Below are 80,755 nucleotides of genomic sequence, written 5' to 3' on the forward strand. Positions count from 1 at the left end.
ATTGTCGCCGACGAGGATCTGCGGAATGTCTTCGCGGATCTGCTGACGCTCGATAGCGCGGATGTAGTCCATATTCGTTCCTTGTCTCTAGAGGTGCCGACGCTCCTGCGAACGACACATAGGTTTACACACAAGATGTGATTATACGGCAGGTCTGGCTCCGCCACAACAGAAACATGACTGCAGATAACCTGCACAATCCAAGATAGCACAAAGGGAGGGGCGCTCAGCGCGTCCCTCCCTTCAATCAGTCAGGCGATAAGCCTACTTGGCAAGCGTCTTTGCGCCGCCGTTGGATTCGATCTTTGCCTGTGCCGCAGCAAGACGTGCGATAGGCACGCGGTACGGCGAGCAGGACACGTAGTCGAGGCCGAGGTCGTAGTACATGTGGATGGACTCAGGATCGCCACCGGTCTCGCCGCAGACGCCGCAGACGATGTTCGGGTTGCCCTTGTGGCCACCCTTGACGCCCATTTCGACGAGCTTTGCGACGCCCGGATCGAGCGTTGCGAACGGGTTCGTCTTGACGATCTTCTTCTCGAGGTAGAGCGGCATGAATGCGGACTCGACGTCGTCACGAGAGAAGCCGAGGCAGGTCTGCGTGAGGTCGTTCGTGCCGAAGGAGAAGAAGTCTGCGTGATGAGCGATGTCCTCGCTCATGATGGCAGCACGCGGCAGCTCGATCATCGTGCCCACGGGGATGTCAAGCTCGACGCCGTACTCGTCGGCGACCTTCTTGACGTTCTCCTCGACGACACCACGGACGATCTCGATCTCGCGCTCGAAGCCGACGAGCGGAATCATGATCTCCGGCTTCGGGTTCAGGCCCTGCTTGATGAGCTCGGCTGCTGCAGAGGCGATTGCCTTGACCTGCATTACGTTGAGCTCAGGATAGACGAGGCCGAGACGGCAGCCACGAAGGCCGAGCATCGGGTTGGCCTCCTGGAAGGAGTCGAGCTTTGCCAGGAGCTGGCGCTTCTCGGTGCAGTCCTTGCCAGCATCCTCCTCCTTGGTGATCTCGACTTCAAGGTCGCGCGGGTTGTCGAGGAACTCGTGCAGAGGCGGGTCGAGGAGACGGACGATGACGGTCTTGCCGTCCATGGCCTTGAACATGCCAAGGAAGTCGCCCTTCTGGGCAGCACCGAGCTTCTCGAGGGAGTCAGCCTTGACGGCGTCGTCCTCTGCGAGGATGAAGTTCTGGATGAGCTGCTTGCGATCGCCGAGGAACATGTGCTCGGTACGGTCGAGACCGATGCCCTCTGCACCGTTGTCAGCAGAGAGCTGTGCATCTGCCGGGTTGTCGGCGTTTGCACGGACACCGATGACGCGGCCGCGCTCCGAATCCTTGCGGATCTCGTCGGCCCAGTCGAGGATGGTCTCAAGGTCGCCGCCAAGCTCCGGACGTACCAGAGGAACCTCGCCGAGGATGACATCGCCGGTCGTGCCGTCGATGGAGATGACGTCGCCCTCGTGGAGCACGACATCGGTGCCAGAGACGGAGACCATCTTGTTAGGAGCATCGATGTTCAGTGCCTCGACGCCGCAGACGCACGGCGCGCCCATGCCACGAGCGATGACTGCTGCGTGAGAGGTCTTGCCGCCGTGAGACGTCAGGATGCCCTCAGCTGCAACCATGCCCTTGAGGTCGTCAGGCGTGGTCTCCCAGCGGACGAGGATGCAGGGCTTGCCTGCCTCCTTGAAGGCCTCTGCATCGGCAGAGGAGAAGACGACGCCGCCGGTTGCTGCACCAGGAGAAGCGTTGAGGCCCTTGGCGAGGACATCGTACTTTGCGGACTTGTCGAACTGCGGGTGCAGAAGCTGGTCGAGCTGCTCAGGAGCTACGCGCATGACAGCCTGCTCCTTGGTGATGCGGCCCTCTTCATACATCTGGATGGCGACCTTGAGAGCGGAAAGTGCAGTGCGCTTGCCGACACGGGTCTGGAGCATCCAGAGCTTGCCCTGCTCGATGGTGAACTCGAGGTCCATCATGTCTGCGTAGTGGTCCTCGAGGATCTCGAAGACGTGGTAGAGCTCCTTGCCTGCCTCCTCGAGGCCCGGGGTCTTCGGGAGGTCGGAGATCGGCTGGGTGTTGCGGATGCCAGCCACGACGTCCTCGCCCTGAGCGTTGACGAGGAAGTCGCCGTAGCGCTCGTTGGAGCCGTCAGCAGGGTTGCGCGTGAAGGCGACGCCGGTTGCGGAGGTGTTGCCCTTGTTGCCGAAGACCATGACCTGGACGTTCACGGCCGTGCCGAGATCGTCGGGGATCTTGTTCTGCTTGCGGTAGAGGATTGCGCGCGGCGTGTTCCAGGAGCCGAAGACTGCCTGCTCTGCAAGGCGGAGCTGCAGGTACGGATCGGACGGGAAGACAGCCTTGCCGCCCTCTGCAACCTCGGGATACTTCTCTGCGTCGACGTTGTCGGCGAAGATCTGCTTGAAGGTTGCGACGAGGTCCTTGAGGTCGTCTGCGTCGAGCTCGGTGTCGAGCTTGACGCCCTTCTCGGCCTTCTTGGCGTTGATGGCATCCTCGAAGAGCTGGCCATTCACGCCCATGACGACGTCAGAGAACATCTGGACGAAACGACGATAGGAGTCCCATGCGAAGCGCGGGTTCTGGGTCTGCTTGATGAGGCCCTGGACGGAGTCATCGTTGAGACCGAGGTTCAGGACCGTGTCCATCATGCCCGGCATCGAGAACGGTGCACCGGAACGGACGGAGACAAGCAGAGGATCCTCCTTGTCGCCGAGCTTCTTGCCCATGCGCTCCTCGAGATCCTTGCGGTAGACATCGATCTCGTCGAGAACGCCATCAGGCCACACGTTGCCAGCACCAGAGTAGGCGACGCAGGTCTGGCAGGAAATCGTGAATCCTGGAGGGACAGGAAGACCGATGTTTGCCATCTCTGCAAGGTTTGCACCCTTGCCGCCCGTAATCCACTTCGCTTCGTCAACGGTCTTGCCTGCGACCTCGGTCACATTGTTGCCGTTGGCGTCCTTGCCGAAGCGATACACATGCTTCTCAGCCATAGCACTCCTTAAACAACTTGTACTTGCCGTCTATCAAGAAGATGCCTGCCGCAGTTACCCGAGGCAGGCATCCACTGATCACGTTTTTTAGTATATCCAAGGAATGCAGTGCGCTATGCCAGAATGGTTTTTTAGCCGTTAACGGATTTACGCTTGATTTCGTTAACAAGTTGTGATTCTGACATGCTAGCTCTGATTACTGGCGGTTGCGCAGAGCGCCGACCTCCTCGGAGGGCTCGACACCGGTGAGGCCGGACAGCACCGTGATGGCCGGACCCATGAGGTCGATCGAAGGGATGCCCCTCGACTCGCAGGCATCGCGAACCTCGCGGCGGAGCGCCGAGGTGCCGATCGTATGGAACACTGCCATCGGGCGGTCGGACTCCATCTGCTCGTCCAGGAACTTCTCGACCTCTTCGATCGTGCGGACCCTGGTCAGGCGGACGACGTCGACGAGATCCTTGTCGAACTGCGCCTCGGCTGCGTCTACGACGGCAGAAGCGGTGGTTCCGAGAGAGTCAGAGATAACAAGGACCTTGGCCTTGGGGGGCTGGTAATCGAGCTCAAGAGTGTCCATGCCCGATTCCTCCTTCGAATTCGAACGAATACGTGCAATGCTAGATTAGAGGATATGTCAGGCGGTGCAAGTGCTGCACCGCCGAAATGCCCTACTTCTTTCGCGAAAGGCAGCCGATATCGGCGACATCGGCAAATGTCTGCGCAAACTTGTTCAGAAGCCTCAGATGGTTGTTCTTGATGGCCTCGTCCGGATCCATGACAAGGACGTCGTCGAAGAAGGCATCGATGGGCTCGCGGAGCTTTGCAAGCGCTGCAAGGGCGCCGGCGTAGTCCTTTGCCGCAAGCGCTGCTGCGACCTCTTCCCTGCCATTCTTGCAGGCAGAAAGCAGGTCCTTCTCCGGATCTGTGAGGATCGACTCATCCACGTCCTCGCCGAGCGTTGCATCGGCCAGATGCGATGCACGTGCATAGGCGATGGCAAGGTCCTCGAAGAGCTCAGGCTCGCCCGAGCGGGCCTCGTCGAGAGCGTGTGCGCGCTTCAGGAACTCGTCCGGATCGATGACGCCGACGGCAGAGACTGCCTCGATCGTATCGGGTGCGATGCCTTCGTCCTTTGCGATGGCAGCAAGACGTCCTGCGAAGAACTGCTCGACAGCCTCCTGGACCTTTGCAGCATCGAACTCGAGCCCCTGCTCGGCATAGGCAGCAAGCGAAGCCTCGATGATGGCAGAGAGCGAGACCTGAGGCATCGTGCGGAGCATGGCGATGATGCCGATGGCGCTCCTGCGCAGTGCAAACGGGTCCGAAGAGCCCGTCGGCGGCTCGTCGATGGCGAACATGCCGCACACGGTATCGAGCTTGTCTGCAATGGCGACGCAGCGGCCGACCAGATGGGACGGAATCTCGTCTCCTGCAAAGCGCGGACGGTACTGCTCGCGGATTGCCTCTGCGACCTCATCGGGCTCGCCGGATGCCTTCGCATAGTAGCCGCCCATGACACCTTGCTGGCTCGTGAACTCGACGACAGCCTGCGTCACGAGGTCTGCCTTGGCCAGGTAGGCTGCACGCTCTGCGTTCTTCGTCTGCTCGTCGGTAGCGCCGGCCTCGCGGGCGACAGCTCCAGCAACCTTGACCATGCGCTTCGTCTTCTGGAGCACGGTGCCGAGCTTCTCCTGGAAGACGACCTTGTCGAGCTTGTCCACGTAATACTCGAGCGGATGCTTCAGGTCCTCCTCATAGAAGAACTTCGCGTCATCGAGACGTGCACGCACGACGCGCTCGTTGCCGTCGACGACCGTATCGGAGACCTTGGGGTCTGCGTTCGAGACGACGACGAACTCGCGCGTGAGCTCTCCGTCCTTGTCGTAGATCGGGAAGTAGCGCTGGTTCGTGAGCATTGACTCGCAGATGATCTCATGCGGGACCTGGAGGAACTCCTCGTCAAACTTGCCGACAAGCACGGTCGGCCACTCGCAGAGGTTGACGACCTCGTCGAACGTGCGCTTCGGCATGTCCACGTGGGCGCCTCCGCGCTCTTCCTCGACCTCGCGGACGCCCTCGAGGATGGCCTCGCGACGCCTCTTCTCGCCGAGGACACCGGCATCTTCGAGAACCTTCTCGTATTCTGCGGGCGTCTTCACGACGTGCTCGCCCGGGCCGAGCACGCGGTGTCCGCGCGTCTTATTGCCGCTCGTGACGCCGGCATAGGTCACCGGCACGACCTCGTCGCCCAGAAGTGCCACGATCCAGCGGATCGGGCGCACGAACGTCTCATGCTCAGATCCCCAGCGCTGGCTGCGGTAGTTCGGCCACTCGAGGCCGGCAATCGTGTCATGGCCAAGAGATGAGAGGATGCCTTCGGCTGCGCGGGACGGCACGGACTTCTCTGCCCACACATAGGTCTTTCCGTCCTTGTCCTCGCGCACGGCGAGGTCCTCGGCTGCGAGGCCGAACTTGCGGGCAAAGCCCTGGGCAGCCTTCGAAGGCTTGCCGTCCTTGCCGAAGGCGATGGCAGCATTGGGGCCGCGCTTGATCTCGTGGACCTCTTCGGTCGCCGTAGCGACATCCTTCACCTGTACCGTCAGGCGCCTCGGCGTCGAGAACGTCGTGACCTCCCCATGGGAGAGCCCCTCGGCGTCAAGCCTCTTGGCGACAAGCGTGCCAAGCTGCTTCTGTGCGTTCATGAGCGGAGCGCTCGGCATCTCTTCGGTGCCGATCTCCAGCAGAAAGTCCTTCGTTTCAGCCATCTAGGCCACCTCGCCTTCATGTGCCTTGTTGCGGTTGGCTACGTGCTCGAGATAGGACTCGCAGCAGAGCTTTGCGAGCGTGCGGACACGCAGGATGTAGTTCGCGCGCTCCGTCGCCGAGATGGCGCCACGCGAATCGAGGAGATTGAAGGCATGCGAGCACTTCATGACGCAGTCATAGGCAGGAAGCGGCAGCTCGCGCTCGAGGCAGGAGTGGCACTCCTGCTCATAGTCATCGAACTTGTTCCTCATCATGTCGACGTTGGCGACCTCGAAGTTGTAGGCCGAGAACTCGACCTCGTTCTCGTGGAACACGTCGCCGTAGGTCATCGGCGTGCCATCCGGCAGATAGCTCCAGACGATGTCGTAGACGGAGTTCTTGCCCTGGGCATACATGGCAATGCGCTCGAGGCCATAGGTGATCTCGACAGGCACAGGATCGACCTCGATGCCGCCGACCTGCTGGAAGTACGTATACTGCGTGACCTCCATGCCGTCCATCCAGACTTCCCAGCCAAGGCCCCAGGCGCCAAGCGTCGGGCTCTCCCAGTCGTCCTCGACGAAGCGCACGTCGTGCTCGGCAGGATCGAGGCCGATGGCGGCAAGAGAGCCGAGATAGAGGTCCTGCGAATCCTCAGGGCAGGGCTTCAGGACGACCTGGAACTGGTAGTAGTGCTGCATGCGGTTCGGGTTGTCGCCGTAGCGGCCGTCGGCAGGGCGGCGGCAGGGCTGCGGATAGCAGGTCCTCCAGGCGTCCGGACCGAGCGAGCGCAGAAGCGTTGCCGTATGGAACGTGCCTGCACCTACCTCGGAGTCATACGGCTGCATGACGGTGCAGCCCTTGTCTGCCCAGTAATGCTCGAGTGCCAGGATCATGTCCTGGAATGTGAGCGCAGAGGTGCCCATGACATATCTCCTTCGTATGTGTGCGTGCCTGCTACAGAGAGCCGGCATCCGATAGCGGCCAGAAGATGAATAGCCCATGCGAGGTGATGGAGCTGACCTCGATGGGACCGAAGTAGCGGGAGTCGAGCGAATTGGTCCTGTTGTCCCCCATCACCCAGACGCAGCCTTCAGGAACGGTATAAGGGTACTCTATGGAGCCTGCGTTCGCAGACTGCATCGCGAGAGGTTCTGTCGGCTTGCCTTCCGTATAGGGCTCGTCGAGCGCCTCGCCGTCCACATAGACGACGCCGTCCTTGAACTCTACCGTCTGGCCTGACGTGGCGATCACGCGTTTGATGAGCGTGGACTTCGAATCCTCAGGATCGATGAAGGTCACGATGTCTCCCTGCTTGGGAGAGCTGAAGTGGTAGGAGATCTTCTCTCCGATGAGCCTGTCGCCGATCTGGATCGTGTCGAGCATCGAGCCCGATGGCACCTCATAGACTTCCGCAACGAATGTCCTGAACGCCAGCGCGCAGCCGATCGCTATCGCAATGACGAGGATCCATTCCAGGAATTCGTTGTGTTTCGGGGCATCTTCGCCCGTATCAGCATGGCGTGCTGCCATCTCGCTTCCCCCTCTCGGTGATTTCATCGATGAAGCGCTGCTCATCCGGCGTTAGTTCAGCATCCTCGAGAAGGTCTGGCCGCCAGGCAGCCGTACGCTCGAGCGAGCTTCTCCTTCTCCAGGCATCTACCTTGCCGTGATCTCCGGACAGGAGCACATCGGGCACATCCATGCCCTCGAATGATGCAGGACGCGTGTATTGGGCGTATTCGAGAAGACCATCAGAGAACGACTCGTCGAGTGCGCTCTTCTCGTCTCCCAAAGCGCCTGGCAAGAGCCTCACCACGGCATCCATGACGACGAGGGAGGCAAGCTCTCCTCCGGTAAGCACATAGTCGCCTATCGAGAGCACCTTGTCTGCCAGCGTGTAGCAGCGCTCGTCCATGCCTTCATAGCGTCCGCAGACAAAAAGGATCCGGTCCTGTTCCGAGAGCTCCCGGGCAATCTCTTCCGTGAAGGTCTCTCCGCAGGGAGAGAAGAAGATCGTATATGGCTTCTCCTCATGCATCTCGGAGACGGCATGCACCGCCTCGAATATGGGCTGCGGCTTCATGAGCATGCCCTGGCCGCCCCCGAAAGGAGCATCGTCCACCGTGCGGTGGCGGTCATGCGTCCAGGTGCGCAGGTCATAGGCAGAGAAATCGAAGACGCCCTTCTTGCGGGCACGCCCCAGGATGGAGGCACCAACATAGGGCTCGAACACTTCGGGGATGACGGATATTGCTTCGAAGAGCACTAGTCCCCCTCTTCGGGAATCGTGCCTTTCGGCACATGCACCTCGATGCTGCCCGAAGGCGGTATCTCGGACACGACATCAGGTATGACGGGAAGCAGGATCTCTCCGGCTGAAGTCCCTCTCACGACCCATACATCATTGGCAGGGCCTGTCAGGATCTCCTCGATCTCGCCGAGGTCGCCATATCCAGGATCTTCGACACGCCTTCCGATGAGGGCGTCGAGGTCCATGAAGGCAAAATTGTCAGGAAGATCGTCGACGGAGACGAGAAGGGAGCGGCCGACCAGAGCCTCTGCAGCTCCAAGATCGCTTACGCCGTCCAGAGCTATGCGCTGTCCGCGCCCATCCGATGCGCATGAAAGCACCTTGTGCCAGCGCGGCCCCTTGAGCCGGGGCGGCACGACACAGACAGAAAGCCCTTCATGCATAAGAGAGGGAAGGCCGTGGACGGGAACCGTCACGACCTCCCCCTTTTTCCCGTGCGCTTTGACGACACGGGCTATCACGCGATAATCGGGCATGCCCTAGCCCAACACCTCTACCTCTACCGACGTACCGACACGCTGACCGAGTGCACGGGAAAGCGTGCGGATTGCCTTGATGGTGCGGCCCTTGCGGCCAATGACACGGCCTGCATCGGCAGCAGCGCAGCTGACCTCGATGAGCGTGCCGGACTCGGAGTCCGTCACATCGAGAGAGACTGCATCCTGATCGTCCACGAGTCCGCAGACGATATACTCCACCAGGTCCGCAACCTTGTCTGAGGGCATCTCGACGTCGGCCTCGGTCTCGTCCGTGGTCTGATCGATTTCCTCAGCCATGAGACTACTCAGCCTTTGCAGCCTTAGCAGCGGCCTTCTTCGAAAGCTTTGCCTTCTTCTCAGGTGCAGGAGCGCCGGTGCGCACAATGTCGATGAGGTGAGACACTGCGCTGGAGGGCTGAGCGCCCTTGGCGATCCAAGCGTCGACCTTCTCGAGGTCGAGCTCGATGGTCTTCGGGTTGGTCAGCGGGTTGTAGCGGCCGACCTCCTCGATCAGGCGACCATCACGCGGGCTGCGGCCGTCAGCGACGACAACACGATAGTACGGACGCTTCTTGGCACCATGGCGGGCCAGGCGAATCTTAACTGCCAAGGCAAAACTCCTCTAGACGCGCGGCCCTCTGAGAATGTAGGGATGATGGGCCGCATTGGCTCTATACAGCAACTGTAAATTGTACGACTCTCAGGCATGCATGCAAGGTGCAGTTTTTGTGGAGCAGCCAGCGACTTTGCGCCGATTTCACGCTTTCAGGCCTCTGAGGGGAAGATGTTAAGCGTAGCTTAAGCTGGGCCACGTACGATACGCGACAAGTTCCACAGCGTATGGCCTTGCTCTCACGGCAGGAAGGAATGGCCTCATGAATGTACTGGTAATAGAAGACGAGCGCAAGCTTGCCGATGCAATCGTTCGCATACTGACCGACGCCGGCTACAACGCCGAAGCAACCTATGACGGACAGAGCGGCCTGACCTATGCCGAAAGCGGACTCTATGACCTCATCGTCCTTGACCGCATGCTTCCGGGCATGGATGGCATCGAGCTGCTCCGCAATCTCCGCCATGAGAAGAACTCCACCCCTGTCCTCATGCTGACGGCACGCACCTCGACGGAAGACAAGGTCGAGGGCCTCGACGCAGGTGCGGACGACTATCTGACAAAGCCATTCGAGTCTGCTGAGTTCCTGGCACGTGTGCGCGCCCTTGGCCGCCGCCAGGGCGCCGTGATGCTCGACGAGGCGAACTTCGGCGACCTCACGCTCGACCTCAATACGCACGACCTCTCCCGCGGCACGAAGTCCGTGCACCTCTCCGGCAAGGAGTTCGAAGTCCTGAAGCTCCTCATGAGCTCCACGCAGCGCGTCGTCTCCAAGCAGGACCTCCTGACCCGTGTCTGGGGCACTGACGGCGAGGCTTCCGAGAACTCTGCCGAGGCCTACATCTCGTTCCTCCGCAAGAAGCTCAACCATATCAATTCGAAGGTCCAGATCACGACGCTGCGCATGCTCGGCTATCGTCTGGAGATGTTCGATCAGGAGTAGCTCAGATGCTCAAGAAGCTGCATAAGCAGTTCGTGATCGTCACGGTTCTTCTCGTAGGGCTCATACTCGTGGGTGTCATGGGTATGAGCCTTTATTCGACCTATAGCAACCAGCAGCAGATGGTGCGAGAGAGCCTCGAGCACGTGCTTCATGAGGTCAACTCCGCTACAGGTTCGACGAGCATCAGCCTCGGGAAGGACAGCCCGCGCCCCAACATGCTGACGGCAGCAGTCAGGGTCGAGAGCGATGGCACGATCACGGGCTATACGACGACAATCGCCCAGCTCACGGAAGATCAGCTCGAGGACACGATTGCAAAGGTCCTGAAATCGGGACAGTCTTCGGGACACATCGCAGACCAGCACATCCAATGGCAGTCCACAAGCAACTCAGATGGCACGACGACGATTGCGCTTGTCGAGACCTCGATCCTCGATGAAGCATTCTCGCGCCAGCTTGTATCTGCTGCTGTCATCATCTCGAGCGCTCTTGCCGCCCTTCTCCTTATCACCTGGTATCTCACGAAGTGGATGCTGAAGCCGGTGCAGGAGGCATGGACCTCGCAGAGGCGCTTCGTCGCCGATGCCTCGCATGAGCTCAAGACACCGCTTGCCGTCATCCTGGCGAACAGCCAGATCCTTCAGGCTGACAAGAGCCTGCCCGAGGACTCGAGGCGCTGGGTAGACTCCACGGCCGACGAGGCGCAGCAGATGGCATCGCTCGTGAACGACCTCCTGACGCTTGCCCGTGCCGACGAGAACGGTGCTGCCACGAAGGGCAAGATGCCGCAGGAGACGCTCGACTTCTCGGATATCGTGGACAACGTCGCCCTCGAGTTCGATGCGATGGCATTCGAGCGCGGCTGCGAGCTTGAAAGCACGATCGAGCCAGGCCTCAAGGTCAAGGGAGATGCTCAGTCCCTGAAGCGCCTTGCCAAGATCCTCGTGGACAACGCGACGAAGTATGCTGCCAAGGGCACGGTCGTCACCTTGAATCTCAAGGACGATTCCGGACACGCGGTCCTTTCCGTCAACAATCTCGGCACGCCAATCGACCCCGAGGACCTTCCCCATGTCTTTGAGCGCTTCTACCGCTCTGACAAGGCGCGCACCCGCGAGACAGGCGGCTTTGGCCTCGGCCTTGCCATTGCCCAATCCATCGCCCAGACGCATGGTGGTACGATTGAGGCCGCAAGCGACAAGGAGCACGGCACGACCTTCACGGTACGTCTGCCCGAGACACGGTGATATGGACAGCCACAGCAAAACCAATGCAGGAAATCACAGGACCCTCCCCACATGGGAGGGTCCTGCCATAGGGCTCTTGGATCTCGATGCCTTCTTCGCATCCGTCGAGCAGCTCGACCATCCTGCCTGGCGTGGCAAGCCCGTGATTGTCGGAGGAAGTCCCAAAGACCGCGGCGTCGTCTCGACCGCCTCCTATGAAGCAAGGAAGTACGGCGTCCATTCCGCCATGCCTTCTGCCACTGCCCAGAAGCTCTGCCCCAATGCGATATGGACGCGCGGCCATTTCGACCGCTACCGCGAGCTCTCCCACAAAGTCATGGCGCTCATCCTCGACGAGACGCCGCTTGTCGAGCAGATGTCGATCGATGAGGCCTTCTTCGATATCACGCCAGGACGCTATTCGAACGAGCACCCTGTGCTCATTGCCGAGCGGCTTCAGGAGCGCGTGGCTGCGCTTGGCATCACCTGCTCGATCGGCCTTGGAACCTCGAAGACCGTAGCAAAGATTGCCTCAGAGACACGAAAGCCTCGCGGCCTTACGCCAGTCTATCCAGGCACAGAGCAGCGCTTTCTTGCTCCCCTTCCGCTGTCGCGCATGTCAGGCATAGGCGCTGCCACCGAGCGCAGGCTCAGATCCTTCGGCATGAGAACCCTGGGCGACCTCGCACATGCCGACGACGAGGATCTCTCAGCGCTCTTGGGGCAGTATGGACCCCAGCTCAAGCGCCGCGCACAGGGACTCGAGCTTTCTCCCGTACGTCCCTTCGTGCAGAAGCGCGAGCCGAAGTCGGTCTCTGCCGAGCATACGTTTCCGCATGACCTCACGACAGAGCATGACCTTCTGGCGGCCATCGATCTGGCAGCAGCACGGTGCGGCACCCGCCTGCGTGCCCAGAAGCTCGAGGGCACCGTCGTGACGCTGAAGCTCCGCTACCATGACCTCAGCTACCGCACGGCGCAGATGCCTGTGGGACGCGCCACAGACGACGAGCATGTCTTCGGCCCCATGGCACGGCGTCTCCTTTCCCAGATCTGGCATGAAGGCACAGGTGTCCGTCTTGTCGGCGTCGGCCTTTCTGGATTCGGACGCGAGGCAGAGCCCCAGCAGCTTGCGCTCAACCTTGACGGCGCTCCCGAGCCTGCAGCGCCGCGTGACCTCCACGCACTGTCAGAAGCGGCAGACGAAATACGGCGCCGCTTCGGAAGCAGCGCCGTATCATATGGCCGCGATATGAGGCTCAAGGGAAAGGACGTGCCAGAACGTCCTGACGACGAGCTGGGAGGGGACTAGGCCTCCTTCGGCTCCTCTTCCCCATCTTTCTCGAGTCCGAGATCGATCCTCGGTGCATCGCCCCAGAGGCGCTCGAGACGGTAGTACCTGCGCGTCTCCTCATCGAAGATATGGATGACGACAGGACCGTAATCCATGAGGATCCAGTGCTTGCCGTCACGCCCCTCGATGGAGATGGGGTCCTCGGCGCAGTTAAGGCGGACCTTCTTCTCGATCTCGTCGACGATGGCATCAGCCTGATGGGCGTTCATCGCGGAAGCGATCAGGAAGTAGTCGCACATATCCGAAAGCTGCGTGAGGTCCAGAAGCGCAATGTCATATGCCTTCTTGTCGTCAGCTGCCGCAGCAGCGACCTTCGCAAGTTCGAGCGGTGTCACACTCATGCATGTTCCTTTTCTACAAGTGCGTTGTATATATCGACCGTGCCGGGATAGAGATAGCGCCGGGTCTCGATCACATAGACGATGCCGCCTGCAAACGACGCCCAGAAGACCTCATCGAGCGGCGCTGCGCCGACAAGTCCGCGTATATTGTCTATACCCGGATAGGGCTTGCGCAACGGCTCTATGCCATCGGCCACAAAAAGCACCATATCGAGGTCCGACATGTCGGCAGCCCCTGTGGTGTGGCGAGAGATGGCCTGCCAGATGCTCTGAGGAAGCTCGGGATAGCGCTGGGGCAAGGTACGTGCTGCGATGAGGCCATGCAGGAGCGGCTCGCATTTCTCGAGCGGCGCGTCCAGCTCTATGCCGAGATGCTTCGCCTCTTCTATCTGCGCTTCATGCGTCTCAGCCTTCACCCAGTCATGCAGGATGCCGGCACAGCGTGCCTCGAAGCAGTCCACACCGTAGACCCCTGCCATCCACTCGGCAGTCCGTGCCACCGAAAGCGAATGGGCAAGGCGCTTCGGCTTCTCTGCAAGCTGCGCCTTGATATCGCGCTCGAGCTCTGCTATCTCTTTCCGCTGCCCATCCGTATAGGGGATGCTGCAGCGCGGTATGTTCCATACCTTATCTGGCATATTTCCCTGCCTTTGCGCCATAGAGCTGATGCTTGTGGAGATACCCTGTGACGGAGTCCGGCGTCAGATAGCGCAGGCTCTGTCCCTTGCCCACCCGCTCGCGCAGATAGCTCGAGGAGATGGCAAGAGCCGGGACCTCGAGATAGATCACATGGAAGTCGATGCCAGAAGAATCGATAGCGCCGGCAGCCTTGTCGAGGTTGTAGCCGGGCCGTGTTGCCCCCACAAGCGTCGCATTCTCGGCAATGCTTGCCGAGTTGTTCCAGCGCACGATGTCGGCAATTGCGTCGGCTCCCGTGATGAAGTAGAGCTCCACATTCTGAGGATAGTGCTCCTTCAGAAGACGGAGCGTCTCTGAGGTATAGGTGATGCCAGGGCGGTCCACCTCGAAACGGCTTGCCACGAAATGCGGGTTGTCCGAGGTCGCCAATAGCGTCATCGCGTAGCGGTCCTCGCCCGAGGCAATCTTCTTGCCCTGCTTGAAGGCAGGGCTTCCTGCCGGCATGAAGACAACAAGATCGAGATTCAGGTCGTCATACGCCTGTTCCGCAGCGACGAGGTGTCCATTGTGTATCGGGTCGAAGGTGCCGCCCATGATGCCAAGGCGGTAGGTCCTCGAGGGGTCCTGGCCGAGCTGCGGCAGATCGAAGCGCTCCTGTTCCATAAGGCTCAATCCCCTCCCGCTCAGAAGACAAGCATCTCGTCGCGGTGCACAAGCGGCGCACCTTCACGTTCAGGAAGGAAGCGCTCGATCACATCGAGCTTGAGGCCGTGGATGCGCATGACCTCGTCAGCTGAGTAGCGCGTGATGCCTCGTGCCACGAGCATCCCATCCTCCGCACGGATGTCCACGACATCTCCTGCCGCATACTCCCCTTCTGTGGCTATGACACCTGCAGGAAGAAGGGACGAGCCTCTGTCGACAAGCGCATGGACTGCACCCTCATCCACCGTGAGCGTTCCCTGGGGAACGCCTGCAAGGCCGATCCAGAGCTTGCGGGCGCCTTCATGCGCAGCGTGTCCGGCAAAAGCCTCGAAGCGCGTGCCGACCTTCTTGCCGTGCACGACATCGACGAGCACGTCCGCCTTTCTGCCTTCGCATATCGTCATCGGTATCCCGGCAGCAAGCATGGCTCGCGCAGCCCTCAGCTTCGATGCCATCCCTCCAGTGCCGAAGGCAGACCCTGCGCCCGTAGCTCCTGCGAGGATCTCGGGCGTGAGCTCCTCGACACGCGGAATGAGCTTGGCTTCGGGATGGGTGGAGGGGTTTGCCGTATAGAGGCCCTCCACATCAGAGAGGATCACATAGAGGCTTGCTCCCACGAGGGCCGAGACGATGGCGCCGAGCATATCATTGTCGGAAAACGAGAGCTCTGCGACAGAGACCGTATCGTTCTCGTTCACGATGGGGACGACGCCGAGCTCCAGGAGGCGCTCGAAGGTGTTTCTCGTATTGAGATAGCACTCCCTGTCGACGACGTCCCTTCTTGTCATGAGCACCTGGCCCGCAGCATGTCCGCTCTGGGAGAGAACCTCTGCGTAGATCTCCGTGAGAGCTGCCTGGCCAGCAGCACAGCAGGCCTGAAGCGTCGGCAGGTCCTTCGGGCGTGCCTTGAGCCCCAGGCGCTCCATGCCGGCGGCAGCAGCGCCAGATGACACGACGACGACCTCATGCCCTTCGTCCATGAGACGCGCCACCTGGCTGCAGAGGCTGCCGATGAACGCATGGTCAGGTGCGCCTGCGGCATCCACAAGCGTGGAAGAGCCAATCTTCACGACGATGGGGCCTTGTCCTCCCACGCTATTCGTCCCCCTCGATGAACTCCTCGACGACCTCGTCGTCAGAGTCCTTGAGCTCAGCGTACTCATCGTCGTGGTCCGGGCTTTCGTAGGTGAAGGCATAGCCCAGGATGCGCACCTCGTCGCCGTCCTTCACGCCAGCCTTCTGGAGACGCTCGTCCAGGCCGATCCTCTCGAAGCGGTGCATGAGGTAGGAGATGCCCTCCTCGTTGTCCCAGTCGGTCTGGATGACCATGCGCTCGACACCGACGCCCGAGACGCGCCAGACATTGCCGCCGAGGTTCTTGATATCGATGCGGCGGTCGCGGCGGCGCCTGTCGGCCTCCCAGTCGCGGATCGGCTTCTCTTCAGCTGCCTTCCTGGCTTCCTCTGCCGCCTTGCTCCTGAGCTCGAAGACCTCTTCTGCCGTGGCATCCATGAGTGCATCGATGCCGGCACCCGTCACGCAGGAGACGGCAAAGAACGGATATCCCGCTTTCTCGGCTGCAGCACGGACGCGCTCGACATTCTCTTCGGTCCCCGGCATATCGCACTTGTTCGCGACGACGATCTGGGGACGTACAGCGAGGTCCTCGGCATAGGCTGCGAGCTCATCGTTGATGACCTCGAAGTCATGCACAGGGTCTCTTCCCTCATAGGAGCCGGTCACGTCCACGACATGCATGATGAGGGCGGTACGCTCGATATGGCGGAGGAACTCGTGCCCCAGGCCCTTGCCTTCGCTTGCACCCTCGATGAGGCCAGGTACATCGGCAACGACGAAGGAGTGGCCATTGCGGGCACGGACCATGCCGAGGTTCGGGACAAGCGTCGTGAACGGATAGTCGGCAATCTTCGGACGGGCTGCGCTCATGCGGGCGATGAGCGAGCTCTTGCCGACAGATGGCATGCCAACAAGGGCAGCGTCTGCCATGAGCTTCATCTCGAGCTCAATCCAGTGATCCTGCGAAGGCTCGCCCTTCTCGGCAAAGGCCGGAGAGCGCCTGACGGATGTCACGAAGTGGATGTTGCCACGGCCTCCGATGCCGCCAGGGGCTACGACGACGCGCTCGCCGGGATGCGTGAGGTCTGCAATCTGGTAGAGCGGCTTCTGCGTCTCATGGTCGAGCTCGCGCACGACGGTGCCGAGAGGCACCTTGAGGATCAGGTCCTCGCCGTCCTTGCCGTGCTTTCTCGCTCCCTGGCCATGCGTGCCGCGCTCTGCCTTGAAGTGATGCTTGTAGCGGTAGTCGATGAGCGACGAGAGCTGGGGGTCCGCCTCGAGGATGACATCTCCTCCGCGTCCGCCATCTCCGCCGTCAGGCCCGCCTTTCGGCACATAGGCCTCGCGCCTGAATGACATGCATCCAGCGCCGCCGTTGCCGCCTTGTACGTTGATATGGGCAAAGTCAGTGAACATCGCCCCTCCTTGTATCGTGCTCTACTCAATCGAGTATATCGGTTGTCGTTCTATCTGCCCCGAAAACGTCTTCGAGAAAAGAAAAGGGACCCTCGGAAGGGTCCCTTCAGCAATGCGTGTCCAACAATTGCTACGCGGTGGTCGCCGTACGGACGTGCACCATGTGCTTCTTGCCCTTGGTGAACTCGACGGTGCCAGCCTTGAGTGCAAACAGGGTGTAATCCCTGCCGCAGCCGACGTTCTCGCCCGGTGCGATGTGCGTGCCGCACTGACGAACGAGGACCTCGCCCTCCTTCACTGTCTGGCCACCAAAACGCTTGGTGCCGAGACGCTGACCGCGAGAATCGCGGCCGTTGCGAGAGGAGCCGCCGCCCTTCTTATGTGCCATGAGAGTACCTGCCTATCTGCTTGCTATACCGAACGGAATTTACTCGGCCGACTCTGCAGACTTTGCTGCAGCCTCGACGGGGAGAGCCTTGATGCGGATCCTCGTGAGGTTCTGACGATGGCCACGGGTGCGGTGATAGCGCTTGCGCTTCTTGAACTTGAAAACGAGCTGCTTCTCACCCTTAAACTGCTCCAGCACCTCGGCGGTAACCTTCTTGTCGGAGAGGGTGGATGCGTCAACAGTGACCTCCTGGCCATCGTTGAGCATGAGGACGTCAAGCTGGACTTCGTCGCCGGGCTGGGCATCGAGCTTCTCGACGTCGATGATATCGCCCTCGGCAACCTTGTACTGCTTGCCGCCAGTTGAAACGATTGCGTACATGTGTGAACCCTTCATTGCTGATTTGAGTGCAACAGCTAGCTATTCTACTAGCGCTCAGAACAATCGTCAATCAGAAAAAGTCAGCTAGCTGCGGTTTTAGTGCGAAATGTGAACGTTCCTTCATGAGATGCCTTTTGCGTAACAAAGAATAGCCCTCCTGCATGCCATTCCTGCCTAAAGATATCGGCACTCCACAGCTTCACCACGCACCTCATCTGCTAGGAAAGCGTGATATAGCCATCTCCTTCATCTTTCGGTGCTTCAGGAAGCGTTGCCTGGGCAAGAGGCACGATCCTGGGCTGCTCTTGCTCCTGACGCTCGGGCGCTGCCTCCCCGCCCTGCGCACCTGCCAGAGCAGAGACGAACTCCTGGATATTGCTCCAGATCTCAGGCATGTCACCTGCAAGGTGCGTTTCGACAGCCCAGGCGGAAAGCACAGTTCCTCCGTAGGCGACAGAAGCCTTCAGGGCCCAGCCGATGCCAGGAACTGCCCCTGCAAGCGTGCGGGCAATGGCACGATAGGCAAAGCCTGCACCGAAGACGCCCGCAAGATCTGCCGCTGCCTCGGGGCCGGGCTTCTTCCCATAGACGCCCATGAGATCGAGTGCCAGGCGCTCCTGCTCGGCCAGCATGATCGGAAGGTCCGAGCCTGGGATGAGCGAGATGGCACCGACACCCATATTCGCCAATGCGCTCTGCCGAACAAGCGCAGAGGCGACAGCCTTCCTGCAGAACGGGAAGGCAGCGGCAAGGAGGATGCGCTCCTCCTGGGCAGCAAGCGCAAGCGCAAGCTTCGAAAGGATGGCTTCCTCGCCTGCAGCAGCCACGATATCGACCGTGTCCTCGAGCTCGCGCGGCAGCTCCTGGGGAGCCTCGAGCGCAGACGGGACGACGAAGATGCAGCCGCACTTCCTGCGTACGCAGGCAAGCGCAATCTGGGCCGCCTCTTTCGGCTGCGTGCCGACAAGCACGACTGCCAGATCGGTATCGGCATCAGGTGCCGTCTCAGCCCTCGAAGAGAGATCCCAGACCAGGACATGCGCCCGCGCGGTCTCAGGCACGAAGCAGCGCTTCATTGCAGAGATCTCGTCGGCAGGAGCGCCAGCGCCGACAAGCACCTCGACCTTCACGCTGGACTCCGAGCGGTCCTGCGCCATCTTCATGGCGCCGGCAACCTCGAATATCCTGCTGAAGGGTATTCCTTTGCTCTTGGCCACAATGCCTCCGATCCTGAAGTCCAGGCCTTACGCGGACTTCGTCCTGTTCCGCCATATCGACTGCACGACACCCACCGCCGTGATCTGCGCCAGCATCGACGACGAGCCGAAGCTGATGAAGGGCAGCGGGATGCCCGTGATGGGCATGATGCCTATACACATACCCACATTCTCGAGCACCTGGAACGTCCACATGGCAACAATGCCGACAAGCACGAGCTTTGCAAACGTCGTCTCCACCTTGAGGGCAAGCGCAAGCGTCGAGAAGATGAGCCAGCCGAAGAGGCCCAGGAGCACGAGCGCGCCCAGGAAACCGAATTCCTCCGAAAGCAGGGCAAAGACGAAGTCGGTATGGGCTTCAGGCAGAAATCCTGCAATCGTCTGTGTCGCGTTCTCGACGCCCTTGCCGAAGAAGCCGCCCGAGCCGACAGCGATCTTGGCCTGCGCCAGGTTGTAGCCGTCTCCTGTCGGGTCGACCGAAGGATCGACGAAGACGATGAGTCGGTTCAGCTGGTATTCCTTCAGGATATGGGGCAGCCCTTCTGTCATCGACGTGGCGATGATGAGGGCAGCGCCGATGACGATCAAGGCGATGGTCACGAGCACCCAGCTTCTCTTCGCGCCGCCGCAGATGATGACGCAGGCACCCGAGAAGAGAAGCACGAGGCCTGTACCCAGGTCAGGCTGCGTCATGATCAGCACGAACGGGAAGAGCAGGGTCCCGCAGAGCTTCACATAGTCCCTGAGCGTCTCTATCCTGCCGTTGTATTCCGCTGTGACTGATGCCATGAGGAAGATCGTCACGAGCTTTGCGATTTCCGATGGCTGGAAGCGAAGGCCGATGCCGGGAATCTGGATCCAGCCCGTCATGCCCTTGGCAGAGACGCCGATGAAAGGAATGCTCGGCAGGAGCAGCAGCACGGCATCTGCAACCATGAGGGCCGTGCGCATGTTTGCAAGCGTGCGGTAGTCATAGCGCCAGATCATGAAGGCGAAGATGCAGCCGATGAGCACACCTATCGCCTGGCGCGGGAGGGAGGCTTCCGATATCGAGAGCGAGGCTGACCACTGAACGATAAGTCCATAGGCCACAAGGAGCATTGCCGGCACGAGCTGGGGAAGATAGACCTTCGATGCGATGCCAGAGCTGCGCCGGACGGTCGCGTGCCTGCCGCCTCCGTGCCTGCCATGGCTGCCGTTCAGAGCATGCGCCATCCTGTCGAAGAAGCCTTCCTGCGACCTGGGCGTTCTGTACTGCATCTTGTCCTCCTCTCTCCCCTAGCGGGCACCGCTCGTGCTGCTTGCATCGGATGTATCCGGCTCGTTGTAGATGGCACCGAAGACGTCACGCACACCACGCATGGCAGAGTTCTCGCCGTAGCCGCCTTCCTCGACAACGCAGGCGCAGACATACTTCGGGCTCTCTGCAGGAGCATAGGCCACGAACCAGCCGACCGGGTCCTTGCCATTGACCTCGCCCGTGCCGGTCTTTCCTTCGACGGAGACGGAGAGCGAGCTGAAGTGGGCAATGATGTTCGTCGATTCCTTCTCGAGCACGCCGCGCAGGCCCTTCTTGATGGTCGAGAAGTAGGTGGCATCCTCTGTCGGCGAGAGCGCAATCTCGGGCTGGTATTCGACGACCGTGCCCGAGGCTCCCTGCGCCTGCACGCCCTTGAGCACATGCGGGCGCCAGATTGGGCCTTCATTCGCGATGCCTGCATAGGCGCATGCCATCTGCAGAGGCGTCACGAGCAGGTCGCCCTGGCCGATGGAGAGGTTCGTCTGGTCGCCGCCCATCCATGTGCGGGTGTCCTCGTCGTAGGCGCTGTAGTACTCGTTCTTCCAATCAGCATCAGGCACGCGTCCTGACGCCTCGCTCGGAAGGTCGATATCGTAGGTCGAGCCCAGGCCCCACATGCGCAGATGATCCTGCTGGGCTTCCGGATTGTCAGAGAGATAGAATGCCTTGCCGATCTCATAGAAGACGACGTCGCACGAATACGTGATGCCCGTCTCGATCGTCATTGTTCCATGTCCGGTCTTCTTCCAGCAGTACTGGCCATATGCCTCGCCGAAGCCTGTCCAGAGGCCCGCGCAGTAGTAAGTCGAAGTGATGGTCGCGATGCCATTCGAGAGCGCAGCGAAGCTTGTGAGCGGCTTGATCGTCGAGGCAGAGCAGTACTGGCCCTGGATGGCACGGTTGATCAGAGGATACATACCCTCTTCCGAGTTCAGCGCATTCCAGTCGTCGTTCGATATGCCACCGACAAAGACCGACGGAGAGAATGAGGGCGCCGAGGCCATGCCCAGGATCTCGCCGTTCGTGACATCCATGCAGAGGATGGCGCCTGCCTTGCAGTCCTTGTAGCCAAGGTCGTTTGCAACCTTGATGGCATGGGCAAGGCCACTCTCGCAGTCCTGCTGGATCGCAAGGTCGAGCGTCAGCAGCACATCGGAGCCTGCCTGAGGATCGACCGTCGTCGAGTACGACGTGACATTGCCCGAGGCATCGACGTAGACCGTCTGCTCGCCACGGACGCCCTGAAGGACATTCTCGTATTCGTATTCGACGCCTGCCTGGCCGACCGTATCTCCTGACTCGTATTCGATGGCACCCTCATCGGTCGAGGTGCCTGATGCCGCCAGCTGGTCGCTCGTGACCGTGCCGGCGTATCCCAGAACCTGGCCAGCAAGCGAGCCATACGGATAGCTTCTCTGTGTCCTTTCCTGCACCGTGACGCCAGTGAAGAGATCGGGGTGCTCTTCGAGGTAGGCCACAACGCGGATAGAGACATCGACCATCACGGGACGGGCAGACTGGGCGCCTTCCGAGGAATCCTCGATCTTCCTCTTCACGGCCATGCGGGGCATGCCAAGAAGGTTGCCGAGAAGCTGCATCTCCACGTCGTCGTTCTCGACCTCAGAGTCTGCGACAACGGTGAGGCTCGGACGGTTCGTCACGAGCTCCTTGCCATTGCGGTCGAGGATGCGTCCGCGGGGAGCGGCAATCGAAATGGTCCTCGTACGGTTCGATTCTGCCTGGGCAGCATACTCGTCAGAGGAGACGAGCTGCATGGACCAGAGACGTGCAAGGAGTACCGCGATGGCGCCACCGGAGAAGATGCCGAGGCCCATGATGCGGTTCCTGATCGTCGTGTCGCCGGAGTCATCGTTTCCGCCCGCTGCACGCGGAGCCGAGCCGCCGATATCGAACTTGAAGCGCATCTCCCCACGCGAGAAGAGAAGCACGAGGCCCGCCACGACGATGATCGAGACGAGCACGAGGATGATGATGGTGGAAAGGCTCACAGCTAGATCTTCCGCCCTCTGGTGCCGAGATGTCCCTGGCTGCGCCTGCGGGTATTGCCAAGCGTCGGCATCTTCGTCCCGAGGCTGCGGTTCAGGGTCGCGCCCGAAGACTGCGGACGCGAATAGAAGAGATAGAACGGAATGGCAAAGAGCGCCGTCAGGAAGAAGGACGGCAGGCTCCTTGTCAGAATCATATCGATGAATGAGGCGCTCAAGCCGGTCAGGAGCATCGCGAGCCCATAGAGAAGGCTGACTGCGAAGCAGCTGATGAGGCCATTCACGAGCGCTGCTCCCGGGTCGTCATTCAGCTTGTTCCTTGCCTCGATGCCGAGGATGTAGGAGGAGAGCGTCAGCAGGAATGCCATGAGCCCCATCGGGCTCGATGCCCCCAGGTCATAGATAATGCCTGCCGCAAAGCCCATCACGACACCGGTAGGGCCGCCGACCGTGAGCGCGAAGGTCGCAGAGAAGATGAAGGCAAAGTTCGGATGCCCGTTTGCGATCGCGATATAGGGAGCCACGGCAAGCTGCAGCACGAGGCAGACGATCCCCAGAACGAGCGCATCGTGACGATATCTGTTCGTGTCCTGTATCTGCATGAGGTCTCCTGCCTTGCCTAATGGGAGCTCGACGTCGAGGAAGAAGACGTCGTCGCGGAAGATGATGTGGACTGAGATGTGGTCTGGGACGTGCTCGACGAAGAATCGGATGCCGAAGAGCCAGATGTGCTGTCCGATGAAGAGTCGGACGAGCCATCAGACGATGAGCCAGATGAGGAATCGGTCGAGGTCGACGTCGTCGAAGAAGCTGCCGACGAGGTCTCCTGCGAGTCCGCAGCTGCGATGTCTTCAGCAGTTGCAGCCTGGTCCTCTGTAAGCGACGTGATCACGAGGACTTCCTCGTAGCTCTCTGTCTTCGTGAAGGGCTCGACCGTGATCGTGTAGTACATGGCGCCGTCGTACTTCTCGACCGAGGTCACCGTGCCAAGAGGCAGGCCTTTCGGATAGACGCCGCCGAGGCCCGAGGTGACGATGATGTCGCCGGCATTGACGGTCTGGTCGGTCCTCACGAGGTTGAGGCTCAAGGTGCCATCGGCAGAGCCATTGAGCATCCCCTGTGCCCTGCTCGACTGGATCATGGCGGAGACGCCCGAGTTCTCATCCGTGATGAGGCGTACCGTGGCAGTCGTGGCGCTGACTTCGGATATCTGGCCGATGACGCCGTAGGAATCCGTCACCGGCATACCGACAGCCAGTCCTGACGAGCTGCCCTTGTCGAGTGTCACCGTGCGGGACCAGTTGTCATACGACGCATTGATGATGCGTGCCGCGGTCGACTGCAGGTTGTAGGTATCCTTGAGGTCGAGCAGCGCCTGCAGGCGCGTTGCGGTCTGCTGCGCCTCCTCGAGCTCGGCGTTCTCTGCCACGAGCTGCTTGTTCTCCTCCTGCAGCTGCGAGAGCGTCTCCTGGTCTGCCGTGAGGTTCGCGAAGATGTTGCCGAGGCCCTGGAACGGCTGGACCGCAACAGATCCGATGTAGCTTATCGGCATCGTCACGGTCTGCCAGACAGTACGGGCAGCACCGAGCGCGCCGACATCGCCCATGCGGCAGCTGACCGTGAACATGATGACGGAAAGGGCCAAAAGGACTATAGCGAGACGGCCTCCAGAGGAATTCTGGCCTGTCCTCTGGAAGCCATGCGGAGCACCATTTGCGGGCATTCTTCAGATCCTTGGTCTACAGGCCGGCACTCTGGACGAAGCCGCCGGAAAGGGCATTCGCTTCGAGGACCTTCGCGCAGCCATTGACAACGTTTTCGAGGGCCGTGGGGCTCACGTTGACGGGCACGCCCGTCTCTTCGCGCAGACGCTGGTCGAGTCCGCGCAGCAGTCCGCCACCGCCCGTGAGGAGGATGCCGTAGTACATGAGGTCGGAGGCTAGATCGGGCGGCGTCACATCGAGCGCATCCTTGACGGCCTTCGTGACCTCGTCGAGCGGCTTGTCGAGTGCACGGCGAATCTCCTCGGACTCGATGCGCACGGTCTTCGGCATGCCCGTGAGCACGTCTCGGCCGTTGACCTCGACGTCGAGCTCCTCGGCAAGAGGAGCGGCAGAGCCGACCTTGATCTTGATGTCCTCAGCCGTGCGCTCGCCGATAGAGAGGTTGTAGGCATCGCGCACATGCTCGAGGATCGTGCGGTCGAATTCGTCTCCTGCGGTCCTGATGGACTGCGAGACGACGATGCCGCCCATCGAGATGACGGCCACTTCGGTCGTGCCGCCGCCGAGGTCGACGATCATCGATCCCGTCGGGTCCTCGATCGGCAGGTCGGCACCGATGGCAGCAGCCATCGGCTCCTCGATCAGATACGCCTGGCGGGCACCTGCAGAGATCGTTGCCTCGAAGACAGCACGCTTCTCGACGGACGTGACACCCGACGGCACGCAGACGACGACGCGGGGACGCGGCGACCAGGGATACTTGCGCTCGCGCGCCTTCTCGATGAAGTAGCGCAGCATGACCTCGGTGACATCGAAGTCAGCAATGACGCCGTCCTTCAGCGGACGCTCGGCGATGATCGATCCCGGCGTGCGGCCAATCATGCGCTTTGCATCGGAGCCGACGGCAAGGACACGCTCCTGCTCCTTGTCGATTGCGACGACGGAAGGCTCGTTCAGGACGATGCCCTGGCCACGGACCGAGACAAGCGTATTTGCGGTGCCGAGATCGATGGCAAGGTCTCCGCCATACTCACCAAATATGGAGTCGATAAAGGACATGTCTTCCTATCCCTGATATTCCCTATGTCTAGTTCCGCCGAAGATGCTTCTAAGAATTGCTCGAGACGGAATCATAGCTCAGCTGGAGCGAAGAGACCCTCCAGCCGATACCGTCGCGGACGAGCGTGACCGTATAGGTCTGGGTCGTGCCGGAAGAAAGCGTGGCGGTCACGCGGGCCGTCGAGCTGTCCATGCTCTTGTCGAGTCCGTCAACAGAGATCGTGGCGCCAGAAGGCAGGATGTCCTCGATGGCGGCACGCTCAGAGTCGGAAAGGCTCGGCGCCATGAAGCTTGCAGGATCGTCGCCCGATGCCTTCGAATTGAAGAGCGAGGTGATGACCGTCTCCTGCGTAGGCCAGCCATAGCCACGCCAGTACGCATAGGCACCGACGCCGCCGACGACCACGACGACGATCAGGAGCACGAGGAAGACCTTGAGGCCCGTATGCTTCTTCTTGCGGCGGACCTTGCGCTCCTTCTTGTCAGCCTCGACGAGGTCCTGCTCGGAGACAGAGAAGAAGCCGGTCTTCTCAGGCGACGGCATGAACTCCCCCGACTCGCCGAGGGGATCGAGCGGATCGAACGTGTCCTGGGATGTACCATAGCCAGCAGCAGCAAGCAGGGCATCGGTCTCGGAAGGATTGTTCGCCTGGGTCGAAGCGACAGCGCGCTTTGCGGAGTCGTAGGCAATCTGCATGTCGGTCGGCAGGATATAGGTGCCATCGGCCGTTGCATGCGCGAAGGCATCCACAGCCTCGCTCATGCGGTTGGCAGCGACATATGCCATGCCGAGCTCGGAGTAGATGGCGTTCTGGTTCTCCATCGGCGTCGCGAAGTCGAGTGCCGTACGGTAGGCCTCGACAGCATCGACCGGACGGTGCAGTGCGATGAAGCAGGCACCGAGCTCGCGAAGCGAGAACGAAGGATCCGGGTTGCTCTCGTCGATGGCGGCGTTCCTGAAGGCGATGCCGGCATTCCTGACATCGTTCTTCATGCGGTATGCCTCGCCGAGGGCCACATAGGCCTTGTATGCCTTGGCATAGGACTGGTCCTGGACAGCTGCGTTGAGGCTGGCGATTGCCTCATCCGGCTGGCCTGCGGCCAGATAGGCGCGGCCACGGTTGCAGGAGAGCGCTCCCACCTTGCCGTAGGAAGCATCTGCCAGAGCCTTGCCATAGGCGTCAGCTGCCTCGGCATACCTGCCGAGCTTCATATAGGCGTTGCCGAGCATATGCTCTGCTGCGCCATTCGCCTCTGTTGCATCTATTGCCTGATGCAGGAGAGCAACGGCCCCGTTCCAGTCGCCCTGCTGATAGGCCGCCTTTCCTGCTTCATATGCCTGCTGGTTCATGCGTCACACCTCCAGGTGCTGCTAAGCGTGCCCTTATTCGTCGACGATGCTCACAGACTCGAGCACGTCTCCTGCCCTCAGGCTCTTCTCGACGTCGAGGCCCTCAATCGTCTGGCCGAAGACCGTGTAGTTCGGGTCGAGGAAATGCTGCGGGCCAAGGCAGAAATAGAACTGCGATCCAGCCGAATCGGGCATCTGCGAGCGTGCCATTGCAAGCGCGCCATCCTCATGGCTGTTGCGCGGATTCACATCCCACTCGTGCTTGATACTGTAGCCAGGGCCGCCCGTGCCCGGCATGCCATCAGGTCCGGGCTTGCCTGCTGCCACATCGGCAGAGCTCATGTTCCTCGTATTGGGGTCTCCGCCCTGGATCACGAAGTCCGGCACATAGCGGTGGAACTTCGTTCCGTCGTAGAACCCCTTCTCTGCAAGCTCGCAGAAATTGGCACAATGGATGGGTGCACCCTTGCAGTCGAGACGCACCTTGATCGTGCCCTTGCTGGTCTTGAATACCGCAACTTCCGTCCCCTTGAGCTCGCGCTTCGGGACATAGACGCTGTTCCTATTGAAAAAGCCCATCTGAACCTCCCCGGTCCTGTGGCACCTTCATACAATTCTTCCATCTTCTGATAGTACCAGCACGGCGCGTCTTTCACACATTCGGCAGAGACATTGCGGGGAAATGAAAGCTATTTCTCCTGCGGCTGCCATCCGTCATAGCTCTGATCGAAGAGCTGCGCATAGGAGTTCGAGCCATCCGTGCTCTCGCTTGAAGAGAGCGGAGCGAGGATCGTGTCGGCAGATTTGTACGAGCCGGACTGCGCCCTGTCCCAGGCCTCCATAAGGCCATCGGACCAGTTCCTGAGCCACGAGCCCAAGGTCTGGAGATTCGTGACATCGTCGGCGTACGTGCCCGTGCTCACATCCACGTCCCCGATATCGGAGATGAGGTTCGAAAGATCCAGGGCATTCTGCTTGGCTGTCTGGTAGTCGGTCGAGATGTCCTTCGAGGAATCCTGAACATCTGCCTTGAGTGCGGTCTCGCTCTCCTCGAGGCTCTTCCTGATGTCTCCGAGCTGCTCCCAGTAGCCCGAGATGGCTTCATAGGTCTGGGCGTCTCCGGACTCCACATCGGAGGTATCGATGCCCGTATCCTGTCCTGCAAGCTTGTCGATCTCGCCCGGGTAGCCTGCCTTCGATGTATCAGCTGCGGTCGTGGCCTTGATGGAGTAGGCATTCGGGTTCCAGGGCTGCGTGATTGCGAGGATGCCGCCGCCTACGAAGACAAGGGCTGCCACGAACGCAAGCGTGAAGACACGCCTCCTTGGCAGGCGCTCATTGGCAGACGTCGCAGAGAACGGTCCATCTGCCGTAGGGATGGCAGAGATGATGCGCGGGGTCTCAGGCGCTTCCTTCACGTGAGCACCTTCGCAGGTGACTTCCTCGCCGTCATCTGCATCCGCCTCATCTGCGATACAGGGCATGCCGCACTGGGGACAGACATCGGCTCCTTCGGGGATGAGGGCGCCGCAGCTCGCGCAATAGCGCCGGTCCGGATGGGACACATGTGCCATAGCCGTCAGATCGGCATGGCAGGCTGGGCAGACATCCAGACCGTCTTCGATATGCGTTCCGCAGAATGGGCAGATCAAGCAATCCTCCAAATCACGATTCATATGCTGAAGCGAGACTGTAGCACTCTCCCCGAAGATGGGACCATGTCACACAAGTTGTCCAAGAACATAAGGCAGAATTCCGCCTTCTGAAATGTAGGCACCCTCGCTCGGCGTATCGACACGCACGAGCGCACGGAAATCGATCTTCTCGCCGGATGGCTTGACAGCGCTTACAGCAACCATCTTTGGCTCCGGAAGCCCCTTCGAGAAGTCGATCGGCTCGACCGTGATGCGCTCCGTGCCGTCGAGGCCTAGCATGCCTGCTGAGACACCGTCCTCGAACTGGAGCGGCACGATGCCCATGCCGATGAGGTTCGAGCGATGGATGCGCTCGAAGCTCTCTGCGAGGACGGCCTTGACGCCGAGGAGCGCCGGGCCCTTGCCCGCCCAGTCACGGCTCGAGCCGGAGCCATACATCTTGCCGGCGACAACGACCTCGTCCTCGTGCTGTGCCTTGTAGTCCATAGCGGCATCGTAGATGCTCGTGACCTCATCGCGCTCGAAGTCATAGGTGTAGCCGCCCTGCCTGCCCTGGGCAAGGGCATTCTCGAGCTTCACGTTCGCGAACGTGCCCCTCATCATCACCTCGTGGTTGCCGCGCCTCGTGCCGTAGGTGTTCCACTCGTTCTCGGGCACGCCATGCTCCGTGAGATAGCGGGCGGCAGGAGAGCCTTCGGCAATCGTGCCGGCAGGAGAGATGTGGTCGGTCGTCACGAAGTCGCCCAGGAGCGCCAGCACGCGTGCGTCCTTCACCGCGCGCACTGTCTCGTGCTTTGCATCCTCGAAGTAGGGCGGGCGGCGCACATAGGTCGAGCTCTCGTCCCAGGCATAGGTTGCAGAGGAAGATGCAGGAATGGCCTTCCATGCGTCCGAGCCTTCGAAGAGGCCCTCGGCCGCCTCCTCGTAGAGGTCTCTCGTGAGCACCTTTGCAAGCACATCGCGGATCTCTTCATCGGTAGGCAGAAGGTCGGAGAGCATGACGGGCTTGCCGTCCTTGCCGGTACCCACCGGCTCCTCAGAGAGATCGGTGTCGAGCGTGCCGACAAGCGAGTAGGCAACGACGAGCGCAGGCTCTGCAAGATAGTTCTGTGCGACATCGGGCGAGATGCGGCCATCGAAGTTCCTGTTGCCCGAAAGGATGCTCGTGAGCTCGAGATCGTCTGCATGCTCATGGAGGGCAGGCGCAATGCTTCCGGAGTTGCCGATGCAGCTCATGCAGCCAAAGCCGCAGGTGAAGAAGCCAAGCTTCTCGAGTGGTGCTGTGAGGTGCGCACGCTTCAGGATTTCGAGCGTCGCATGGCTGCCCGGAGCCATGATCTTCTTGACCCAGGGCTTGGGCTCAAGGCCGAAATCCGTGGCTTTCTTCGCGACAAGGCCTGCTGCCACCATCATGGCAGGGTCGGTTGCCGTCGTGCAGCTCGTGATGGCAGCGATCGCAAGCGCGCCATGGTCGAGCTCGCACATCCTGTCGCCGAACTGGAGCGCCATCTTCCCCGTCTCGGGCTTGTGGCCATGCTCGGCAGACGACTCCTCGAAGCGGGCCTTGAGCCCCGGAACTGCAACGCGGCGATGGGGGCGTGAAGGTCCTGCCAGGCAGGGCTCGACGGTCGAGAGGTCAAGCGTATAGGTGCGTGCGTAGTGTGCGTCGCGCTCGCCGAGCATGCCCTGCTCGCGCAGGTATGCCTCGATGAAGGCGATCTCTTCAGGATCGCGTCCGGTGAGCGCCAGATATTTGAATGTCTGGGCATCCACCGGGAAGAGCGTCGTGGTCGCGCCGTACTCCGGCGTCATGTTCGCGATGCAGGCACGCTGCGTTGCTGTGAGCTCGGCCACGCCCGGTCCTGTGACCTCGACGAGGGAGCCGACGACCTGTGCCTTGCGGAGCAGCTCGCAGACCGTAAGTGCACAGTCCATGCCGGAGATGCCATCGCGCAGCTTGCCCTCGAGCCTGAGCTCGACAACTTCAGGCACGAGCATCGTGATCGACTGGCCAAGCGCTGCCGCCTCTGCCTCGATGCCGCCGACGCCCCAGCCCATGCAGCCGATGCCATTGACCGTGGTCGTGTGGGAGTCCGTGCCGACGAGCGTGTCGAAGCACGCCATCTCCCCCTCGCCCTGCCAGAGCGCATCGGTGCCGACGACCTTCGAGAAGCGCTCCATGTTGAGCTGGTGGCAGATGCCCTCTGCAGGAGGGACGACCTTCACTTTCTCGAAGGAGCGGCTTGCCCACTTCAGGAAGGCGAAGCGTTCGCGGTTGCGCTCTGCCTCGATGCGCTCGTTCTCGGCGCGTGCGCCTGCACAGCCTGCCTCTTCTGCAATCACGGAGTGGTCGATGATGAGGGTCGTGGGGATATGGGGGTTCACCTTCTCGGGATCGCCGCCACGTGCCGCCATCGCATCGCGCATGGCAGCGAAGTCGACGAAGACCGGCACGCCCGTGAAGTCCTGGAAGAGGACCCTTGATGGCATGAACTCGATCTCCTTGCCCTGGGCACCCTTCTCCCCTGCCTCGAGGATGCGGGCACACATGAGCATGGCTTCCTCATCCGTCTTGGCACGGCGCACGACATTCTCGAGGAGTATCAGAAGCGCTCGGGGCAGCCTCTCGGCGCCAGGAATCTTCGACACGATGGTCGCAGCCCGCGAGATGCCACCTGCCTCGATCTGCTTGGGCTTCCTAGCCTCTCGTACGGCTGCTGACACGGCTTCTGTGCTGAGCATATGCGACCTCGGCCTTCTTCACGACGTATGCAAGACGTCCTTCATGTTCGATGCTTTTATCGAAACGGCGGTACAGGAGGGCAAAGAGAACGAGTGCCAGCGCTCCTGCACTGAAAAGGTACACGACCATCCAGGGCGTGAGCGGCTCGATCATGAAAAAGTTTCCGAATAGCAATGACCCGCCAGCGATTGCAATGATGATGGAGACGATAAGGGCGCAGCGCAGCGGCGTGAGCGGACGCGAGATGCGCCAGATGAGGCCGACGCCGACCATGCAGACGAGAAGCAGGCACAGAGTCGAGGTCTGGGCGAAGTCCCAGCCCATCAGAGGCTCCATCATCATCGTGACAGCGATGATGAAGACGATCGCGATAGATCCAGGAAGCGAACGGGCAAGCACGTTCGTCAGGAAGTCGCCGTGCAGCCTCTCATGGTTCGGCTCGAGCGCGAGCACGAACGACGGATAGCCGATGATGAGGCCCGAGAAGAAGGATTCCTGGATCGGCAGGAACGGGAATGGCGGGAAGAAGATGCAGATGAAGCAGAGGGCAATGGCAAAGCCCGTCTTCACGAGGAAGAGGGAGGCCGAGCGCTGCAGGTTGTTGATGGAGCGCCTGCCTTCTGCCACGACCTCGGGCATATGGGCGAAGTCGTTGTCGGCAAGCACGATCTCGGCAACATTCCTTGCTGCCGCCGACCCTGATGCCATAGCCACCGAGCAGTCTGCCTCGCGCAGGGCCAGGACATCGTTCACGCCGTCGCCTGTCATTGCGACCGTGTGGCCATGCGACTCGAGGATGCGGACAATCTCGCGCTTCTGCTGCGGCGTCACGCGGCCGAATATCTTCTTCGTCTCGACCGCATGCACGAGCTCCTCTTCGGTCTTGATCGTCGAGGCATCTATATATCTTTCTGCATGGGGAACACTGGCAGCAGAGGCAATGGCAGAGACAGTACGTGGATCGTCACCCGAAATCACACGCACATCGACGCCTTCGCGGCGGAAATAGGAGATCGTCTCTGCAGCTGTCGGCCTGATCTCATCGCACAGCGCCACGAGGCCCCAAGGCTCGAATGAGCCTTCGATCTTTCCTTCTTCGTCGAAGCCTCCACAGGAGCCGACGACGAGCACACGGGCAAGCGGGCCGAAGGTCGCCACATCACGGGAAAGCGCAGCATAGCGCTCCCCCATCACGAACTGGCCTGCGCCCAGAGCAAGAGAGCGCCCATCCTCGAGCACGCATCCCGAGTACTTGCGGGCGGACGAGAACGGGATGACACGTGAGACTGCACCCGCCTCTTCAGGCCAGTCTTCCGCGGCACGCAGAAGTGCAGCTGCCGTCTCGTTCGCATCGTCAGATGCGGCTCCTGTGATGGCAAGCACCGCCTCGCGCACCTCGGACACGTCATGTCCGCCAAGCGGCAGGAGCCCCATGAGCTCCATCCTGCCTGAAGTGATGGTGCCGGTCTTGTCGAGGCAGACCGTATCGACACGTGCAAGCGTCTCGACGCAGTAGCTTTGCTGCACGAGCACGTTCTTGGCGCCAAGCCTCGTCGTCGCGATAGCCAGGACCGTCGACGTCAGGAGCATGAGGCCCTGCGGAATCATCGAGACAAGCGCTGCCACGACAGAGAGGATAGCCGCATCCCACGTCATGCCTTCTGCAAAGACGCTCCTCAGGAAGAGGCCGCCTCCGAGGAACGGCATGAGGATCGTCGAGAACTCGACGACCATCCGAAGCGAGTCCTGGATCTCGGACTTCGCCTGCTTCACATACTTCGCTTCTGCATTGATCTTGGCAGCATAGGACGCAGCGCCGACACGCGTGACTCTTGCCATGAGAGATCCGGAGTCGACGAAGCTGCCGGAGAGTATCTCATCTCCCGGCCCCTTGTGCACGGCATCGGATTCTCCCGTAAGCAGGCTCTCGTTCATGGAGACGGAGCCTCGGACAATCGTGGCATCTGCCGGCACCTGGTCACCATGCGCGAGGCAGATGATATCGTCCTGGACGATATCGGAAACAGAAACCTTCTGCTTCTCCCCGTCACGGATGACAAGAGCATCCGTTGCAGTCAGAAGCGTCAGACGGTCGACCGTGAGCTTTGCACGGATCTCCTGGACGATACCGATGAAGAGGTTCGCCAGCACGATCACCATGAAGAGCATGTTGCGGTACTGCCCGGTCAGGAATACAAGCAGCGCCAGCACGGCATTGACGCCGTTGAAGAGCGTGAAGGTATGCTCGGCCACGATCTGGGGGATCGTCTTGGTCTTCACGTCAGCATTGGCATTGACGAGGCCTCTTGCCCTGCGTTCCTCGACTTCGGCAGCGCTCAGCCCCTGAAGCTTCTGGTCTCTTGTGTCTTGAGACACGAATCCTCCTCGATATCGGCTTTTCGGGCATCCTATCATGCGTACCCAAAGCCAGCCCGATGGAGCATGCAGGCGCCCAAAGAACACCATGCCTCGACAAGGATATATACGTAAGCATTTTACGGGGATGCCAGCCAGACATGAAAGTCATTGCAGGCTCCGCGAGTCTGCGCCTTCGATTGCACGCATGAAGAAGACATCCGACCTGGAAATCCTCTTCATCACTGGTGAAGGCAGTCTTGCCGTTTTGCCGTCAACTCGAGGACACTAATCTCTGAAACATGAAAGGCGCCCTGGGCCAAGGCGCAGTATGTGCCATTTAGCTCATAATGCCACAGATTCTCTGGCCAAGGAGCACGGCATCGGCAATCCAAACGATCTGGAAGTTGCGCTTGCCCATGAGCGGCATGGCAGGGAACGACACAGTTTCTCCTGAACGCGAGGCAACGTTTATTGCCGTTTCAAGCTCACTTCGCTAGCCGCCAAGAGCTTTTAACAAGAGCGGGCCAAAGCTTCTCTGCATCATCTCGCCGAGCACAAAAGGCGCTGCAGCAATCCAGCTCCAAGCATTGCCATTGAACCAGCAAGACTGCCATGCAGATCAGTTTTCTTCAGGTAAAACCATGAACTACCTGCGGTTTCCAGAGCCCGTGAGACGGGGCGTTAAATCCCCCAGGACACCAAACGAACGTTTCTGGGAGACATATATGCACAAACTAGACAGCCATCATTTCATGCCGGCTTATCTCTGCTTCCATAGGCTGCAGAGTCGTACAGCAATCAGACATTCCTTCTGCAGCACGCTCTTCGACAGCCGTATGGATTCGCAAATCGAATTTGGCAGATCTTGTCGCAGTGGCCGGGCTGCTGACACGAGCTGGTACCGGCAGATGGCCGAGACGCTGGCCCACGACATGGAGGCCTGCGACGAGCAGGCCGCTGCCATCATCAACGGCGAGTCCCCTGCCGTATATGCCGCGAACATGAACTACGGCACCTTCGATGTGGAGAGCGTCACGAAGCTCGATACGGGCTACACGCTGGTCGGTGCCGATACGTCTCGTACATGGTCCAGCAGCAGCCGGACCTCATGCCGCAGGTGTCCGTGAAGCCCAGCAGGGCCGAGACATGGGCGAGGCGCAAGATCATGTCTGCCATGACGCAGAGCATCCTCCAGGGCGAGAGCGTGCCCGATGCCGCCAGGCGCATCCGTTCCGTCGTGGAGATGGACAGGCGCGCATCCATGCGTGCTGCAAGGACGTCTCTCACTGGGGCGGAGAACGCCGGGCGCATTGGCTCCTACAGGCGCGCCAGCAGCATGGCAGCATGGAAGACGGCAGGCCTTACGGCATCCGACATGTCTGGCCTTGTCGAGGTCCAGCAGGACAACACCGAGGCAATACAGGATGCGATTGCCGACGGCATCATGGAGGGCCTGGAGAGGATAGGGCTCGTGGCCGAGGGCTACGCGAAGGCCAAGTGCCCGGTAGACACAGGCAGGCTCCGCAACAGCATCACGCACATGCCCAAGGGCGGCATCTCCCCTGCCGTCTGCATCGGCACGAACGTCGAGTACGGCAAGTACGTCGAGGAAGGCACCTCGAAGCACGATGCGCAGCCGTTCCTCAAGCCTGCCGCGAAGGAGCACGGAAGCGAGCACAAGGCCATCATGCAGGAATCCCTCGGCCATTAGCGGCTGTGGTGCGGGTGCGACCATCTTCCGTGACGGGGGACGTGCAAGGCGCCGCGCATCCCATGGACCGGAGCGGCGAGGAAATGCCGCAGGACGGAGGGCCTACATGGCGCACACCCGGAAGATGCTCAAGGCAATGGGCATCGAGGACGAGAAGGCTGACGAGATCATCGAGGCGCATGCAGAGACCATGGACGCGCACAGGAAGTCGGCGGTTAAACGACGCCTGACACGAAGCTTTCGTTTGATATGCAAAAGCGCCCCGCCTTCCGGCAGAGCGCTTCATTCATATCCTATGGTGCTCCCTGTGGGGCTCGAACCCACGACCTTTCGCTCCGGAGGCGAACGCTCTGATCCACTGAGCTAAGGGAGCAAGCGTGCATGATTATAGCCGAAACATTAAATTTGGCGAGACGAACTTTCAAGACCCAGATACTCACATATACAGGAAATCTGGCTTTCATACATTTGTAGTAGGATTTTTCGCGATATGCCACGAAACGATGGGAGTTTCTCCGATGATAGCTGTCGTAAACCAGAGCGCCACCGAAGACCAGCTGGCGCATTTCATATCCTGGATCGAGAACCGCGGATTCAGGACGAATGTCTCCAAAGGCGAGAATGAGACGATTGTCGGCATCATCGGCGATACGACGAAGATCGATCCGTTCCTCCTCGAGTCCATGGACATCATCGACCGCGTCCAGCGCGTCTCCGAGCCCTACAAGAAGGCAAACCGCAAGTTCCATCCGCAGAACTCCGTGATCGACTGCGGCTTCGGCGTGAAGATCGGCGACGGCTCCTTCCAGGTCATGGCAGGCCCCAATGCGCTTGACGGACGCGACCTCGATGCCCTTGCCACACAGGCGAAGGCAGCAGGTGCCCGCCTTCTTATGGCAGGTACCTACAATGCGAAGACCTCGCCCTACTCCTTCAGCGGACTCAGGCCTGAGAGCCTTTCCGAGCTCTGCTCTGTCGCCCATGTCCATGAGATGCCGGCTGTGGCCGAGATCATGGACCCGCGCGATGTAGAAACCTTCGTCTCGTCTGGCGTCAACGTTATCCAGGTCGGCGCCCGCAGCATGCAGAACTTCCCGCTCCTCAAAGAGCTTGGCCGCACGGATGTCCCCATCCTCATCAAGCGTGGCCTCGAGGCAACCGTCGACGAATGGCTCATGGCAGCAGAGTACGTGATGAGCGAAGGCAACGAGCAGGTCATCCTCTGCGAGCGCGGCATCCGCACCGCCGAGACCCGCTACCGTCATACCCTTGACATCTCCTCGATCATCGCCGTCCATGGCCTCTCGCACCTCCCGGTCATCTGCGACCCCTCGCGCGCCGCAGGCCTTGCCCGCTTCGTGCCGGGTCTTTCCCTCGCCGCCTGCGCAGCAGGGGCCGATGGCCTCACAATCGAGATCGATGACCAGCCGATGGAAGAGTCTCTGGCCGACGGCGGACGCGCGCTCACACCGGAGCAGTTCGCCCAGATGATGGAACGCATAGCCAAGCTCCGCGCGGCACTTGCCGAAGACAGGAGCTAGGCCGATGGAGAAGACATTTGTCCCAGGACGCGTCGGCATCATCTCCCTTGGCCTCATGGGCGGCTCGTTCGCAAAGGCCTTCGCCGCTGCAGGCGTTGAGGTCTATGGCCGGGACATCTCTGAAGACGTCCTCGAGATGGCAGAGATCGAGACCATCAAGGGCGAGCTCACCGATGAAATAGTTCCGACCTGCGAGCTTATCGTGCTTGCCGGATATCCGAAGGTCGCCATCTCCGAGCTCAAGAGGATCGCTCCCCTTGTCTCCCCTGGTGCCATTGTCATGGACACCGGTGGCGTCAAGAAGGTCATCTGCGATGCCTGCTTCCCGGTTGCAGAGAACTATCCCTTCACGTTCGTCGGCTGCCACCCGATGGCTGGCACCCAGTACTCAGGCTTCGCGCATGCCCGCGCGAACATGTTCCATGGGGCACCGCTCGTAATCGTGCCGCCGAAGATGGACGACTTCGAGAGGCTCGACCTCCTCGAGCGCATGAAGCAGCTTCTGGCCCCTCTAGGCTTTGCCACCTTCACGCTGACGACAGCAGAGCGCCACGACGAGATCATCGCCTTTACCTCGCAGCTTGCCCATGTCGTATCGAATGCCTACGTGAAGAGCCCTGAGGCAAAGGTCCACAAGGGCTTCTCTGCAGGCTCCTACAAGGACCTCACGCGCGTGGCAAGGCTCAACCCTGATATGTGGACGGAGCTCTTCCTCGAGGATGCGGACAACCTCTCCCGTGAGATCGGCTGCCTCATTGGACACCTGCAGGAATACAAGGATGCAATCGATGCACGCGACAGCAGGCATCTGAGAGAGCTTCTCGCTGACGGCGACCGCCGCAAGCGCGAGATCGAAGGAAGGTAGCATGGCTGAGCATACGATAGAGGTCCCCACTACCACGAAGCGCTATCTCTGCCATGTGGGTGCGGGCATCCTCTCCGAAGTGGGCACCTATGCAAGGAAGGCTGCTGGCGGCAATTGCGCCTGCATCGTGAGCGACTCCAACGTCGCCCCGCTCTATGCAGACAAGGTAGCATCCTCGCTCGAGAAGGCAGGCTACCGCGTTTCGAGAAGCGTCTTTCCTGCAGGAGAGGAGCACAAGCGCCTCTCGACGCTCGAACGCATCCTCGAAGACATGGCCGATGCCTCGCTTACGCGTGACGATATCGTCGTCGCTGTCGGCGGCGGCGTCACAGGAGACATGGGCGGCCTCGCCGCTGCCCTCTACCAGCGCGGCATCGAGGTCGTGCAGGTGCCCACCTCGCTTCTTGCAATGGTCGACTCCTCTGTCGGAGGAAAGACAGCTGTCGACCTCCCCGAAGGCAAGAACCTTGTCGGCGCCTTCTGGCAGCCTGCTTCCGTTGTCGCCGATGTCGAATGCTTCAAGACGATCTCTCACGACCTCTTCCGCGATTCCTGCGGCGAGGTCATAAAGCATGCCGTCCTTTCCGGCCCCGATCTCTTCAGCCGCCTCGAGAAGACGCCGCTCACGACGCCTGGCCTCTCGGAAGGCGAGCTTGCAGACGTCGTTGCCAGAAACATCGAGATCAAGCGCGATGTCGTAGCGACCGACGAGAAGGAGCACGGCAGGCGCCAGGTACTCAACCTGGGACATACGATCGGACATGCCGTCGAGGCCGCTTCCGACTTCGAGCTCGGCCATGGCACGTGTGTAGCGATAGGGCTGTGCTGCATGGCATGGGCAGCCGAGAAGAAGGGCTGGTGCGACGAAGCCACAGCAGCACGCATCGAGCGTCTTGTCGAGGCCCATGGCATGCCCACCGACACCTCCCTTCCCCATGACACGATCCTCTCGTTTGCCGCACATGACAAGAAGCGCCATGCCTCGTCCGTGAATATCGCTGTGCCTGAGGCCATAGGCAAGGTCTCGCTCAGGACCGTATCGCTCGATGAGCTGAGAGAGCTCATCGACCTTGGCTGCGGAAGGAGCGTCTAGCTTATGGATATGACCGTCTTCCCCCATGAGCTTGGCGGCACGGTCGAGGCCATCGCCTCGAAGTCCGTGGCACACCGCGCTCTCATCCTCGCTGCCCTCTGTCCGAGCCCGACCGATATCGTCTGCAATGCGACATCGAAGGACATCGATGCGACAGCGCGCGTGCTCACGGCCCTTGGCGCCAAGGTCATGCGCACCGAGGCAGGCTTCCATGTGGAGCCGCTCCAGGGGACCTCTGCTACAGACAATATCCGTCAGGGCAGGAAGAATGCCGTGCTGGACTGCGGAGAATCGGGCTCGACCCTGCGCTTCATGCTGCCCGTCGTCGCTGCCTTGGGATCGGGTGCGAGCTTCACAGGACAGGGACGCCTCGCCGAGCGTCCGCTCTCGCCTCTCTACGAGCTCCTCGCCGCTGGCGGCTGCACGCTCTCTCCTCAGGGGACGTTCCCTCTCACCCTTTCGGGCAAGCTCAAGGAGCGCTCGTTCCGCATTCCGGGCGACGTCTCGTCACAGTTCGTCTCAGGGCTCCTTCTGGCCTCGCCTCTCATGGCGGGACCGGTGCGCATCCTCGTAGAGGAGCCGGTCGAATCGCGTCCCTACATCAATCTCACGATCGATACGATGCAGCGCTTCGGCATCGATGTGATGAGCGCGCCTGAGACGGCAGAGGATGGGACGAGGTGCCTCGCGATCATGGCATCGCCGGCATCGACCCCTCCGACCTCACCAGGCACCTTCGTCGTCGAAGGCGACTGGTCGAATGCCGCCTTCTGGCTCTGCGCAGGAGCACTGAGCGAACACCCTGTCTCCATCACCGGCATGGATCTCGCAAGCGTCCAGGGAGACCGCAACATACTGGGCGCGCTTGCCCTCTTCGGTGCCCGGATCTCCCGCAAGGATTCCCGCGTCACGATCGTGCATGACAGGCTCGATGCCATCTCTATCGACGTGCATGACATACCGGACCTTGTGCCGGCACTTGCTGCCGTTGCCTGCTACGCGAAAGGAACGACGCACCTGACGAATGCAGGGAGGCTCCGTCTCAAGGAGTCCGACCGTCTCAAGACGTGTGCCGCCGCACTCAACGCAATGGGTGCCCAGGTCACGATCGAGGACGACTCCCTTGCAATCGAAGGCACGGGGTCGCTTTCAGGCGGCACCGTCGATGCGGCAAACGATCACCGCATCGCAATGGCGGCAGCCATTGCTGCCACGAAGGCAGACGGTCCGACCAAGATCGTCGGTGCCGAATGCGTCCAGAAATCATATCCTGCCTTCTTCGAGGACCTCTCCTCGCTCGGCGGGGTTGTCAGGAAGGAGTCCTAGATGCCATCGACCATGGGAGAGACGCTTACGGTCTCCGTCTTCGGCCAGTCCCATTCCGAAGCCATCGGCTGCGTGATCTCCGGCCTTCCTTCCGGCATCAAGATCGACATGGACGCCGTGAAGGAGTTCATGGGAAGACGTGCTCCTGGACAGGGCGCCTGGACGACGCCCCGCAAGGAGGCAGACCTGCCCGAGGTCGTCTCCGGCCTCGATGCAGAAGGCCTCACCTGCGGGACCCCTCTTGCCTGCATCATCAGGAACACGAATACCCGCTCCCAGGACTACAAGAACATCGCCCAGGTTCCGCGTCCGGGCCATTCCGATTTCTGTGCCTGGGCGAAGTGGGGCTCTGCCCACGATATCAGAGGCGGCGGCCATTTCTCGGGCAGGCTCACAGCCCCTCTCTGCTTTGCCGGCGCCATCGCGCTCCAGATCCTTTCGGAGCAGGGCGTATCCATTGCAGCGCACCTCTCGCGCATAGGAGATGCGGCCGATACGCGCTTTGCTGCCTTCGAGAACACCCCTGAATCCCGAGAGCTCCTGGCCCAGCAGATAGCCACGATACAGAGGCATGAGACGATACTTTCCGTGATCGATGCCAGTGCATCCGAAGCGATGCTTGGAGAGATCGACAAGGCAAGACGCGCCAAGGATTCCGTCGGCGGCGAGATCGAATGCGTCGCCACCGGCCTTCCCGCAGGCATCGGCTCGCCCATGTTCGACGGTATGGAGAACATCCTGGCGCGCAATATCTTCGGCATTCCCGGCGTCAAGGGCATCGAGTTCGGCCGCGGCTTCGAGATGGCACACATGCATGGCTCCGAGAACAACGATCCCTTCATCGTCAAGGATGGCGCATGCGTGCCGGCCACGAACAATGCCGGCGGCATCCTGGGCGGCATCACGACCGGAGCACCGCTCCTCTTCAGGATTGCCATGAAGCCGACCTCGAGCATCTCGCGTCCGCAGCAATCCGTCGACCTTGCCCATATGGAGCCCGCCGAGCTCGAGGTCCATGGCCGCCACGACCCCTGCATCGTCACGCGTGCCGTGCCGGTCGTCGAGGCAGTCACAGCGCTGTCTCTCCTCGATGCCTGGCTCAGCTACCCTGCCGATACCCTCTTCCAGAAGAAGTGAGGACGTCCGTGAGAGAACTTTCTGAAATCCGCGCCGATCTCGACCGCATCGATACCAGCATTCTCGGCCTCTTCCAGGAACGCATGGCGTGTGCCGACGAAGTGGCTGCCTACAAGAGCGCCCACAACCTGCCGATTCTCGACAAGACCCGTGAGCGCCAGAAGCTCGCAGCCGTCGCCGAAGCCGTGCCTGCCCAGTACCGCAACTATGCACAGGTACTCATGGGCCTTCTCATGGAGGCAGCACGCGCTCAGGAATATGACGACCTCGGTGTCATGAGCAATGTCGGCACCCGCATCTATGATGCCATCCAGCATGAGCCGAAGCTCTTCCCGCAGACCGCCTATGTAGCCTGCCAGGGCGTCGAGGGTGCCTATTCGCAGATAGCGGCAGACCGCATCTTCAAGCACCCGACGATCTCGTACTTCGACTCCTTCGACGCAGTCTTCCGTGCCGTCGAGCAGGGCTTCTGCCAGTACGGCGTGCTTCCCGTCGAGAACTCGACCGCCGGCACCGTGAATGCGGTCTACGATCTGATGATGCAGCACAACTTCTCGATCGTACGCTCGACACGCATCAAGATCGATCACAACGTGCTCGCAAAGCATGGCACCGAGCTCTCGGACATCCGGGATATCTATAGCCATGAACAGGCGATCCGCCAGTCAAGGCAGTTCCTCTCGGCACATCCCGAGATGAAGGTGCACGTCGTCGAGAACACGGCAATGGCAGCAAAGATGGTCGCAGAGAGCGACCGCACCGATGTCGCTGCCCTTTCGAGCCGTGCCTGCGCCGAGCTCTATGGCCTCGATATCCTCGCCCGTTCCGTCCAGGACACCGGCAACAACTTCACGCGCTTTGCCTGCATCGCAAAGGACCTCACAATCTACCCGGGAGCCGACCGCTCCTCCCTCATGCTGATCGTGAACCACGAGCCGGGAGCCCTCTACAAGGTGCTCTCCCGCTTCTATGCCCTCGATATCAACCTCGTGAAGCTCGAGAGCCGCCCGCTTCCGAACCGCGACTTCGAGTTCATGTTCTACTTCGATATCGAATGCCCTGTCGAAGCCCCCGAATTTGCGACCCTCATCAATTCGCTCGGCGACATCTGCGAGGAATACCGCTACCTCGGCAGCTACCGCGAGATCGTTTAGGAGTTCCATGGATACGAATGCCCACCGCTTCGGCCTTCTTGGCAGGAAGCTCGGCCATAGCTACTCGGCCCTCATCCACAAGGAGCTGGGAAGCGCACCGTACGATCTGATCGAGCTCGAGCCCGAAGAGGTAGAGCCATTCGTGCGCGAGGGCTCCTGGCAGGGCCTGAACGTCACGATTCCCTACAAGAGGGATGCTGCACGTCTGGCAGATGTGCGCTCAGAGCGCGTAGAGCGCCTCGGCGTCTCGAACACGCTCGTGAAGCGCGCCGATGGCTCGATCTTCGCAGAGAACACGGATGTCCTGGGCTTTGCGTATCTCCTCGAGCGCTTCTCGAGAGAGGAGCTGGGGGCAGCATCTGCCAAGGACGCGCTCTCCGGCAAGCCTGTGCTCGTGCTCGGAAGCGGCGGCGCCAGCCAGGCCGTGCAGGCAGCTCTCAGAGATGCCGAAGCCGAAGTCTCTGTCATCTCCCGCAAGGGAGACGACACCTACGAGACGCTTCTCGAGCGCCACGCCGATGCCTCCCTCATCGTCAATACCACGCCTGTCGGCATGTATCCTTCCTGCCCTGCAACGCCAGTGGATGAGGAGACGCTAGCGAAGCTGTCCCGCCTCGAAGGCGTCCTCGATGTGGTCTACAACCCCAGGCGTACCGGCATCTGCCTTGCTGCAGAGAAGCTCGGGCTCCCGTCTGCTTCAGGCCTTTCCATGCTTGTCGCCCAGGCCTACTTTGCAAGCGAGCTCTTCCAGGGCAAGGATATCCCCGAGGAGGCCATTGCGAAGATCGAGCAGGACATCCTGGCCACGACAGACAATCTTGTCCTCATCGGCATGCCAGGATCTGGCAAGACGACGACCGGCAAGCACCTGGCGCACGTGCTCCACCGCCCCTTCATCGATATGGACGATGCCTACCAGATGGAATATGGCAGATCTGCCGCAGAAGCGATCACGGAAGACGGCGAGAAGGCCTTCCGGCAGCAGGAGAGCGCCCTTCTTGCAAAGACTGCCTCGCGTTCGGGCCTTGTGATCTCCTGTGGCGGAGGCGTCGTCACGGTTCCTCAGAACTACCCGCTCCTCCACCAGAACTCCTTCATCATCATGCTCGACCGTCCCATCGAGACGCTCGAGACGAAGGGACGCCCGCTCTCCCAGAGCAAAGGCCTGGAGAAGCTCGCCGAGGAGCGTCTGCCGCTCTACCGTGCCTGGGCAGACCTCGTGCTTCCCTGCACCGGGACGCCGAAGGGCGATGCGGCGGCAATCATTGCGCGCCTGGGGCTGTAGGTCCGAACGAAAGCTGAATGATTCATGCCGTTTGCAGACCCCTCGGCCCGTCCGCCGCTGGCCTCTTCCATTGGGGCGTCGAACTCCATAGACTGAGAACGGCAAACTACTTGTTTCTAATTACGAAGGCACTTCATGGATGAACGAAATACGGCCGAACTTGTGCTTTCTGCAGTAGGCGGAAAGCAGAACGTGCTTGAGAACACAATATGCATGACAAGGTTGCGGATTAAGGTGGAGAACCCCGATCTCATCGACCGGGAGAAGCTGACGTCCATCGCAAGCGTTCTCGGCATGACCAAGAGAGGCTCGAATGGCATCGAGGTCGTGTTCGGCCCGAATGTAATCGACGATATCTACCAGTCGTTCCAGCAGCTCTGCGATATCTCGCAGGATATGGAGCCTGAGAGCCAGCCTGCAAAGGCAGCTCCGGTCGTGCCGCCCGAGCGCAGGCGTTCCTACAGCATCCAGGTCAAGGCCAACTCTGAGCGCTCCCGCTCAGACATGGAATCCGAAGATCTCGACATGCTTCGCTCGATGTTCCCAGACAGCTCCTCTCCCAAGAGCGTTCCCCAGAAGGAAGTACCGAACGTCTCACGAGGCCCGAAGCTTGCGCCCTCTGCTCATGCAGATGAAAAGCAGTCAGCTGCTGGGAAGGATGCTCCCCACAAGCGCCGCCTTCTTGTCATCAACGGCCCGAACATCAACATGCTCGGCATCCGCGAGCCGGAGCTCTATGGCACCGAGGACTTCGGGGCGCTTCTCGTCCTCTGCCAGAAGACCGCGAAGGAGGCAGGCTTTGATGACTGCTTCTGCTTCCAGTCGAACCACGAGGGAGACATCGTCGATGAGATCCAGGATGCCTGGCAGGTATTCGACGGCCTTGTGATCAATCCGGGCGCCTATACGCACACGTCTGTCGCAATCCTCGACACCATCAAGGCCATCCAGATTCCGACCATCGAGGTCCACATCTCGAAGGTGAACGAGCGCGAATCCTTCCGCCAGATCTCCTATGTGCGCGAGGCAGCGTTCGAGACCATCATGGGCATGGGCATCCAGGGCTACCGCAAGGCCATCCTCGATATGCGCGACTACCTCGACAGGCAGGAGCAGGAAGCCTAGCTGTCATCTGCAGAGCACAAGTTCAGAAAAGCCGCCTTCTGGGCGGCTTTCTTTATTGGCAGCACATCTTCATGGCTCCTGCCAGCATGCACTGCGTGCATGCTGATTTGCTGAGCCTCCCATCTGAAGCCTGTCCCATGAGGCAGAGGCTTGTCTCGAAGAGAACATCCAGCCAGATCGTCTCGGAAGGACAGACCATGAGCAAGGAACGGCTTGCAGCATTCGCTGATGCCATCCTCGCTCTCATCATGACCATACTCGTGCTTGCTCTCGATGCACCGAAAGAGCCCACGCTCGAGGGCTTCTGGGACCTCCACATGAGCTGTTTCTCCTATGCCCTTTCCTTCTTCTGGCTGGGCTCGCTCTGGATGGGACTCAGCGAGGTTTGGGACACGGCCGGGCGCATAGACAGCGCGTGTGTCCTGTGGACGCTCGTGCTGCTTTTCTTCGCCTCTCTCATCCCCTACACGACCGACCTCGTCAGCAGGCATTTCGGCAATCGCATCATGCAGTGCGCCTATGGCCTTGTGGTCCTTGTCATGACCGGTGCAAACTGGATGCTCCATCGGACCCTCGAGAAGCCGAATGCCGATGTCGAGGCGCTCCTCGCTTCTTCCCGCAGCTACCGCCATCTTCTCAGCCCCGACATCGCAATCAAGCTTGTCGACCTGGCTGCATCTGCAGCCATCTGGCCGCCTGCCATGATGTACGGCGTGCTTGCCGCTTGAGCCTATTCCTTCTTCATGCGCCGGAAGGCGATCAGGACAGCCTGAGCTATGGATTTAGGCCCTACCGGTAGCTGATGCGGAAGCAGCCCATATCGGTGACAAGCGTATCCACATGGATATCGTGGGCACCACGAGGCAGAGGATTCGAGCTCACCTGCATGGAGCGGACAAGGCCAAGCTTCTCCCCCATATAGAAAGCAAGGAAGCGGTCGTAGTAGCCAGCACCATAGCCGATACGATAGCCTTCTCCGTCAAAGACAAGGCCCGGCACAAGGCAGACGGACCCCTTGCACATGGCAGGCTTGACAAGACGCTCTTCATCCGGCACGGGCTCCAGGATTCCGAGAGTTCCTGGCACGAGCTCTTCGAGAGATCCTATCTCGAAGAATTCCATCTTCCTGCCTGGCAGGCACTTCGGCACGGCAACCCGTTTCCCTGCAGCGAGCGCATCTTCGATGATACGGTGCGTATCGATTTCGTCTGCAAACGAGACATAGGAAAGGACGAGGTCGGCTGCTTCATACTCGGGCAGCGCCTCCACTGCCTCGCGGATGAGGTCGTCGGCATTCCTGCGTACGACCGAGGATGTGGCACGCCGCATGATCAGATACTGCTGGCGGATGGCGGTCTTGTCTGCATCGAAGCCACATGAACTAGGCATGCAACCGTCTCCTCCCGATCGTGGTTCCGGAACGCAGACAATTCCGGCACCTTCTCTTCCTGCCTTCGGCTAAGCCGTCACGAACGTCTGCTACCATTGTAGTCCGTGCGTAAATTCCGTTGGATATACATATCCAACCGTAACACAAGCTTGAACGAGGAGATGCCATTATGCCAAACGAAGGCAGCTACGAAGCGGCGCTTGAGCGCTCCAACAAGATCCAGACGGACATCGAGTCCGGCAAGACCGAAGGCTATACCATGCTCACGGGCGACCGTCCGACCGGACGTCTGCACCTCGGCCACTATTTCGGCACGATCCGCGAGCGCGTGCGCCTGCAGAACCTCGGCGTCAAGACGAACATCGTGATTGCCGACTACCAGGTCATCACCGACCGCGACACGACCGAGCATATCCGCGACAATGTATACAACATGGTCATGGACTATCTCGCCTGCGGCATCGACCCCGAAAAGACCATGATCTTCACCCACTCGGCCGTCCCTGCCGAGAACCAGCTCATGCTGCCCTTCCTCTCGCTTGTCTCCAAGTCGGAGCTCGAGCGCAACCCGACCGTCAAGGCCGAGCAGGAGGCATCGGGCCATACGCTCACCGGCCTTCTTCTGACCTACCCGGTCCACCAGGCCTGCGACATCCTCTTCTGCAAGGGCAACATCGTGCCCGTGGGCCGCGACCAGCTGCCGCACATCGAGATCACGGACAAGATCGGCCGCCGCTTCAACGAGCGCTTCAACGCGAAGGTCTTCCCGGAGGTAGCAGGACTCCTCACCTCGACGCCGCTTCTTCCCGGCCTTGATGGCCGCAAGATGAGCAAGTCCTACGGCAACGCTATCTCTCTGTGCATGACCGAGGAGGAGACAGCGAAGCTCATCAAGAAGTCGAAGACAGACTCCGAGCGAAACATCACGTTTGACCCCGAGAACAGGCCGGGCGTCTCGGCGCTCCTGACGACGGCAGGCATCTGCACGGGCCGCGACCCCAAGGAGATTGCAGACGAGATCGGCATGGGCGGCGCAGGCCAGCTCAAGCGATACACGACCGAGGCTGTGAACACCTACTTCGCCCCGATCCGCGAGAAGCGCCACAAGTACGAGAATGACCTCCCCTACATCCAGGATGTGCTGCATGAGGGGAACCGCAAGGCACAGGAAGTGGCCGAGAAGACCTTGGAAGAGGTCCGCGAGGCTATGGGCATGGTGTACTAGCACCTGAAGGAAAGATAGATATTCAAGACGAAGCGGAGCCTCTGCAACCTGCAGGGGCTCCGCTTCCTGTCAATGCTCTCTGAGACGTACAGGATTACTCGGGGTCCTTGAGCGTTGCATACATGACGGCCTTGATCGTATGCATGCGGTTCTCTGCCTCGTCGAAGACGCGCGAACGCGGGCCCTCGAAGACGTCGTTTGTGACCTCAAGCTCGGGCAGGCCATACTTCTCGAAGATCTTCTCTCCGATTGTGGTCTTCCGGTCATGGAAGCTCGGCAGGCAGTGCATGAAGATCGCATCGGGGGCTGCGGCCTCGAACATCTTCTCGTTCACCTGGTAGGGACGCATGAGCTCGATCCTCTTGCCCCAGAGCTCGTCGGGCTCGCCCATGGAGACCCAGATGTCCGTATAGATGACAGAAGCATCCTTTGCACCTTCTGCGACATCGGACGTGAAGGTGAGATGAGCGCCTGTCTCGGCGGCAATCTTCTCGCAGGTAGCGACAAGACCCTCTTCCGGCATGTTCTCCTTCGGTCCGCAGGCACAGAAGTCGATGCCGAGCTTTGCGCAGACGACCATGAGGGAGTTGGCGACGTTGTTCCTGGCATCGCCCATGAACGTGAGCTTGCGTCCATGCAGGTCGCGTCCGAACTCCTCACGCATCGTGAGGATGTCTGCAATCATCTGCGTCGGGTGGAACTCGGTCGTGAGGCCATTCCAGACAGGGACGCCCGCATACTTGGCGAGGGTCTCGACGCGCTCCTGCGCGAATCCGCGGTACTCGATACCGTCAAACATGCGGCCCAAGACCCGGGCCGTATCCTCGATGGACTCCTTCTTGCCCATCTGCGAGGTGCCGGGATCGAGATAGGTGACATTCATGCCGAGATCGTGGCCGCCGACCTCGAACGAGCAGCGTGTGCGCGTCGATGTCTTCTCGAAGAGGAGCACGATGTTCTTGCCCTCGAGGTAGCGGTGCGGCTCCCCTGCATGCTTCTTGCGCTTGAGCTCTGCCGAGAGATCGAGGAGATACTCGATCTCTTCAGGAGTGAAATCGAGAAGCTTCAGAAAGCTCCTGCCGCTGAGGTTCACGCTCATGTATTTGCCTCCGACTCGTCATATGGCCTGCAGTGTGGATTAAGCGTAGCGCATGCAGACGTCGAACATGTTTCGGGCATACGATATCGGCGTAACCATCAGGCTTTACATTCAGCTGAGATGCCAGCTGCTAGAATATATCTGCTACCTCTTTTACATATCTCTGCCCCTTCGAAAGGAAGGCAAGATCATGGTTACAGCAGATGCAGGCAACGCTGCCAATCAGGACGCCGCGACGAAGGCCGTGCCCGACGCTGCACCTGAAACGGATTCCGTCAGCACCGATCTCGAGCACCGCGCTGCCAAGTTCGCCGACAACGAGACCGAGATCGACGGCGAAGGCAAGCGCAAGCGCGACTACTCCTACACGCAGAACCGCGAGGTGAGCTGGCTGCGCTTCGACAACCGCGTCCTCGATGAGGCCTTCGACCCATCCGTGCCGCTCTTCGAGCGCTTCAAGTTCGTCTCGATCTTCTCCTCGAACCTCGACGAGTGGTTCATGATCCGTGTCGGCGGCTTGACGGACCTCTCGGCTTTGAAGAAGCAGCCATCCGACAACAAGAGCAACATGACGCCCTCCGAGCAGCTGGCCACGCTGCTCTCGCTTCTGCCCGAGTATCTCGAGAAGCATGACCGTGCCTTCGAGGAGCTCGAGGAGGCGCTGGCAGCCCATGGCCTCATCCATGTGTCTGCCCAGGACCTGACCGACGCCGACATGGTGTCTCTTCACAAGAGCTTCGAGACGCAGGTCGCCCCCGTCATCTCGCCTCTGGTCATAGATCCGAGGCACCCGTTCCCGAACCTCAGGAACGGCGTCCTCTATGTCCTCACCTCGCTTGACGGCCCGGAGGAGTCCGGCGTCCTCGGCATGATCGAGGTGCCGCCTTCGCTCGACCGCATCGTGATGCTTCCGGGCGATGACCGCCATATGCGCTATGTCCTGCTCGAGGACCTCATCATCCAGGAGCTCGGCAGCTGCTTCGGCTCCTATGTGCCGGCGGGCGCCGCCACGATCCGCGTCACCAGGAACGCCGACATCGATCCTGACGGCGAGGGCGTCGAGGAAGAGGAGGACTACCGCCTCCACATGAAGAAGGTGCTGAAGAAGCGCATGCGCCTTCAGCCGATCCGCCTCGAAGTCGAGGGCACGCTCTCCAAGAACCATGAGAAGCTCATCCGCAAGGAGCTTGGCCTCACACCCGAGCGCGTCTTCCATGTGCGCTCCTCGCTCGACCAGGGCTACATCTTCGCGCTCGAGGACATGATCCCGAAGTCCGAGCGTGCACAGCTCCTCTACAGCCCGTTCGAGCCGCAGCTGTCGCCGATGGTGAAGAAGGGCGTCCCGATGAGGGAGCAGATCGAGGACCACGACGTCCTGCTCTTCTATCCGTATGAGTCGATGGATCCGCTTCTCGACCTTCTGCGCGAGGCATCGACCGATGACTCCTGCATCACGATCAAGATCACGCTCTACCGTGTCGCGAAGCACTCCCGCCTCTGCGAGAGCCTCATCGCTGCTGCCGAGAATGGAAAGGATGTCACGGTCTTGATGGAGCTCCGCGCCCGCTTCGACGAGGCGAACAACATCGCCTGGGCAGAGCGCCTCGAAGATGCCGGCTGCACCGTCATCTATGGCCAGGAGGGCTACAAGGTCCATTCGAAGATCTGCCAGATCACCTACCACGACGGCGGCAAGTTCACGCGCATCACGTGCCTTGGCACCGGCAACTTCAATGAGAAGACCGCACGTCTCTACTCCGACTTCATGCTCATGACGGCACATCCGGGCATCGGCGAGGACGGCAACGCCTTCTTCAGGAACCTCTCGCTCGGAAACCTTGCCGGCCGCTACAAGTATCTTCGTGTCGCCCCGATCGGGCTCAAGCCCCAGATCATGGGCGGCCTCGACCGCGAGATTGCACGTGCCCGCGCAGGCGAGCCTGCCCAGGCCTTCCTCAAGATGAACTCGCTCACCGACCGTGACGTGATCGACAAGATCTCCGAGGCCTGCGAGGCAGGCGTCCGTGTCATCCTGATCGTCCGCGGCATCTGCTGCATCAAGGCAAACGTGCCCGGCAAGACCGATGGCCTCATCGTCCACCAGATCGTCGGCCGCTTCCTCGAGCATGCCCGTGTCTACGCCTTCGGCGCCAAGATCGACACGGTCTACCTCTCGAGTGCCGACATGATGACAAGAAACACGGAGCGCCGCGTCGAGATTGCCTACCCGGTGAAGGACCCTGTCTGCCGCCAGCTTGTGATCAAGTACATGAACCTGCAGCTTGCCGACAATGTGAAGGCACGCCAACTAACCGTGGATGGCACCTGGGAGCCGATTCCGAGGGCAGAGGGCGAAGCTGCCATCAACAGTCAGGATGAGCTCATGAAGCTTGCCTGGAGACGTTCGCATCCCGGCCTCGAATCCACGCCGGTACCTGAGATTCCGACCCTGCTCGAGCCGTTCGTGTCTGATGCAGACGCAAAGCTCGCTGCCGAAGAAGAGGCGCGCGAGGAGGCAGAGGCAGCAGCACCTGCACCCGCTCCGAAGCATGCTGCTCCTGCACCTGCTCCTGCAGCGGCACCCGAGCCTATCCCCACACCTGCACCGGAACCTGCACCGAAGGCCGCAGCTCCTGCAGCGGCACCAGCGGCTGCACCCAAGCCCGCTCCAGCGCCTGCAGCGGCACCTGCACCGAAGCCAGCGCCGCGCCCCTACCAGGCTCCTGCGCCTCAGCCTTCGCGCCTTGCCCGTGCAGGGCACCTCTTCGGCGAGGCCTTCAGGACCCTCTTTGGGGGTGACCGCTAGCACATGGCAGAAGCAGCATCGAAGACCATACAGCTCAAGATCGACCGGCTCACCTATGGACCGGACGCCATAGCCAGAGACGAAGATGGCCGTGCCATCTTCGTCCAGGGCGCCATTCCCGGCGATACCGTCGAGGCAGAGATCTATGAAGAAGGGCAGCGCTTCGCGAAGGCGAAGACGGTCCGTATCCTTGAGGCATCGCCTGACCGTGTGAAGGCACCCTGCCCCTTTGTCGGCATCTGCGGCGGCTGCCCCTGGGGCAATATCAGGTACGAGGCCCAGCTCGAGGCCAAAAGGGCTCATGTCGTGGATGCGCTTGTCCGCATCGGGCACATCCCCCAGGACCGAGCAGAGGAGCTTGTCCTTCCCTGCGCCGCGCCAGGAGATCCTTGGGGCTACCGCAACAAGGTCGAGCTTGCCTTTGCCCGTCAGGGCAAGCGCACCATCGTCGGCATGCATGCTCTCGATGGCTCTGTCATCAAGGTCCCGACCTGCCCGCTTCTCCAGAAGGGCTCAGAGAAGCTCGTGAAGGCAGTGTCTGGCTCTGTGACCTATCTTGCGAACTTCCACGGACTCACGTTCGACCGCATCGGCATCCGCACCTCCGCCCGCACGCATGCAACGGAGGTCGCCCTCTGGACGTCTCCTTCCGCCTTCCCGCGCGCTGCCGCCGCGAAGGTCATCACCGAAGGCGCCAAGGTCACCTCGCTCGTGCGAGTCATGTCCAAGGGACCGCAGAAGGCACGGAAGATTGCAGGTGTCGAGTGCCTGGCAGGAGATGGCTTCTGGTCTGAGCGCCTTGTCCACAACACAATGCGCATCTCAGCCCCTTCCTTCTTCCAGGTCAACACGAAGGGCGCAGAGACGCTCGTGCACACAGTCCTCGACTGGCTCGAGCCTGACGAGGACGATGAGGCGATGGATCTCTACTGCGGCGCCGGCACGTTCACATTGCCGCTTGCCGAGCGCACCTCCTTCGTCTCTGCTGTCGAGTCTTATGGCCCGGCCGTCCGCGACCTCAGCCGCAACCTCAAGGATGCCCGTCTCGAGAATGTCGATGCGATCGGCGGCGATGCAGGACGCGAGTTTCCTGATACTGACGCTGACATCATCGTCGTCGATCCGCCGCGTGCAGGACTTGCCGCAGATGTCGTTCATCAGCTCTCCGAGCAGCCGGCACGTGCCATCGCCTATGTCTCATGCGATCCGGCAACGCTTGCCCGCGATATCGCCCGCTTCGAGGATGAAGGCACGTTCGAGGCCAAGAAGATGCAGCCTGTCGATCTCTTCCCCCAGAGCTTCCACGTCGAGACCGTGACATTGCTCAAGCGTGTGCGTCCTGCCCAGCGATAGATTGTCATCCACAGCAGCAGCCTTTCTCTCTGAGCCTTCGGTCCTTTCCGGGGGGCTCAGAGAGATATTTTCGGCAGAAGATGGACGGCATTGTCCACCGACTGCCAAAAAGGTTTGCAAGACACTGGCGTTTCTGGGCAAGAAAGTGTACAAAAGGTACGTGCCTGAGCGAGGGGCTCGGGCCACCTTATGTCAGAACAAGTGAGAGGATGACATCATGAAGGCATCTGTCAGCGAAGAGTGCATCGGCTGCGGTCTCTGCGAGAGCACCTGCCCCGAGGTTTTCGCAATCGGCGACGAGGGCACCGCTGAGGCTATCGTCGACGAGGTTCCCGAGGAGAACGAGGACTCCGCACAGGAGGCGGCAGACAACTGCCCCGTCGGCGCAATTACCGTCGAGTAGCATCTGCCATATCTGGCACAGAGGGCGGGGGCTTTTGCCTCCGCCTTTTTTCTGGAAAGAGGTCTTGTTTTGATACTTGCGTCGCAGTCGCCGAGAAGGCTCGAGATCCTCATGCAGGCAGGATTTGCACCCACCGTCGAGCCGGCAGACATCGACGAGACGAGACATGCCGGCGAGGCCCCCGAAGCCTTGGTCGAGCGTCTTGCAAAGACGAAGGCAGAAGCGGTAGCTCACCGCCATGCAGACGATGCCTCCTCCCCTGCCATCCTTGCTGCCGACACGATCGTCTGGCTTGAGTCGGGAGAGGTGCTGGGAAAGCCCAGAGATACCGCTCACGCGGAAGAGATGCTCCATGAGCTTTCCGGTGCGACACACTTTGTCTCGACCGGAGCTGCCTTCGTGAAGGATGGCTCTGTGCATTCGCTTGTCGATACGGCCAAGGTCACGTTCTATGAGCTGAGCGATGAGGAGATTGCTGCCTATGTGGCGTCAGGAGAGCCGTCCGACAAAGCAGGAGCCTATGGGATCCAGGGCAGAGGGCGCCTGCTCGTGAAGCATATCGAAGGCGACTTCTACACGATCATGGGACTTCCGCTCACCCGCGTCGTCCGCGAGCTCATGGCACCCTCTTATGGCACAGCTCTCGTCGAAGATATCCTCAGAGGAGGAAACGAGCATGCATAGATCCATCCGTGACATCCCGGGCTTTCTTGCAGGGCACGCAACGCTGGCAGAGGCAGGAACAGGATGCACTGCCATCGTCTGCCCGAAAGGTGCGACAGGCGCTGTGGACGTGCGTGGAGGAGCACCTGCAACACGCGAGACAGACCTTCTCAGGCCCGAGGAGACCGTGAATGTCCTCCATTGCGTCATGCTCTCCGGAGGCTCCGCATACGGCCTTGCAGCCGCTTCTGGCGCTGCTGAGGAGCTTGAGCGCAGGGGTGTGGGCCTCGATGTCGGTGTCGGCATCGTCCCTATCGTCTCCTCTGCCTGCCTCTTCGACCTTGCCTGCGGCTCTGCTACGGTGCGCCCCGGCATGGAAGAGGGCGCCCAATCTGTCGCCAATGCCTTCGAGGAGAAGGATAAGCCGCTCGCCCGCGGCAATGTGGGTGCCGGATGCGGCTGCACGGTCGGCAAGCTCGAAGGGCCTGAGCGCTCCATGAAGAGCGGCCTCGGCGAGGATGTTGAGTCTGCCGGAGAGCTTCTCGTAGGCGCTCTGAGCGCCGTCAATGCTGTCGGCAACATATGTGACCCCGAGACAGGAAAACCCCTCTCAGGACTCCTCTCAGAGGACGGCACGCACATTGTCAACGAAGAGGATGCGCTCATCGCTGCCAGCACATCGCTCGTGATGCCGCTTGCCCGCACGAATACGACGATTTCCTGCATCGTCACGAACGCCCGCCTCACGAAGGCAGAGGCAACAAAGGTCGCGCAGATGGCAGCAGACGGCTACGCCCATGCGATACGGCCGACGCACACGACAAACGACGGCGACACGATCTTCGTGATGGCTTCCGGCTCCCTGGAGACACCCGTCGACCTCGTCGGCACGCTTGCCGTGCGGGCCATCGAGCGCGCGATTGCGGATGCCGCACGCGAAGCCAGGCCTGCCTTCGGCCTCAAGGCTGCATCGAGCTTCGATTCCGAAATCTGAGACAAGAAATTCCAGAGATAGAAGAAGGCGCCGGTCCAAGGGACTGGCGCCTTCTTACGTGTTCTTGTTCAGATGCTCAGTTGAACTTCACGAGCTTCTGGGCGATGTGGTAGATGCCGATCGTGACCTTCTTGCCGGTCTCGGTCGGGAAGTTCGTCGCGATGCCCACAAGGCCGCGGCGCGCCCTCGCGTACATCTTCTCGTCGTAGTGCTGGAGCTCGCACCAGATGGCCTTGAGGTTGTCCTCGGCACCCGGCTTGTCGGAGAGCTTCGAGAAGATCGAGCAGACTGCCATCATGAGCGTGAAGTAGTTCAGCATGTAGTTCCTGAGCTTGCGCGACTTGATGTCGTCGTACAGGTGATAGGAATGCATCATGATGCGCGTGATCCTGAGCTGCTGGTCGATCCTGCTCGTCATGACCGACTCGTTTACTGACTGGTCCTCGCGGCCGATGAAGTAGCGGTAGAGGTCCACATCGAGGTAATAAAGAGTCTCGCAGCGTGGCAGCGGCACATAGGCATAGATGTTGTCCACGTAGAATGTATGCGCAGGCATGGGGATGCCGCCCCGGCGCAGGACGTCCGTGCGGTAGCAGAGCGAGTGCATGAGGAGGTTCTGGCTCATGTTGAAGTGGCCGATCTGGTCCCAGCCCATGATCTTGTTCTTCGGCAGTGCGAAGCCATAGTCCACGACATTCTGCTTGCCGTCCTCGACATGCTCATATACATAGTTCGTGATCACGAGGTCGACACGGGTATCGGTCTCGATGAACTCGCGGAGCTTTGCCAGAAGCGCCTGGAGCGCGTCTGCATCCAGCCAGTCATCGGAGTCGACGACCTTGTAATAGACGCCGTCAGCGTTCTTGAGGCCGGAAAGGACCGCGATGCCGTGGCCGCCATTCGGCTGATGGACAGCCTTGATGATGTCAGGATAGCGTTCCTGCCATTCATCGGCCTTCTCAGCCGTGTTGTCCTTCACGGAGCCATCGTCCACAATCACAATCTGGACATCCTCGGCCCGTCCCGATCCATCGAGGATGGACGAGATGCAGTGGTCCATGTACTCGGCGGAGTTGTAGCAGGGAATGCCGAAGGTTATCGTCTTGCGCATACTCCCCCTAATGATGGGCAATGATCTCGTCGGAAAGCTCGAGAGCTGATGCCGTTACGCCGTCCATATCGTAGTAGCGGTACTCTGCAAGCCTGCCCACCGGATGGAAGTTCACGAGCTTCGCGACACGGTCGCGGTAGCCATGATAGAGCTCGATGTTCTCAGGCTCGTTGATGACATAGTACGGGGTCTCGCCGACGCCCGGAAGATACGTGCGGGAGTACTCGCGCATGATCGTGGTCTTGCCGGGAACGACCTGGCCTGTCATGTTCTTGAACTCCGTGATGCGCGTGAAGTTCTCGGAAACCGTGTAGTTCACGGTGCCGACCGGCTGGAACAGGTCCTCGGGAAGCGTCTCGAAGACCATGTCGACCGTGCGGTACGGAAGCGGACCCTCGTCGAAGCCGAAGAGCTCGTCGAGAGCGCCGGTGTAGATGACCTCGCCGCCATAAGGCTTGCCGCACACCATGACAGAGGTGTCGGTGAGCTGCATGATTGAGCGGACATCGACATCGAGGAAGACATCGATCAGGTCGTGGTTCAGCATGTTCTCGAAGAGCTTCGTGTAGCCATCCTTCGGCATGCCCTGGTGCGGTGCCTGCGGGAAGTAGCGGTCGTCGTCGCCGACGAAGACCGGCACGCGGCCCATGACAGCAGGATCGATCTGGTCGGGAGTCTTGCCCCACTGCTTCATCGTGTAGTGCAGGAAGACGTTCTCGTAGACGTAGTCTGCAACCTCAGCGAGCTCAGGATCGTTCTTCTCGCGGAGCTCGAGGATGGGGACCTTCTTGTCCTGGCCGAACGTTGCGACGAGCTTGCGGTAGAGGTGCTCGCCCTTCTCCTCGCCGAAGGCAAGCTTCAGCGACTGGTGGTTGAACGGCACCGGCATGAGCGTGCCATGGATGTTTGCAAGCACCTTGTGCTGATAGTCCGTCCACTCAGTGAAGCGGGACAGGAAGTCATGCACGCGGTCGTTGTACGTATGGTAGATATGCGGACCATACTTGTGGACGAGGATGCCTGCCTCGTCCTCATAGTCGTAGGCGTTGCCCGCGATGTGGTCGCGGCGCTCAACGATGCAGACCTTGAAGTTCAGGGCCTCTGCCAGGCGGCGGGCACATACTGCTCCTGCATAACCCGCACCGACGACGAGGACGTCGTAGCTGTCAGCATTGAAATTATCCGGCAGACCATGTGCGATATTCATACAACCTCACTGACTGGCGCTTGCGCCACTTGCTTGCCCTATAGAAAAAAGCGCAGCCCCATCAACGCGCTGCGCCCAATGGAGCTTAATTCTTTGAAGATTCTAGCACGCGACCCTATAATGAAAGCGTCCATGACCGAAACGTTTGGCGAGAAGCATACAAACAGCCCATATGCGGCTGGCCTCTCAGAAGGAGCAATGATGAGCAGCTTTCTAGACCGCATGAAGCAGAAGGCCAAGTCTGACCTCAAGACGATCGTCCTGCCCGAGGGCGAAGATCCGCGCACCATCGAGGCTGCAAAGGAGATCGTGAAGGAGGGCCTCGCCAAGCTCGTTATCCTCGGCGACCCTGCCAAGATCTCTGTCGAGGGTGTCGAGGTCATCGACCCCAAGACCGCAGAGAAGCATGAAGCCTACGCCGAGCTCTTTGCCGAGCTCCGCAAGAAGAAGGGCGTCACCATCGAAGACGCCAGGAAGCAGATGGACGACGCCACCTACTTCGGCACGATGATGGTCAAGGCAGGAGACGCTGACGGCCTCGTGTCCGGCGCCTGCCACTCCACGGCCAACACCCTTCGTCCGGCACTCCAGATCCTGAAGACCGCTCCGGGCACCAAGCTCGTCTCTGCCTTCTTCATCATGTGCACGGACAAGGCCGAGTACGGCGACAACGGCACGCTGCTCTTCGCTGACTGCGGCCTCAACATCGCACCGACCGCAGAAGAGCTCTCCGAGATCGCTCTTGCCTCTGCCGAGTCCTGGAAGAAGTACATGAGCTCCGACCCGAAGGTCGCTATGCTCTCCTTCTCCACGAAGGGCTCCGCAAAGGGCGACATCCCGACGAAGGTCCAGGAGGCAACGAAGCTTGCCCAGGAGAAGAACCCCGAGCTTGCCCTCGACGGCGACCTGCAGCTCGACGCTGCCCTCGTCCCGTCCGTGGCTGAGCTCAAGGCACCGGGTTCCGAGGTTGCAGGACATGCCAATGTCCTCGTCTTCCCGGATCTCGAGGCCGGCAACATCGGCTACAAGCTTGTCCAGCGCTTCGCTGGCGCCGAGGCCTATGGCCCGATCCTCCAGGGCATCGCAAAGCCGGTGAACGATCTGTCCCGCGGCTGCTCCGCACAGGATATCGTGGGCGTCGTCGCAATCACCGCTGTCCAGGCACAGATGGCAGAGTAGCTTCTCTCCACACGCACCTATGGAGGCTCCGGTTTTCCGGGGCCTCCTTTTTCATGCCAGCATCTTCTCTGCATAGAGAAAGAGGGCCCCCGAAGGGACCCTCTCGAATAGGCTCTGAGCTCTTCCCTATTCTGCCGTGGAGCAGGGACCAGCAGCCTTGATCTCGGGTGCCATGTCCGGATACTTCTTGGCGCAGTTCTCCTCGAACATGGAGGCAAGCTTCCTTGCTGCTGCATCGTAGGCACAAGGATCGGCCCACGTGTCACGCGGATTCAGGAGCTCGGACGGGACATCCTCGATTGTCTGCGGCACATCGACGTTGAAGACCTTGTCGTGCACGAACTCAGCATTCTCGATAGAGCCATTGAGGGCTGCTGTGACCATGGCACGGGTATAGGCAAGCTTCATGCGCTTGCCGGTGCCGTAAGGGCCACCGGTCCAGCCAGTGTTCACGAGGTAGACGCGGGTGCCATAGCGCTCCATGCGCTCGCCGAACATCTGGGCATAGGTGAGCGGGTTCAGCGGCATGAACGGCTCGCCGAAGAGCGTCGAGAACGTCGGCTGCGGCTCCGTGATGCCGCGCTCCGTGCCGGCGACCTTCGAGGTGAAGCCGGAGATGAAGTGGTACATGGCGCCATTGCGGTCAAGACGGGAGATCGGCGGAAGCACGCCGAAGGCATCGGCCGTCAGGAAGATGACGACAGAGGGGACCTTGCCGCAGCCCGAAGGATCGGAATTCGGGATATTCTCGATCGGGTAGGCGACACGGGTGTTCTCCGTGTACTTGGCATCGTCGTAGTCGGCCACGCGCTTGTCGTCGAGGACGACATTCTCGCAGACAGAGCCGAACTTGATGGCATTGAAGATGTCAGGCTCGGTCTCCGGAGAGATGCGGATGCACTTTGCGTAGCAGCCGCCCTCGAAGTTGAAGACGCCATCGTCGCCCCAGGCATGCTCGTCGTCGCCGACAAGGATGCGCTTCGGGTCGGCAGAAAGCGTCGTCTTGCCGGTGCCGGAAAGGCCGAAGAAGACTGCCGTCTCGCCGGTCTCGGGATCCTTGTTCACAGACGAGTGCATAGGAAGGATGTTGTCCTCCTCGACCGTAAGGTAGTTCATCGTCGAGAAGACCGACTTCTTGATCTCGCCCGAGTAGCGGGAGCCGAGGACCAAGATCTCATGCTCCTGGAAATTGATGAGGATGCAGGCCTCGGAGTGCGTGCCATCGACCGCCGGGTCGCACTTGCAGCCAGGAGCTGCAAGGACCGTGAAGTCAGGCATGCCATACGATGCAAGCTCTTCATCGGTCGGACGCACGAGGAGCTGCTTCGAGAAGAGTGCCTGGCTTGCCAGCTCGCAGACGACCTCGAACTTGCGGGAGTGTGCCCTGTTCGCGCCAGCATAGGCATGGATCACATAGAGGTCACGCTTTGCAAGGTAGGAGCAGATCTTCTCCTTGATGTGCTGGTAGCCTTCGACGCTCATCGGCACATTCACGGTGCCCCAGGCAATCTTGTCATGCACATCAGGCGTATCGACAATGAAGCGGTCCTTCGGAGAGCGTCCCGTATACTTGCCGGTGTAGACTGCGAATGCGCCGGTCGAGGTCAGCTCGCCCTCGCCCTTCTTCAGGGCCTCTTCTACAAGCACGGCAGGAGCGGCGTCGACCAGCACCTTGCCCTCATGCGCTGCAATGCCAGCGTGTGCAAGCTCTTCTTCGATCACGATACATCCTCCTAACGGGTGCGCGCACCTTGCGCGCAGATAGACCATCCTTGAAACCAGCACATAAAATTCTAGCGGACTACAAAAAACTGCATTGAATCGTTAACATGCCGGAAGCGTTTCCGTCATGCAGCCAATCAGGAATCGTTCTGCCCGCCTCACTTCTTGTTCCCTGCTGGGTACCACACATGCGTCAATTCGTTTCATTTCCGTCCATTTGGACACAGGACGCCTTCCCTGTCTGCAGCCCATCTATCCGTCTGCTGTGCCGCCAGCCGGGACGAGGACGCGTGAGCATGCTTCGGCGCTATGATGGTTGCGTTCTGCATTTCGTGCATATCCTTAAGGAGCTGCCCATGAGCACCATAGAAAAGATCTCGTCCGGTCCCCTTTCTGCTGCAATCGATTCCCACGGCGCACAGCTCATGAGCCTGGCACTCGATGGCACCGAGTACCTCTGGCAGAGGGATCCGAAGTGGTGGCCGAGATGCGCCCCCATCCTCTTCCCTATCGTCGGCGTGCTCAGGAACGGGTTTGCCACGAGCGAGCAGGGCGACATCCATCTCTCCCGCCATGGCCTTGCCAGAAACATGGAGCATTCAGTGGCAAAGAAGGACAGCTCGTCCGTCACGTTCCATGTGGAGTCGACCGATGAGACGAAGAAGAGCTTCCCGTACGATTGGGTGCTCGAGATGACCTATGCGGTAGACGGCGAGAAGCTCTCCCAGACCTATACCGTGAAGAATCCGGGCAAGGTGACGCTTCCCTTCACGCTCGGCGGCCATCCTGCCTTCAATGTGCCGGTAGCCGGCACAGATGAGTCCTTCGAGGACTATGAGCTCCGCTTCGCTGCACCTTGGGATATCGAGACCGCAGCCATCGACACAGAGGGCCTTGAGGACTTCAGCCAGATGTCCTCGCTCGGCACTTCCGATACGCTTCCGCTCACACATGGCCTCTTCGAGCGCTATCTCACGCTCACGCTCCACGATGTACCGGAAAACCGTGTCCAGCTCTTCGGAAAGAAGAGCGGCCACGGTGTCGAGCTCTCCTTCGACGGCTTCCCCTATCTCGGCGTCTGGTCTGCCGAGAACGACGCACCCTTCGTCGCCGTCGAGCCCTGGGTCGGCGTCGCTGCTGCCAAGGACGAGACCGACGAGTTCGAGAAGAAGCGCGGCATGCTCTTCCTCGAGCCGGGAGAAGAGCTTTCCCGCACCTTCACGATCCGTCCGTTCTAGGAGATAGGCCTGGACGAGCTGCTGAAACACAGGAATGGGACAAAGCGCTCATCTGCAAGAGACGCATGAGATGGAGGCCTGGTCCGTCTTCTCGGACCAGGCCTCCACATTGTTGCCGAAACCCCGCCGCTGGACACAACCCAGCGCATATCATGCGGAGCCAGGCAGCATCAGTCCTTCTTTGGAAGCCTCTTCCACAGCGACCGGAAGATGAAGAGACTGATAAGGATGCTTCCGAAATAGCCCACATGCCTCCAAGGACGGACATCTAGAGATCCAGCGGGGTGTCCTGTGCCAGCTCAGAATCAGAAGCCCGCAGTCACAGACAAGCTCAAGCTGATAGCCACAAGCAGGATGAAGGGGTCACGCGTTTCCTTCTTCATGCCGCCGCCTCCTTGCAGAGATGGATACGGCTGTCGGAAAAGAGAAGTGCGCGGCTGCGATATGGAGAACGTGCATTTAGCCCATATACAGGTTCAGTCTATCTATCTGTAGCCTCTGATGCTTCGGCAGCCGGCCAATGGAGGCGGGCTATCGCCCCTTCTATGAACATTGGCTTCCAGCATCCGAGCCAAGAAGCCATAAGAAAGGCGGAGCCTCCCGGAGGAAGCTCCGCCTTGTTCAGGACCATATGGGCTTGGGCGATTAGCCGAGGAGTGCCTCGACGTCGAGGGCGATCATGAGCTCCTCGTTCGTAGGAACGACGAGGACCTTGACAGAAGAGTCGTCCGTCGAGATGATACGCGGGTCGCCGGAGCGCACTGCGTTCTTCTCGGGGTCGATCTTGACGCCGAGCCACTCGAGCTCGTGTGCCACTCCGTAGCGCATCTCTGCCGAGTTCTCGCCGATGCCGGCCGTGAAGACCATCGTGTCGAAGCCGTGCATGGACTGTGCCATCTCGGCGATGAGCTGGCTCGTGCGGTAGTAGAACATCTCGAGCGCCATCTGGCAGTTCTTGTCGCCCTTCTCGGCACCAGCCTCGATGTCGCGGGAGTCGGAAGAGACACCAGAGAGTGCAAGCAGGCCGGACTGCTTGTTCATCATCGTGTCGACCTCGTCGACCGAGTAGCCACCGACGCGCTGAAGGTAGCAGACCGTAGCCGGGTCGATCGTGCCGCAGCGGGTGCCCATGATGAGGCCATCAAGCGGCGTAAGGCCCATCGTGGTGTCCATGTCGTGGCCATCCTCGATAGCGGAAAGGGAGGCGCCAGAGCCGAGGTGGCAGGAGACGAGCTTGTGCACGTCGCCCTTCAGGAACTCGGAGGTCTCCTTCCAGATGTAGCGATGCGAAGTGCCGTGTGCGCCGTACTTGCGGATGTGCAGCTTGTCCACGACGTCGCGCGGCAGGGCGTAGCGCCATGCCTTCTCAGGCATGTTGTAGTGGAAGGACGTATCGGCGACGATCACATTGCCGATGGAAGGGAACATCTCGCGGCAGATTTCGATTACGTCAGCCTCTGCGTAGTTGTGGAGCGGTGCGAGCGGTGCGACCTCGCGGACCCAGGAGAGGGTCTCGTCGGTGACGACCTTGGACTCGGGGAAGTACCAGCCACCCTGAACGACGCGGTGGCCGATGCCCTGGATCTTGTCCGTATCGAAGCCTGCCTCGGCGAGGATATCGAAGACATGCTTCACAGCCGTCTTGTGGTCGGGAAGCGCGACCTCGAGCTTCTGCTTCTCGCCGCCACGCTCCTCGTGGCCGATGAAGGAGCCATCGATACCGATGCGCTCGCAGTTGCCCTTGGCATAGACTTCGCGGGTCTTCGTGTCGAGCAGCTGATACTTCAGCGAAGAGCTGCCAGCGTTGATGACAAGTACAATCATGAGTCTCCTCTCTCAGGGAGGGTGCCCTCCCAACACAGACATGTCAATGATACTCTACTTGCCGCAGATATCCCATCCCAGTGCCCATCTCGGCAAGGTGGCGCATTATTCGCATGAGCGCCATCGCTTCATAAAAAAATGCATTCTCAGCAAGGGATTCAATGCATATCCCGCAGAGCAAAAGAGGCGCTGCTTACGCAGCGCCTCTCGCCTCAGGCTCGCTACTTCTTGCCCTCGCCGGCCTCCGGGTCGAGCTTCCTGCCACCCAGGATGTGGATGTGGAAGTGATGCACGGACTGCCCTGCATCGTCGCCGGTATTCGTGATGCAGCGGAAGCCGGTCTTGTCGAGGCCATACTGCTTCGTCACGACGTCGATTGCGTGGGCCATCGCAGCAAGGACCTCAGCCGGCACATTGTCCACGATGTTCGCGTAGTGCTTCTTCGGCACGACGAGCACATGGACCGGCGTGAGCGGATTCACGTCCTTGAATGCCGCCACGAGGTCGTCCTCGTAGACCATATCGGTCGGAATCTCGCCGTTTGCAATCTTGCAGAAAATGCAGTCGCTCATAGCACCTGCTCCTTCCATTCGCGGATGTTGGGTCCAGTCTACTCTCTCAGCTGCGCCGCAAAGCCGAGCTTGGATGCCACAACTTCGGCACAGACAGCAATCCTCACCTACTCGTCCAGGTATGCCGTAGAGGGAGCAGCGGTCGTATCCGGTGCCACCTCTTCCTTCGAGGCATCGAGGAGCACCTGCACCTTCTGCTCGGCATGTGCGAGCCTGTCGCGCAGGCTCTTCAGGAGCTCGACGCCGCGTGCATACTGGGCAAGCGAATCCTCGAGCTCGAGGTCTCCTGCTTCGAGAGAGCGCACGATGCGCTCAAGCTCGACGGAAGCCTCCTTGAAGCTCATGTCCTCTACCTTCGGCAGCTCTTCAGCCATGGAAATCTCCTATCTTGTCTGCGCCGAAACATCGACGCCCTTCACTTCTGTCGTCACCGTACCATGTCCGAGCATCACATTGAGCTCGTCTCCAGGCGAAAGCTTTTCTGCATCGCTCACGACATGGCCGTCCTTGTCCTTTGCGATTGCGTAGCCACGGCCCAGGACCTTCAGGGGCGAGAGCGCATCGAGCGTCGCTGCAGCACGCTTCACCTCTGCCTCGTAAGGAACGAGCATCCTGGTAGCGGCACCCGTGAGACGCACAGCCATGTGGCTGAGGTCCTTCTCCTGCCCCTCGAGCGCATGCGGAATCGCGTCGTGGAGGCGCTGCTCGGAAAGCTCAAGCTGAGATCTTCTGTCCTCGATGAAGGACATCGGGTCCGTGAAGCAGCGGTGCTTTGCCAGAGACTCGAGGTGCACCTGCTCGCGACCGAGCCTTCCTGTCATGGCAGAGCTCATGAGCTGCTCTGCGTGGGAAAGCTTCTCCCCTTCGCGCTCGAGCGTTGTCCCGAAGGCACGTCCAAGACGTACCTGGCGCTCGTTCAGGGTCGTCACGATCTCATCCAGAGCCGGTGCCACCGACTCGGCCGCAGCGGTCGGCGTCGAGCATCTCCTGTCTGCCACCATGTCGCAGATCGAAGTGTCAGGCTCATGTCCGATTCCCGTAATCACCGGCACGGGGCAGGCTGCCACGGCACGCGCAAGCCCTTCGTCGTTGAACGCCATGAGGTCCTCGAAGGAGCCGCCGCCACGGACAAGAAGGATCGCATCAGGCTTTGCCGCTGCAGCGATCTTCAAGGCTCTCACCATGGTTCTCGGCGCTTCCGATCCCTGGACCGAGGCGCCGACCATCTGGAGCTCGACAAGCGGGTTCCTGCGCTTGAGCGTCCTGCGCACATCTTCGATGACAGAACCGGAAAGGGAGGTCACGACAGCGACACGCGTACAGAAGCGCGGGATGGGACGCTTGCGGGAGGGGTCCATGAGGCCTTCGCGCTCGAGCTTTCTCGCAAGCGCTGCGACCTGCTGGCGCAGAAGCCCCTCTCCTGACACCATGATCTTGCTCGCGATGAAGGAGAGCCTGCCCGAGCCCTGGTAGACATCGAACTTGCCCTTCATGAGGAGCTCCATGCCGTCCTTGAGCTGGATGCCGGAGGCGGCATAGACGCCGCGCCAGACAATCACCGACATCGAGGACGCATCGTCCTTGACCTCGAAGTAGCAGTGTCCGCTCCTGGCATTGGGGCCACGGAAGCCCGAGACCTCGCCCGTGACGAGGAAGGTGCCGACCGATGCCACCGCACCCTTTGCGGCAGCAACCGCCTCGGAGACGCTCAGCGCCTCGTCTGAAAGCTCGCTAGTTCCGGTCATTGTAGCGTCCCATCAGATAGACAAGCTGCAGGATCGAGACAAGTGCTGCTGCGACGTACGTCAGGGCAGCCGCAGTCAGGACCTGCTTCGCACCCTTCTCGTCGATGCCTCCGCCATTGGCTGCAAGGTATTTCACAGCACGCCTCGAGGCATCGATCTCGACCGGCAGGGTCACGAGCTCGAAGATGACGGAAAAGGCAAAGAGGATGAGCGCCAGACGGACAAAGCCGGTGAGGCCCATGAAGATGCCCAGAAGCAGCACGACGGTCCAGGCGTTCGTCGCGAAGTTCACGACCGGCACGAGCGCCGTCCTCACTTTCATGGGCACATAGCCCTTGGCCTTCTGGCAGGCGTGTCCTGCCTCGTGGCAGGCAACAGCGACCGAGGCGACAGAGCCCTCAGAGAAGTTCTCCTGCGAGAGATGGAGCTTGTTGTCCCTCGGGTCGAAGTTGTCCGTCAAGGTGCCACCGATCTCGGTGATGCCGACAGAGAAGGCACCGCCCTCATCGAGCATGCGGCGTGCAACCTGCGCGCCCGTCATGCCGCTCGATGCCGGGACATTGGACCACTTGCGGTATGTGCTCCTGATATATCCCTGGGCTGCCATGCCCAGGATGGTCGAGACGACGATCAGCAGAAGATACGCCGGGTCGAACCCATAGAAATAGTAGTACGGCATGAATCGACTCCTTGTGTCCTGTGTACGTGTCCATCTTCTACCCAGTATCCGACAGGAATCTGACACAGGCGCACAGGCACGCTACAGAAGCTCTATTCCCCCATCTTTCACCGTGAGGCCAATCTCGCCCTGGAGAAGCCTTGTGAGGTCGTCTCCGATGACCTCCTTCTTCCAGGAGGCGGAGAGCGGCGACGTCTCAGGGTGCCTCAGGAACTCGAGCAGGTCATCACGCGTTGCTATGACCTGCGAGGCGATCCCGTACCGGTCCGCCTTGATGCGCAGCAGGGCATACATGAGGTCGACGACCGACTCGGTCTCGGCAGAGGGACGGGCATGCCTGTGGGTGACCTTGATATCGGAGATGTCGGCAGAAAGACCGCGCTTCACTGCATTGCAGACCGCTGCGATCGAGGCCTGCGTGAGCTGCTCCGTGCCACGGATGCGCAGAAGCCGCGCCGGCACCGTCGGCTGCCTTCTGCAGCACTCGACGATGATCTCGTCTGAGAGCACCCAGCGCTTCGGCACATCGAGGCGTGCTGCCTCGCGCTCGCGCCAGGCGCAGATCTCGCGTGCAATCGCAAGCTGCGATTTCGTGAGCGAGGTGGATCGCTTGAGATGGAGGTAGGCCTCCTCAGGCTTTGTCACGATCTTCGAAGGATCGAGCATGCTCTGGAACTCCGGAAGCACCCAGCCAAGCCTTCCCTTCTCGACGAGCTCTGAGAGCATGCGCTCATAGATGCCCGGGAGATAGCTCACATCCTCTTCCGCATAGCGGAGCTGCGCTGCATCGAGCGGACGCTTCGACCAGTCCGTGAGCGACTCTGCCTTCGCAAGGTGCACCCCGCAGTAGGCCTCGACAAGCGGGCCGTAGCCAATCTGCTGCCTGTGTCCCAGAAATGCCGCTGCCACCTGCGTATCGAAGATCGGGTCGGGCACGCAGCCCATGGCGGCATAGATGACCTCGAGGTCCTGTCCGCAGGCATGGAACACCTTCGTGATGCGCGTATCCCGGAAGAGATCGGCTATGCAGGAAAGGTCCTTCACAAGGATCGGATCGACGATAGCGGACTCTTCTGCCGTGGCAAGCTGCAGAAGGCACAGGCGCGGATAGTAGGTCTTCTCGCGCAGGAATTCCGTATCTACCGCGAGCACGCTCGATGCGGCTGCACGCTCTGCAAAGGCACGGACATCGGCTTCATCTGTGAGATACACGCGACTCCTTCGGGATGTTCCCTGGGTATACTTGCAAGAAAGCTGGCAGCGCCAGCACTCCTCAACCATCATAGCGGCCGGGCTGCCCATCTGGCCCGCCCCGGGAGGATATATGCGAACTCTCATAATCCACAATCCCAAGTCGGGCTTCGGCTCCGACGCAATCTTCGAGTTCGAGCGCTCTCTCGTGCATCAGGGAGACACCTGCACGTTCCATGAGATTGCAGACGGCGAGACGCCCGAAGAGCTCGTCCGCAATGCGGAGGACTACGACGTGTGCGTGCTTTCAGGCGGCGACGGCACCGTCACAGGCCTCCTCCATGCCCTGCGCTACCGCGATGTCGCGACCTGCGTCTTCCCCTCCGGCACGGCAAACCTCTTCTGTGCAAATGTCGGCAATGCAATGGAGCCTGCCGCGCTTGCGCGTGCCTGCAGGGTCGGGCACACGGCTCTCACCGATATCGCCGAGGTGCACTGGCACGACGCTGAGGGAACCGAGCACTCCCGCGGCTTTGGCCTCATGTGCGGCATGGGCTTCGATGCCCAGCTCATGTCATCCGCCATCCCGAACAAGAAGTCCATGGGCGAGATTGCCTACTTTGCAGCCGCCCTCGAGAACCCCCGACCTGTCGTCTCGCACTTCACGATCTTCGCTGACGGTGTCGTGCATGAATGCGATGGCATCACCTGCATGGTCGCGAACAACGCAATGATGCAGGGCGATATCGAGATCGTGCCGGACTGCCGCATGGACGATGGCCTGCTCGATGTGATCGTGCTCGAGACAAGCGACGCCGTGCATGTGCTGAAGCCAATCTTTGCCGGCATCCTCGACAGAAGCGGCAAGAGCATCGGACGCCCCCAGATCCAGACCTTCACCGGCAAGGATATCCGCGTCGTCTCTTCCGAGCCGATTCCGCTCCAGGTGGACGGCGACGTGATCGAGGGCACGGTCACGTCCTATGAGACAAGCATCTATCCTGCTGCGAACCGCATGATCGTGGACTCCATGAGCCGCTATCATGCAGAGGACTCGGAGGCTCCCCGCTTCTCAGGTACCGACGAGATCGCCTATCCAGAAGCGTAGCGGCAAAGACATCCCGCAATGAATCAGGGCCTGGAGCCACGCTCCGGGCCCTGATGTCCTATACGATATCTGTCGGCTCTTCGCTCTGGCCGCTACCGTGCCCGAGCATCCCCAGGAGTGCCGATACCTTATGGACCAGATCGCTTGCGCAAAGTTGCCTTCCATCCTGGACCCAGCGCCTGAAGGCAGAGACGATGCCTCCTGCCACGAAATCGGGGATGAGCGACCCTGCGTCAGGCCCTGCAGCAGAGACGACCCGATCATGCACCAGGCGCTCGATCCTGGCCACAAGATCGTCCTTGACCCTCGTATGCAGGAGGGCGCCTACGGTCGACGCACGGTCTTCGGCGAGCTCTGCGATGCATTCTGCGGCATGTGCATAGCCCTCTTCGTCTGCCACTGCTTCCGCTTCGTCGAGCACATCGGCGATAGCCTCGACGGCCTCTTCTTCCATCTCATCTATGGCAGAAGAGACGCTTCCATAATGTGCCAGGAACGTCTTCTTGCTGATGAGGGCACGCTCGGCCACATCGCGGGCTGTGATATCTCCCGCATCATCGGACGACAGGAGCTCCAGGAGCGCCGTGCGTATCGCGCGGCGTGTCTTGATGACCCTTCTATCTTCGCCTCTGCGCTCTTTGCCCATAACTTCCCTTCGACTATCTGAGCATAGCATGAGAGAGGCTGTTTCCCGATTTGCAATTATTTCCCATTTTGGGAATAATTCTCTTTCGGTTGCGAATGGAGGATGCACATGAAGGACGGGAGAAGCTTCGAAGAGCTGGCAGAGCCGGTAGCGGCGACTGCCGCCTTCCATCAGATGGGGATACGACCTGCTCAGAGCACTGCCTCTCTGTCGCCTCCATAGCCTTCCGCATCGCCCATGCGCTCCCCTTCTCCTTCCATATGGAAGACCTCGTCACGGGCGCGCTTCTGCATGACTATTTCCTCTACGACTGGCACGAGGGCGTAACGGCACCCGACCGCTGGCATGGGTTCACGCATCCCTTCCATGCGCTGCACAATGCAGAGCGCGACTTCGATCTCACGCCAATCGAGCGGGATGTGATCGTCCATCACATGTTCCCATTCGTGCCGATTCCGCCCAGGACCCGCGAAGGTTGGGTCGTGACTCTTGCCGACAAGGCAAGCTGCGTCGCCGAGGTCCTGGCAAAGAAGACCCAATCCCTCGAGAGGAGCACACATTGCCTGTAGTGTCCCTTGCTGAAGCCTCTGCCCACCTCCTGCTTTCTGGCGCCATCATCGCAGCCGGAGGCTGGGTCTGGGAGACCATCTACTGCTCGCTTGCCTCTCGCCATCTCGAACGCCGCGGCATGCTCTATGGGCCGACCTGCCCGATCTACGGCGTCTCTGCCATTGTCGTCTGGCTCGCTCTCGGCTGGGTCGAGGATACCCTTCTCCTCTTCCTTCTCGGATGCATCCTCTCGACCGTGCTCGAATACACTTCAGGAGCCATGCTCGAGCGCCGCTTCAACAGAAGATGGTGGGACTATTCGATGTTTCCCGGGAACTTCAGGGGCCTCGTCTGTCCGCAGGCAAGCTCGGTCTTCGGCCTCTTTGCTGTCATCGACGTGAAGATCCTGCAGCCCTCGATCCTGGGCACGCTCAGCACGGCAGACCAGAGGCTCTGCATGGCAGCAGCGGCACTCTGTCTTGCACTCTATGCAGCAGACCTCCTCTTCACCATCGCCCGTCTCGACGAGACGACGCCACGTGAGTGCATCGCCGAGCATGCCGGCCAGCTGAGAAGGCTTGTCCTGCACTGAGTGCTGCCCTTTTCGCACTAAGTGCAGGCGCTCAAGGGAGCCAGCATCTTTTTGTGGCACCATGGTCTGGAAGTCCAGACAAGGAGCCCACATGTATTCATTCGATAGCAGGGTCCGCTACAGCGAATCCGATGGAGAGGGCACGCTCACGCTCTATGCCCTCATGAACTACTTCCAGGACTGCTCCACGTTCCAGTCGGAGCATCTCGGCATCGGCCTTGACCATCTTCGGAGCAACCATCTCGGCTGGATTGTCGGCACCTGGCACATCGAGATCGAGAGCCTGCCTCACTTCTGCGAGAAGATTGAGGTCTCGACCTGGGCCTACCATCTGAGAGGCCTCCAGGCAAAGCGCTGCTTCGAGATGAAGCGCGCAGACGGCACTTCCTGCGTGAAGGCAGATTCCCTCTGGTTCATGTTCGATCTTGCCGCCCAGCGTGTCATCAATGTCCCGGAATCCGAGTATGCCTATATGGACGAGGCGGAGCCGAGGCTTGAGATCGGACCGCTCCTCCGCAAGGTCAAGGCAGAAGGACCTGGCACGAAGATGCATCCCTTCGAGGTGACAGAGCAGTTCCTCGACACGAACCACCACATGAACAATGCGAACTACGTGCTCCTCGCCGTCCAGGCGCTTCCTGCCGCCTGCCTGCCGCACACGATCGATGTCCAGTACAAGCGCGCCGCCCAGCTCGGCGACACGATCGTGCCTATCGTGCACGAGACAGAAGATGGCCACGCCGTGGACCTCGCCGCTCCTGACGGAGAGAGCTATGCGGTCGTGCGATTTGCCGGAGAGGAGCTCTGATGGCAGAAACGAAGCATGTCGCCGCTGCCCTCATCACCGATGGCGCGCGCATCTTTGCCGCACAGCGTGCCGCTGGTGCCCAGAAGGACGGCTGGGAGCTTCCCGGCGGCAAGGTCGAGCCCGGCGAGACCGCAGAGGACGCCTGCCGCCGCGAGATTGAAGAGGAGCTTGGCCTCAAGCTCACGACGCTCTGGTATCTCGATACCATAGAGTATGACTACCCCGATTTCCATCTTTCCATGGATGTCTATGTCGCACCGGTCCCTGCCGGCACAGAGCCCGAGCTCAAGGTCCACGAGGCGGGCAGATGGCTTGCCCACGAAGATCTTCTTTCTGTGGACTGGCTCGAGGCCGACCGCTCCCTCGTGAATGCCATCGGCCTTGCGTGGGAAGACATCATCCAGGCAGAACAGTTCTAAGGAGACCTTATGGATGATACGATGGCCGGCACTGAGACACCGGCGCCCATAGTCGGTCCAAGCTCGACGAATGACCCCAGAAATGCAAAGTCAGGTCCGGTAGCTCTGATCATCGCAGGAGCCGTCGTCCTCTGCCTCATGGCAGCAGCGACGAGCTGCGCTGCTGGCCTCTCAGGCCTCATCTACCGCTATCTTTCGAGCTATGAGTCGTACAGCAGCTCCTCTTCCGGCCTCGGCAATGGCTACGGCTACAACGACGAATACGGCTTGGGAGATGGCTCCGGCAGCAACGGCCTGGGCTCGAACTCCGGCTCCGATGAATACTGGTATCCGATCCGCTAGATAGCTTCATTTGAGAAAGGAGCCTGCATGAGCAAGGCCGATGGCCTCTTCATCGCGATGTGCCGCGATATCCTGGACAATGGCACGACGACCGAAGGACAGAAGGTGCGCCCCCACTGGGAGGACGGCACTCCTGCCTACACGATCAAGCGCTTCGGCGTCTGCAACCGCTACGACCTGAGAAAGGAATTCCCGGCACTCACGCTCAGGCGCACGGCGCTCAAGAGCGCGATGGACGAGATCCTCTGGATCTACCAGAAGAAGTCGAACAACATCCATGACCTGCACTCGCACATCTGGGACGAGTGGGCAGACGAGGAAGGCTCGATCGGCAAGGCCTATGGCTATCAGATCGGCCAGGTCTCGGAGTATCCCGAAGGCAGGTTCGACCAGATGGACCGTGTCCTCTATGACCTGAAGCACAATCCGTACTCCCGGCGGATCATGACAAACATGTACAACTTCCAGGACCTGCACGAGATGCATCTCTACCCCTGCGCCTATAACGCGATCTACAACGTGACGCAGGACAAGGGCTCCGACCGCCCGACGCTCAACATGGTGCTCGTGCAGCGCAGCCAGGATGTCCTGGCGGCGAACAACTGGAATGTCTGCCAGTATGCCATCCTGCTCATGATGGTGGCGCAGGTGTGCGATATGGAGGCAGGCGAGCTCGTCCACATGATTGCCGATGCCCATATCTATGACAGGCATGTGCCGATGATCGAGGAGCTCATCTCCCGTCCGACCTATCCGGCACCGAAGGTCACGCTCAACCCCGACGTGCATGACTTCTATGCCTTCACGACGGACGACCTGATCGTCGAGGACTACCAGCATGGTCCTCAGATCAAGAACATCCCTATCGCTATCTAGGAGCGCGCATGAGAGCAATCGTCGCTGTCTGCTCTGACTGGGGCATCGGAAACAAGGGCAGGCTGCTTGTCCGCAACAAGGCCGACATGCACCACTTCGTCGCCTGCACGACAGGGGGCACCGTCGTTATGGGCCGCCGCACGCTCGAGAGCTTCCCGGGAGGCCGCCCCCTCAAGAACCGCCGCAACATCGTCCTCACGCATGGCGGAACGACGCTCGATCCGGAAGCCGAGAAGGTCGCCTCCATCGACGAGCTTCTCCACGCCGTCGCGCATGAGGACCCGGACAAGGTCTGGGTCATAGGAGGTGCCAGTGTCTACGAAGAGCTGCTCCCCTATTGCACGGAGGCCGTCGTCACGAAGGCAGACTGCGTGCGCAAAGCCGACGCCTTCTTCCCGAACCTCGATGACGACCCGACGTGGACAGTCATCGACGAGACCGATACGGATATGACGCCGGAAGGCATCCCCTTCCGCTTCGTGACCTACCGCAGCCTCAAAGCGAAATAGGTATCTCCCTGGCACACGGAAAGGGCCGCCCAAGGCGGCCCTTTTCATTTGGATGGAATCACTTAAGCGTCTGTTCGAGTGCCTCGATCAGAGGTTCCGGCTTGCCATGCCCGCATACAAGCCTCGTCCAGATGGCGCCCTCCTCATCGGTCACGACAGAGAGCCTCGAGGCGATGCCTCCTGGCACCCAGGCATTGCCTGGAGCGCAGAGGATGCGTCCCTCCACATCGCAGCGAGGCTTTCTGAGACGGAAATCGACGCAGGGCCCGAAGCCCCGCTGGAGCGTGCGCGCCGCAATCGGCTGCGTCGGATCTCCTTTGAGTCCGGGGTAGCGGACCTCCTTCACAGCCGGATGGCAGACGAGATAGCTTGCTGCCACCTGTGCGTTGTCCGAAGCAGCGCGTCTCCTCTCATCGAAGCTCCGAAGTGCCCGCGCGAGCTCATCGAGCATCCTGTCCGAGACCTCGGGCCTCTCGTCGAACGATGCGGCGAGATCCTGCAAACCCTGCGGCATATCCTTCGCAACGCTTACGGCGATAAGACCGCTTCCGAGCCATCCCAGCACTGCATCGAGCGACTCGACTGCAAGAGAGGCACCGAGACGCACTGCAGGGCAGCCATAGGAGCTCGCAATCGTATTGTCGACGATGAGGAACTTTCCTTCTGCCTGTGCCTTGGCAGCTTCTGCCTTCACATCGAGACAGGCTATGGGCACGTGCCCAAGCGTCTCTCCGAGCACTGCCCCTTGAGGCAGTCCCTCAGAGAGATGCTCGGTCCCTCCCGGCACGATCCAGGTCCTGGCCGCCCCGAGGCGCTTCGAGAAGCCCTTCAGAATCTCTTCCAGCGTCTGATCCATTCCTATCAGCTCCTTCCATCTTCCATCTTACGCAGATTAGGCCCCTATCTCTGTACGGAAACGTCCGTAGGCGTACTCTGTTACATGCACGATGCATGCTGGAAAGGGCATTGTCTTCGATGCATCCATACATGACAGGGAATGGATGCATGTGCAGACAGACACTTTTGGGTATGTCTATTTACGTTTCGAATTCGCGCGGTCCCCTTGCGGGACATTGTTGGGATGATGAAGATGGCAAAGATTCAGCTTGGGCACCAGCTCTATATCTATCAGCTCATTGCAAAGGAATACGGGACAGGACACCAGATATTCCTGCCAAAGATCGAGGAGCTCTTCAAGGCCGAGGGCATAGAGCCAGAAGACCTCGGCTTCGAGACATACCGCGATGTGATGGCAGCCTGCTCCGACTTCGTGACGCTCACCGATTTCAAGGGAGGCAGGAGCTACGTCACGATCGTCCAGAACGAGCAGTGGGACGAGGCGCTTACCGCACCGGTCCAGGAAAAGGGATCGGGCAAGGCAGGAAAGCCCTGGAAGAAAAAGAAGGGCTCCCAGCTCAAGGCCGTGAAGCCCCGCCATATCCAGAAGAAGCAGAAGAAGGCAAAGCCGGAAGAGACACAGAAGCCTCAAGACAAGGCAAAGGCTCCAGAGGCAGATGCTCAAGCTGTGCCTGAAACTCCATCAGCAGAAGCGCAGCCCGAAGCAGCAGAGCCGACAGCTCAGGCAGCGCCCGAAGCCAAGCCCGAGACCGTGGCAGCCGAGGAAGAAGAGCCAAAGGCAGACGAGACCCCTGCAGTCGAGGATGCCGGCCATCCCCATGTCTTTACGCTCGATGAGATCCGTGCCCTTCCGGACGAGTCTGAGGCCGAAGAGGAACCCGCATCCGAAGAAGCGGCCTCTGAAACGCCTGCCGAAGCAGAGCCTGAGCCTGAACCGGCAGCGGCGGCGCCTGCCCCTGAGCCGAAGGCAGCAGATGTCCCCGTGCAGGAAGCGCCACAGGCGCCTGTGCCCGTTGCTCCTGCAAAGAAGACGCCAGCGCCCGCCAAGGAGGGACCGGAGGCGTCCGTGCTTCCGAGAAGCCTGCCCAGGAGCTTTTCAGCCGAGGTTCACTGCAAGGACGAGCTTCTGAGCCTTCTCACCCGCATGCTCCCCTTCGATATCGACCTTACGCAGATCCTCGACGAGGACTGGCACCATGCCCTCGCGACCGGTGCGGTCGAAGGCTCGAGGAGCCGCGTGAGCTTCCCGATTCGCTTCCTTGCAGAAGATGGCACGAGCCCCATCCGCCTTACGATCCGCAGGAGCACGCGTCCGATTGCCGGCAAGCAGTGGTCGCTCATCCTCGTCGACGGCGATGACGGAACGGGACACGCCCATGACGCGGTCGGCATCGAAGGTCTGCCGCATGTCGACGAAGGCGCCTGGAGCGATCTGCTTTCACAGGGTGCTGCCGATTCCGCCAAGAGTCCTGACCGCGCATTCTCCGACTTCGCATCGTTCGGCTCCTGGGAGTCGGTCCTTGGCACGCTCGCACGCATGGCTGCGCCAGAAGTGTGGTCAGATTCCGGCGCCGGAAGCGAGCGCTACCCAATCCTCCACGAGTATCTCGTCTCGACCTTCGTGCGTCTCTCGCACGAAGGGAAGATCCTCGAGGTGCCCGGAGCAGGATTCGCTGCCTTCAACACGGGCCTTGTGACCGCCTTCCAGGAAGACATCTATGCCTGCCTCACGGCAGCGACGGCTCAGGACCCCTCTCCCTGGCAGCTTGCCGGCTTCGCTGTCGCAGGAGCAGGAGAGCTCGGCCAGAAGCTCGTTGCCCTCATGAATCCGCTGCCCCAGCCTGCACGCTACCTCACATCCCTTGCCGACATCGAGCCCGATACGACACGGCTCGTGAGCATCGACTATCACGGCATCCTTCTCGGCAAGACTGAACGCCTGCCAAAGGCCTGGCTTGCCGCGCAGGTCGAAGGGACGCCAGCAGCCGCACTTGTCGACGACCTCTTTGCAGCTGGCTCTGCTCCTGCCACACGCATGCAGGCAAAGACGAAGCTTGGCCATGCACTTGCACAGGACCCCTCCGTCTGGCGCAGGCTCTGCCGCGACCTCGATGAGGCGCTTCAGGCCTCGCTCGTCCATGCCCGTACGAGCTACCGCTGGTGCGCCCCTGCCTATGAGCCCTCAAGCGACAGCCTGAGGCTCCTCCTGCCGCTCGCACTCTCCGATGGCCGCACCGTCGATATAGCCCTCTCGCTCGAGCTCATGCCGTCTGGCTCTTATCAGGCCTCCTCGATTCTGACGCTCTCCCGTGCCCGTGTGTGCACCCGCGTGATTTCCTCTGAGCAGCCTTCCTGGCTCAGAGTCTAGCCAAGACAACGTCCTCCAAGACGAAGAGAGGCACCCGGCTAACGCCGGATGCCTCCCTTTCTCATGCCTTGGATTGTTCCAGAGCAGCGGGAACTAGCCCCTGCGCTCCTCGATCTCCTTCGTGATGTCTGCGATGAAATCGTCGAGGTCGCGCTGCACGGTCTCGTTCGAGCGGTCGCGGACGGAGATGTTTCCAGCCTCGGCCTCCTTCTCGCCGATGATCAGCATGTACGGGACACGGTCGATTGAGCGGGCCTCGCGGATCTTGTAGCCGATCTTCTCGTCGCGGTCATCGACCTTGACGCGGACCTTGGCAGCGCGCAGACGGTCAGCGACCTGATGAGCATAGTCGCGCGTCTTCTCGGAGACCGGAAGGATCTTGACCTGGCAGGGAGACAGCCACGTCGGGAACTTGCCGGCGTACTGCTCGATGAGCATGCCGATGAAGCGCTCGAAGGAGCCGAAGCCTGCACGATGGATCATGATCGGCTGCTTCTTGGAGCCATCCTTGTCCGTGTACTCGAGCTGGAAGTTGTGCGGAAGCTGGAAGTCGAGCTGAATCGTGCCGCACTGCCACTCGCGACCGAGGCAGTCCTGCAGGTGGAAGTCGATCTTCGGGCCGTAGAAGGCACCGTCGCCCGGGTTGATCTTGTAGTCGACGCCCATGGCCTCGAGAGCATCCTTCAGGCCCTGCTCTGCGCGCTCCCAATCCTCGTCGGAGCCCATGGAGTTGTCGGGACGCGTGGAGAGCTCGACCCTGTACGGGAAGCCGAACTGCGCATAGTAGGCCGTGATCAGATGGGCGACATCGGTGACCTGCTCCGTGATCTGGTCAGGACGGATGAACAGGTGTGCATCGTCCTGCTGGAACTCGCGGACACGGAAGAGGCCGTGGAGGGCACCACGGAGCTCGTGGCGATGGTCGATGCCGGCCTCGGCGAGCTTGAGCGGCAGGTCGCGGTAGCTCCTCGGCTTGCTCTTGTAGATGAGGCAGGCACCCGGGCAGTTCATCGGCTTGATCGCGTAATCCTCGTCGTCGATCTTCGTCGTGTACATGTTCTCTTTGTAGTGGTCCCAGTGGCCAGAGGTCTCCCAGAGCTTGCGGGACAGGATGATCGGCGTCTGCACCTGGTCATAGCCGAACTTGTCCTGCATCTCCATCCAGTACTGCATGAGGGAGTTCCTGATGCGCATGCCGTTCGGCAGCCAGAACGGGAAGCCGGGGCCGGCCTCGTTCATCATGAACAGCTCCATCTCCTGGCCGATCTTGCGGTGGTCGCGCTTCTCCGCCTCCTCGAGGAGCTTCAGATGTGCCTCGAGCTCGTCCTTGCTGCGGAAGGCGATGCCATTGATGCGGGTCAGCATCTTGTTGTTCTTGTCGCCCTTCCAGTAGGCGCCGGAGACGCCCGTGAGCTTGAAGGCCTTGAGCGCCTTCGTATAGGTGATGTGGGGGCCGACGCACATGTCGACGTACTCGCCCTGCTTGTAGAACGTGATGCGGGCATCCTCAGGAAGGTCGCCGATGTGCTCGACCTTGTACTTCTCGCCGCGCTCCTGCATGTGCTTGATGGCCTCTTCGCGCGGAAGCTCGTAGACCTCGAACTTCAGGTTCTCCTTGCAGATCTTGCGCATCTCCTCTTCGATGCGCGGGAAGTCCTCCTCGGAGATCTTCTGGCCCTCAGGCAGGTCGATATCGTAGTAGAAGCCATTGTCGGTTGCCGGGCCGAATGCGAAGTCGGCATCCGGGTATAGGCGCTTGATGGCCTGTGCCATGATATGTGCTGCGGAGTGGCGGATTACGTGGAGCTCCTCGTCCTCGGGGCATTCTGCGACGTGGCCGTCGTTGTACAGAACCTTCATCTGATTTCCTCTTCCATTGATGGCTGCTTGCGCTGTTCACAAAAAGAGCCCGGCAGCCGGCATCTCCGGCCTCCGAGCATTTCATGGCGCCTGTCACTTGGCCTGTAGGCCTGTCAGGGGACAGACGCCTACATAGTCTCCGGAACCGCTCTTCTGTATGCCAGAAGGCACTGTATGGACTGCATCAAGCCAAGCCTTTCATTCGAACTGGCAACAGTTTTACCACATATGGAGACGAAGCGTTGCTGAAGGATCCCAAGCCTTTGCCATCTGCGGCCAAATACCACGAACTCGTGACGGATGGGCCCGATCTGCATGGTCTTCAGGGCTCAGAAAGCAGCTCCGAACGAGCTATCTACAATTCAGATATCCTGATACCTATTTTCCATGTATCCCCCAAGCTTGATAAATCCTTAAGCCGCTTGTAAGGTTGAAATCATGATTACTGAGACGATGACATACTCCGCGCAGATGATGCAGATGCCCAAGCCCGGGCACCTGGCTCTACGTTCATGCGTGGCCAGGACCGGGCGCAGCTGATGGCTGGCCTCCGGCGGGATGTCAGTCGCTTACTGTATATCCTGATCTGGAGTCTATCGTGATAGCTATTTCGCATCTAACAAAGCAATACGGCAATGCCTCTTCCGAGCATGCTCTGGACGATGTCTCGCTCGAGATTCCTGACGGCGACATCTTCGGTATCATCGGCATGTCCGGCGCCGGCAAGTCGACACTCGTCCGCTGCATCAATCTGCTCGAGACCCCGACGTCGGGTTCCATCGTCGTGGATGGACAGGATGTCCAGGGGCTCTCCGGTGCAGCGCTTCGGACCTACAGGCGTCGCGTCGCGATGATTTTCCAGCAGTTCGGCCTCCTGGCGCAGAAGACAGCCCTCGAGAACGTGTGCTTCCCCTATCTTGCTGCAGATGGCAAGGTCACGCCCGAGCAGAAGAAGGAGGCAGAAGGCTTCCTGGCTGAGGTAGGACTCGCCGACAAGGCAGGCTCCTATCCAGCACAGCTCTCCGGCGGCCAGAAGCAGCGTGTCGCAATCGCCCGTGCCTTGGCGTGCCATCCTGCCTACATCCTCTGCGATGAGGCGACATCTGCCCTCGACCCGGCCAGCACCGCATCCGTGCTCAAGCTCCTGCGCGAGATCAATGAGCGCACAGGCGTCACGATACTTGTGATCACCCACTCGATGCAGGTTGTCGAAGACATCTGCAAGCATGTCGCAGTGCTTGTGCACGGCAAGGTCGTCGAGTCCGGCACGGTCCAAGATGTCTTCTCAGATCCCCAGCACACCGTGACGAAGCAGCTTCTCGGAAAGGCAGGCTGGGATGAATAGCTTCCAGGAATTCCTCAATGTCTATGCATCGCTTCTGGGACAGGGCATTGCCGATACGCTCGCAATGCTCCTGATCTCCACGTTCTTCGCCTACATCATCGGCCTCTTCCTCGGCATCGTCCTCTATGTGACCGAGCCCGCAGGCCTTCGCCCCCACAAGGCGCTGAACGCTGTCCTTGGATGGATCATCAACATGGGACGCTCCATCCCCTTCATCATCCTGCTCGTGGCAGTCATGCCGATGACAAGGACGCTTGTAGGAACGACGACCGGTGTCCGCGGCGTCATCCCTCCCCTCGTCCTTTCGACCGCACCCTTCGTCGCCCGCATGGTCCAGCAGTCGCTCGCCGAGGTCCCGAAGGATGCCATCGAGGCAGCAGAGTCCTGCGGCGCCTCGGTACCACGCATCGTCGTCTCTGCGCTTCTGCCTGAAGCCCTGCCTTCGATTGTCCGTGGCATCTCGATCACCCTCATCACAGCCCTCGGCTACACGGCGATTGCAGGAGCAGTCGGCGCAGGCGGCCTCGGCGATATCGCAATCCGCTACGGCTACTACCGCTACGAAGATGAGGTCATGCTCGTCACCGTCGTCCTCATGATCATCCTCGTCCAGATCATCCAGAGCACCTGCGACGCAATCGCAAAGGCGATTGACCACCGCTAGGCTCAGCTCCTGTCCACTTCTCTACATGGCACTGCCGCAGAAGGCATTTCGCCCCTGCGTTTGTAGCTTGCACCCTAAAACACAAGATTTGAAAGGAAATCAGCCATGCTTACCCGCAAGAACTTCCTCGCTGGCTCTGCCGCCCTCATCGCTTCCTCTGTCCTCGCCGCCTGCGGCAATTCCGGCTCTGCGAGCTCTTCTGCCTCCGAGACGAAGACACTCACGGTCGCAGCCTCTCCTTCGCCGCACGCCGAGATATTGAACAACTTCGCCGTGCCCAAGCTCAAGGACCAGAACATCGACCTCGAGGTCAAGGAGTACACCGACTACATCATCCCGAACCAGGTCACCTCTTCGGGCGAGGTTGACGCCAACTACTTCCAGCATATCAACTACCTCAACAACTACAACAAGGAGAACGGCACCGACCTTGTCGGCGTTGCCGCCATCCACTACGAGCCGTTCGGCATCTACGCCGGCAAGTCCTCCGACCTCAAGAACATCGCAGATGGTGCACAGATCGCTGTCCCGAATGACCCGACGAACGAAGGCAGGGCGTTCCTGCTCCTTCAGCAGGAGGGCCTTGTCACCCTCAAGGATCCTGAGAACCTCGAGGCAACGCCTGTCGATGTCGCAGAGAACCCCCACAGCCTGAACTTCGTCGAGGTCGAGGCAGCTGCTGTCCCCCGCCAGCTCCAGGACGTCGACTTCGCTGTCATCAATGGCAACTACGCAATCGAGGCAGGACTGCATGTCTCCGACGCTGTTGCCGTCGAGGCAGCAGATGGCACAGCTGTCGAGCAGTACGCCAACTACATCGTGACGACGCCCGACAAGCAGGACGACGACCGCATCAAGGCACTGGTCTCTGTCCTCACCTCCGACGACTTCAAGACCTACCTCAAGGACACCTACGACGAGGATGTCCTGCCGGCATTCTAGGATCTCATCTGAGACCGCAAGACAGCGAGGGGCGCACATCCGTGCGTCCCTCTTTTCTGAGGCTTCGGTAGTTTGTGTGACAAGGGGCTAGCCTAGGCAGCAACGCTCTTCGCTCCCTTCACGCCCTTCTTCCTCGCCTTCACCGGGCGACCCGGGAGCTGGGGCTGGCAGTC

Annotated in this window: 76 protein-coding genes and 1 tRNA gene (1 of these 77 cut by a window edge); 34 read left to right on the plus strand and 43 right to left on the minus strand. The window is 60.4% G+C overall.

Annotated elements, in window-relative coordinates; genetic code table 11:
- From rplS to rpsP, 10 genes are all read right to left on the minus strand, one after another.
- On the minus strand, nucleotides 1–72 hold the 5' portion of the coding sequence (gene rplS / locus VXJ24_RS05615; protein WP_330971938.1) for a 50S ribosomal protein L19. Its footprint begins 273 nt before the window's first position; 72 of the gene's 345 nt are visible here — the first part of the coding sequence; its start codon is at nucleotides 70–72; its stop codon lies beyond the left edge, outside the window.
- Between the two features lie 192 nt (nucleotides 73–264).
- Nucleotides 265–3,024 (minus strand): pyruvate, phosphate dikinase, encoded by a 2,760-nt coding sequence (gene ppdK, locus VXJ24_RS05620; protein ID WP_330971939.1) that lies wholly within the window; start codon nucleotides 3,022–3,024, stop codon nucleotides 265–267.
- 196 nt (nucleotides 3,025–3,220) lie between these two features.
- Nucleotides 3,221–3,601: a kinase/pyrophosphorylase gene (locus tag VXJ24_RS05625; RefSeq protein ID WP_330971940.1), complete on the minus strand. Its 381-nt coding sequence runs from the start codon at nucleotides 3,599–3,601 to the stop codon at nucleotides 3,221–3,223.
- Between the two features lie 91 nt (nucleotides 3,602–3,692).
- Nucleotides 3,693–5,789 carry a glycine--tRNA ligase subunit beta gene (gene glyS, locus VXJ24_RS05630; RefSeq protein WP_330971941.1) on the minus strand — a complete coding sequence of 699 codons (2,097 nt, stop codon included), beginning with the start codon at nucleotides 5,787–5,789 and terminating at the stop codon, nucleotides 3,693–3,695.
- A complete protein-coding gene (locus VXJ24_RS05635; protein ID WP_330971942.1) occupies nucleotides 5,790–6,695 on the minus strand; it encodes a glycine--tRNA ligase subunit alpha in 906 nt (301 codons plus the stop codon).
- Nucleotides 6,696–6,726: 31 nt separating this feature from the next.
- Nucleotides 6,727–7,302, minus strand: coding sequence for a signal peptidase I (gene lepB, locus VXJ24_RS05640; RefSeq protein ID WP_330971943.1), 576 nt, complete (start codon nucleotides 7,300–7,302; stop codon nucleotides 6,727–6,729).
- Nucleotides 7,283–8,038, minus strand: coding sequence for a tRNA (guanosine(37)-N1)-methyltransferase TrmD (trmD, locus tag VXJ24_RS05645; RefSeq protein WP_330971944.1), 756 nt, complete (start codon nucleotides 8,036–8,038; stop codon nucleotides 7,283–7,285). Before trmD ends, lepB begins: the two co-directional genes overlap by 20 nt.
- Nucleotides 8,038–8,559, minus strand: a complete 522-nt coding sequence (locus VXJ24_RS05650) for a ribosome maturation factor RimM (protein ID WP_330971945.1) — start codon at nucleotides 8,557–8,559, stop codon at nucleotides 8,038–8,040. Before VXJ24_RS05650 ends, trmD begins: the two co-directional genes overlap by 1 nt.
- Nucleotides 8,560–8,562: 3 nt before the next feature.
- On the minus strand, nucleotides 8,563–8,859 hold the full coding sequence (locus VXJ24_RS05655; RefSeq protein WP_330971946.1) for a KH domain-containing protein: 297 nt from the start codon (nucleotides 8,857–8,859) through the stop codon (nucleotides 8,563–8,565).
- Nucleotides 8,860–8,863: 4 nt separating this feature from the next.
- Nucleotides 8,864–9,172 (minus strand): 30S ribosomal protein S16, encoded by a 309-nt coding sequence (gene rpsP, locus VXJ24_RS05660; protein ID WP_330971947.1) that lies wholly within the window; start codon nucleotides 9,170–9,172, stop codon nucleotides 8,864–8,866.
- A gap of 265 nt (nucleotides 9,173–9,437) precedes the next feature.
- On the opposite strand from rpsP, the gene VXJ24_RS05665 reads away from it, so the two are divergent.
- From VXJ24_RS05665 to dinB, 3 genes are all read left to right on the plus strand, one after another.
- Nucleotides 9,438–10,118: a response regulator transcription factor gene (locus VXJ24_RS05665; RefSeq protein ID WP_330971948.1), complete on the plus strand. Its 681-nt coding sequence runs from the start codon at nucleotides 9,438–9,440 to the stop codon at nucleotides 10,116–10,118.
- A 5-nt stretch (nucleotides 10,119–10,123) separates the two neighbouring features.
- Nucleotides 10,124–11,365, plus strand: coding sequence for a sensor histidine kinase (locus tag VXJ24_RS05670; RefSeq protein ID WP_330971949.1), 1,242 nt, complete (start codon nucleotides 10,124–10,126; stop codon nucleotides 11,363–11,365).
- A gap of 76 nt (nucleotides 11,366–11,441) precedes the next feature.
- A complete protein-coding gene (dinB, locus tag VXJ24_RS05675) occupies nucleotides 11,442–12,656 on the plus strand; it encodes a DNA polymerase IV (protein WP_330971950.1) in 1,215 nt (404 codons plus the stop codon).
- Here dinB and rsfS read toward each other — a convergent pair.
- The 18 genes from rsfS to VXJ24_RS05765 form a co-directional block, all read right to left on the minus strand.
- Complete coding sequence (gene rsfS, locus VXJ24_RS05680) at nucleotides 12,653–13,039, minus strand: ribosome silencing factor (RefSeq protein WP_330971951.1); 387 nt, start codon at nucleotides 13,037–13,039, stop codon at nucleotides 12,653–12,655. The genes dinB and rsfS overlap by 4 nt on opposite strands.
- Complete coding sequence (gene yqeK / locus VXJ24_RS05685; RefSeq protein ID WP_330971952.1) at nucleotides 13,036–13,677, minus strand: bis(5'-nucleosyl)-tetraphosphatase (symmetrical) YqeK; 642 nt, start codon at nucleotides 13,675–13,677, stop codon at nucleotides 13,036–13,038. Before yqeK ends, rsfS begins: the two co-directional genes overlap by 4 nt.
- Nucleotides 13,667–14,341, minus strand: coding sequence for a nicotinate-nucleotide adenylyltransferase (gene nadD, locus VXJ24_RS05690; RefSeq protein ID WP_330971953.1), 675 nt, complete (start codon nucleotides 14,339–14,341; stop codon nucleotides 13,667–13,669). Before nadD ends, yqeK begins: the two co-directional genes overlap by 11 nt.
- A 20-nt stretch (nucleotides 14,342–14,361) precedes the next feature.
- On the minus strand, nucleotides 14,362–15,477 hold the full coding sequence (proB, locus tag VXJ24_RS05695; protein ID WP_330971954.1) for a glutamate 5-kinase: 1,116 nt from the start codon (nucleotides 15,475–15,477) through the stop codon (nucleotides 14,362–14,364).
- 1 nt (nucleotide 15,478) lies between these two features.
- Nucleotides 15,479–16,876, minus strand: coding sequence for a GTPase ObgE (gene obgE, locus VXJ24_RS05700; protein ID WP_330971955.1), 1,398 nt, complete (start codon nucleotides 16,874–16,876; stop codon nucleotides 15,479–15,481).
- Nucleotides 16,877–17,006: 130 nt separating this feature from the next.
- The gene (rpmA, locus tag VXJ24_RS05705) at nucleotides 17,007–17,264 is read right to left on the minus strand and encodes a 50S ribosomal protein L27 (protein WP_330971956.1); all 258 of its coding nucleotides are present in this window, start codon (nucleotides 17,262–17,264) and stop codon (nucleotides 17,007–17,009) included.
- A gap of 39 nt (nucleotides 17,265–17,303) precedes the next feature.
- Nucleotides 17,304–17,645: a 50S ribosomal protein L21 gene (gene rplU, locus VXJ24_RS05710; protein WP_330971957.1), complete on the minus strand. Its 342-nt coding sequence runs from the start codon at nucleotides 17,643–17,645 to the stop codon at nucleotides 17,304–17,306.
- A 218-nt stretch (nucleotides 17,646–17,863) separates the two neighbouring features.
- The gene (locus VXJ24_RS05715; protein WP_330971958.1) at nucleotides 17,864–18,862 is read right to left on the minus strand and encodes a hypothetical protein; all 999 of its coding nucleotides are present in this window, start codon (nucleotides 18,860–18,862) and stop codon (nucleotides 17,864–17,866) included.
- Nucleotides 18,863–18,889: 27 nt separating this feature from the next.
- Nucleotides 18,890–20,122, minus strand: a complete 1,233-nt coding sequence (locus VXJ24_RS05720; protein ID WP_330971959.1) for an FtsW/RodA/SpoVE family cell cycle protein — start codon at nucleotides 20,120–20,122, stop codon at nucleotides 18,890–18,892.
- 18 nt (nucleotides 20,123–20,140) lie between these two features.
- Complete coding sequence (gene mrdA / locus VXJ24_RS05725; RefSeq protein ID WP_330971960.1) at nucleotides 20,141–22,171, minus strand: penicillin-binding protein 2; 2,031 nt, start codon at nucleotides 22,169–22,171, stop codon at nucleotides 20,141–20,143.
- Nucleotides 22,172–22,173: 2 nt separating this feature from the next.
- Nucleotides 22,174–22,770, minus strand: coding sequence for a rod shape-determining protein MreD (gene mreD, locus VXJ24_RS05730; protein ID WP_330971961.1), 597 nt, complete (start codon nucleotides 22,768–22,770; stop codon nucleotides 22,174–22,176).
- Nucleotides 22,771–22,787: 17 nt separating this feature from the next.
- Nucleotides 22,788–23,891, minus strand: a complete 1,104-nt coding sequence (gene mreC, locus VXJ24_RS05735) for a rod shape-determining protein MreC (protein ID WP_330971962.1) — start codon at nucleotides 23,889–23,891, stop codon at nucleotides 22,788–22,790.
- A 16-nt stretch (nucleotides 23,892–23,907) separates the two neighbouring features.
- Nucleotides 23,908–24,951, minus strand: coding sequence for a rod shape-determining protein (locus VXJ24_RS05740; protein WP_330971963.1), 1,044 nt, complete (start codon nucleotides 24,949–24,951; stop codon nucleotides 23,908–23,910).
- Between the two features lie 49 nt (nucleotides 24,952–25,000).
- Complete coding sequence (locus VXJ24_RS05745) at nucleotides 25,001–26,302, minus strand: tetratricopeptide repeat protein (protein WP_330971964.1); 1,302 nt, start codon at nucleotides 26,300–26,302, stop codon at nucleotides 25,001–25,003.
- Nucleotides 26,303–26,335: 33 nt separating this feature from the next.
- Nucleotides 26,336–26,881 (minus strand): peptidylprolyl isomerase, encoded by a 546-nt coding sequence (locus tag VXJ24_RS05750; protein ID WP_330971965.1) that lies wholly within the window; start codon nucleotides 26,879–26,881, stop codon nucleotides 26,336–26,338.
- A gap of 110 nt (nucleotides 26,882–26,991) precedes the next feature.
- Entirely contained in the window at nucleotides 26,992–27,954 is a 963-nt protein-coding gene (locus VXJ24_RS05755; protein ID WP_330971966.1) for a zinc ribbon domain-containing protein, read from the minus strand.
- Between the two features lie 69 nt (nucleotides 27,955–28,023).
- On the minus strand, nucleotides 28,024–30,699 hold the full coding sequence (gene acnA / locus VXJ24_RS05760) for an aconitate hydratase AcnA (RefSeq protein WP_330971967.1): 2,676 nt from the start codon (nucleotides 30,697–30,699) through the stop codon (nucleotides 28,024–28,026).
- The gene (locus VXJ24_RS05765) at nucleotides 30,656–33,076 is read right to left on the minus strand and encodes an HAD-IC family P-type ATPase (protein ID WP_330971968.1); all 2,421 of its coding nucleotides are present in this window, start codon (nucleotides 33,074–33,076) and stop codon (nucleotides 30,656–30,658) included. Before VXJ24_RS05765 ends, acnA begins: the two co-directional genes overlap by 44 nt.
- Before the next feature lie 890 nt (nucleotides 33,077–33,966).
- Between VXJ24_RS05765 and VXJ24_RS05770 the strand changes: the two genes are divergently transcribed.
- Complete coding sequence (locus tag VXJ24_RS05770; RefSeq protein WP_330971969.1) at nucleotides 33,967–34,185, plus strand: hypothetical protein; 219 nt, start codon at nucleotides 33,967–33,969, stop codon at nucleotides 34,183–34,185.
- Nucleotides 34,186–34,223: 38 nt separating this feature from the next.
- Nucleotides 34,224–34,769 carry an HK97-gp10 family putative phage morphogenesis protein gene (locus VXJ24_RS05775; protein ID WP_330971970.1) on the plus strand — a complete coding sequence of 182 codons (546 nt, stop codon included), beginning with the start codon at nucleotides 34,224–34,226 and terminating at the stop codon, nucleotides 34,767–34,769.
- Nucleotides 34,770–35,065: 296 nt separating this feature from the next.
- Here VXJ24_RS05775 and VXJ24_RS05780 read toward each other — a convergent pair.
- A tRNA-Arg gene (locus VXJ24_RS05780) sits at nucleotides 35,066–35,142 on the minus strand.
- Between the two features lie 145 nt (nucleotides 35,143–35,287).
- Between VXJ24_RS05780 and aroF the strand changes: the two genes are divergently transcribed.
- The 9 genes from aroF (at nucleotide 35,288) to VXJ24_RS05825 (ending at nucleotide 45,023) form a co-directional block, all read left to right on the plus strand.
- Nucleotides 35,288–36,310 (plus strand): 3-deoxy-7-phosphoheptulonate synthase, encoded by a 1,023-nt coding sequence (aroF, locus tag VXJ24_RS05785; RefSeq protein WP_330971971.1) that lies wholly within the window; start codon nucleotides 35,288–35,290, stop codon nucleotides 36,308–36,310.
- A 4-nt stretch (nucleotides 36,311–36,314) separates the two neighbouring features.
- The gene (locus VXJ24_RS05790) at nucleotides 36,315–37,175 is read left to right on the plus strand and encodes a prephenate dehydrogenase (RefSeq protein ID WP_330971972.1); all 861 of its coding nucleotides are present in this window, start codon (nucleotides 36,315–36,317) and stop codon (nucleotides 37,173–37,175) included.
- Between the two features lies 1 nt (nucleotide 37,176).
- The gene (gene aroB / locus VXJ24_RS05795; RefSeq protein ID WP_330971973.1) at nucleotides 37,177–38,268 is read left to right on the plus strand and encodes a 3-dehydroquinate synthase; all 1,092 of its coding nucleotides are present in this window, start codon (nucleotides 37,177–37,179) and stop codon (nucleotides 38,266–38,268) included.
- Between the two features lie 3 nt (nucleotides 38,269–38,271).
- Nucleotides 38,272–39,594, plus strand: coding sequence for a 3-phosphoshikimate 1-carboxyvinyltransferase (aroA, locus tag VXJ24_RS05800; RefSeq protein WP_330971974.1), 1,323 nt, complete (start codon nucleotides 38,272–38,274; stop codon nucleotides 39,592–39,594).
- Nucleotides 39,595–40,731 (plus strand): chorismate synthase, encoded by a 1,137-nt coding sequence (gene aroC, locus VXJ24_RS05805; protein WP_330971975.1) that lies wholly within the window; start codon nucleotides 39,595–39,597, stop codon nucleotides 40,729–40,731.
- 8 nt (nucleotides 40,732–40,739) lie between these two features.
- Nucleotides 40,740–41,885: a prephenate dehydratase gene (gene pheA / locus VXJ24_RS05810; protein WP_330971976.1), complete on the plus strand. Its 1,146-nt coding sequence runs from the start codon at nucleotides 40,740–40,742 to the stop codon at nucleotides 41,883–41,885.
- 7 nt (nucleotides 41,886–41,892) lie between these two features.
- A complete protein-coding gene (locus tag VXJ24_RS05815; RefSeq protein WP_330971977.1) occupies nucleotides 41,893–43,170 on the plus strand; it encodes a shikimate kinase in 1,278 nt (425 codons plus the stop codon).
- Between the two features lie 135 nt (nucleotides 43,171–43,305).
- Nucleotides 43,306–44,295: a type II 3-dehydroquinate dehydratase gene (locus VXJ24_RS05820; protein WP_330971978.1), complete on the plus strand. Its 990-nt coding sequence runs from the start codon at nucleotides 43,306–43,308 to the stop codon at nucleotides 44,293–44,295.
- A gap of 197 nt (nucleotides 44,296–44,492) precedes the next feature.
- Nucleotides 44,493–45,023 (plus strand): TMEM175 family protein, encoded by a 531-nt coding sequence (locus tag VXJ24_RS05825; protein ID WP_330971979.1) that lies wholly within the window; start codon nucleotides 44,493–44,495, stop codon nucleotides 45,021–45,023.
- Nucleotides 45,024–45,084: 61 nt separating this feature from the next.
- Here the strand turns inward: VXJ24_RS05825 and VXJ24_RS05830 are convergent, their stop codons facing one another.
- A complete protein-coding gene (locus VXJ24_RS05830; protein WP_330971980.1) occupies nucleotides 45,085–45,684 on the minus strand; it encodes a 5-formyltetrahydrofolate cyclo-ligase in 600 nt (199 codons plus the stop codon).
- A 170-nt stretch (nucleotides 45,685–45,854) separates the two neighbouring features.
- Here VXJ24_RS05830 and trpS point away from each other — a divergent pair, with 170 nt between their 5' ends.
- Complete coding sequence (gene trpS / locus VXJ24_RS05835) at nucleotides 45,855–46,910, plus strand: tryptophan--tRNA ligase (RefSeq protein ID WP_330971981.1); 1,056 nt, start codon at nucleotides 45,855–45,857, stop codon at nucleotides 46,908–46,910.
- Nucleotides 46,911–47,004: 94 nt separating this feature from the next.
- Here the strand turns inward: trpS and argF are convergent, their stop codons facing one another.
- Complete coding sequence (argF, locus tag VXJ24_RS05840) at nucleotides 47,005–48,009, minus strand: ornithine carbamoyltransferase (RefSeq protein ID WP_330971982.1); 1,005 nt, start codon at nucleotides 48,007–48,009, stop codon at nucleotides 47,005–47,007.
- A gap of 190 nt (nucleotides 48,010–48,199) precedes the next feature.
- On the opposite strand from argF, the gene ppk1 reads away from it, so the two are divergent.
- The 5 genes from ppk1 (at nucleotide 48,200) to VXJ24_RS05865 (ending at nucleotide 54,228) form a co-directional block, all read left to right on the plus strand.
- Nucleotides 48,200–50,815 carry a polyphosphate kinase 1 gene (gene ppk1, locus VXJ24_RS05845; protein WP_330971983.1) on the plus strand — a complete coding sequence of 872 codons (2,616 nt, stop codon included), beginning with the start codon at nucleotides 48,200–48,202 and terminating at the stop codon, nucleotides 50,813–50,815.
- Between the two features lie 3 nt (nucleotides 50,816–50,818).
- On the plus strand, nucleotides 50,819–52,168 hold the full coding sequence (gene rlmD, locus VXJ24_RS05850) for a 23S rRNA (uracil(1939)-C(5))-methyltransferase RlmD (protein WP_330971984.1): 1,350 nt from the start codon (nucleotides 50,819–50,821) through the stop codon (nucleotides 52,166–52,168).
- A gap of 217 nt (nucleotides 52,169–52,385) precedes the next feature.
- The gene (locus tag VXJ24_RS05855; protein WP_330971985.1) at nucleotides 52,386–52,571 is read left to right on the plus strand and encodes a ferredoxin; all 186 of its coding nucleotides are present in this window, start codon (nucleotides 52,386–52,388) and stop codon (nucleotides 52,569–52,571) included.
- Nucleotides 52,572–52,640: 69 nt separating this feature from the next.
- Entirely contained in the window at nucleotides 52,641–53,255 is a 615-nt protein-coding gene (locus VXJ24_RS05860; protein WP_330971986.1) for a Maf family protein, read from the plus strand.
- Nucleotides 53,248–54,228, plus strand: a complete 981-nt coding sequence (locus VXJ24_RS05865) for a P1 family peptidase (protein ID WP_330971987.1) — start codon at nucleotides 53,248–53,250, stop codon at nucleotides 54,226–54,228. Before VXJ24_RS05860 ends, VXJ24_RS05865 begins: the two co-directional genes overlap by 8 nt.
- Nucleotides 54,229–54,304: 76 nt before the next feature.
- Here VXJ24_RS05865 and VXJ24_RS05870 read toward each other — a convergent pair whose 3' ends face one another.
- A complete protein-coding gene (locus VXJ24_RS05870; RefSeq protein WP_330971988.1) occupies nucleotides 54,305–55,339 on the minus strand; it encodes a glycosyltransferase family 2 protein in 1,035 nt (344 codons plus the stop codon).
- 7 nt (nucleotides 55,340–55,346) lie between these two features.
- Entirely contained in the window at nucleotides 55,347–56,546 is a 1,200-nt protein-coding gene (gene glf, locus VXJ24_RS05875; RefSeq protein ID WP_330971989.1) for a UDP-galactopyranose mutase, read from the minus strand.
- Nucleotides 56,547–56,747: 201 nt separating this feature from the next.
- Here glf and pta point away from each other — a divergent pair, with 201 nt between their 5' ends.
- Nucleotides 56,748–57,725: a phosphate acetyltransferase gene (gene pta, locus VXJ24_RS05880; RefSeq protein WP_330971990.1), complete on the plus strand. Its 978-nt coding sequence runs from the start codon at nucleotides 56,748–56,750 to the stop codon at nucleotides 57,723–57,725.
- A 126-nt stretch (nucleotides 57,726–57,851) separates the two neighbouring features.
- Here the strand turns inward: pta and pckA are convergent, their stop codons facing one another.
- Nucleotides 57,852–59,447 (minus strand): phosphoenolpyruvate carboxykinase (ATP), encoded by a 1,596-nt coding sequence (gene pckA, locus VXJ24_RS05885; protein ID WP_330971991.1) that lies wholly within the window; start codon nucleotides 59,445–59,447, stop codon nucleotides 57,852–57,854.
- 356 nt (nucleotides 59,448–59,803) lie between these two features.
- Between pckA and VXJ24_RS05890 the strand changes: the two genes are divergently transcribed.
- Nucleotides 59,804–60,685, plus strand: coding sequence for an aldose 1-epimerase family protein (locus tag VXJ24_RS05890; RefSeq protein ID WP_330971992.1), 882 nt, complete (start codon nucleotides 59,804–59,806; stop codon nucleotides 60,683–60,685).
- Between the two features lie 645 nt (nucleotides 60,686–61,330).
- Here VXJ24_RS05890 and VXJ24_RS05895 read toward each other — a convergent pair.
- From VXJ24_RS05895 to rnd, 6 genes are all read right to left on the minus strand, one after another.
- Nucleotides 61,331–62,509, minus strand: coding sequence for an acetate/propionate family kinase (locus VXJ24_RS05895; protein ID WP_330971993.1), 1,179 nt, complete (start codon nucleotides 62,507–62,509; stop codon nucleotides 61,331–61,333).
- 221 nt (nucleotides 62,510–62,730) lie between these two features.
- A complete protein-coding gene (locus VXJ24_RS05900; RefSeq protein ID WP_330971994.1) occupies nucleotides 62,731–63,081 on the minus strand; it encodes a histidine triad nucleotide-binding protein in 351 nt (116 codons plus the stop codon).
- Nucleotides 63,082–63,188: 107 nt separating this feature from the next.
- Nucleotides 63,189–63,455, minus strand: a complete 267-nt coding sequence (gene xseB, locus VXJ24_RS05905) for an exodeoxyribonuclease VII small subunit (RefSeq protein WP_330971995.1) — start codon at nucleotides 63,453–63,455, stop codon at nucleotides 63,189–63,191.
- A gap of 9 nt (nucleotides 63,456–63,464) precedes the next feature.
- Complete coding sequence (xseA, locus tag VXJ24_RS05910) at nucleotides 63,465–64,826, minus strand: exodeoxyribonuclease VII large subunit (protein WP_330971996.1); 1,362 nt, start codon at nucleotides 64,824–64,826, stop codon at nucleotides 63,465–63,467.
- Nucleotides 64,813–65,505 carry a zinc metallopeptidase gene (locus tag VXJ24_RS05915; RefSeq protein ID WP_330971997.1) on the minus strand — a complete coding sequence of 231 codons (693 nt, stop codon included), beginning with the start codon at nucleotides 65,503–65,505 and terminating at the stop codon, nucleotides 64,813–64,815. Before VXJ24_RS05915 ends, xseA begins: the two co-directional genes overlap by 14 nt.
- Nucleotides 65,506–65,586: 81 nt before the next feature.
- Nucleotides 65,587–66,717, minus strand: a complete 1,131-nt coding sequence (gene rnd, locus VXJ24_RS05920) for a ribonuclease D (RefSeq protein ID WP_330971998.1) — start codon at nucleotides 66,715–66,717, stop codon at nucleotides 65,587–65,589.
- Nucleotides 66,718–66,829: 112 nt separating this feature from the next.
- Between rnd and VXJ24_RS05925 the strand changes: the two genes are divergently transcribed.
- The gene (locus VXJ24_RS05925) at nucleotides 66,830–67,804 is read left to right on the plus strand and encodes a diacylglycerol/lipid kinase family protein (protein ID WP_330971999.1); all 975 of its coding nucleotides are present in this window, start codon (nucleotides 66,830–66,832) and stop codon (nucleotides 67,802–67,804) included.
- A 58-nt stretch (nucleotides 67,805–67,862) separates the two neighbouring features.
- Here VXJ24_RS05925 and VXJ24_RS05930 read toward each other — a convergent pair whose 3' ends face one another.
- The gene (locus VXJ24_RS05930) at nucleotides 67,863–68,450 is read right to left on the minus strand and encodes a TetR/AcrR family transcriptional regulator (protein ID WP_330972000.1); all 588 of its coding nucleotides are present in this window, start codon (nucleotides 68,448–68,450) and stop codon (nucleotides 67,863–67,865) included.
- A gap of 95 nt (nucleotides 68,451–68,545) precedes the next feature.
- Between VXJ24_RS05930 and VXJ24_RS05935 the strand changes: the two genes are divergently transcribed.
- The 7 genes from VXJ24_RS05935 to VXJ24_RS05965 all read left to right on the plus strand — a co-directional run bounded on the left by VXJ24_RS05935 (nucleotide 68,546) and on the right by VXJ24_RS05965 (nucleotide 72,545).
- Nucleotides 68,546–69,019, plus strand: a complete 474-nt coding sequence (locus tag VXJ24_RS05935) for an HD domain-containing protein (protein WP_330972013.1) — start codon at nucleotides 68,546–68,548, stop codon at nucleotides 69,017–69,019.
- A complete protein-coding gene (locus VXJ24_RS05940; RefSeq protein ID WP_330972014.1) occupies nucleotides 69,019–69,591 on the plus strand; it encodes a putative ABC transporter permease in 573 nt (190 codons plus the stop codon). The genes VXJ24_RS05935 and VXJ24_RS05940 overlap by 1 nt, the downstream gene beginning before the upstream one ends.
- A 91-nt stretch (nucleotides 69,592–69,682) precedes the next feature.
- The gene (locus tag VXJ24_RS05945; protein WP_330972001.1) at nucleotides 69,683–70,399 is read left to right on the plus strand and encodes an acyl-[acyl-carrier-protein] thioesterase; all 717 of its coding nucleotides are present in this window, start codon (nucleotides 69,683–69,685) and stop codon (nucleotides 70,397–70,399) included.
- Nucleotides 70,399–70,818: a (deoxy)nucleoside triphosphate pyrophosphohydrolase gene (locus tag VXJ24_RS05950; RefSeq protein WP_330972002.1), complete on the plus strand. Its 420-nt coding sequence runs from the start codon at nucleotides 70,399–70,401 to the stop codon at nucleotides 70,816–70,818. Before VXJ24_RS05945 ends, VXJ24_RS05950 begins: the two co-directional genes overlap by 1 nt.
- 9 nt (nucleotides 70,819–70,827) lie before the next feature.
- The gene (locus tag VXJ24_RS05955; RefSeq protein ID WP_330972003.1) at nucleotides 70,828–71,160 is read left to right on the plus strand and encodes a hypothetical protein; all 333 of its coding nucleotides are present in this window, start codon (nucleotides 70,828–70,830) and stop codon (nucleotides 71,158–71,160) included.
- Nucleotides 71,161–71,187: 27 nt separating this feature from the next.
- On the plus strand, nucleotides 71,188–72,036 hold the full coding sequence (gene thyA, locus VXJ24_RS05960; protein WP_330972004.1) for a thymidylate synthase: 849 nt from the start codon (nucleotides 71,188–71,190) through the stop codon (nucleotides 72,034–72,036).
- An 8-nt stretch (nucleotides 72,037–72,044) separates the two neighbouring features.
- Nucleotides 72,045–72,545, plus strand: coding sequence for a dihydrofolate reductase (locus VXJ24_RS05965; protein ID WP_330972005.1), 501 nt, complete (start codon nucleotides 72,045–72,047; stop codon nucleotides 72,543–72,545).
- A gap of 58 nt (nucleotides 72,546–72,603) precedes the next feature.
- Here VXJ24_RS05965 and VXJ24_RS05970 read toward each other — a convergent pair whose 3' ends face one another.
- Nucleotides 72,604–73,401: a PLP-dependent transferase gene (locus tag VXJ24_RS05970; protein ID WP_330972006.1), complete on the minus strand. Its 798-nt coding sequence runs from the start codon at nucleotides 73,399–73,401 to the stop codon at nucleotides 72,604–72,606.
- Between the two features lie 234 nt (nucleotides 73,402–73,635).
- On the opposite strand from VXJ24_RS05970, the gene VXJ24_RS05975 reads away from it, so the two are divergent.
- Nucleotides 73,636–75,771: a DUF3825 domain-containing protein gene (locus tag VXJ24_RS05975; RefSeq protein WP_330972007.1), complete on the plus strand. Its 2,136-nt coding sequence runs from the start codon at nucleotides 73,636–73,638 to the stop codon at nucleotides 75,769–75,771.
- 93 nt (nucleotides 75,772–75,864) lie between these two features.
- On the opposite strand, the gene thrS is transcribed toward VXJ24_RS05975, so the two are convergent.
- Nucleotides 75,865–77,631 (minus strand): threonine--tRNA ligase, encoded by a 1,767-nt coding sequence (gene thrS / locus VXJ24_RS05980; RefSeq protein ID WP_330972008.1) that lies wholly within the window; start codon nucleotides 77,629–77,631, stop codon nucleotides 75,865–75,867.
- A gap of 598 nt (nucleotides 77,632–78,229) precedes the next feature.
- Here thrS and VXJ24_RS05985 point away from each other — a divergent pair.
- From VXJ24_RS05985 to VXJ24_RS05995, 3 genes are all read left to right on the plus strand, one after another.
- Nucleotides 78,230–78,976, plus strand: a complete 747-nt coding sequence (locus VXJ24_RS05985; protein ID WP_330972009.1) for a methionine ABC transporter ATP-binding protein — start codon at nucleotides 78,230–78,232, stop codon at nucleotides 78,974–78,976.
- Nucleotides 78,969–79,640, plus strand: a complete 672-nt coding sequence (locus VXJ24_RS05990; RefSeq protein WP_330972010.1) for a methionine ABC transporter permease — start codon at nucleotides 78,969–78,971, stop codon at nucleotides 79,638–79,640. The genes VXJ24_RS05985 and VXJ24_RS05990 overlap by 8 nt, the downstream gene beginning before the upstream one ends.
- 105 nt (nucleotides 79,641–79,745) lie before the next feature.
- The gene (locus VXJ24_RS05995; protein ID WP_330972011.1) at nucleotides 79,746–80,582 is read left to right on the plus strand and encodes a MetQ/NlpA family ABC transporter substrate-binding protein; all 837 of its coding nucleotides are present in this window, start codon (nucleotides 79,746–79,748) and stop codon (nucleotides 80,580–80,582) included.
- Nucleotides 80,583–80,755: the final 173 nt, after the last annotated feature.

It is taken from the genome of Olsenella kribbiana (assembly GCF_036408795.1).
Taxonomy (GTDB): domain Bacteria; phylum Actinomycetota; class Coriobacteriia; order Coriobacteriales; family Atopobiaceae; genus Olsenella_L; species Olsenella_L kribbiana.

Excerpts from the sequence above, each read along its gene's own strand:
- ppdK (WP_330971939.1), bottom strand. The coding sequence starts at position 3,024 with ATGGCTGAGAAGCATGTGTATCGCTTCGGCAAGGACGCCAACGGCAAC.
- VXJ24_RS05625 (WP_330971940.1), bottom strand. The coding sequence starts at position 3,601 with ATGGACACTCTTGAGCTCGATTACCAGCCCCCCAAGGCCAAGGTCCTT.
- glyS (WP_330971941.1), bottom strand. The coding sequence starts at position 5,789 with ATGGCTGAAACGAAGGACTTTCTGCTGGAGATCGGCACCGAAGAGATG.
- VXJ24_RS05635 (WP_330971942.1), bottom strand. The coding sequence starts at position 6,695 with ATGGGCACCTCTGCGCTCACATTCCAGGACATGATCCTGGCACTCGAG.
- lepB (WP_330971943.1), bottom strand. The coding sequence starts at position 7,302 with ATGGCAGCACGCCATGCTGATACGGGCGAAGATGCCCCGAAACACAAC.
- VXJ24_RS05650 (WP_330971945.1), bottom strand. The coding sequence starts at position 8,559 with ATGCCCGATTATCGCGTGATAGCCCGTGTCGTCAAAGCGCACGGGAAA.
- VXJ24_RS05655 (WP_330971946.1), bottom strand. The coding sequence starts at position 8,859 with ATGGCTGAGGAAATCGATCAGACCACGGACGAGACCGAGGCCGACGTC.
- VXJ24_RS05665 (WP_330971948.1), top strand. The coding sequence starts at position 9,438 with ATGAATGTACTGGTAATAGAAGACGAGCGCAAGCTTGCCGATGCAATC.
- VXJ24_RS05670 (WP_330971949.1), top strand. The coding sequence starts at position 10,124 with ATGCTCAAGAAGCTGCATAAGCAGTTCGTGATCGTCACGGTTCTTCTC.
- rsfS (WP_330971951.1), bottom strand. The coding sequence starts at position 13,039 with ATGAGTGTGACACCGCTCGAACTTGCGAAGGTCGCTGCTGCGGCAGCT.
- yqeK (WP_330971952.1), bottom strand. The coding sequence starts at position 13,677 with ATGCCAGATAAGGTATGGAACATACCGCGCTGCAGCATCCCCTATACG.
- nadD (WP_330971953.1), bottom strand. The coding sequence starts at position 14,341 with ATGGAACAGGAGCGCTTCGATCTGCCGCAGCTCGGCCAGGACCCCTCG.
- obgE (WP_330971955.1), bottom strand. The coding sequence starts at position 16,876 with ATGTTCACTGACTTTGCCCATATCAACGTACAAGGCGGCAACGGCGGC.
- rpmA (WP_330971956.1), bottom strand. The coding sequence starts at position 17,264 with ATGGCACATAAGAAGGGCGGCGGCTCCTCTCGCAACGGCCGCGATTCT.
- rplU (WP_330971957.1), bottom strand. The coding sequence starts at position 17,645 with ATGTACGCAATCGTTTCAACTGGCGGCAAGCAGTACAAGGTTGCCGAG.
- VXJ24_RS05720 (WP_330971959.1), bottom strand. The coding sequence starts at position 20,122 with ATGCAGTACAGAACGCCCAGGTCGCAGGAAGGCTTCTTCGACAGGATG.
- mreD (WP_330971961.1), bottom strand. The coding sequence starts at position 22,770 with ATGCAGATACAGGACACGAACAGATATCGTCACGATGCGCTCGTTCTG.
- mreC (WP_330971962.1), bottom strand. The coding sequence starts at position 23,891 with ATGCCCGCAAATGGTGCTCCGCATGGCTTCCAGAGGACAGGCCAGAAT.
- VXJ24_RS05740 (WP_330971963.1), bottom strand. The coding sequence starts at position 24,951 with ATGTCCTTTATCGACTCCATATTTGGTGAGTATGGCGGAGACCTTGCC.
- VXJ24_RS05745 (WP_330971964.1), bottom strand. The coding sequence starts at position 26,302 with ATGAACCAGCAGGCATATGAAGCAGGAAAGGCGGCCTATCAGCAGGGC.
- VXJ24_RS05750 (WP_330971965.1), bottom strand. The coding sequence starts at position 26,881 with ATGGGCTTTTTCAATAGGAACAGCGTCTATGTCCCGAAGCGCGAGCTC.
- acnA (WP_330971967.1), bottom strand. The coding sequence starts at position 30,699 with ATGCTCAGCACAGAAGCCGTGTCAGCAGCCGTACGAGAGGCTAGGAAG.
- VXJ24_RS05770 (WP_330971969.1), top strand. The coding sequence starts at position 33,967 with ATGGCCGAGACGCTGGCCCACGACATGGAGGCCTGCGACGAGCAGGCC.
- VXJ24_RS05775 (WP_330971970.1), top strand. The coding sequence starts at position 34,224 with ATGTCTGCCATGACGCAGAGCATCCTCCAGGGCGAGAGCGTGCCCGAT.
- aroF (WP_330971971.1), top strand. The coding sequence starts at position 35,288 with ATGATAGCTGTCGTAAACCAGAGCGCCACCGAAGACCAGCTGGCGCAT.
- VXJ24_RS05790 (WP_330971972.1), top strand. The coding sequence starts at position 36,315 with ATGGAGAAGACATTTGTCCCAGGACGCGTCGGCATCATCTCCCTTGGC.
- aroB (WP_330971973.1), top strand. The coding sequence starts at position 37,177 with ATGGCTGAGCATACGATAGAGGTCCCCACTACCACGAAGCGCTATCTC.
- aroA (WP_330971974.1), top strand. The coding sequence starts at position 38,272 with ATGGATATGACCGTCTTCCCCCATGAGCTTGGCGGCACGGTCGAGGCC.
- aroC (WP_330971975.1), top strand. The coding sequence starts at position 39,595 with ATGCCATCGACCATGGGAGAGACGCTTACGGTCTCCGTCTTCGGCCAG.
- VXJ24_RS05815 (WP_330971977.1), top strand. The coding sequence starts at position 41,893 with ATGGATACGAATGCCCACCGCTTCGGCCTTCTTGGCAGGAAGCTCGGC.
- VXJ24_RS05820 (WP_330971978.1), top strand. The coding sequence starts at position 43,306 with ATGGATGAACGAAATACGGCCGAACTTGTGCTTTCTGCAGTAGGCGGA.
- VXJ24_RS05825 (WP_330971979.1), top strand. The coding sequence starts at position 44,493 with ATGAGCAAGGAACGGCTTGCAGCATTCGCTGATGCCATCCTCGCTCTC.
- VXJ24_RS05830 (WP_330971980.1), bottom strand. The coding sequence starts at position 45,684 with ATGCCTAGTTCATGTGGCTTCGATGCAGACAAGACCGCCATCCGCCAG.
- trpS (WP_330971981.1), top strand. The coding sequence starts at position 45,855 with ATGCCAAACGAAGGCAGCTACGAAGCGGCGCTTGAGCGCTCCAACAAG.
- argF (WP_330971982.1), bottom strand. The coding sequence starts at position 48,009 with ATGAGCGTGAACCTCAGCGGCAGGAGCTTTCTGAAGCTTCTCGATTTC.
- ppk1 (WP_330971983.1), top strand. The coding sequence starts at position 48,200 with ATGGTTACAGCAGATGCAGGCAACGCTGCCAATCAGGACGCCGCGACG.
- rlmD (WP_330971984.1), top strand. The coding sequence starts at position 50,819 with ATGGCAGAAGCAGCATCGAAGACCATACAGCTCAAGATCGACCGGCTC.
- VXJ24_RS05855 (WP_330971985.1), top strand. The coding sequence starts at position 52,386 with ATGAAGGCATCTGTCAGCGAAGAGTGCATCGGCTGCGGTCTCTGCGAG.
- VXJ24_RS05865 (WP_330971987.1), top strand. The coding sequence starts at position 53,248 with ATGCATAGATCCATCCGTGACATCCCGGGCTTTCTTGCAGGGCACGCA.
- VXJ24_RS05870 (WP_330971988.1), bottom strand. The coding sequence starts at position 55,339 with ATGCGCAAGACGATAACCTTCGGCATTCCCTGCTACAACTCCGCCGAG.
- glf (WP_330971989.1), bottom strand. The coding sequence starts at position 56,546 with ATGAATATCGCACATGGTCTGCCGGATAATTTCAATGCTGACAGCTAC.
- pta (WP_330971990.1), top strand. The coding sequence starts at position 56,748 with ATGAGCAGCTTTCTAGACCGCATGAAGCAGAAGGCCAAGTCTGACCTC.
- VXJ24_RS05890 (WP_330971992.1), top strand. The coding sequence starts at position 59,804 with ATGAGCACCATAGAAAAGATCTCGTCCGGTCCCCTTTCTGCTGCAATC.
- VXJ24_RS05895 (WP_330971993.1), bottom strand. The coding sequence starts at position 62,509 with ATGATTGTACTTGTCATCAACGCTGGCAGCTCTTCGCTGAAGTATCAG.
- VXJ24_RS05900 (WP_330971994.1), bottom strand. The coding sequence starts at position 63,081 with ATGAGCGACTGCATTTTCTGCAAGATTGCAAACGGCGAGATTCCGACC.
- xseB (WP_330971995.1), bottom strand. The coding sequence starts at position 63,455 with ATGGCTGAAGAGCTGCCGAAGGTAGAGGACATGAGCTTCAAGGAGGCT.
- xseA (WP_330971996.1), bottom strand. The coding sequence starts at position 64,826 with ATGACCGGAACTAGCGAGCTTTCAGACGAGGCGCTGAGCGTCTCCGAG.
- VXJ24_RS05915 (WP_330971997.1), bottom strand. The coding sequence starts at position 65,505 with ATGCCGTACTACTATTTCTATGGGTTCGACCCGGCGTATCTTCTGCTG.
- VXJ24_RS05925 (WP_330971999.1), top strand. The coding sequence starts at position 66,830 with ATGCGAACTCTCATAATCCACAATCCCAAGTCGGGCTTCGGCTCCGAC.
- VXJ24_RS05930 (WP_330972000.1), bottom strand. The coding sequence starts at position 68,450 with ATGGGCAAAGAGCGCAGAGGCGAAGATAGAAGGGTCATCAAGACACGC.
- VXJ24_RS05935 (WP_330972013.1), top strand. The coding sequence starts at position 68,546 with ATGGAGGATGCACATGAAGGACGGGAGAAGCTTCGAAGAGCTGGCAGA.
- VXJ24_RS05945 (WP_330972001.1), top strand. The coding sequence starts at position 69,683 with ATGTATTCATTCGATAGCAGGGTCCGCTACAGCGAATCCGATGGAGAG.
- VXJ24_RS05950 (WP_330972002.1), top strand. The coding sequence starts at position 70,399 with ATGGCAGAAACGAAGCATGTCGCCGCTGCCCTCATCACCGATGGCGCG.
- VXJ24_RS05955 (WP_330972003.1), top strand. The coding sequence starts at position 70,828 with ATGGATGATACGATGGCCGGCACTGAGACACCGGCGCCCATAGTCGGT.
- thyA (WP_330972004.1), top strand. The coding sequence starts at position 71,188 with ATGAGCAAGGCCGATGGCCTCTTCATCGCGATGTGCCGCGATATCCTG.
- VXJ24_RS05965 (WP_330972005.1), top strand. The coding sequence starts at position 72,045 with ATGAGAGCAATCGTCGCTGTCTGCTCTGACTGGGGCATCGGAAACAAG.
- VXJ24_RS05970 (WP_330972006.1), bottom strand. The coding sequence starts at position 73,401 with ATGGATCAGACGCTGGAAGAGATTCTGAAGGGCTTCTCGAAGCGCCTC.
- VXJ24_RS05975 (WP_330972007.1), top strand. The coding sequence starts at position 73,636 with ATGGCAAAGATTCAGCTTGGGCACCAGCTCTATATCTATCAGCTCATT.
- thrS (WP_330972008.1), bottom strand. The coding sequence starts at position 77,631 with ATGAAGGTTCTGTACAACGACGGCCACGTCGCAGAATGCCCCGAGGAC.
- VXJ24_RS05990 (WP_330972010.1), top strand. The coding sequence starts at position 78,969 with ATGAATAGCTTCCAGGAATTCCTCAATGTCTATGCATCGCTTCTGGGA.
- VXJ24_RS05995 (WP_330972011.1), top strand. The coding sequence starts at position 79,746 with ATGCTTACCCGCAAGAACTTCCTCGCTGGCTCTGCCGCCCTCATCGCT.